At 59.8% G+C, this 115,343-nt stretch carries 96 protein-coding genes, 1 tRNA gene, 1 rRNA gene and 1 pseudogene (1 of these 99 running past the window's edge); 34 read left to right on the top strand and 65 right to left on the bottom strand.

What is annotated here, in order from left to right:
• The 3 genes from KW846_RS25525 to KW846_RS25515 form a co-directional block, all read left to right on the top strand.
• Positions 1-328, top strand: partial view of a transposase gene (locus KW846_RS25525; RefSeq protein WP_218485946.1) — the 3' portion only. Its footprint begins 131 nt before the window's first position; only the last 328 of its 459 coding nucleotides appear in the window; its start codon lies off the left edge, out of view; its stop codon occupies positions 326-328.
• Between the two features lie 285 nt (positions 329-613).
• The gene (locus KW846_RS25520) at positions 614-3,736 is read left to right on the top strand and encodes a transglycosylase domain-containing protein (protein ID WP_218485945.1); all 3,123 of its coding nucleotides are present in this window, start codon (positions 614-616) and stop codon (positions 3,734-3,736) included.
• Between the two features lie 171 nt (positions 3,737-3,907).
• Positions 3,908-8,557, top strand: coding sequence for a dermonecrotic toxin domain-containing protein (locus KW846_RS25515; RefSeq protein ID WP_218485944.1), 4,650 nt, complete (start codon positions 3,908-3,910; stop codon positions 8,555-8,557).
• A 63-nt stretch (positions 8,558-8,620) separates the two neighbouring features.
• Here the strand turns inward: KW846_RS25515 and KW846_RS25510 are convergent, their stop codons facing one another.
• The 12 genes from KW846_RS25510 to KW846_RS25455 form a co-directional block, all read right to left on the bottom strand.
• Positions 8,621-9,874: a hypothetical protein gene (locus KW846_RS25510; RefSeq protein ID WP_218485943.1), complete on the bottom strand. Its 1,254-nt coding sequence runs from the start codon at positions 9,872-9,874 to the stop codon at positions 8,621-8,623.
• Between the two features lie 36 nt (positions 9,875-9,910).
• Positions 9,911-10,405 carry a CS1 type fimbrial major subunit gene (locus tag KW846_RS25505; protein ID WP_218485942.1) on the bottom strand — a complete coding sequence of 165 codons (495 nt, stop codon included), beginning with the start codon at positions 10,403-10,405 and terminating at the stop codon, positions 9,911-9,913.
• 63 nt (positions 10,406-10,468) lie between these two features.
• Positions 10,469-11,212: a molecular chaperone gene (locus KW846_RS25500; RefSeq protein WP_218485941.1), complete on the bottom strand. Its 744-nt coding sequence runs from the start codon at positions 11,210-11,212 to the stop codon at positions 10,469-10,471.
• A 59-nt stretch (positions 11,213-11,271) separates the two neighbouring features.
• Positions 11,272-12,525, bottom strand: coding sequence for a hypothetical protein (locus tag KW846_RS25495; protein WP_218485940.1), 1,254 nt, complete (start codon positions 12,523-12,525; stop codon positions 11,272-11,274).
• Positions 12,526-15,048 carry a CS1-pili formation C-terminal domain-containing protein gene (locus tag KW846_RS25490; protein WP_218485939.1) on the bottom strand — a complete coding sequence of 841 codons (2,523 nt, stop codon included), beginning with the start codon at positions 15,046-15,048 and terminating at the stop codon, positions 12,526-12,528.
• A 110-nt stretch (positions 15,049-15,158) separates the two neighbouring features.
• Entirely contained in the window at positions 15,159-15,635 is a 477-nt protein-coding gene (locus KW846_RS25485) for a CS1 type fimbrial major subunit (protein ID WP_102699083.1), read from the bottom strand.
• A 462-nt stretch (positions 15,636-16,097) separates the two neighbouring features.
• Positions 16,098-16,667 carry a hypothetical protein gene (locus KW846_RS30150; protein WP_256356858.1) on the bottom strand — a complete coding sequence of 190 codons (570 nt, stop codon included), beginning with the start codon at positions 16,665-16,667 and terminating at the stop codon, positions 16,098-16,100.
• 751 nt (positions 16,668-17,418) lie between these two features.
• Positions 17,419-17,907, bottom strand: a complete 489-nt coding sequence (locus tag KW846_RS25475) for a CS1 type fimbrial major subunit (protein ID WP_218485938.1) — start codon at positions 17,905-17,907, stop codon at positions 17,419-17,421.
• A gap of 104 nt (positions 17,908-18,011) precedes the next feature.
• The gene (locus KW846_RS25470; RefSeq protein ID WP_218485937.1) at positions 18,012-18,752 is read right to left on the bottom strand and encodes a molecular chaperone; all 741 of its coding nucleotides are present in this window, start codon (positions 18,750-18,752) and stop codon (positions 18,012-18,014) included.
• 54 nt (positions 18,753-18,806) lie between these two features.
• Entirely contained in the window at positions 18,807-20,075 is a 1,269-nt protein-coding gene (locus tag KW846_RS25465; RefSeq protein ID WP_256356857.1) for a hypothetical protein, read from the bottom strand.
• A 28-nt stretch (positions 20,076-20,103) separates the two neighbouring features.
• A complete protein-coding gene (locus tag KW846_RS25460; RefSeq protein WP_218485936.1) occupies positions 20,104-22,626 on the bottom strand; it encodes a CS1-pili formation C-terminal domain-containing protein in 2,523 nt (840 codons plus the stop codon).
• 109 nt (positions 22,627-22,735) lie between these two features.
• Positions 22,736-23,227 (bottom strand): CS1 type fimbrial major subunit, encoded by a 492-nt coding sequence (locus tag KW846_RS25455; protein ID WP_218485935.1) that lies wholly within the window; start codon positions 23,225-23,227, stop codon positions 22,736-22,738.
• Between the two features lie 368 nt (positions 23,228-23,595).
• Here KW846_RS25455 and KW846_RS25450 point away from each other — a divergent pair, with 368 nt between their 5' ends.
• Together KW846_RS25450 and KW846_RS25445 are read left to right on the top strand one after the other, a co-directional pair.
• Entirely contained in the window at positions 23,596-24,171 is a 576-nt protein-coding gene (locus KW846_RS25450) for a PadR family transcriptional regulator (RefSeq protein ID WP_218485934.1), read from the top strand.
• Entirely contained in the window at positions 24,168-24,953 is a 786-nt protein-coding gene (locus KW846_RS25445; RefSeq protein ID WP_218485933.1) for a siderophore-interacting protein, read from the top strand. The genes KW846_RS25450 and KW846_RS25445 overlap by 4 nt, the downstream gene beginning before the upstream one ends.
• A 150-nt stretch (positions 24,954-25,103) precedes the next feature.
• On the opposite strand, the gene KW846_RS25440 is transcribed toward KW846_RS25445, so the two are convergent.
• Together KW846_RS25440 and KW846_RS25435 are read right to left on the bottom strand one after the other, a co-directional pair.
• A complete protein-coding gene (locus KW846_RS25440) occupies positions 25,104-25,745 on the bottom strand; it encodes a Pr6Pr family membrane protein (protein ID WP_218485932.1) in 642 nt (213 codons plus the stop codon).
• A gap of 2 nt (positions 25,746-25,747) precedes the next feature.
• Positions 25,748-25,978: a VF530 family DNA-binding protein gene (locus KW846_RS25435; RefSeq protein WP_007975135.1), complete on the bottom strand. Its 231-nt coding sequence runs from the start codon at positions 25,976-25,978 to the stop codon at positions 25,748-25,750.
• A gap of 264 nt (positions 25,979-26,242) precedes the next feature.
• On the opposite strand from KW846_RS25435, the gene KW846_RS25430 reads away from it, so the two are divergent.
• The 8 genes from KW846_RS25430 (at position 26,243) to cmoB (ending at position 36,846) form a co-directional block, all read left to right on the top strand.
• A complete protein-coding gene (locus KW846_RS25430; RefSeq protein ID WP_218485931.1) occupies positions 26,243-27,625 on the top strand; it encodes a carbohydrate porin in 1,383 nt (460 codons plus the stop codon).
• 281 nt (positions 27,626-27,906) lie between these two features.
• Positions 27,907-30,318 carry a glucose/quinate/shikimate family membrane-bound PQQ-dependent dehydrogenase gene (locus KW846_RS25425; RefSeq protein ID WP_218485930.1) on the top strand — a complete coding sequence of 804 codons (2,412 nt, stop codon included), beginning with the start codon at positions 27,907-27,909 and terminating at the stop codon, positions 30,316-30,318.
• Between the two features lie 286 nt (positions 30,319-30,604).
• The gene (gene lon / locus KW846_RS25420; RefSeq protein WP_256356856.1) at positions 30,605-33,022 is read left to right on the top strand and encodes an endopeptidase La; all 2,418 of its coding nucleotides are present in this window, start codon (positions 30,605-30,607) and stop codon (positions 33,020-33,022) included.
• Positions 33,023-33,209: 187 nt separating this feature from the next.
• Complete coding sequence (locus KW846_RS25415; RefSeq protein WP_218485929.1) at positions 33,210-33,668, top strand: hypothetical protein; 459 nt, start codon at positions 33,210-33,212, stop codon at positions 33,666-33,668.
• 181 nt (positions 33,669-33,849) lie between these two features.
• Positions 33,850-34,242, top strand: a complete 393-nt coding sequence (locus tag KW846_RS25410; protein ID WP_007971760.1) for a protease inhibitor I42 family protein — start codon at positions 33,850-33,852, stop codon at positions 34,240-34,242.
• 2 nt (positions 34,243-34,244) lie between these two features.
• Positions 34,245-34,880, top strand: a complete 636-nt coding sequence (locus KW846_RS25405) for a lysoplasmalogenase (RefSeq protein WP_007971758.1) — start codon at positions 34,245-34,247, stop codon at positions 34,878-34,880.
• Positions 34,881-35,149: 269 nt separating this feature from the next.
• Complete coding sequence (cmoA, locus tag KW846_RS25400; protein ID WP_015093665.1) at positions 35,150-35,893, top strand: carboxy-S-adenosyl-L-methionine synthase CmoA; 744 nt, start codon at positions 35,150-35,152, stop codon at positions 35,891-35,893.
• Complete coding sequence (cmoB, locus tag KW846_RS25395; protein WP_218485928.1) at positions 35,890-36,846, top strand: tRNA 5-methoxyuridine(34)/uridine 5-oxyacetic acid(34) synthase CmoB; 957 nt, start codon at positions 35,890-35,892, stop codon at positions 36,844-36,846. Before cmoA ends, cmoB begins: the two co-directional genes overlap by 4 nt.
• Positions 36,847-37,007: 161 nt before the next feature.
• Here cmoB and tadA read toward each other — a convergent pair whose 3' ends face one another.
• Together tadA and KW846_RS25385 are read right to left on the bottom strand one after the other, a co-directional pair.
• Positions 37,008-37,505 carry a tRNA adenosine(34) deaminase TadA gene (gene tadA / locus KW846_RS25390; RefSeq protein WP_007973921.1) on the bottom strand — a complete coding sequence of 166 codons (498 nt, stop codon included), beginning with the start codon at positions 37,503-37,505 and terminating at the stop codon, positions 37,008-37,010.
• The gene (locus KW846_RS25385; protein ID WP_218485927.1) at positions 37,505-38,881 is read right to left on the bottom strand and encodes a multicopper oxidase family protein; all 1,377 of its coding nucleotides are present in this window, start codon (positions 38,879-38,881) and stop codon (positions 37,505-37,507) included. The genes tadA and KW846_RS25385 overlap by 1 nt, the downstream gene beginning before the upstream one ends.
• Positions 38,882-39,073: 192 nt before the next feature.
• Between KW846_RS25385 and KW846_RS25380 the strand changes: the two genes are divergently transcribed.
• Complete coding sequence (locus KW846_RS25380) at positions 39,074-43,756, top strand: membrane-targeted effector domain-containing toxin (protein ID WP_218485926.1); 4,683 nt, start codon at positions 39,074-39,076, stop codon at positions 43,754-43,756.
• 108 nt (positions 43,757-43,864) lie between these two features.
• On the opposite strand, the gene guaA is transcribed toward KW846_RS25380, so the two are convergent.
• From guaA to KW846_RS25340, 8 genes are all read right to left on the bottom strand, one after another.
• Positions 43,865-45,442 (bottom strand): glutamine-hydrolyzing GMP synthase, encoded by a 1,578-nt coding sequence (gene guaA / locus KW846_RS25375; protein ID WP_007973927.1) that lies wholly within the window; start codon positions 45,440-45,442, stop codon positions 43,865-43,867.
• 98 nt (positions 45,443-45,540) lie between these two features.
• Positions 45,541-47,010 carry an IMP dehydrogenase gene (guaB, locus tag KW846_RS25370; RefSeq protein WP_102670162.1) on the bottom strand — a complete coding sequence of 490 codons (1,470 nt, stop codon included), beginning with the start codon at positions 47,008-47,010 and terminating at the stop codon, positions 45,541-45,543.
• A gap of 227 nt (positions 47,011-47,237) precedes the next feature.
• On the bottom strand, positions 47,238-47,786 hold the full coding sequence (locus KW846_RS25365; protein WP_218485925.1) for a sugar ABC transporter ATPase: 549 nt from the start codon (positions 47,784-47,786) through the stop codon (positions 47,238-47,240).
• 171 nt (positions 47,787-47,957) lie between these two features.
• On the bottom strand, positions 47,958-49,139 hold the full coding sequence (purT, locus tag KW846_RS25360; RefSeq protein WP_007982831.1) for a formate-dependent phosphoribosylglycinamide formyltransferase: 1,182 nt from the start codon (positions 49,137-49,139) through the stop codon (positions 47,958-47,960).
• 77 nt (positions 49,140-49,216) lie between these two features.
• Complete coding sequence (locus tag KW846_RS25355) at positions 49,217-49,684, bottom strand: VUT family protein (protein WP_218485924.1); 468 nt, start codon at positions 49,682-49,684, stop codon at positions 49,217-49,219.
• A gap of 134 nt (positions 49,685-49,818) precedes the next feature.
• The gene (locus KW846_RS25350; protein WP_102699097.1) at positions 49,819-50,034 is read right to left on the bottom strand and encodes a DUF1289 domain-containing protein; all 216 of its coding nucleotides are present in this window, start codon (positions 50,032-50,034) and stop codon (positions 49,819-49,821) included.
• Positions 50,031-50,555, bottom strand: coding sequence for a gamma carbonic anhydrase family protein (locus KW846_RS25345; protein WP_102699098.1), 525 nt, complete (start codon positions 50,553-50,555; stop codon positions 50,031-50,033). Before KW846_RS25345 ends, KW846_RS25350 begins: the two co-directional genes overlap by 4 nt.
• Positions 50,556-50,600: 45 nt before the next feature.
• Entirely contained in the window at positions 50,601-51,200 is a 600-nt protein-coding gene (locus KW846_RS25340; protein WP_218485923.1) for a CoA pyrophosphatase, read from the bottom strand.
• Between the two features lie 147 nt (positions 51,201-51,347).
• Between KW846_RS25340 and KW846_RS25335 the strand changes: the two genes are divergently transcribed.
• The 7 genes from KW846_RS25335 to nagE all read left to right on the top strand — a co-directional run bounded on the left by KW846_RS25335 (position 51,348) and on the right by nagE (position 60,089).
• Complete coding sequence (locus KW846_RS25335; protein WP_116581918.1) at positions 51,348-51,899, top strand: NUDIX hydrolase; 552 nt, start codon at positions 51,348-51,350, stop codon at positions 51,897-51,899.
• Between the two features lie 122 nt (positions 51,900-52,021).
• On the top strand, positions 52,022-52,525 hold the full coding sequence (locus KW846_RS25330) for a murein L,D-transpeptidase family protein (protein ID WP_218485922.1): 504 nt from the start codon (positions 52,022-52,024) through the stop codon (positions 52,523-52,525).
• Between the two features lie 285 nt (positions 52,526-52,810).
• On the top strand, positions 52,811-53,542 hold the full coding sequence (locus KW846_RS25325) for a GntR family transcriptional regulator (protein WP_218485921.1): 732 nt from the start codon (positions 52,811-52,813) through the stop codon (positions 53,540-53,542).
• Positions 53,543-53,577: 35 nt separating this feature from the next.
• The gene (gene nagA / locus KW846_RS25320) at positions 53,578-54,684 is read left to right on the top strand and encodes an N-acetylglucosamine-6-phosphate deacetylase (protein ID WP_218485920.1); all 1,107 of its coding nucleotides are present in this window, start codon (positions 53,578-53,580) and stop codon (positions 54,682-54,684) included.
• Entirely contained in the window at positions 54,665-55,687 is a 1,023-nt protein-coding gene (locus KW846_RS25315) for an SIS domain-containing protein (protein WP_218485919.1), read from the top strand. The genes nagA and KW846_RS25315 overlap by 20 nt, the downstream gene beginning before the upstream one ends.
• 129 nt (positions 55,688-55,816) lie before the next feature.
• Positions 55,817-58,333 (top strand): phosphoenolpyruvate--protein phosphotransferase, encoded by a 2,517-nt coding sequence (gene ptsP, locus KW846_RS25310; protein WP_218485918.1) that lies wholly within the window; start codon positions 55,817-55,819, stop codon positions 58,331-58,333.
• Positions 58,334-58,373: 40 nt separating this feature from the next.
• The gene (nagE, locus tag KW846_RS25305; protein WP_218485917.1) at positions 58,374-60,089 is read left to right on the top strand and encodes an N-acetylglucosamine-specific PTS transporter subunit IIBC; all 1,716 of its coding nucleotides are present in this window, start codon (positions 58,374-58,376) and stop codon (positions 60,087-60,089) included.
• Positions 60,090-60,216: 127 nt separating this feature from the next.
• Here nagE and KW846_RS25300 read toward each other — a convergent pair whose 3' ends face one another.
• Both KW846_RS25300 and purL read right to left on the bottom strand, forming a co-directional pair.
• Positions 60,217-60,528: a YqfO family protein gene (locus KW846_RS25300; RefSeq protein ID WP_218485985.1), complete on the bottom strand. Its 312-nt coding sequence runs from the start codon at positions 60,526-60,528 to the stop codon at positions 60,217-60,219.
• A 5-nt stretch (positions 60,529-60,533) separates the two neighbouring features.
• Positions 60,534-64,430: a phosphoribosylformylglycinamidine synthase gene (purL, locus tag KW846_RS25295; protein WP_218485916.1), complete on the bottom strand. Its 3,897-nt coding sequence runs from the start codon at positions 64,428-64,430 to the stop codon at positions 60,534-60,536.
• A 285-nt stretch (positions 64,431-64,715) separates the two neighbouring features.
• On the opposite strand from purL, the gene mltF reads away from it, so the two are divergent.
• Positions 64,716-66,176, top strand: coding sequence for a membrane-bound lytic murein transglycosylase MltF (gene mltF, locus KW846_RS25290; RefSeq protein ID WP_218485915.1), 1,461 nt, complete (start codon positions 64,716-64,718; stop codon positions 66,174-66,176).
• 83 nt (positions 66,177-66,259) lie between these two features.
• Here mltF and pdxJ read toward each other — a convergent pair whose 3' ends face one another.
• The 8 genes from pdxJ to lptF all read right to left on the bottom strand — a co-directional run bounded on the left by pdxJ (position 66,260) and on the right by lptF (position 74,686).
• Complete coding sequence (pdxJ, locus tag KW846_RS25285; RefSeq protein WP_218485914.1) at positions 66,260-67,006, bottom strand: pyridoxine 5'-phosphate synthase; 747 nt, start codon at positions 67,004-67,006, stop codon at positions 66,260-66,262.
• A 50-nt stretch (positions 67,007-67,056) separates the two neighbouring features.
• Positions 67,057-67,740, bottom strand: a complete 684-nt coding sequence (recO, locus tag KW846_RS25280; RefSeq protein WP_218485913.1) for a DNA repair protein RecO — start codon at positions 67,738-67,740, stop codon at positions 67,057-67,059.
• A 172-nt stretch (positions 67,741-67,912) separates the two neighbouring features.
• Positions 67,913-68,815, bottom strand: coding sequence for a GTPase Era (era, locus tag KW846_RS25275; RefSeq protein WP_007973959.1), 903 nt, complete (start codon positions 68,813-68,815; stop codon positions 67,913-67,915).
• On the bottom strand, positions 68,808-69,497 hold the full coding sequence (gene rnc / locus KW846_RS25270; RefSeq protein WP_007973960.1) for a ribonuclease III: 690 nt from the start codon (positions 69,495-69,497) through the stop codon (positions 68,808-68,810). The genes era and rnc overlap by 8 nt, the downstream gene beginning before the upstream one ends.
• A gap of 185 nt (positions 69,498-69,682) precedes the next feature.
• Positions 69,683-70,537 (bottom strand): signal peptidase I, encoded by an 855-nt coding sequence (lepB, locus tag KW846_RS25265; RefSeq protein ID WP_008053222.1) that lies wholly within the window; start codon positions 70,535-70,537, stop codon positions 69,683-69,685.
• A gap of 5 nt (positions 70,538-70,542) precedes the next feature.
• Positions 70,543-72,342 carry a translation elongation factor 4 gene (lepA, locus tag KW846_RS25260; protein WP_007973962.1) on the bottom strand — a complete coding sequence of 600 codons (1,800 nt, stop codon included), beginning with the start codon at positions 72,340-72,342 and terminating at the stop codon, positions 70,543-70,545.
• 171 nt (positions 72,343-72,513) lie between these two features.
• A complete protein-coding gene (gene lptG, locus KW846_RS25255) occupies positions 72,514-73,575 on the bottom strand; it encodes an LPS export ABC transporter permease LptG (protein ID WP_218485912.1) in 1,062 nt (353 codons plus the stop codon).
• On the bottom strand, positions 73,568-74,686 hold the full coding sequence (gene lptF, locus KW846_RS25250) for an LPS export ABC transporter permease LptF (protein WP_218476286.1): 1,119 nt from the start codon (positions 74,684-74,686) through the stop codon (positions 73,568-73,570). The genes lptG and lptF overlap by 8 nt, the downstream gene beginning before the upstream one ends.
• A 430-nt stretch (positions 74,687-75,116) precedes the next feature.
• On the opposite strand from lptF, the gene KW846_RS25245 reads away from it, so the two are divergent.
• From KW846_RS25245 to KW846_RS25235, 3 genes are read left to right on the top strand one after another with little or no spacing between them, the layout of a single operon-like run.
• A complete protein-coding gene (locus tag KW846_RS25245) occupies positions 75,117-76,607 on the top strand; it encodes a leucyl aminopeptidase (RefSeq protein WP_218485984.1) in 1,491 nt (496 codons plus the stop codon).
• 60 nt (positions 76,608-76,667) lie between these two features.
• Positions 76,668-77,096 (top strand): DNA polymerase III subunit chi, encoded by a 429-nt coding sequence (locus tag KW846_RS25240; RefSeq protein ID WP_015093639.1) that lies wholly within the window; start codon positions 76,668-76,670, stop codon positions 77,094-77,096.
• A gap of 8 nt (positions 77,097-77,104) precedes the next feature.
• On the top strand, positions 77,105-77,512 hold the full coding sequence (locus KW846_RS25235; RefSeq protein WP_218485911.1) for a DNA polymerase III subunit chi: 408 nt from the start codon (positions 77,105-77,107) through the stop codon (positions 77,510-77,512).
• 139 nt (positions 77,513-77,651) lie between these two features.
• Here the strand turns inward: KW846_RS25235 and KW846_RS25230 are convergent, their stop codons facing one another.
• A complete protein-coding gene (locus KW846_RS25230) occupies positions 77,652-78,419 on the bottom strand; it encodes a sulfite exporter TauE/SafE family protein (protein ID WP_218485910.1) in 768 nt (255 codons plus the stop codon).
• A 100-nt stretch (positions 78,420-78,519) separates the two neighbouring features.
• On the opposite strand from KW846_RS25230, the gene KW846_RS25225 reads away from it, so the two are divergent.
• From KW846_RS25225 to leuA, 4 genes are all read left to right on the top strand, one after another.
• Complete coding sequence (locus KW846_RS25225) at positions 78,520-79,410, top strand: LysR family transcriptional regulator (RefSeq protein WP_218485983.1); 891 nt, start codon at positions 78,520-78,522, stop codon at positions 79,408-79,410.
• Positions 79,411-79,452: 42 nt separating this feature from the next.
• Positions 79,453-80,832 carry an exodeoxyribonuclease VII large subunit gene (gene xseA, locus KW846_RS25220; protein WP_218485909.1) on the top strand — a complete coding sequence of 460 codons (1,380 nt, stop codon included), beginning with the start codon at positions 79,453-79,455 and terminating at the stop codon, positions 80,830-80,832.
• 3 nt (positions 80,833-80,835) lie between these two features.
• On the top strand, positions 80,836-81,657 hold the full coding sequence (locus tag KW846_RS25215) for a M23 family metallopeptidase (RefSeq protein ID WP_218485908.1): 822 nt from the start codon (positions 80,836-80,838) through the stop codon (positions 81,655-81,657).
• A gap of 391 nt (positions 81,658-82,048) precedes the next feature.
• Positions 82,049-83,728: a 2-isopropylmalate synthase gene (gene leuA, locus KW846_RS25210; RefSeq protein ID WP_007973979.1), complete on the top strand. Its 1,680-nt coding sequence runs from the start codon at positions 82,049-82,051 to the stop codon at positions 83,726-83,728.
• Positions 83,729-83,833: 105 nt separating this feature from the next.
• Here leuA and KW846_RS25205 read toward each other — a convergent pair whose 3' ends face one another.
• From KW846_RS25205 to trmJ, 21 genes are all read right to left on the bottom strand, one after another.
• On the bottom strand, positions 83,834-84,625 hold the full coding sequence (locus KW846_RS25205) for an amidohydrolase (RefSeq protein WP_102699117.1): 792 nt from the start codon (positions 84,623-84,625) through the stop codon (positions 83,834-83,836).
• The gene (locus tag KW846_RS25200; protein WP_218485907.1) at positions 84,613-85,761 is read right to left on the bottom strand and encodes a pyridoxal phosphate-dependent aminotransferase; all 1,149 of its coding nucleotides are present in this window, start codon (positions 85,759-85,761) and stop codon (positions 84,613-84,615) included. Before KW846_RS25200 ends, KW846_RS25205 begins: the two co-directional genes overlap by 13 nt.
• A gap of 292 nt (positions 85,762-86,053) precedes the next feature.
• Positions 86,054-87,526, bottom strand: coding sequence for a ribosome biogenesis GTPase Der (der, locus tag KW846_RS25195; RefSeq protein WP_007973987.1), 1,473 nt, complete (start codon positions 87,524-87,526; stop codon positions 86,054-86,056).
• 232 nt (positions 87,527-87,758) lie between these two features.
• Positions 87,759-88,910: an outer membrane protein assembly factor BamB gene (gene bamB / locus KW846_RS25190; RefSeq protein WP_104450782.1), complete on the bottom strand. Its 1,152-nt coding sequence runs from the start codon at positions 88,908-88,910 to the stop codon at positions 87,759-87,761.
• Positions 88,903-89,544, bottom strand: coding sequence for a tetratricopeptide repeat protein (locus KW846_RS25185; RefSeq protein ID WP_218485906.1), 642 nt, complete (start codon positions 89,542-89,544; stop codon positions 88,903-88,905). The genes bamB and KW846_RS25185 overlap by 8 nt, the downstream gene beginning before the upstream one ends.
• A 41-nt stretch (positions 89,545-89,585) precedes the next feature.
• On the bottom strand, positions 89,586-90,875 hold the full coding sequence (hisS, locus tag KW846_RS25180) for a histidine--tRNA ligase (protein WP_007973994.1): 1,290 nt from the start codon (positions 90,873-90,875) through the stop codon (positions 89,586-89,588).
• Between the two features lie 37 nt (positions 90,876-90,912).
• Positions 90,913-92,022, bottom strand: a complete 1,110-nt coding sequence (gene ispG / locus KW846_RS25175; protein WP_020795607.1) for a flavodoxin-dependent (E)-4-hydroxy-3-methylbut-2-enyl-diphosphate synthase — start codon at positions 92,020-92,022, stop codon at positions 90,913-90,915.
• Between the two features lie 3 nt (positions 92,023-92,025).
• A complete protein-coding gene (locus tag KW846_RS25170; protein ID WP_218485905.1) occupies positions 92,026-93,042 on the bottom strand; it encodes a RodZ family helix-turn-helix domain-containing protein in 1,017 nt (338 codons plus the stop codon).
• On the bottom strand, positions 93,042-93,800 hold the full coding sequence (gene pilW / locus KW846_RS25165) for a type IV pilus biogenesis/stability protein PilW (protein WP_218485904.1): 759 nt from the start codon (positions 93,798-93,800) through the stop codon (positions 93,042-93,044). The genes KW846_RS25170 and pilW overlap by 1 nt, the downstream gene beginning before the upstream one ends.
• Before the next feature lie 12 nt (positions 93,801-93,812).
• The gene (gene rlmN, locus KW846_RS25160) at positions 93,813-94,961 is read right to left on the bottom strand and encodes a 23S rRNA (adenine(2503)-C(2))-methyltransferase RlmN (RefSeq protein WP_007973997.1); all 1,149 of its coding nucleotides are present in this window, start codon (positions 94,959-94,961) and stop codon (positions 93,813-93,815) included.
• A gap of 28 nt (positions 94,962-94,989) precedes the next feature.
• Positions 94,990-95,415: a nucleoside-diphosphate kinase gene (gene ndk / locus KW846_RS25155; protein WP_007903599.1), complete on the bottom strand. Its 426-nt coding sequence runs from the start codon at positions 95,413-95,415 to the stop codon at positions 94,990-94,992.
• Between the two features lie 88 nt (positions 95,416-95,503).
• Positions 95,504-95,704, bottom strand: coding sequence for a Fe-S cluster assembly protein IscX (gene iscX, locus KW846_RS25150; protein WP_007973999.1), 201 nt, complete (start codon positions 95,702-95,704; stop codon positions 95,504-95,506).
• 14 nt (positions 95,705-95,718) lie between these two features.
• The gene (gene fdx / locus KW846_RS25145; RefSeq protein ID WP_015093626.1) at positions 95,719-96,060 is read right to left on the bottom strand and encodes an ISC system 2Fe-2S type ferredoxin; all 342 of its coding nucleotides are present in this window, start codon (positions 96,058-96,060) and stop codon (positions 95,719-95,721) included.
• A 2-nt stretch (positions 96,061-96,062) separates the two neighbouring features.
• Positions 96,063-97,925 (bottom strand): Fe-S protein assembly chaperone HscA, encoded by a 1,863-nt coding sequence (gene hscA, locus KW846_RS25140; RefSeq protein WP_218485903.1) that lies wholly within the window; start codon positions 97,923-97,925, stop codon positions 96,063-96,065.
• 51 nt (positions 97,926-97,976) lie between these two features.
• On the bottom strand, positions 97,977-98,498 hold the full coding sequence (hscB, locus tag KW846_RS25135) for a co-chaperone HscB (protein ID WP_007974002.1): 522 nt from the start codon (positions 98,496-98,498) through the stop codon (positions 97,977-97,979).
• A gap of 8 nt (positions 98,499-98,506) precedes the next feature.
• Positions 98,507-98,830, bottom strand: a complete 324-nt coding sequence (iscA, locus tag KW846_RS25130) for an iron-sulfur cluster assembly protein IscA (protein ID WP_007974004.1) — start codon at positions 98,828-98,830, stop codon at positions 98,507-98,509.
• 28 nt (positions 98,831-98,858) lie between these two features.
• On the bottom strand, positions 98,859-99,245 hold the full coding sequence (gene iscU / locus KW846_RS25125) for a Fe-S cluster assembly scaffold IscU (RefSeq protein WP_007974006.1): 387 nt from the start codon (positions 99,243-99,245) through the stop codon (positions 98,859-98,861).
• A 101-nt stretch (positions 99,246-99,346) separates the two neighbouring features.
• A complete protein-coding gene (locus tag KW846_RS25120; protein WP_008057730.1) occupies positions 99,347-100,561 on the bottom strand; it encodes an IscS subfamily cysteine desulfurase in 1,215 nt (404 codons plus the stop codon).
• A 50-nt stretch (positions 100,562-100,611) separates the two neighbouring features.
• A complete protein-coding gene (iscR, locus tag KW846_RS25115) occupies positions 100,612-101,103 on the bottom strand; it encodes a Fe-S cluster assembly transcriptional regulator IscR (protein ID WP_007974010.1) in 492 nt (163 codons plus the stop codon).
• A gap of 264 nt (positions 101,104-101,367) precedes the next feature.
• Positions 101,368-102,144: a serine O-acetyltransferase gene (cysE, locus tag KW846_RS25110; protein ID WP_015093624.1), complete on the bottom strand. Its 777-nt coding sequence runs from the start codon at positions 102,142-102,144 to the stop codon at positions 101,368-101,370.
• Between the two features lie 2 nt (positions 102,145-102,146).
• Positions 102,147-102,917, bottom strand: a complete 771-nt coding sequence (trmJ, locus tag KW846_RS25105) for a tRNA (cytosine(32)/uridine(32)-2'-O)-methyltransferase TrmJ (RefSeq protein WP_218485902.1) — start codon at positions 102,915-102,917, stop codon at positions 102,147-102,149.
• Between the two features lie 146 nt (positions 102,918-103,063).
• On the opposite strand from trmJ, the gene suhB reads away from it, so the two are divergent.
• A complete protein-coding gene (suhB, locus tag KW846_RS25100; RefSeq protein ID WP_007974015.1) occupies positions 103,064-103,882 on the top strand; it encodes an inositol-phosphate phosphatase in 819 nt (272 codons plus the stop codon).
• Between the two features lie 252 nt (positions 103,883-104,134).
• Here the strand turns inward: suhB and KW846_RS25095 are convergent, their stop codons facing one another.
• The 6 genes from KW846_RS25095 to queA form a co-directional block, all read right to left on the bottom strand.
• The gene (locus KW846_RS25095; protein ID WP_015093622.1) at positions 104,135-104,683 is read right to left on the bottom strand and encodes a glycine zipper 2TM domain-containing protein; all 549 of its coding nucleotides are present in this window, start codon (positions 104,681-104,683) and stop codon (positions 104,135-104,137) included.
• Positions 104,684-104,818: 135 nt separating this feature from the next.
• Positions 104,819-105,733 (bottom strand): protein translocase subunit SecF, encoded by a 915-nt coding sequence (gene secF, locus KW846_RS25090; protein WP_007980597.1) that lies wholly within the window; start codon positions 105,731-105,733, stop codon positions 104,819-104,821.
• A 9-nt stretch (positions 105,734-105,742) separates the two neighbouring features.
• A complete protein-coding gene (secD, locus tag KW846_RS25085; protein WP_007980595.1) occupies positions 105,743-107,611 on the bottom strand; it encodes a protein translocase subunit SecD in 1,869 nt (622 codons plus the stop codon).
• A 64-nt stretch (positions 107,612-107,675) separates the two neighbouring features.
• Positions 107,676-108,011: a preprotein translocase subunit YajC gene (yajC, locus tag KW846_RS25080; RefSeq protein WP_007956696.1), complete on the bottom strand. Its 336-nt coding sequence runs from the start codon at positions 108,009-108,011 to the stop codon at positions 107,676-107,678.
• A 43-nt stretch (positions 108,012-108,054) separates the two neighbouring features.
• The gene (gene tgt, locus KW846_RS25075) at positions 108,055-109,170 is read right to left on the bottom strand and encodes a tRNA guanosine(34) transglycosylase Tgt (protein WP_218485982.1); all 1,116 of its coding nucleotides are present in this window, start codon (positions 109,168-109,170) and stop codon (positions 108,055-108,057) included.
• Positions 109,171-109,184: 14 nt separating this feature from the next.
• Complete coding sequence (gene queA, locus KW846_RS25070; RefSeq protein WP_218485901.1) at positions 109,185-110,234, bottom strand: tRNA preQ1(34) S-adenosylmethionine ribosyltransferase-isomerase QueA; 1,050 nt, start codon at positions 110,232-110,234, stop codon at positions 109,185-109,187.
• Positions 110,235-110,341: 107 nt separating this feature from the next.
• Between queA and KW846_RS25065 the strand changes: the two genes are divergently transcribed.
• Positions 110,342-110,426: transfer RNA gene (locus tag KW846_RS25065), tRNA-Leu, on the top strand.
• Between the two features lie 182 nt (positions 110,427-110,608).
• A complete protein-coding gene (locus KW846_RS25060; RefSeq protein ID WP_007980588.1) occupies positions 110,609-110,938 on the top strand; it encodes a hypothetical protein in 330 nt (109 codons plus the stop codon).
• A gap of 158 nt (positions 110,939-111,096) precedes the next feature.
• Here KW846_RS25060 and KW846_RS25055 read toward each other — a convergent pair whose 3' ends face one another.
• Positions 111,097-111,594, bottom strand: a complete 498-nt coding sequence (locus tag KW846_RS25055; RefSeq protein ID WP_218485900.1) for a DUF4411 family protein — start codon at positions 111,592-111,594, stop codon at positions 111,097-111,099.
• A complete protein-coding gene (locus KW846_RS25050; RefSeq protein WP_218485899.1) occupies positions 111,591-112,727 on the bottom strand; it encodes an XRE family transcriptional regulator in 1,137 nt (378 codons plus the stop codon). Before KW846_RS25050 ends, KW846_RS25055 begins: the two co-directional genes overlap by 4 nt.
• A gap of 686 nt (positions 112,728-113,413) precedes the next feature.
• On the opposite strand from KW846_RS25050, the gene KW846_RS25045 reads away from it, so the two are divergent.
• Together KW846_RS25045 and KW846_RS25040 are read left to right on the top strand one after the other, a co-directional pair.
• The gene (locus KW846_RS25045; protein ID WP_218485898.1) at positions 113,414-113,725 is read left to right on the top strand and encodes a DUF3077 domain-containing protein; all 312 of its coding nucleotides are present in this window, start codon (positions 113,414-113,416) and stop codon (positions 113,723-113,725) included.
• A gap of 392 nt (positions 113,726-114,117) precedes the next feature.
• Positions 114,118-115,071, top strand: a pseudogene (locus KW846_RS25040) (DEAD/DEAH box helicase family protein); the annotation flags it as partial.
• A gap of 162 nt (positions 115,072-115,233) precedes the next feature.
• Here KW846_RS25040 and rrf read toward each other — a convergent pair.
• Positions 115,234-115,343: ribosomal RNA gene (gene rrf, locus KW846_RS25035) — 5S ribosomal RNA — on the bottom strand; the annotation flags it as partial.

Genomic DNA, 115,343 nt, shown 5'->3' with positions numbered 1-115,343 from the left:
GGTTGAAGAGCTAAGGCGAGCCCATGATCAAAAATGGGTCGATTCAATGGCTTGGGTCATCATGCCGGACCACTTCCACTGGTTAATCCAGCTTGAGCAGCAAACGCTGGCGCGACTCATGCAAGCCATCAAATCCCGGAGCACCCTCACCATCAACCGGGCATTGAACGAAAGCGGAGCCTTCTGGCAAACCGGCTACCACGACCGGGCCATTCGCGATGGAGAGGACCTTCTACCGTTCGCCCGCTACATTGTTGCCAATCCACTCAGGGCTGGGCTTGTGGATAAAATTGGCGACTACCCGCTCTGGGATGCGTGCTGGCTCTGAATAAAGCTCCCAATGTTTGCTCCTTTTTGTGGCGAGGGAGCTTGTCGGATCGCCGCACCGTCCCGCTCGACTGCGTAGCAGTCGTAAAACCAGAGAACCAGATCAACCGGACGAATCGCATTTATCAGGCTGGGGGCCGCTTCGCAGCCCAGCGGGAGCAAGCTCCCTCGCCACAGGAAACGGCAATAACCCGACATTTTGCCCTTCACATTTTTTTCACCCTCGCCAACCACCGTCTAAGCTTGAGTCAAGTCCGATCAATCTGCGTGAATGGATCAGTCGACTATGGGCGCTTTATGGCAAACCGATTCGAGTAAAACCGTGGTTCCGACTGAGAGTGTGGATGAAGCGCCTATACCTGAAAAACCCCGTCGCTCCAGGCATGGATGGGGAGCGTTCTGGCTATTGCTGCTGATTATCGCGATTGTCGTGGGGCTGGCCGCCATGAGGGAGATGCGCACCTCGAGGTTCCAGGCCCGGGAAGTCAGCAAATACGCCGCGTCACTGAACTATGAGCTCAAACCCGGCCCCAGCGATGCGATTCGCTATCCGGGCGACGGCCCGTTCGATCGGCGCCTGGGCTACAGCTCGCTGGATGAGTTCCTGCCGCGCCTGATCAAGCGCAACTTCGTCGTTGAGGCGCAAACCCGCTTTTCTCCGGAACTGTTGAAGTACACCGACAAAGGCCTGTTCGTGCCTTATGCCGAGAAAATCCAGGCCGGGTTGTCGATCACCGATTGCCGCGCAGCGCCGCTGTACCAGTACAACTACCCGCAACAGCTTTATTCAACCTTTGCCTCGATCCCGCCGGTGGTGGTCAACAGCCTGCTGTTCATCGAGAACCGCTTCCTGCTCGACCCCAGGCAGCCGCTCGCCAACCCGGCGGTGGACTGGCCGCGGTTCGGCATGGCGGCGTGGTCCCAGTTGGCCAAGATGTTGCACGTGCCCGGCCAATCCGCCGGTGGCAGTACCCTGGCCACGCAACTGGAGAAGTACCGGCATTCCCCCGATGGCTTGACGGTCAATGGCGCGGAAAAAATTCGCCAGATGATTTCTGCCACCGTACGCGCCTATCAGGCCGGGCCACAAACCCTCGAAGCGCGTCAGAACGTGGTTCGCGACTACCTCAACAGCGTTCCGTTGTCAGCCGTACCGGGCCACGGTGAAGTGCATGGCATGGCTGAGGGTTTGCGTGTGTGGTACGGCTCCGATTTCGATAGCGCCAACAAGGTACTGAACAGCACCGCGACGGATCCAAAAACCATGGCGGAAAAAGGCCTGGCCTTGCGTGAAGTGCTGTCGTTGATGATTGCGCAGCGCCGCCCGTCGCATTACCTGACCAAAGGCCATGACGAACTGGCCGACCTCACCGACAGCCATATTCGCCTGCTGGCGCAAAACCACGTGATCGACGCCGACTTCGCCGCCGCCGCCCTGGCCAGCAAAGTGACCTACCGCGACTGGGCCACCCAGCCGACCATGCAACCGATCGAAACCAACAAGGGCATCAGCGTGGCGCGCAGCCGTCTGGCCGGCATGCTCAACCGCCCTCTGTATGACCTCGACCGCCTTGACCTCTCCGCCACCAGCACCCTGCAAGGCGAGTTGCAATCCGAGGCCACCGAATACCTGAAAAAGCTCGCCGACCCTGAGTTTGCCACGCAAATCGGCCTGATCGGCGAACGCCTCCTGACCACCACCAGCACCACCCAGGTGCGCTATAGCTTCACCTTGTTCGAACTGACCCCGGACGGCTCGCGGGTTCGGGTACAGACCGACAGCACCGACCAGCCCTTCGACATCAATGAAGGCAGCAAACTGGAACTGGGTTCCACCGCAAAAATGCGCGTGCTGACCACCTACCTGCAAATCATCGCCGAGTTGCACGACAAATACGCCGGCATGGCCGTTCCGGAACTGAAGAAAGTCGAGGTGCCGGATCAGGACCGCCTGAGCCGTTGGGCAGTTGATTACCTGATCGAAAACAAGGACCGCGACCTGCAAAAAATGCTCGGTGCAGCCCTGGACCGCAAATACTCCGCCAGCCCTGGCGAGGCGTTTTTCACCGGGGGCGGCCTGCATGTGTTCCACAACTTCCGCAAGGAAGACAACGGCCGGATACCGACCCTGCGCGACGCCTTGCGCGAGTCGATCAACCTGCCGTTCATTCGCCTGATGCGGGACCTGGTGCGCTACACCACCTACTCCGGCCCGAACAGCAGTGCCGAACTGCTCAAGGACGACCGCGACCCGCGGCGTCAGGAATACCTGGCCGAGTTCGCCGACCGCGAAGGCACTTCGTTCCTGCTCAAGTTCTGGAAGAAGTACAGGAACAAGGACACCCAGGAACGGCTCGAAACCTTCCTGGACGGCATGCGCCCGACGCCGATCCGCATGGCCGCCGTCCATCGCTACCTGCTGCCACAGGCCAGCCAGGAAAGCTTCAACGCCTTCGTGCGCTCGCACCTGACGGGTGCCAAGCTCACGGAAAAACTCACTGACGAACGTCTCGTGCGGCTCTACGAAGCCTACGGTCCCGGTGTCTACGACTTGCCGGACCAGGGCTTCATTGCCAAGGTTCACCCGCTGGACCTGTGGATGATGGGCTACCTGCTCAATCACCCCGACGCCAAGTGGGCCGACGTCGTCAAAGCCAGCCAGTTCGAGCGCCAGGAGGTCTACAGCTGGCTGTTCAAAAGCCGGCACAAGGGCGCCCGTGACAGTCGCATCCGCACCATGCTGGAGATCGAGGCATTCCTCGACATTCACCAGCGCTGGCAGAAAGTCGGTTATCCGTTCGACCACCTGGTGCCGTCGCTGGCCACCGCCATCGGCAGCTCCGGTGACCGGCCCGCAGCCCTGGCCGAATTGATCGGCACCATCCTCAATGATGGCGTGCGTATGCCGACCCTGCGTATCGACAGCCTGCATTTCGCCGCGCACACACCCTATGAAACCCAACTGATCAATGACCCCGACGTCGGCAAACGGGTGATGCCATCCGAAGTCGCCACGGCCATGCGCGAAGCCCTTTCGCAAGTGGTGGATGCCGGTACGGCCAAACGCGTGTCCGGCAGTTTCAAACTCGCCGACGGCAGCCCGCTGGCGATGGGCGGCAAGACCGGTACCGGTGACAACCGCATTGAGGCCATTGGTTCGGGCGGGCGGATCCTGAGTTCCAAATCGCTCAACCGCACGGCCACGTTCGTGTTCTACATCGGCGATCACCATTTCGGTACGCTGACGGCGTTCGTGCCGGGTCGCTCGGCGGAGAGCTTCACCTTCACCTCGGCGTTGCCGGTGCAGGTGCTCAAAGGCATGGCGCCGATCCTGACGCCGTACCTGCAACCGGGCACCCACACGATGTGCCAGCCAAAGGCGACAACCGAGGCAACCGCCCGCCGCTAGGCATGGATCGGCAGATGTGCCCGCATGGCTGTAACTATGTATTTTTCACTCCTGATTTTTACCGGGTTCGGGGCGCAATCGACGTCGTTCCGAACCGGTTTTTGCGCTTTTTTTGGGGCTGCCGCCTGCCTAGTCTGATCGCTCCATCCATGATCAACGGACGATCAGGCAATGCCCCACCCACATCGAATTTCAGACCCGGATCAAAGCATCCACTTCGACCTGGTCAGGAAGGCCATCCCCTCCTGGCTATCAGAGGCTTCACTCCCCCGTATCAACGCACTGAAAACTGACCGGGTAAGCATTCCCGACTGGCAGGCTGACGCCGCAAAAGCGTTACAGGAGCGTTTGAAACAGGGGATCAAGCTCGGCTGGAACGCGCAAAACGATGTCGATAGAGCGCTCAGCAAACTGCAGGATGTCTACGCCTTCGCCAAACCCTTGTTGCAACAGACACTGAACGAACGTTTCGGCGTTGAAGATGACGTCGAAGAGACCTGGTTGCGGCTGTATGCACCAGCACAGTCATGGGGTCATAACTTTACCGGCGCAACCACCAGCCGTACCGTCTCGCTGCTGGATGCCGCCCTGCACAATTTTTCCAGAGACGAGGCGTTCACCCAGGACTCCGAATTCATCACCCGCCCCGACGCACGCGGGCATTTCAGCGTGGTACAGCTCAAGCACAAGCTGAGTATCGAGCAGTTCAAGTCGCTGTGCCGCGAACTGGATATCGGCAGCCGTTACCAACAACACCTGAGAGATTTTCTGCTGCCGCATAACCGGGTGGCCAGCAACGTCCTGCGCCACAAAGTCAGCCTCAGCCACAAGACCGCGCTCAACATCGCGGCGAACATGGCGCTGATGAAAAACGACATCGGGCAGGATGCCTTTGACCTGGTGCAGGGACTGCTCGATGACCGCAAGAACCTGCGCTGGAGCGGCCGCACCGTCGACTGCTACAACCTGTCGATGATGGACATTCACCTGACCGGCATCGTGCTGATCACCCCTGATGCCAACACCGCGACCGATTCCGTGCCCGTGATCGCCTATGTTCCCCATGATCCGCAGCACCCGCTCAAGCAGTACCCGTCGTTGCTCGAGTTCATGGCCGAATTGACACGCCAGCTGCGCGATACCAGCGCCCCTCGCAGCTACCAACAATTCTTCAGCCGGTTCGTGCCCCATCAGCAGCGCGGGCATTTCTTTGCCGGGTTGAACGACCGACTGAGCAAAGTCAAATGGCAACCGGCCCCGGCCGGCTCCAACTTGCCGAGCTGGCGGGAAACGCCGGTGGATAACCCCAACCTGCAATTTCAGCTGTCGAGCGTCAGGAACGATCGGGACACTGTTTTCAACGGCGACCTGTGGGGCTACTTCCACCGACAAAAAATCAACAAGGTACTCAACGACGCATGGGACATCGCGATTTCCACCGAGTACGCCGACCGCATGGCCCGCTGGGCCTGGTGGGACAACCTGGAGAAAATGCTCTCGGGCATTCTCAATGCCGCGTTGCTGGTGGTGACGCCACTGGTGCCCGGCCTGGGTGAACTGATGCTGGCCTACACCGCGTATCAACTGACCGATGAGGTGGTCGAGGGCCTCGTCGATCTGGCCGAAGGCCGCGTCGCCGAGGCTGGCGAACAAGCCATCGGCGTGCTGCAAAGCGTGGTGCAACTGGGTGCGTTCGCCGCGGGAGGTGCGATCGGCAACGTCGCAAGGGCGAAACTCTCGCCGTTTTTCGAAAGCTTGAAACCGGTGCAGTTGGCAAACGGTGAGACTCGCCTGTGGAACCCTGACCTCAGCCCCTATCAACGAACCGACGTGGATCTACCCACGGACGCCCGGCCTGATGGACAGGGTCTTCACCAGCATCAGGGCCGGCGCATCCTGCGCCTGAACGATCAACACTTCGAAGTGCTGGAAGATCCGGTCACCGGACAACAGCGCATCCGCCATCCGCAGCGTTTCGATGCCTACGCACCGACCCTGCGCCACAATGGTCACGGGGCCTGGGTCTGCGAAACGGAAAACCCGCGCGAGTGGGAAGGCTCGACATTGATGCGGCGACTTGGTCACAGCGTCGATGGTTTCAACAATGAACAACTGGAACAGATTCGCCAGATCAGCGGTACCCATGAAGCCGCACTGCGGCGGATGCACATGGACAGCTCGGCACCACCGCCATTGCTGACCGATACCCTGCAACGCCTGGGCTCACCCGTGCCTGCCAGCACCCCGCTACCCGCCGACAGCGTTGCGCTGTTCAGCGAATTCCCCGACCTGCCCGACACGGTGGCGCAAGGCATTCTCGCCAACGCCAGCGCCGCGGAACGCCAACAGATCGAGCAGAAAAAGCGCCTGCCGCTGCGTCTGAAAAGCCAGGCGCGAGAACTGCAATTCGAGACGCAATCGGTGCGCGCCGCCCACGGTCTGTACGATGACGCGTTGATCAACATCGACACAGAACGCCTGGTGCTGGGCACCTTGCGCATCAACAGCGACACCTTCGGTGAGCTGCGCATCGAGATCAGGGAAGGCACATTCGACGGTGAACTGCGCTGCAGCGCCGGGCCCGAGAGCGCAGCGCGGGTCCGGGTGTTGATTCATGATGACGCGGGAAAATATGAGGTGCGTGACGGGTCGGATCAGCCAATCCATGCAGCGCAGGGCTTTTTCGAAGCCTTGCTGCAGGCGACCCAGCACAATGGGCAAAACGCGCTGGGCTTCAAGCCGGGGGACGCCGAACGCCTCAGGCAGTGGGCCATGGTCAAGATCGAGCCTCTCGGCGAACGTCGAACGATACTCGCCGCACCGCCCATCCGCGCCGTGCCCGAACATCAGACACTGCTGCTGGTGCGGGGCCCATTCACCAGCCGGGCCGGCGAAACCCTGCACGAGCGAATCCTGGACCTGCACGAGGATTTCAGCGACCGCGAAGTCGACGCCTTCGCCAATGCCCTGATCGCCAAAGGCGAGCCGATGCAAGCCATCGAGCAGCGGGAAGACGATCTCGATGAACTGCGCGTGATCCTCAATCGTTGGGAATACCAGCAGGAACCCACCTGGGGACCGGGCAGCACGGCTTTTCGTGATGAAGGCGGCCAACATATCGCCGAATGCCTGCTCAAGAGCTTCGAGCGAAAGCACAGGGACATCGGCAACCGTAGCGACCCGGACAGTTACGCGCTGGATCTCTCCACCGAGATGCAGCCCCTGAACCTGGATACCTGGTGGTCAAAGCGCCCCCCGGAGCTGCAAAAGTTCCTCGACAAGATCACGGTTCTGAAACTCGCCAACACACGTTTTTCCAGTGAGCCGAACGGCTTGCTCAAAGCCTTCCCGAACCTTCGCGAACTCAGCGCCAGGCGTTGCGACCTGACCAGTCTTCCACACAGCATCGGTTCCCTGCACCGACTGGAACGCCTGCAGCTGAGCGATAACGCGATCGTGTTGGATGCCGCTGCCGTCAAACAACTCAAGGACCTGACCTACCTGGAAATCCTCAGGCTCGACAGTAATCCACTGGGGTTGTCACCAGACATCAGCCGCATGCCGAGACTGAAAGTCGTGGCCCTGAACAAAACCGGGCTGACCACATGGCCCGAGGGCACGCTGGCGAAAACCAGACCACGCGGTTTCTTGCTGGACCTGCGGGAAAACCCCCTCGACTTGGTTCCCGAAGTTGTCCCCGGCTCGGCAAAAGCCTGGGTGATCGCGCGTACCCTGCTGGATGTCGCGGATCTGTCGGAGCTGAATCAGTTGCAATACCAGCAAATCCGACGCTCAGTGAATTTGCCGCCGACGCCCCTCGAGGCATCCACCAGTCTGATAAATGTGGTCATCCACGCCACCGATCCGAATAACTGGAGCGATGTGCCCGGCTGGGGAGTGGAGCGGACGGCAAACTGGCTTGAGCTGACCGACGACCCTCAGGCCCATCGGTTCTTAACCGTGGTGCACGAAACGAAAAATTCTGCCGATTATCTCGTCGGAGGTGAACCCCGCAGGCAACTGATGCAACGCGTGGTACGCATGCTCGACGCCGTCTACATCGACACCGACCTGCGGGAAAAGCTCTACACCATGGCAATCGCTCCGGTCGATTGCGCCGATGCCGGGGCGCAGTTGTTCAACAACATGGGCATAGAAGTGCTCAAGTCCGAGGCTTACTTCTACTCCAAGGACCTCGCGGAGCTGGAACGCAAACTGGTCACCCTGGCCAAAGGCGCCGCGCGGCTGGAGCACGTCAACGAGATCGCCCGCGCCGATGTCGCCAGTCGTGGCGGCAACCCGGACGATGTCGAGGTCTATCTGGCCTATCAGACCGGTCTGGCGGATCGCTTGCAGCTGCCCTGGCAATCAAAAGGCATGCTGTTCAGGCCAGTATCCGGTGTCACCGACGCCATGATCGATCAGGCGTACGACACAGTGCTGGCGCTGGGCGAGGGTGATGGCCTGGTGAACAAAATGCTTGAACAGGCATTCTGGAAAACCTGGCTGGGTGAAACTTACCCGATTCAGATCGAGGCGAATAAACGGGAGTATCTGAACAAATACGAGTTGCTGGAGACCCTGCGATCCACCCAGCGCGAATGGGTCGAATCCACGCAATTGACGGATGTGGAACGAGCGGCGCTGCGCAACAGGCTTATAGATCTGGCCAACGACCTGCCGGTCGCCGAGACGGTTGTCTTTGCCGATGAACCGATAAGCGAAGCGAACTTCGACCGGTTCCTCGTCGATCTGGGGGACGGCGAAAAAGGACTGTCCAGGCGTTTGACGCGCGCGGCGTTGAGCAGGGCCGGGTTGTAATAGCGGTTGCATCGTGAGGCAAACCTGACAGCATTCGTTGCGGTCAGGTTTGCCGCAACCACGTCAGATATCCGAATCCCAGATCACCGTGACATTGCCGGAATAGCGGCTGGCCACGCCCGGCTGCAGCATGAACTCCATCTGGTTTTTTGCAATTTCGAAATGCAGAGTCCCGGGAGCCCGATCAACATAGAAACCAGGTTGAAACTGTTGCGAATTGGCTTGCCCGGTTCGCAGTCGCTGACGCCTGACCGGTTGCCCGGACAGGTCCGTCAGGCCATTGGGCAGACTGACGCGGACCTGAAGCTCGACCGATCGCCTGGAGACGGGATCATTCAACATGCATTCGTAGGGAAAGCCGCCGAACTGACATTCCATCTGCATCTTGAAGCGCGATGAGGCCGAGATATTGAAGGTCTGGTCGCGAAACAGGCTCACTGGCCGGCGGCCTGCCTGCAGCCAGCTCTGCCAGCCACCCACAGGTACCAGTTGGACCTTGTTGCCACCCGGCGGAATATCGACTTTCAAGGTGTGCTGCACGTCCAGTACAAAACTCAAGGTCAAATCACTGTCGGTTGGCAGCATCACATCACCCATGTCGAAGTCCCCGCCGGGACCGATACGATAGCTCAGGTCACCGGTGTAAAGCCCCGACGACATGCCAAGAGGATTTGGCGTTCGCAACTCGTAGGCGAAATCCAGGTACTCATAGGACATTTCCGGTATCAGGAATTTCGCCGTTTTGACGCAAGCCGCTTCAACCGGGGTTTTCCAGAAAAAACGAAACGCATGATCCGTATAGAACCCGACACCGCTGTACAGGCAGGGAGGTGACGCGTTGACCCAGGCACCTGCCACGCCCCCCGACCACAAGCGTTGGTGTCCTTGCGCCGCACTCGGTGCGCCTGTCAGATTCGCGGCCGTATCGCTCAGGGCGTATCGGGAACCGATGCCGGCAATGCGCACCTCGACTTTTTCAGATTCCTGCGTAGCCACGTTGGTCACCGTCAACGTCCGCCACTGCGCAGGTACTTTGAACATGGCGCTATTACGCGACACATCATCAGGTTGCATCGCTCTGATCGATTCGAAGCGCATGGGCAACCGGATGCTGAACATCTCGTTGTCCCGGCATTCACTGGGTGCATCCGCGCAGTAGCCACTAGACGGTGTTTTATTGATGAACTTGTTGCTTTGCGGATTGGCTGAGTCGGGCGTGAACAATGCCCTGATTTCCTGATTCACCGCCTCGGCCGAAGTCGGCACAAACAACACCAGCAAGCACAGCCATCCCGGCAGACAAGTATTGAGATTCATGAAAGCTCTCTCCGATATTACAGCGAATGGCCGGGTTCAAGGCGCTGCGGCACTGAAGACCAGATTCACGTTGCCGTAGTAGCGACCCGGCTTGTACCCGCCCGCGGGCACCTTCGGCTGGATCTGCAGGGCAAAGCGCCCGCCCGCGACAGCCTGCTCGCGCGAGAGCACTTCAAGGGGTTGCGGGTCGTGGCTCAACGTCTTGCCGTTGAAGCTGACGAGCAGGTAGATGTTCTGCTCATCGCGGCCGTTGGACAGATAGGGTTCGCTCTCCAGCCGCGCGTGGATGGCGCTGGTGTCGTGCTTGACGTCGAAGTTCTTGCGCAGCCCCTCCAGCGACCGGCTGTGGATGTTCCACGGCAAAACTTGCTCGCGATGAATCCAGTCCGACTCGGCCGGTATCACGTAGAAACCCAACGTCGGAATATCCACCGACACTTCGAATCGGTGCTCTTCGCGGGCGGCGAATGCCAGGGAACTCATCAGTGCCGCGACGCCTGTCGACAGGGCGATGGCCGAAAGCTTGATCATTTCAGGTACCTGTTACGTCCAAAAAAGCAGCGGGCAATGACGGCCACGCGTGTGTACCGACGGTTACTGGCTGGCAATGCGCAAGGCCTTTTTCGATGCGCCCTCGACCAGGTTGAAGCGGTATTCCCGTCCCGGCTTCTTGTCGAATGCGAACTCTTTTCCCGCACGAATGTGGTGCTTGGTGGTGGGCTCGCACTCGTTTTCCTGCTTGATCGAGCAGTTGCGGAATTCGTCGACGACCACCGACGTGTTGCCGTTGTTGCGAATGCGATAAGTGCTGACGCCGTTGTCGATCTGGCTGTCGTACCGGCTGTTGTTCGGCCTGACGAAGAACACCGTGCCGAAGCCGGTCATGACGTTGACACCGGCCGAAAGGTTCTTTTTGTAGTCCTCGCGCTCGTCGCTGGACACCGCGAATTCGTCTTCCTTCTCCGGCACCACCGGGATGAAGCGCACGCGAAAGTAACGCTCGGTGTCGCGCTCGCCCATGAACAACAGCCGCGTGCCCTGCATGCCATTGGCCGGAACGATCAGGCGTGCGGGGCTGGCCATCAGCCCGTCGCGCGATGTCGCGCCAGGGTCGCTTTTGACCGGTACTTCAGTGGCGTTGCCATCGGCGTCGTAGACGATTTCCAGAATGTTGACCTTGACGAAGGCCGTGCTGTCACCGCTGTTGAACACGCGCTTGAGGTAGGTGCTTTTGTCGCCATCCAGATAGTCGTACACCGTTCCGACGTTGATTTGCGGCCCGGCTTGAAGGCCCAGGGAAAATCCGCTCAAACCGATCAATAAAAACACACGCTTCATAACTTTTAGTCCTTGGTCATTGAACACACTGCCGGTACGACTGATCGATGCGAAGCCCATCAGATTTCCGAGTCCCAGATCACAATGACAATGCCGGTATAGGTGCCGGCAACACCGGGCCTCAGCATGGATTCCATGTACGATTGCTCAACTTCGAAATGCAGGGTTCCCGGTGCCCGGTCCACATAGAAGCCGGGCTTGAACTGCTGCTCATTCCCCGCACCGGTCCTCAATCGCAGGCGTCTCACGGGTTGGCCTGAGAGGTCGGTTATGCCATTAGGCAGGCTTACACTGATGTGTAAGACGACTCGACGACCGTTATCCGCACTGTTCTCCAGTCCGCATTCGCCACCTATTCCGGGCCCGCATTGCATCAGTATCTTGAATCGCGTCGAGGCCGATATATTGAAAGTCTGGTCACGGAACAGTCGCACCGGCCGGCGTCCGGCTTGCAGCCAGCTTTGCCATCCGCCTTGCGGCTCCAATCGGATTTTGTTGCCACCTGGAGGGATATCGACCTTGAGGGTGTGCTGAACATCAAGCACAAAACTCAGGGTCAGATCGGAATCGTTGGGCACCATCACGTCGCCCATGTCAAAGTCACCGCCCGGCCCGATGCGATAAGTCAGGTCGCCGGTGTAGAGCCCTGAAGACATACCAAGCGGATTGGGCGTACGCAGTTCATAGGCGAAATCCAGGTACTCGTAGTACATGGTTGGAATCCTGAAACTGGCGGTTTTTACGCAGGTACCCTGAATCGGGGTTTTCCAGAAAAACTGGTAATAATCATCGGTGTACCAACCGACGCCGCTGTACTGACACGGTGACGGGGGGTTCACCCAGCTGCCATACGGGCCGCCCCACAAGGCCCGGTGCCCTTCAAGCGTATTGGGTGCACCTGTAAGGTTGGTGACCTTGTCGTCGAGCACGTACCGCGATCCAAATCCGGCAATGCGCATCTCGACCTGTTCCGCCTCACCGGTTTCGGCATTCGTAACTGTCAATGCACGCCATTGCGCCGGCACGGTGAACATCGAACTGTTGCGCTGCGAGTCATGGGGTTGCATGGCCCTTGCGGAATCGAAGCGTATGGGCAGGCGGATGCTGAAGGTCGCGTTCTGTTCGCACTGATCGGGATAGTCCGCGCAGTAACCGCTGACCGGGGTTTTGTTGATGAACGTATTACGTTGCGGGTTTGCCGGGTCAGGCCGGAACAACGCCCTGATCTCCTGATTGACCGCCTCGGCCGTAGGCGTCACAAACAGTGCCAACAAGCACAGCCACTGCGGTATACACGTCTTGAAATTAACCATTCAACTGGCCTCCTGGCGAATCAATGACGCATCCGCCAACGTATCCGGCGTGCACCGCAGATCACCGATCATCAACACGTTGTTTTCACTGCGGTGCTTGTCGGTATCGAGCCGGAACTGGCACAGCAACTGGTCGGCGTAACGCACTTCCAGCGTCGGTGAACCGGCGTTCATTTCCATCGAGAAGAAGCCATCGACTTCACTCACCCCACGACTGGCGTGGTTGATCACGTGGTGGCCCTTGAGCGGCCGGCCTTGTGGGTCGACCAGACGTCCGAGCACGGTCAGGGTTTTCATCACGTAGACCTTGCGGTACTCCACGCCGCCCTTGTTCAGGTGATAACGGGTGCGTGCCGGCTCGATGCTGGCCGCTGGCGCGTGATTGCCTTCGAAATCGAAGCTCACCGAGCTGTTCCTGTAGGCCGTCAGCGGTATGAAATTGCGCCCCGGACGCAATGCCGCGCTGCCGCCGCTGAGGTCGTCGGCGCGTAACGCGATGCCGTCGATATCAGACTCGACATCGACGATCATCCCGGCCCCTCGTCCTTGATGCTGACTGGTCAGGACCATGCGCTGGCCACCGACGACCACGGTGCTGTCCAGGTTCAAGCCGCCGGTGAAGTTGTCGTTGAACGAAGAGCGCTGGATAAAACCGTCGCCGTTGATCGCGTCGGTGCGAAAGTTCGCCAGGCTCGACAGGCCGACGCCGTAGGTGTCGGTCAACGCAGTCACCGAGACGCTCTGCAGGATGTGGTCTTGCAGGTCTTTGCGATAACCGAGCGAGGCGTTGGTGTCGCGGCTGCCATCACGGGCGGTGCGGCTGCCGATACTGCCGGAAACCTGTTGACCCGGCCCGCCGAGCGCCACGCTGATGCTCAGGTCGACCCCGCGATTGCGCGCGTCACCGCTGCTGTAACTGCCGGGACGATCGAACAGTGACAACCGCCAGTTGGCGTCGCTGCCCAGCAGCATCGTGCGCTGCGTCCAGCCCAGGTCGACGCCGACGCCTTCAACGTTGCCATCACTGTGGGAGACCCGCGCGTTGAGCGAACTCTTGCGGCTGATGCGGTGGTTCAGCGCCAGCGATGAATTGCTGGTCTCGCCGGTGAACACATTGCGTTGGCGCACGCGGGTGCCATCGGGCAGCGTGTCGTAGGTGTTGGTGGTGTCGAGCCAGCTGCGGTTGTGGCTCACCACCAGACTGCCGGAACCATAGTTGTAGAGCGCTTGCAGATCGGCGCCGGTGCCGTGGTCTTCGGTCTGGTACAGATTGGCATAGAGGCTGACACTGTTGGCCAGGCTCCAGTCGATGGAACTGCCGTACTGCAGCGTGTTACGCACCTGACGTGCCGAGAGCCCGAGGATTATCCGTGGATGCAGCAGGTAGTTGATCGCCGCGCCCGCGGTCGCATCGCCGCTGTACTGTTGATCCCAGTTGCTCAGCAGTTTGCTTTCCTGCCCGGCGAACAGGTTGTAGCGCCAGCGCTCCTCAACGTTGCGCCAGTTGGTCGGTTTGTAGATCAACTCCTGAGTAGTCGAGGTGACCTGGCCGTCTTCTATCAAGCGCACTTCCACATCATAGATGCCGCCGGGCAACGGGCGGGTATCGAGGGTTTGCAAACCGGCGGGCACCGATTGGGTGTTGAGCAGCAGACCATCGCGATAAATCTCCACCGACGCCTGGCGATTGGCAGTGACATAGATCGGATAAACGCTGGGTTTGGGGCTGTCGATCGCCAGGCTGTCGGAACTGCCGTACATCACGCCAACGGCGGTGTCGGGACTGGTGCCGAACGAACGGGGCTGACGGGTCAGGCCTTCGGAATTGGGGGTGAAGTAGCCCAGGCGGAAAAAACTGCCTTGCAGTTCGCGCTGGGTGTAGAGCTCGTGTACCGCGTGATAGGTCTTGTCATCCGGCCCGCCAAGACGCGCCAGTTGCATGTTGAATGTCTGGCTCCAGTTGCCCAGGCTGCCGCTGGCCTCCAGGCCATAGCGTCCGCCGAGGTTCTGATCCTGGCCGCCGTTGAGGTTGAGCTGGTTGCGCACCATCAGGCCGCTGCTGCCGCCTTCGGGCTGGTCGTAGAAACGTTTGGCCTCAGTGTCGCGCTCGGCATTTTCAGTGACGATCGACAGCAATGAGTTTTCCAGGTTGTAGTGCACCGCCAACATCTGCTCGGGGCATTGGCCGCTGCAGGTGCCCAAAGCCACGCCGGGTTTCAGAATGCTGGCCCAGGTGTCGCGTTCGCCAGCGCTGAAACGGCTGTCGCTGGTGTCGGTGAAATCGAGCAAGGTGACCCGGTCATCGCGGGACAACACGATCATCGCCTCGCCGAGGGGTTGTTGATCAAGCTCGACCCGCACGGCCAATGGCACATCGAAGAAATGTTCCTCGAAATCGGCCGGCAGACCCTTGGCCTGGGCCAGTAAACTTCGAGGCGTATTATCAACGGAAGTCGGCGCCGCAAATGCGCTGCTACATAACAGCAACGCAAGCGTTGCCGCGATGGGCGTCATCGGGAACATGAACAAATACTCTGATTACAAGGAAGTCAAAGCCCGGTCGGCAAACTTGATAGTTTGCCGACCGGTTACGTTACTTTGAGCAAGTAAACGCTTACCGTCGCAGTTGTTACTTATACGGAAGGTTCAACGACCAGCATGACGACACCGGTGTAATCACCCGCATCAGGTTTACCGCCCAGTGCACTGATCTTGAACGGCGCGCGATAGCGGACGTTGGATTCAGCTTCACCAACAACTTCCTGCGAAGTGGTGGTCAGGGTTTTACCGTTGAGCTCGACTTTCAAGTCGATGGTCTTGTTCCCGGCGATCAGTTTCGGTACGCCTTCCAGGCGGGCGTTCACCTTGCCGGCGGTGTGCAGCACATCAAAGTGCCCGTCGACGGTCTTCATGGAATCAGTACCCGGGTTGTAGCTCATGTCCTGGTCTTTGTTGACCAGGTCCGAATCAACCGGCACCGCGTAGAAATCGTCGGATGGAACATGGGCCACAATGCTGATGGAGTGTTTGGCTTCGGTGGCGGCAAACGCCATCGAGGAACTCAGTGCCAGAACAGCCAGAGGAGCAGCGAACGCGATTTTCTTGAACATCTTTCAGTACCTGTTCTTTAAAAGGATTAGGCGCTGAAAGTTCATGATGAGTAAAACTGTCACGAGCAGCTATTTGCCCAGCTGAACTTTCAACGCCGAAAGATGATCGATCAATAGTTCTGGAAAGTAAGCAGGCAAGTTCCGACAAGCTCGTAGCCGGATCGCCATTACACGGGAGGGAAAAAAGCAGGAATAACTGAAACTTTAATGTTTTACCGTAAGAATAATACTACAAACACGGAATCAACATCAAAAACAATGCCATTTAACAGCAACAACTTCCGTAAGACCGATACTACATTACCCGCAAACAAAGGCCGATATCAACACATTAGAGAGTTAACACTAATTTCAGCACCTTGCGCTGATTAAAAGCGTCTGTTTTTTGATATTGAGGGCTTTGCATGAACGCACCGGCACCAGAGCTTGCGCCATTGCCCTGCAAAGCCTCTAACGGTGGGGTCAGATCACTTCCGAATCCCAGATCACCGTGACGTTGCCCGACCAGGTTTTTGCCTTGCCGTCCTGCAACATCTGCTCGACGTGCTCCCGGGCGACCTCAAAGTGCAGGGCTCCCGGCTTGCGGTCGACGTAATGACCGGGCTGGAACAGCTCGGTGCCGCTGCCATCGAGGCACAGAGGACGACGATCGACCGCCTGCCCTGAACTGTCCATCAAGCCGTTGGGCAGACTGACGCTGGTGTTCAAGGGCACAAGATCAGAAGAGTCGGCGCCGCGCAACGCGCAGGTGTTGCCAACGGAATGCTGGCATTCAAGCTGCATCTTGAAGCGCGAGGAGGCCGAGACGTTGAAGGTCTGGTCGCGAAACAGGCGCACGGGCTTGCGTCCCTGATTCAACCAGGCTTGCCAACCGCCCTGGGGTACCAGTTCGATACGATGGCCGCCGGGGGGGATTTCGACCTTGAGCGAATGCTCGACGCTCAGGGTGAAGTTGAGGGTGATCGCACTGTCGTTGGGGAGCATTACATCACCCATGTCGAAGTCACCACCGGGACCGGTGCTGTAGGTCATTGAGCCACGATATTCCCCTGACGACATGCCCAGAGGGTTGGGGGTCCTGAGTTCATAAACGTATTCGACTGTGCTGAACCTGAACCAGGGAATATCCATAGTAGGCACTAAGCCGCAGGCCCCTGCGCCTTCAGGAATCAGCCAAAAGAAAAACGCGTAGTTGACTCCTGCAACATTGATATCAAGTCCGGTACAGGGGGATGGCGGTCTTACCCATGGACCGCGCCAATAGCCGCCCCCCGGCGGCGTCCAGGCACTGACTCCTGGTGGGCGGGCGATATTCCAAGTACCGCCAATGCCTGCAATTCGCAACTCAACGGTCTCTCGCTCACCTGTACGACTGTGGACAACGTCCAGTGCGCGCCAGCTCGACGGCACACTGAAGGTCGCCCCCTGCCGGGGATCGGTATGCCCGGCGGGAATAGGTTGTATAGAATCAAATCTCAATACGGGTACCCTCAGGCTGAAGATACCTAATTGCGCGCAGCGGCCAGGGATATGGTCTCGGCACACTCCGGTCTGCGGGGTCGTGTTAACAAACCGATTGACCAAGGGATTCGCCGGATCCGGCACGAACCTGGCGCTGATTTCCTGTTCCACCGCGCTGGCGGGCGGGGCATGCAACCCAGCGAGCAAGCCTCCCGTCAACGAGAACGCTGCCATTGTTCTTAGCGAAAAAAATAACTTCATTGTGAATTAACCTGAAATTCCAACATGACGAAATACACGCCATTTATTGCGCCAAGAATAATCAAGGCGCGATAGCCTCAAAAATCATATGCACACTGCCGTAATATTCGCCGGGTTTGTAACCGTCGACAGGTTTGACGGCTGAGATCACCAACTCCACGCGTTTGCCAGCTTTACCGTCCAGTTCCGAAATGACCTCAGCATTGTCCACCGTGAGTTTTATCCGATTGAACGTGACATCCAGCGCGATGTTGTCGACGTCTCTGCCGTTACTTAAATAAGGCTCCTCACTCAAACGCGCAGCAATCGCTCCATTCGCGTTTTTGACATCAAAATGTTTACGCAGCGAACCAAGTTCCTCCGTCGTCAGATTCCAGGGCAGTTTTTGTTCATGCCCTATCCAACCCGGATCCACCGGCAACACATAAAACTCCGCAACAGGGATAGTCACTGACACTTCAAAGGTTTCGCGTTCCACTATTGCAAAGGCGTAAACACTCGCCAGCGTCAGACACACCATCGAGGTGACGGTTATCCATTTTTTCAACATGATCTTCACCTGTTGCTTGCACTTCAATGTTGCAAACAAAGAAATCGAAATCGATATAAAACTAAAAAGCCTGGAGGCGAACAGACGCTCCCCCCACTACGGCTTCACCCCTTGATCTCCAGGTTCTGGCTTTTGCTTCCTTCAACCATCGTAAAACGGTAGTGCCGACCAGCCTGCTTTTCGAACTGGAATGTCCGGCCGGCCAGAATGTGATGCTTGGTTGTTGGCCGGCACTCCTGCTCGTTCTTGATCGAGCAGTCCATGAATTCCTCGATCACCACCACACTATTGCCGTTGTTGCGGATCCGGTACTGCCCCGCCTCGTTCTCGATCACGCTGTCAAAGCGTGTCTCTTTCGGGCGAACAAAGAACACCGTGCCATAACCCGCCAGTACGTTAACCCCGGCCGACAGGTTTTTCTTGTAGTCGTCGCGTTCCTGCTCGGAGACGGCGAACTCATCTTCCTTTTCCGGCACGACCGGCACATAACGCACGCGGAAGTAACGTTCCTTGTCACGCTCGCCCATGTACAACAAACGCGAACCCTGCATGCCATTGGCCGGCACGATCAGTCGCGCCGGACTGGCCATCAGCCCGTCACGCGACGTAGCGTCCGCCTGGTTGACCAGCGGAACTTCCCGGGCTTTGCCATCGGCATCGTAGATAATTTCGAGAATATTGATCTTGACGAAAGCCGTGCTGTCGCCACCATTGAATACACGCTTCAGATAAGTACTTTTATCGCCATCCAGATAGTCGTAGACCACCCCGACATTGATCTGCGGCGCGGCCAGGGCCGCGTGAGAAATCAGCGAAAAACCAAACAGTGCCAACAGGCGTTTCATTATGTAATACCTCAATTATTGAACACAGCCCAATCGGGCCGACCCGAATACGGGCTAAACTTCCGAATCCCAGATCACCGTGACATTGCCCGTATAGGTTTTACCCACTCCTTCGCGCAACATCGGCTCGACGTGTTCCTTGGTTATTTCAAAGTGCAGGGTTCCCGGTTTGCGATCGAGATAAAAACCGGGCTGGAACAACTCGGTGCCACTGCCATCGAGAAACAAGGGCCGACGCTGAACCGCTTGGCCAACAGCATCGGTCAGGCCGTTGGGCAGGCTTACGCTGGTATTCAAGGGCACCAGATCAGCAGAATCGGCGTCGCGTAATGCGCACGTATTGCCAACGACGTACTGACATTCGAGCTGCATCTTGAAGCGGCTCGAAGAAGAGATATTGAAGGTTTGGTCGCGGAACAGGCGCGTGGGTTTACGTCCCTGATTCAGCCAGGCTTGCCAGCCGCCTTGGGGTACCAATTCAATTTGATTGCCCCCGGGTGGAATATCGACTCGAAGGGCATGTTGAACGGTCAGGGTAAAGTCGAGCTGGATTACATCATCCGGAGGAGCGACGACATCACCCAAATCAAAATCGCCGTTTGGCTTAATGGTGTAGACCTGTGTGCCATCATAGATCCCCGTGGACATTTTTAGAGGATCTGGGGTACGCAGCTCATAGGTAAAGTCCAGATACTGGAAGCCGAATCCTGGAATTTGAAATTTAGCCTGTTTGGCACAGACTTCCTCCTTTGGAGTAAGCCAAAAGAACTCGTAGCCCGTAAAACCGTAGTAAGCTTCTTTACCGATGCTGACGCAGGAATTCGGAGCAGTTGTCCATCGGCTTCCCCACAATCGTAAATGCGCCTGAAATAAATTCGAAACGCCGGTGAGTTCCTGAGCAGAATGACTCAGGGTGTAAACCCCCCCCATCCCTGCAATGCGCACTTCCACGGTAGCTGTTTCGCTGGTATCGCGGTGCCTGACTTGGAATGAACGCCAAGCTGCTGGGGTTTTGATCATCGCGCCTTTTCGCACATCTGCGTGATCAGGCTCGATGGGACCATTGAGAGGAATGTTACCAACGTGGGAGCGCAGGCTGAAGATGTTGTGAGCCTGGCAAATAGCAGGATTGTTTTTGCAGAACCCGACATTGGGTGTTGTGTTCTTGAATTCGTTTTTCAAGGGGTTACCCGGCTCAGGATTAAAGGTTGCTGTAACAGGCAACACTCTCGCACCAGCTTCCATGGCTAATACAGCTAGGCAGCAACCGATTACAATCGCCCTTGCAGCAAGCATTTGCGAGGCTTTCCAAAGGTTCAACATAAAGACTCCAAACCGTAAGTTGCGCTTTTCAACCGGCGCTCTGCACAATTTCAACGACATTCGCCAACGTATCCGCGGTGCAGCGCAAATCCCCAATCATCAACACATCGTTTTCCCGCTGGGCGTTGTCCGGATCGAGACGGAACTGGCAGAGCACCTGATCTCCGGAGCGCACCTCCAGCGTCGGTGAACCGGCGTTCATTTCCATGGAGAAGAAGCCGTCGACTTCACTCACCCCACGACTGGCGTGATTGATGATGTGATGGCCCTTGAGTGGTTTACCCTGGGGGTCGACCAGGCGGCCGAGCACGGTGACGGTTTTGCTGATGGTGACCTTGCGGTACTCCACGCCGCCCTTGTTCAGGTGATAGCTGGAGCGAGGCGGTTGAATGCTCGCGGCCGGCACGTGGTTGCCCTCGAAATCGAAGCTCACCGAGCTGCTTTTATACGCCGTGAGCGGCACGAAGTTACGACCCGGGCGCAGCACGGCACTTCCGCCGCTCAGGTCGTCGGCACGCAGGGCAATGTCGGCGATATCCGACTCCACGTCGATGATCATGCCCGCCCCGTCGCGGTGGGATTGGCTGGTCATGACCATTTTCCGCGCACCGATTGCCACGGTGCTGTCCAGGTTGAGTCCGCCCGTCAGGTCATTGTTATAGGAGGATCGCTGGATAAAACCGTCGCCATTGACCAGGTCCGATTGCATCGTGGTCATGGCGGACAAGCCCATGCCATAGGTATCGGAGGTCGCCGTGGCCGAGACACTCTGCAGCAAGTGATCCTGAAGCTCTTTGCGATAGGTCAGCGAGGCATTGTTATCACGCCCGCCCTCCCGCGCCGTGCGCGAACCGACGCTGCCGGACCATTGTTCTCCCGAGCCGCCCAGCGCAATGTTGAGGCTCAGGTCTATACCACGGTTTCTATCACTACCTGAACTGACACTGCCCGGCCGGTCGAACAGCGACAATCGCCAGTTGGCATCGCTGCCAAAGAGCTCAGTGCGCTGAGTCCATCCCAGATCCAGCCCCGTGCCTTCGGTATTGCCCTGGCTATGGGAAACACGGGCATTGACCGAGCTTTTGGTGGTCAGTCGGTGATTGACCGATAGCGATGAGTTGCTGGTCTGGCCGACGAACACATTGCGCTGACGCACCCGCGTACCATCGGGCAAGGTGTCGTAGAGTCGGGTCGTGTCGAGCCAGCTGCGGTTATGGCTGGCAACGAGGCTGCCCCTTCCATAGGAATACAAACCCTGCACATCGAGGCCGGTACCGTAGTCTTCGGTCTGGTAGATGTTGGCGAAAAGACTGGCGTTGTTGACGACCGTCCAGTCGATCGATGTGCCGTATTGCAGGGAGTCACGCACCTGCCGGCCGGTCAAACCGAGGATCACTCGCGGGTGCAACAGGTAGTTGAATGCCGCTCCGGCGGTCATATCCCCCTCGGATTGCTCATCCCAGTTGCTGAGCAACCTGGACTCACGACCGGCGAAAAGATTGTAGCGCCAGCGCTCGTCATGATTGCGCCAGTTATTCGGTTTGTAGACCAATTCCTGAGTGCTGGACGTGATCTGACCGTCTTCGACCAGTCGCACTTCTACCTCGTAGATGCCGCCCGGCAGCGGGCGCGTATCGAGGGTTTGCAACCCGGCGGGCACGGCTTGGGTATTGATCAACAGGCCGTCGCGGTAGATTTCCACCGAGCCCTGGCGATTGGCGGTGACGTAGATCGGATAAATCGCCGGCTTCGGATTGTTGATCACCAGGCTGTCGGAGCTGCCATACATGACACCTAGCGCCGTATCGGGGCTTACGCCAAATGTACGAGGCTGGCGAGTCATTCCTTCGGTGGTGGGAGTGAAGTAGCCCAGGCGCAGGAAATTACCCTCCAGTTCGCGCTGGGTATAGAGCCCATGCACAGCGTGATAGAGCTTATTGTCCACGCCCCCCATTCGGGACAACTGCAGGTTGACGGCTTGAGTCCAGTTACCCAGGCTGCTGCTGGCGTCGAGGCCGTAGCGCCCGCCCGTATCCTGGTTCTGGCCGCCATTGAGGTTCAATTGATTGCGCACAATCAGGCCGCTGCTACCGCCTTCCGGCAAGCTGTAGTAACGCTGCGCCTGCTCATCGCGTTCGGCATTTGCCGTCAGGATGGAGACGAGTGAGTTTTCCAGGCTGTAGTGCACGGCAAGCAATTGCTCCGGACATTTACCCTGGCAACTGCCAAGGGCTACACCCTGGCTCAGATAGTTTGACCAGATATCTCGTTCGCCTGCCTTGAATTTGCTGTCACTGACATCGGTAAAGTCAACGAGGGTGAAGCGATCATCGCGGCTTAACACCACCATCGCCTCACCCAGAAACTGTTGATCAAGTTCCACGCGGACCGCCAACGGCACATCAAAGAAGTGCTCCTCGAATTCAGTCGGTAAACCCTTGGCTTGAGCCAGTAGACTTCGAGGTGTATGGCCATTGTCCGTCGGCGCAGCCAAGGCATTTGCACAAAAGACAAGGGCAAGCGCCGTCGCGATGGGAGTCATCGGGAACATGAACGAATTACTCTGAATATAAAGGCGTTAAAAACCGAACGACTAACAAAATAGTTCGTCGTTCGGCAAGTGTTATCGAATAAGGACTTGGCCTTAATTAATAACCTTGTTAAGGACCAACTTTAGGAATGGCGTCGAAGACCACCACAGGTGTGGCGGTATATTTTCCGAACTTGCCAGGGGCCGGCTTGGCTGCGGCAATCACCAGTTCGGCCCGGGTGCCAGGGTTAGCCACGGCTTCAGTTACAACTTGCTGGGAGCTTGCCGTCAGTACTACGCCGTTGAAGGTATAAGTCAGGGCGATCGAGTCAGAACCATTGAACAGCGGCTGTGGACCACCTTCAACATAGGCGCCAATTGAACCGTCAGTGTGTCTCACATCGTACATCTCACGCAGCGAGCTCAATGAGCCATCCACCACGTTGTAGGCCATTTTTTCGTCGGTACCGAAGCCTGGGGTCACTGGCTGGGCATGGAAAACGCTGCTCGGGACGTCGGCGCTGATGTTGATGGAGCTACGTATTTCATCGGCGGCAAATGCCACGGAAGAACTCAGCGCCAGGATTGCTACAGGAACGGTAAATGCAACTTTCTTGAACATACTTTAATACCTTTAAATTTCAATGGCAGATTGTTAAGAGCAAGCCAAAAACAACAAGAACATGCCGTCATATATTCAGCAGGTAGTTGATTAATTATTTAGCGAAGTTTTAACGCAACAGATACTCAAGCAATCATGAGGAAAAGTATGTAGGAATTATCCGCGCCGCATGTAGTAATAAAAACCAAATATCAGCGAGTAATCGTTGTGTCTCTCAAGTCGTTACCCCATGTTAAAAACCCCAACCTCTCCCTTGACGTCAACGCCTGGAAGCGACCATCGCTCAGCACCGTTGCTCACCATCCCTTGCACACAGCATAAGATATATCTTAAGTTGTATCTAAACATGACGAGAGAGAACGCAAAAAATGAGAGACCATCATTCCCCCCATCGCGAACACGGCGACGGCCGCGACGGCTTCGAGAAACGCCCTGGCCGCGAACGCGGTGGGCGTGGCCCGCGAGTATTTGCCCCCGGCGACCTGAAACTGCTGCTGCTGGCGTTGATCGCCGAACAGCCGTGCCACGGCTACGACCTGATCCGCCAGATCGAAGGCATGTTCGACGGCGCCTACAGTCCCAGCCCCGGCGTGATCTACCCGACCCTGACGTTTCTTGAAGAAAGCGAATTGATTACCGGCGACGCCGAAGGTGGGAAAAAACGCTACAGCGTGACCGACGCCGGACGCCAGTCCCTGACCGAGCAAGCCGTCGCCCTTGATGGTGTGCGGGTGCGCATCGATGTCAGCAAGCGATCGTTGCGCGGCCATGATCGCCCGGCCGAAATCCACGAGGCGGTGCACAACCTGCGCCATGCCCTGCAACTGCATCACGGCCGCTGGAGCGCGGAAGAAATCCAGCGCGTCGCGACCCTGCTCAACGACACCGCCAAAGTCATCGTCGACGGCCCTGCCGTTCAACCCGTTCAGGAGAAAGCCGAATGACTGAAGTGATCGCGCAATCCATTCACCGCGTCATGCACGAAATCAAACGCCGTCGCCTGGAAGTGTTGCGTGTGGTCGACCTGACCCCGCGCATGCGCCGGATTACCCTGGGCGGGCCGGAGCTGGCAGGCTTCGTCAGCCTGGGTACCGACGATCACGTCAAACTGTTGTTCCCGCAGAACGCCGAGCAGGCTGCGGCACTGGAAACCCTGGTGCTGGGCGCTGGCAAGGACAACGGCCCGCTGCCCGAGATGCGCGACTACACGCCGCGCCGCTATGACCTGAACACTCTGGAACTGGACATCGACTTCGTGTTGCACGGCGACGGCCCGGCCTCGACCTGGGCCGAACAGGCCAAACCGGGGCAGTTCCTGCACATCGGTGGGCCGCGGGGTTCGATGATCGTGCCGGACATGTTCGACAGTTACTTGCTGATCGGCGACGAAACCGCCCTGCCCGCCATCGCCAGGCGGCTCGAAAGCCTGGCGGCCAACCGCCGTGCGCTGGTGATCGTGGAAGTGGAAAACGGCAAGGAGCAGCAGGTGCTGGAAAGCGCTGCCGAGGTCAACGTGATCTGGGTGCTGCGCGAAGGTGGCAAGGACAATCTGCTGACCACCGTGCGCCAGATCCAGGTGCCGGCCGGCAGCCTGTACGCGTGGGTGGCGACCGAGAGCAAGGTGTCGCGGCGGATTCGTCGGGTGTTGCTCGATGAGCATGGGCTGGATGAGCAGTTCGTCAAGGCGGTGGGCTATTGGCGGCTGGATGGCACTGACGAGGAGTGACCACCGTACCTGTGGCGAGGGAGCTTGCTCCCGCTCGGCTGCGAAGCAGTCGCAAAATCAGCAACCGAAGTTATCCAGACACAACCCGGTTGCAGGTTTTAGCACTGCTGCGCAGTGCAGCGGGAGCAAGCTCCCTCGCCACAAAAGTGCCTACATTCGAGCACGCCACCGATCCAGCGCCACCACCCACAACGCAATCACCACAAACCCCGCCAACAATCCCCCTGCATTGATGAACACCTGTGGATAACCCAGTTTGTCCACGTCAATGAACGGGTATGGATAAGTCGCCAGCACATGCCCGCGCAGCAACGAGTAAGCGAAGTACACCAGTGGATAAATCACCCACAACGCGATATGCCCCCAGCGCAATGAGCCTTTCGGTACACAGAACCACCAGTACCCCAGAAACAGCAGCGGCATGACGTCATGCATCAGCTCATCGGCCAGCCATTGCCAGCCTTCGGGATGCCATAGATGGCGAAGCAACACGCTGTACGCCAGGCCGACGACCGTGATGCTGACAGCAATGCCACTACTGACCCAGGGCTGTAAAAACCAGCGTCGCGCGGCGGACTCGCGGGACGTCAGTTCACAGGTCAGCACCGTCGCCACCAGGGTGTTGCTCAGCACAGTGAAGTAGCTGAAAAAACTCATCAGCCCACCAGTCAGACTGGCCCCCAGCGTCCAGCGCGAATAGAAAATCAGGTACATCTGGATGCTCAATCCCGCCCAGCCGAGCATGGCAGCCACGACCACAAAACGGCGGCGCAACGCGCACGGAGTGACCATGTTCAGAGCGGTCGTTTGGTGCGCATCAACTTCACATACAGGCGTTCGACCTTCTCCCGGGCCCACGGGGTTTTACGCAGGAACGTCAGGCTCGACTTGATGCTCGGGTCGCTCTTGAAGCAGCGGATATCGATGCGTTCGGCCAGCCCCGACCATTCGTAGTGTTCAACCAGGGCGTTGAGGATTTGCTCCAGCGTCACGCCGTGCAGCGGGTCGATGTTGTGTTCGGTCATGCCGGGCCTTCAAGCAGAGTGGGAATTGGAAGTCGCGCACCTTACGTTAAATGTAGGTGAAACGGAAAAGATCGCAGCCTTCGGCAGCTCCTACAAAGGCATGCGATCTTTTGTCACTGTTACCAAATCCGAAAGGCTGCATGTCAGTAAAAGCCCTTTCTCTATTTGTAACAGATCATTATCCTTGCGTCCGCTTTAGCTGAAACGCTTCTGCAAGCCATTTCTTCCGTTTAATCTCCAAAAAAGATCAAGAATTTCTTCTCTATGCCTGATTTCCAGCTTTCGAAAGACAGCGCTGTCTTAAAACCGGTTGCCTGCCGAAAAACCTTCAACCTGATTGGCGGACTCACCGCTTTGGGCCTTGCCACTTGCGCTCAGGCGGCACCTGCCTTCGATAGCGATTCGCCGTGGATGCTCGGCGACTGGAACGGCACTCGCAGCGAACTTGCGGAAAAAGGTTACGACTTCAAAGTCGATTACACCGGTGAAATGGGCAGCAATCTGCACGGCGGCTACGACCATGACCGCACGGCCCGCTACAGCGACCAGTTCGGCCTGGGCACCCATCTGGACTTGCAGAAAATCCTCGGCTGGGACGACGCCGAGTTCCAGCTGACCATCACCGAACGCAGCGGCAACAACATCAGCAACGACCGCATCAACGATCCGCGCGTCGGCGGCTTCACCTCGGCCCAGGAAGTCTGGGGCCGCGGCCAGACCTGGCGCCTGACGCAGATGTGGTATCAGCAGAAGTTCCTCGACGAAAAACTCGACATCAAGGTCGGCCGTTTCGGCGAAGGCGAAGACTTCAACAGCTTCCCCTGCGACTTCCAGAACCTGGCGTTCTGCGGCTCCCAGGTCGGAAACTGGGCGGGCGACATCTGGTACAACTGGCCGGTCAGCCAGTGGGCACTGCGGGTCAAATATCACCTGACGCCAGAGCTTTATGCACAGGTAGGCGCGTACGAGCAGAACCCGTCGAACCTGGATCGCGACAACGGCTTCAAGCTCAGCGGCAGCGGCACCCAGGGCGCAGTCCTGCCGGTAGAATTGGTGTGGACACCGAAACTCAACGGCCTGCCGGGTGAATACCGCGCCGGTTACTACTACAGCAGCGCCAACGCCACCGACGTCTACAAGGACAGCAACGGCCAGCCTGCCGCCCTGAGTGGCGAAGCCTACCGCAGCGCCTCGAGCAAGCACGGCATGTGGCTGGGTCTCCAGCAGCAAGTCACCAGCCTGGCCAGCGATCATTCCCGCGGCCTGAGCCTGTTCGCCAACGGCACGATGCACGACAAGAAGACCAATGCCATCGACAACTACGTCCAGGCCGGTCTCATCTACAAAGGTCTGTTCGATGCCCGGTCCAGGGACGACATCGGTTTTGCCATGGCCCGCGTCCACGTCAACCCGGCCTATCGCAAGAACGCCGAGGCGACCAACCAGGCCAATGTCGTTTTCGACTACGACGATCCGTCATACCTGCCACCCCAGGACACCGAATACAGCGCCGAACTCTATTACGGCGTGCACCTGACCAACTGGCTGACCGTGCGCCCGAACCTGCAATACATCCGCCATCCCGGCGGCGTGAACGAGGTCGACGACGCGCTGATCGGCGGGATCAAGGTCCAGTCGTCGTTCTAAAAAACACCGCACCCCCCTGTAGGAGCGACATGTGGCGAGGGGGCTTGCCCCCGTTCGGCTGCGAAGCAGTCGCAAAGCATTGCACTCGGTGTGCCTGACACGCCGCAGTTGCAGGTATTGGGGTCGCTTCGCAACCCAACGGGGGCAAGCCCCCTCGCCACAGAGCTCGCTCCTACAAGGACTGCGTCAACCACACCGGTTTTATGAACCCTGCCCGCGCCGGATCGTCATCTACAGTGAACTGGCGCGGGTCTACTTGAAACATCACGGAGAATCACACTATGAGCACTGATGGTGCCTTGGGTCGAAGCCGTCTGTTGCCGACGCTGCTCGGCATACTGCTTCTGCTAATGGGCCTGGCCATGCTGGCCGGGGGGATCAAGCTGAGCATGCTCGGCGGCTCGCTGTACTACCTGCTGGCCGGCATCGGCATTGCGCTGAGCGGTGTGTTGCTGATCGCCGCCCGCCGCGCGGCGCTGGGCCTGTACGCACTGGTGCTGTTCGCCAGTACGGTTTGGGCGCTGTGGGAAGTCGGCCTCGACTGGTGGCAACTGGTGCCGCGCCTGGCGCTGTGGTTTGCCCTCGGGGTGGTGATGCTGCTGCCGTGGTTCCGTCGTCCACTGCTGATCAACGGCCCTGCCCCTGTGCGCACTGGCGCCTTGAGCGTGGCCGTGGTCCTGGCCGGTGCCACCGCCGTGGCCAGCCAGTTCACCCACCCGGGCGAGACCTTGGGCGAACTGGGCCGCGACACCGCGGACATGACCAGCACCGCGCCGCAGATGCCCGAAGGCGACTGGCAGGCCTATGGCCGCAGCGAATTCGGCGACCGCTACTCGCCGCTCAAGCAGATCACCCCGGCCAACGTCGGCAAGCTGCAAGAAGCCTGGCGTATCCAGACCGGCGATCTGCCCACCGCCGATGACCCGGTGGAACTGACCAACGAAAACACCCCGCTCAAGGCCAACGGCATGCTCTATGCCTGCACTGCCCACAGCAAGGTGCTGGCGCTGGACCCGGACACTGGCAAGGAATTGTGGCGTTTCGACCCGCAGATCAAGAGCCCGGTGGGCTTCAAGGGCTTCGCCCACATGACCTGCCGTGGCGTGTCGTACTACGACGAAGCGGCCTACGCCCAGTCTGAAAACGCGGCCTCCGCCGTGATTTCCGAGGCTGGCAAAGCCGTCGCCCAGGCCTGCCCGCGTCGTCTGTACCTGCCAACCGCCGATGCACGCCTGATCGCACTCAACGCCGACACTGGCAAGGTCTGCGAAGGTTTCGGTAAAAACGGTGTGGTTGACCTGACCCAAGGCATCGGCCCGTTCACCCCCGGTGGCTACTACGCCACCTCGCCGGCAGCGATTACCCGTGACCTGGTGATCATGGGCGGTCACGTCACCGACAACGAGTCGACCAACGAGCCCTCCGGCGTGATCCGTGCCTTTGACGTACACGACGGTCATCTGGTGTGGAACTGGGACAGCAACAATCCTGACGCGACCGAACCGCTGCCAGAGGGCGAACACTACAGCCGCAACTCGGCCAACATGTGGTCGCTGGCCAGCGTCGACGAAAAACTCGGCATGGTCTACCTGCCACTGGGCAACCAGACCCCTGACCAGTGGGGCGCAGACCGTACCCCGGGCGCCGAGAAGTTCAGTGCCGGCCTGGTCGCGCTGGACCTGGCCACCGGCAAGGTGCGCTGGAACTACCAGTTCACTCACCATGACCTGTGGGACATGGACGTCGGCAGCCAGCCAACCTTGCTGGACATGAAAACCGCCGATGGCGTGAAACCTGCGCTGATCGCCCCGACCAAACAGGGCAGCCTGTACGTCCTCGACCGTCGCGACGGCACGCCGATCATCCCGATCAAGGAAATCCCGGTTCCGCAAGGCGCCGTGAAAGGTGACCACACCGCACCGACCCAGGCCCGTTCGGACCTGAACCTGCTGGCCCCGGAACTGACCGAAAAAGCCATGTGGGGTGCCAGCCCGTTCGACCAGATGCTGTGCCGCATCCAGTTCAAGGAATTGCGCTACGAAGGCCAGTACACCCCGCCGTCGGAACAGGGCAGCCTGATCTATCCGGGTAACGTCGGCGTCTTCAACTGGGGCGGCGTTTCGGTCGACCCGGTTCGCCAGATGCTGTTCACCAGCCCGAACTACATGGCCTTCGTCTCGAAAATGGTGCCTCGCGCCGAAGTCGCGGCCGACAGCAAGCGCGAGAGCGAAACCGCGGGCGTGCAACCGAACACCGGCGCACCTTACGCGGTGATCATGCACCCGTTCATGTCGCCGTTCGGCGTACCCTGCCAGGCGCCGGCCTGGGGCTATGTTGCCGGCATCGACCTGACCACAGGCAAAGTCGTGTGGAAACGCAAGAACGGCACCAGCCGCGACAGCTCGCCATTGCCGATCGGCCTGACACTCGGCGTGCCAAGCATGGGCGGTTCGATAGTCACCGCTGGCGGCGTCGGCTTCCTCAGCGGTACGCTGGATCAGTACCTGCGCGCCTATGACGTCAATACCGGCAAGGAGCTTTGGAAATCGCGCCTGCCGGCTGGCGGTCAGGCTACGCCGATGACCTACACCGGCAAGGACGGCAAGCAGTACGTGCTGTTGGTCGTCGGTGGCCACGGCTCACTGGGCACCAAAATGGGTGACTATGTGATTGCGTACAAACTGTCCGAGTAAGTTTTAGCGGCAGTCAAAATGAAGGCGACTCCTACGAAGGAGTCGCCTTTTTTATTATCACTCTGTAGGAGCTGCCGAAGGCTGCGATCTTTTGACCTTGGAAAATCAAAAGATCGCAGCCTGCGGCAGCTCCTACAAAAGCAAAGGCGCAGAGTGTGTGCCGAAATCCAGCTAACCTGTCTCTGCGCTGAACACGCCTTCGAAACACGGCGTTGCAGAAAATGACCGTTGAAACCACCGCCAACCTGCCCCATCTAAGACCCATACCCATTGTGCAGGTGCCCCCATGAGCGACCAGCAAGAATTCCCCGAAGACCCGAGCGAATACGCCGATCCGCAAAGCGCTCCACAGCACAAACCCGGCAAAGGCCTGGCCCTGCCCGGTCAGAACCTGCCGGACAAGGTCTACATCATCCCGATCCACAACCGGCCATTCTTCCCGGCCCAGGTCCTGCCGGTCATCGTCAACGAAGAGCCGTGGGCCGAGACCCTCGACCTGGTGGCAAAGTCTGAACACCACTCCCTGGCCCTGTTCTACATGGACACGCCCCAGGAGGATCCGCGCCACTTCGACACCTCGGCCCTGCCGCTCTACGGCACCCTGGTCAAGGTGCACCACGCCAGCCGCGAAAACGGCAAACTGCAATTCGTCGCCCAGGGCCTGACCCGTGTGCGTCTGAAAACCTGGCTCAAGCACCATCGCCCGCCGTACTTGGTGGAAGTCGAATACCCGCACCAGCCCACCGAGCCGACCGACGAGGTCAAGGCCTACGGCATGGCGCTGATCAATGCGATCAAGGAACTGCTGCCGCTCAACCCGCTGTACAGCGAAGAGTTGAAGAACTACCTCAATCGCTTCAGCCCCAACGACCCGTCGCCGCTGACCGACTTCGCCGCCGCGCTCACCTCGGCCACCGGTAGTGAACTGCAGGAAGTGCTCGACTGCGTGCCGATGCTCAAGCGCATGGAAAAAGTCCTGCCGATGCTGCGCAAGGAAGTCGAGGTCGCGCGCCTGCAAAAAGAGATTTCTGCCGAAGTTAACCGCAAGATCGGTGAACATCAGCGCGAGTTCTTCCTCAAGGAGCAACTCAAGGTCATCCAGCAGGAGCTGGGCCTGACCAAGGACGACCGCAGTGCCGACCTCGAACAGTTCGAGCAGCGGCTGGTGGGCAAAGTCCTGCCGACGCAGGTGCAGAAACGCCTCGAAGAAGAAATGAACAAGCTGTCGATCCTCGAGACCGGTTCGCCGGAGTATGCGGTCACCCGAAATTACATCGACTGGGCGACCTCGGTGCCGTGGGGCGTGTACGGCGAGGACAAACTCGACCTCAAGCACGCGCGCAAGGTGCTGGACAAACACCACGCCGGCCTCGACGACATCAAGGACCGCATCCTCGAATTCCTCGCAGTCGGCGCCTACAAAGGCGAAATCAGCGGTTCCATCGTGCTGCTGGTCGGCCCGCCGGGCGTGGGCAAGACCAGCGTCGGCAAGTCCATCGCCGAATCCCTGGGCCGGCCGTTCTACCGCTTCAGCCTTGGCGGCATGCGTGACGAAGCCGAGATCAAGGGCCACCGCCGCACCTACATCGGCGCGCAGCCGGGCAAACTGGTGCAGGCACTCAAAGACGTCGAGGTGATGAACCCGGTGATCATGCTCGACGAGATCGACAAGATGGGCCAGAGCTACCAGGGCGACCCGGCCTCGGCCTTGCTGGAAACCCTCGATCCGGAACAGAACGTCGAATTCCTCGACCACTATCTGGACCTGCGGATGGACCTGTCGAAGGTGTTGTTCGTGTGCACCGCCAACACCCTCGACTCGATCCCCGGCCCGTTGCTCGACCGCATGGAAGTGATTCGCCTGTCGGGCTACATCACCGAAGAAAAAGTCGCCATCGCCAAGCGTCACCTGTGGCCCAAGCAGCTTGAGAAAGCCGGCGTGTCCAAGGGCAGCCTGAGCATCAGCGACAGCGCGCTCAAGGCGCTGGTCGACGGCTATGCCCGTGAAGCCGGCGTGCGCCAGCTGGAAAAAAACCTCGGCAAACTGGTGCGCAAAGCGGTGATGAAACTGCTCGACGAACCGAAAGCGGTGATCAAGCTCGGCCCGAAAGATCTCGAAGCGTCGCTCGGCAAACCGGTGTTCCGCAACGAGCAGGTGCTGGCGGGGGTCGGCGTGATCACCGGCCTGGCCTGGACCAGCATGGGTGGCGCGACCCTGCCGATAGAAGCCACGCGTATCCACACCCTCAACCGTGGGTTCAAGCTCACCGGGCAGTTGGGGGATGTGATGAAAGAATCGGCGGAGATCGCCTACAGCTACGTCAGCTCGCACCTGAAGTCCTATGGCGGCGATCCGAAGTTCTTCGACGAAGCCTTCGTGCACCTGCACGTGCCGGAAGGCGCCACGCCGAAAGACGGCCCGAGCGCCGGCGTGACCATGGCCAGCGCCCTGCTGTCGCTGGCACGCAACCAGCCACCGAAAAAAGGCGTGGCCATGACCGGTGAGCTGACATTGACCGGGCATGTGCTGCCGATTGGCGGGGTGCGCGAGAAGGTGATTGCGGCGCGGCGGCAGAAAATTTTCGAGCTGATCCTGCCGGAGGCCAACCGGGGTAATTTCGAGGAACTGCCGGAGTATCTGAAGGAGGGTATTACCGTGCACTTTGCCAAGCGCTTTGCGGATGTGGCAAAAGTATTGTTCTGATAAAACTGTGCAGTATCAAAAAGGCCAGGTTCATAACCTGGTCTTTTTTTAATCAAACTTCAACAATGAATTCGACATGCCTTTCCATCAAGTTGAAACCTGTTAGTTCAAACAGTACTTCCAGGCATTCCCACTCTATACATTCAGGGCTCAAATCATTTGTGCGTAAAGCACGCAGGAGAGCTCCATGGAAATCAACCAGCGAAGAGGTCTTGTCAATGAGCATATCAATGACAACATGCTATTTCGCCGCTGCTGCCCAAAAAACCACTTGAATGCCACTCTGGAGAACCGTGAAGACTTCCACTCCGAAGAGTTTTTCGCCAGCGTCGGAAACAGGGAAATCATCGCCATTTTCAAGACCGGTGCACACAACACCCCACTCGACCGTGCCTTTGACATTTACATGCCAAAAGACATCGAGACGGGCATCTATCCACTGAATACCCCTGGCCAATTGATAGAAATCGCTTATACCGAGAACTTTCCGGCCTATACCACTCACTGGGCATTCGAGGGTGTCATTGACTTGATTGTGAGCGATGACAAACAACAATACTCTGGCAAAACCGTTATGAAGTTCAAAACTCGACAGGGTGTTGTATTTACATCCGAAAGCCAATTCTGTTTTTCTCTTTCGGCTTAACGACACGGCACTCACCCGTTAATATAATTAGCGGGTTCGCCTACAAAATTATCCTCTTCCTCATATAGACGTCCCCTCGCAATAGCGTCAGCCCTACCCTCCCCATGCGTGTGATCGTCACACTTTGTCTCATCTTCGGTTATGCTCGCCGTTCGTCGCGAATTCAGGAGCGCCTGATTTGATGTCCCCAACCCGTCTGCTACTGCCCATAAGCCTTGCCTTGCTGGCAGCCTGCGCTTCCCAACCGAAACACAACGTGACCGTGGAAAAACAGAGCGAATGCCCGGTGAAACTCAGCAATGGGCAAAACCTGATCCTGACCCTGCCGAGCAACCCGACCACGGGTTATCGCTGGGCGATCCAGGATTCGGCCGGCGGCGTGCTGCACGCCTTGGGGCCAGAGGTGTATCGAAATCCGGAAGATGCCGGCATCGTCGGTTCGGCCGGAGTTTCGACTTGGCGCTTCCAGGCTTTTGCGACCGGCACGGGACGTCTGCGCCTGACCTCGCAACAGCCGTGGGCGCCGGAAGTGCTGCCGGTGGACTCGTTCGACTGCGCGATCTCGGTCAACTGACCGTGGGCTGGTTGATTCTGGCGCTGATGGGCGCGGTGACCTTTCTTTATGGTCTGAGCGTGCACGCCTCCATGCTGTGCCTGCTGGTCAAGCCGCTGCCGGTGCTGGCCTTGCTCGGCTGGCTGCACGACGCACCACCCGGCGAATATCGGCGCTGGATCAGCCTGGGCTTGATTTTCTCCTTGGTCGGCGACGTGTTGCTGGCCTTGCCGGGGGACTTGTTCGTGTTCGGCCTCGGCGCATTTCTGGTCGCCCACCTGGCGTATCTGAAAGCCTACTTGAGCGATTGCCGGCGCCTGGCTCTTTTACCCCTGATCATCGCCCTCGGCGTTGGTGCAGTGCTGTTGGGGATTCTGATTTCTCATGGACTGGGGCCACTCCTGGTTCCGGTGATCGTCTACGGCCTGGCAATCAGCGCCATGCTCTGGCGCGCGCTGGCCCGGCTTGGCAGTGATGTGCCCAAGCGTTCGGCCCTGCTGGCTGCCGGTGGTGCGGTGGCGTTTGTGTTTTCGGACAGTGTGATTGGCATCAGCCGGTTCGTGGTGCCGTTCGATGCGGCGCCTTACGTGATCATCCTCAGCTATTGGCTGGGGCAGTGGGGCATCACGGCCTCCGCGTTCTCCCAAGGCAAACGCTGATCCCTGTGGCGAGGGGGCTTGTCGGAATGCCGCACCACCCCGTTCGGCGGCGCAGCCGTCGTAAACCCTGTTAGTCGGGTGTATCTGTGATTACCCGGTTGCATGGTTTTGGGACTGCTTCGCAGTCCAACGGGGGCAAGCCCCCTCGCCACAAGAGCACTCTCGGCTTTCGAACTGCATCAACCCACCCGCTTTATCAGACAACCCGCGCATCCCCACGCCAACTTGGCTAAAATGCCGGCCTTTTCACCGATACCGCTGGAACCGCCGTGAGCAAAGAACCCGATCGCCTTTTCGCCCAGCCTTTGGCCCAGGTGCCTGACTTCGCCTTTAACGAGGACGTGGTGCGGGTGTTCCCGGACATGATCAAGCGCTCGGTGCCGGGCTATCCGACCATCGTCGAAAACCTCGGCGTGCTCGCCGCGCAGTTCGCCCAACCGGGCAGCGTGCTCTACGACCTGGGCTCGTCCCTGGGTGCCGTGACCCAGGCCCTGCGTCGGCATGTGCGCACCGACGGTTGCCGCGTCATCGCTGTGGATAACTCCGCCGCCATGGTCGAGCGTTGCCGCGAATACCTCAATGGCCAGGACTCGATGTTCCAGGAGTTGCTGCCGGTCGAGGTGATCGAGGGCGACATCCTGGCGCTGGAGTTCCAGCCGGCCTCGGTGGTAGCGCTGAACTTCACCCTGCAATTCATCGCCCCGGACCAACGCACCGCGCTGTTGACGCGCATCCGTCAGTCGCTGCTGCCCGGCGGCGCCCTGATTCTCTCAGAAAAACTGCGTTTCGAAGACGAGCAGGAACACGCGTTGCTCACCGACCTGCACATCGCCTTCAAACGCGCCAACGGCTACAGCGAGCTGGAAATCGCCCAGAAGCGCAGCGCCATCGAAAACGTCATGAAGCCCGACAGCCTCGAAGAACACCGCGAACGCCTGTTGGCCGCCGGGTTCTCGAAAGTCGTGCCGTGGTTCCAGTGTCTTAACTTTGCCTCGTTGATTGCCCTGCCATGATTGATCTGTCTCCCCTCGCCCGCCGTCTGGCCGGCACGCCGCTGGCCGAATGGGCCAACACCCTGCAGGCGCAACTCGACAAGAAAATGGAAAAGGGCCATGGCGACCTGGAGCGCTGGCAAAGCGCGTTGGACGCCCTGCCAAAGATCCAGCCAAGCGAAGTCGATTTGCTCAACGGCCTGAAGCTGGACACCGATTGCGACGATGAAACCCGCGCGCAAATGCGTTCCGCGTTGATGGGCCTGTCGCCGTGGCGCAAGGGGCCGTTCGACCTGTTCGGTGTGCACGTCGACACCGAATGGCGCTCGGACTGGAAGTGGTCGCGGGTCGCCCCGCATCTGGACCTTGCGGGCAAGCGCATCCTCGATGTCGGCTGCGGCAACGGCTATTACATGTGGCGCATGCTCGGCGCTGGTGCCGACAGTGTGATCGGTGTCGACCCGAACTGGCTGTTCTTCTGCCAGTTCCAGGCGGTGCAGCGCTACCTGTCCGAGCCAAACGCCTGGCACCTGCCCTTCCCGTTCGAAGACCTGCCGCCGAACCTGGAAGGCTTCGACACGGTATTTTCCATGGGCGTGTTCTACCATCGCCGCTCGCCCATCGAGCATTTGCTGGCGCTGAAGGACTGCCTGGTCAAGGGTGGTGAGCTGGTGCTGGAAACGCTGGTGGTCGAAGGCGACAAGCACCAGGTGCTGGTGCCGGAAGACCGCTACGCGCAGATGCGCAACGTGTGGTTCCTGCCGTCGGTGCCGGCGCTGGAGTTGTGGCTGCGTCGTGCCGGGTTCACCGATGTGAAGTGCGTGGATGTGAGCACCACCACGATCGAGGAACAGCGCGGGACGGAGTGGATGAAGTATCAGTCGCTCAGTGACTTCCTCGATCCTGCCGATCACAGCAAGACCGTTGAAGGGCTGCCGGCGCCGATGCGGGCAGTGATTGTGGCGCGCAAGTAAAAAGCAAGATCAAAAGATCGCAGCCTTCGGCAGCTCCTACATGATCCCCTGTAGGAGCGAGCCTGCTCGCGATGGACTCAAGAACACCGCGGGGAACCAGATTGCCTGCGTCATCGTTCACGACCATCGCGAGCAGGCTCACTCCTACAGGGGGTCTGTGTTTAGTCGGAAGGTTTTGCTCTTCGGGCCTTGAAGAACTCGCTTAATACCGCCCCGCACTCCTCCGCCAACACCCCCCCCTCATGCAACACCCGGTGATTCAAAAAGCCCTGGGTAAAAAACTGCCCCTGGCTCTGCACAATCCCCGCCTTCGGCTCCAGCGCGCCATACACCACCCGTGTTATCCGCGAATGCACGATCAGCCCGGCGCACATGCTGCACGGCTCCAGCGTCACATACAGCGTGCTGCCGGGCAGGCGGTAGTTGCTGACAGCCTCGGCGGCGGCGCGAATCGCGACCATCTCGGCATGGGCACTGGGATCGCTGGTGCTGATCGGGCAATTGAAGCCACGCCCGATGATCTCACCGTCCTGCACCAGCACCGCGCCCACCGGCACTTCACCCAGGGCAGCGCCTTGGGCGGCCAGGGCCAGGGCTTCACGCATGAATTCGCGATCACGGCTGCGGTCGATGATGGCGGCGGGACGAATCTGACGCATCACGCCACCTCGATGGCGGCCATCAGGCCGGTTTCCATGTGATCGATCACATGGCAGTGGAACATCCAGACCCCGGGGTTATCCGCCACCAGCGCCACTTGCGCGCGCTCGTTCTTGCCCAGCAGATAAGTGTCGGTGAAGTACGGAATCACCTTGTGCCGGTTCGAGGCGATGACCTTGAAGCTCATGCCGTGCAGGTGAATCGGGTGCTGATACTGGGTCATGTTCTTCAATTCGAAAATGTAGCTCTTGCCCTTTTCCAGCTTGGCAATCGGGCGGTCGGCGCAGGTCTTGTCGGTGATGTCCCAGGCCTTGCCGTTGATCTGCCACAGGCTCGGCGGTTTGCCGTTGTCGACGTTGACCGACACCGAGCCGACCCATTCGAAATTGAAGTTGAGTTTCTCGGCATTGGCCAGGTCCGGTTCGGCGATCGGATTGGCCGGCAGTGCCGGTGGCCATTGGCTTGGTGCGTCGGTATTGGCCACTGAACGCAAGGTACCCAGGCGCACCGGACCATTGCGCAAGGACAACTCTTCACCGGCCGCAGGCGCCTTGATCGCCAGGCAGATGCGCATACCGGGGCCGAGCCAGTATTCCTTGCCCAGCGGGCGCGGTTCGATGGGGTTGCCGTCCAGCGCATAGATCTGCGCTTCGACGCCGGGAATGTTCAGGCGATAGGTCAGGGTGTTATCGAGATTGAGAATGCGCACCCGGGTGATCTGCCCGGCCGGCAAATCGATCACCGCCTGCGGCACACCGTTGATGGTCGCCAGGCGTCCCGCCGTGCCGCCACGGGCCGCTTCCCGGGGGATGCTGAACTCGACGAAATTGCCGACCTCGTCGACATGCCAGCTCTTCAGGCTCAGGGTCTTTTCGTACTTGAAACCGGTGGGCTCGCGCTCTTCGATGATCAGCGGGCCCACCAGGCCACGGCCGAGTTCTTCGCTGCTGTTCACATGCGGGTGATACCAATAGCTGCCGGCATCCGGTACACGGAATTTGTAGTCGAAGTACTCGCCCGGCAGCACCGGCAATTGCGAGACGTACGGCACGCCGTCCATTTCCAGCGGCAGGCGGATACCGTGCCAGTGAATGGTGGTCGCCACCGGCAAGTGATTGATGAAGCGCACCCGCAGCCATTCACCCTGGCGCACCCGCAACTCAGTGCCCGGTGCCGACGGACCGAATGCCCAGGCCTGGGTCTTGTGCCCGGCCACCAACTCCACGTCCAACGGCGCCGCAATCAGCTCATAGTCGTGACCGGCATCCGCGTCGGCCATCTTGCCCAGCCAGTAGCGTGACGCACTACCCGCACCGACACCAACGACAACAAGACCGGCCAGGCCACCGAGTATTTGGCGACGGGTAAAGGACATGAACTCAACTACCTCACAAATCAACGACAGGCCAGCGACCCGGAAAAGGCGAATACGATACACCTGCAACTGCGAAACAGTAAGGGCGATACAGTGACGCACGCAGGATCACCCATGTATATAACTATGTAGTACACCTCCTCTGAACGAACGGGTCATGCTCAATACTCGTTTCTCAAGGAGTGAGACTGTATGAATCCGAATCAAAACCGGCCCCTGCCCAATGCAGCCGACAAGGCCGCCCTCAAGGCCATCGCCACCCGCATCATCAGGACCTGCCCCAGCCTGCAAGACACCGCTCATGACGTCGCCGGTAACTTGCTGAAAAAGTACGGCATCACCGGCCTCGATCCGGACCGGGTGTATTTCCACCGCTTCGACGCGTCGCAAAGCAGCTCGAAGGCCTTCTCCGGATGGGAGCATGTCAACGCCACCCCGACGTCGTCCATGACCCTGACCCAACTGGTGATCCACCGCTTCCGCGCCGCCGATCAGGACAATGCCGATCTGCTGGATGTGTATGCGGGTTTCTATACCGCTGGACCGAGCACCGGGACTTTCAATGAAACCAACGAAGTGCGCCTGCACGGCAACGACGTGCTGACGGACTTCTGGAACATCGACTTCAGCGCGGTCTACAACGAACGGCTGACGAGCTTCTGGAGCGAATCCGGCGCTGACTTCCGTACCCTGGCCAAGTGCAATTTTCTCATCAACGCCTTGCGGGCCCGCGACCGTAAAAAGCTCAGTGACGCGGACTTCAATGTCGCCGTCACGGCCGTCATGGGGCCCATCACCTGGCCGGTCAGCCTGCAGATGTTGCAAACGCAATACGCCGATACGCATGCCCAGCTACGAATGCTGGATGTGGCCGGCTACTTGTCGAACAACATTGTGCGCATCAAGGCGCCCAAAGGCCGGCAGATTCTCTACCTTCCCGGAGAGGCCGAAGCCTTCAAGGTGCTGGAAACCGAAACGGACATGCACTTCTGGGTGTTGCTGCAAATGAATGACGAGGCGCGACGCCAGGCATTCATGGCGCACTTTTCCATGGCCGATCGCCAGGACATCGCCGATAACCTCCCGGACCTGATGAACCGCTTGGTGGGCAGCTGGAGTGTGTACGACCATCAGTTGATCAATCAGGAAAACCGGGGCGTTGACGGTGACGTTTTCAGTTGGCTGCGAGACTCGACCAAGGCCGCGATGTCCGCCGAGGCCGCGCTGTCACTGACCTCCAATGGCGATCTGCGTGAAAAACTGTGGATCGGTTACCTCAGCGCCGGCGTGAAAGTGTTCGGTCCGATGGCGGTCGTCGGCTGGCCGGTCGCACTGCCGGTGATCGGCGCCAGCATCGCCAACATGGGGTTGAACATCGATCAGGCGGTCAACGGCAAAACCGCCGAGGAACGCAAGGCCGGTGTGATTGGCGCGGTGCTCAGCGGCATCGACATCTTGTTCAACCTGCTCGTTCTCAAAGGTCCCGGTTCGCTGGAAGAAGTCGGCCCCGAAATCGACGCCGCCGAGGCGAAGGAAATGGCTGAGCTGAAGGAGACAACACCACCGGCCAAAGCCCCCAAACCTGCACCGAACGAGGTGGCCGTTGAAACACCGGACAATGCCGGACCTACGGTGAAGGTGCCGGAGTCTTTCAAGATCAAGGTATCGCTCAGCGACGACACACTGGTTCACGAACCGGGCAAGTTTCAAGGCACCTATCAGCTTGCTTCCAACCCTTCGTCCGCGATAAAGCTCAACGACAGCGCGTACTACGTGCGCTATGAATCCGATATCAATGGCCGTGGCACCTGGGCCATCATCGACCCGGCCAACCCCCATGCATTCTCTGGTTCGGTCCCCGTGCGTTTGAATGCTGCTGGCACCTGGGAAATCACCCCGCGCCTGGGACTGAGGGGCGGCATGATCGTATCGCCGGTTTCCAGCGCTGGTACGACAAGCGAGCCCGTCATTGAAGAATGGGCGCGTACACCGGGCATTCATGTGCCCGGCCTCGAAGACCCGCAAATGAGGGCCTGGGCACTCGGTGGACCCGATGTGCGTAATTTGTACAGACGTTTACGGACCTTGGGCAGCATAGATGTACACAGTGAGTTGATGTCCCCTATCGACGAATTCACCGAGTCCCTGAGCGAGTTCCAGCTGGATCAGGAAGAGCCACGCAATGAACTGATCAGCGATGCAAACGCCTACTACGAGCTCAATCCCCCGCCCCCTCGCCTTCCAGTCCCTGCACGAGAGTTAAACGCATCGACCGAACTGCTCGATATCGCATTCGCGGAAAAACCGGGACTGATCGTTGGCGAGAGCCGCGGCAGTATCGGCAGTAAGCAGTTCCTGATCGAAAACATGCCCGCCCTGGCCCGCCGCGGCGTGAAGACGTTGTACTTGCAGGAACTGCTGGCCAACGTCAATCAGCTTGATCTGGACACTTTTGCCAGAACCGGTGAAATGCCCGAAGAGCTGGAGAACTACCTGAGAAAACTCGACATCAGGGCCGGCAACGATCCCGAGGGCCGATTCAACCTGCTGGCGCTGGTGAAGTCTGCCAACGCCCAGCGTGTGCGGGTGCAGGCCATCGATATGACAACGACCTACAACATCAACGAAGACTCGTTTTCCCGGCATCCGGACAGCCAAATGGCGAGGAGTTACTTTGCTAGCGAGGTCATTCAACTCAATGAAGAATTGAAGGGCCCCACCAAATGGATTGCCTTGGTCGATCAGGAACACATGACGAGTTTCAGAGGCTATCAAGGCATCAGTGAACAGACTGACACCTTGAGTGTACGAATCGAAGACGTGACACCGGGTCAGGCACTGCCCATTGGTTCCGATCCAGGATTAGCGGTGGAATATGCAGACTATCCGGGCTCGCCTGTCGAGGAGGAAGGGTCCGGTATCACTGGCTTCGACCACATCCGAGACAGCATCCAAGGCGACTGGCGTGTACAAATGCAAACCCCGTGGGCCTACCGGACGCCACAAGAGCTGCGAACGCTGTTGCCGGAACCGGGGATGTTCACCTTTCAGCGCTACAGAAGCAGCCTGTTGGTGGTCTATCGCAATGCCGAGAACCGAATGGCCGACACTGTGATCAGAATGACACCCGGTGGCAGGATCAACCTGGATACTCCGCTTGGACCGGCCTATGACTCCATGACAGTGGATAACCTGGGGGAACTGAAACAGGCACTGACAGAAAATGGCATGCAACCGATGGGTTGGCCGCCAGTGGCTGGAGAGGCCGAGGGTGCGGCATCGGTACTCGAGGAGCTTGCCCGAGTACGACCTGAAATCCAGCGGCCGAGCATACCCCAGCACTGGCAAGCCAACGAATTGCTGGAAGGGGTAACACCCGAAACAACGCCCGGGAAATTCCAGGGTATCTATCGACTCGACGGCAATCCATCGACAGCCATCATGCTCAACGATGCGGCCTGGTACGTACGCTATGAGGCCGACGCCAACGGTGTCGGCACGTGGGCCATTATCGATCCTGAAAACCCGAACGCGTTTTCAGGCTCATTGCCGGTACGCCTGAACGCTCAAGGTGAGTGGGAGCTGGCACCACGGGCCGGCCTGAAGGGTGGCGGCAACAATCTGAAAGGAATGTCGCCAGGGGTCGCTCAACCCCAGCCGCAAATCACGCTGCGCAAACCCGCCACAAAATACGACGCACCTGCCAGATACAGCCTCAGGAAGCTGGCGATGGGCAAACCGGAGACCCATGTCAAAGTCAGCCGTTTGCCCGACGGCACAATGAAAGGGATAACCACCTACGACGAATACGTCGCCGCCCCTCGTGCCGAGTTGTCACGGGACGCTCGAAGCTTCTTTGCCCGCAGCGACTTCTCCACTTCCCTGCCTACCCGCCCGGCCATCCCCGCCGTCACGCCCTCGACCACCGCCACAGAACTGGTCGAGCAGGCGCTGGATGCAGCAAATGGCCTGGTCATCGGTGAGAGTCAAGACCGCATTGCCAGTATGCGTTTTCTCATCGAGAACATGCCGACACTCGCCAGACAGGGGGTCAAAACACTGTATTTCCATCGCCTGCTCAACGATTTCAGTCAGCTGGACTTGAACACCTTCTTCAGCACCGGGGAAATGTCCGATGACCTGGAGGAAACGCTGCAACAACTGCAAAGCGACCCGTCAGGACGGTATACGCCGCTTGAAGTGGTCAGGGCTGCGCGACTCAACGGCATTCGGGTTCAGGCAACGGACTGTCTGGCGAGCTATCGCTATCCCGCCTCGTCACTTCCCGACATGCATGAGCAAGCCATAAAGAACTACCTCACCCACACGATCATGCAGGCCAACGAATCCCTCAATGGCGCAAGTAAATGGGTGGTACTGACCGATCAGGAAAACATCAATACCTTTCGCGGTATGGCCGGCATCAGTGAAATACAGGGCGGTATCGGCTTGCGTATCGAAGAAGTGTTGCCCGAAAAACGCCTGCTGATCGAGACAGACCGGGGCATCGAAGTGGGACGGGGCTTCACCACGCAACCGGACCATGTCAGTGGCGAATACGATACGTTGTACGCCGACCTGAGCCTGCAGATGCCGCTACCGCTGCTCGAGCGAACACCGGCGGAACTCAATCGGCTGTTGTTCCGGCAAGGCATGTTCACCTTCGAAAAGGTCGATGGAACCTGGACGTTGATTCATCGCGGCAGAGACCGCCATATTGCGCGAACACTGGTCGAGCTTACGGTTGACGGCAAATACCTGATCAATCGTCCGACATGGACTGATGTGCATCAGGTGCCATACGCCAGTATCGTCGAACTGTCCTGGGCCCTGAGCCGCATGGGCATGGACCTCGAAGGACGTCTGCCTCTGTAATTCGTGCCTGTTTCTGCCACGCATGCATGCAAAAAGCCCCCGGTCTCGCGACCGGGGGCTTCCTTTACCGCTATCGTTTTGAGCCCGGCTTCACAGACTCAACCACGATCACTCCCACTCAATAGTCGCCGGCGGCTTGCTCGACACGTCGTAGGTGACGCGGGAGATGCCTTCGATTTCATTGATGATGCGGCCGGATACGGTTTCCAGCAGTTCGTAAGGCAGGTGTGCCCAACGTGCGGTCATGAAGTCGATGGTTTCCACGGCACGCAGGGCCACGACCCAGGCGTAACGACGGCCATCGCCAACCACGCCAACCGATTTCACCGGCTGGAACACCACGAAGGCCTGGCTGACCTTGTGGTACCAGTCGGCCTTGCGCAGTTCTTCGATGAAGATGTGGTCGGCACGACGCAGCAGGTCGGCGTATTCCTTCTTCACTTCACCAAGGATGCGCACGCCCAGGCCCGGGCCCGGGAACGGGTGACGGTAGACCATGTCGTACGGCAGGCCCAGTTCCAAGCCCAGACGACGGACTTCGTCCTTGAACAGCTCGCGCAGTGGCTCGACCAGTTTCAGGTTCATTTCTTCCGGCAGGCCGCCCACGTTGTGGTGCGACTTGATCACGTGGGCCTTGCCGCTTTTCGCGCCAGCCGACTCGATCACGTCCGGGTAGATGGTGCCCTGGGCCAGGTACTTGATGTTGTCCAGCTTGCAGGATTCGGCATCGAACACGTCGATGAAGGTGCGGCCGATGATCTTGCGCTTCTTCTCCGGGTCGGCTTCGCCGGCCAGGTTGTTGAGGAACTGGTCTTCAGCGTTGGCGCGGATCACTTTGACGCCCATGTTCTCGGCGAACATGGCCATCACTTGCTCGCCTTCGTGCAGGCGCAGCAGGCCGTTGTCGACGAACACGCAGGTCAGCTGGTCGCCGATGGCCTTGTGCAGCAGTGCGGCAACCACGGACGAGTCGACACCGCCGGACAGGCCGAGCAGGACGTTGTCGGTGCCGACCTGAGCGCGAACCTGGGCGATGGCGTCTTCAGCGATCTTCGACGGGGTCCACAGGGCTTCACACTCGCAGATGTCGAGGATGAAGCGCGACAGGATGCGACCGCCCTGCTTGGTGTGGGTCACTTCCGGGTGAAACTGCACGCCGTAGTAGCGACGCTCGTCGCTGAACATGCCGGCGATCGGGCAGCTCGGGGTGCTGGCCAGGATGTGGAAGTCTTCCGGCATCCGGGTGACCTTGTCACCGTGGCTCATCCATACGTCGAGGCCGAACAGGCCGTCGGCGTCGATGTGGTCTTCGATGCCGTCGAGCAGGCGGCTTTTGCCGACCACGTCTACGCGGGCGTAACCGAACTCACGCAGCTCGGAACCTTCAACCTTGCCGCCCAGTTGCTCGGCCATGGTCTGCATGCCGTAGCAGATACCGAAGACCGGCACGCCCAGGTCGAAAACGGCTTGCGGGCAGCGAGGGCTGTTGGCTTCGTGAACCGACTCCGGGCCACCGGCGAGGATGACGCCTTTAGGAGCGAATTCGCGGATCGCATCTTCGTCCATGTCGAACGGGTGCAGTTCGCAGTACACGCCGATTTCACGCACGCGGCGGGCGATCAGCTGGGTGTACTGGGAACCGAAGTCGAGGATCAGGATGCGGTGAGCGTGAATGTCGAGGGCCATGATTCAGTCTCGTCTAAAAAATTCGGAAACAGTCGTGATTCAGAAACAACTCGGGGCTGAATAAAACAGCCCCGGTCGTTAACTTTTTGCTGGAAGGCTCAACCTACACGGTAGTTTGGCGCTTCCTTGGTGATCTGCACGTCGTGAACGTGGGATTCGGCCATGCCGGCGCCGGTGATCCGCACGAACTCGGGCTTGGTGCGCATCTCTTCGATGTTAGCGCTACCGGTGTAGCCCATCGAGGAGCGCAGGCCGCCCATCAACTGGTGGATGATCGCGCTCAGGGTGCCCTTGTACGGAACACGCCCTTCGATGCCTTCCGGAACGAGCTTCTCGGCGCCTGCCGAGGAGTCCTGGAAGTAACGGTCGGAGGAACCCTGGGCCTGGGACATGGCGCCCAGCGAACCCATGCCGCGATAAGCCTTGTACGAACGGCCCTGGAACAGTTCGATCTCGCCCGGCGCTTCTTCGGTACCGGCGAACATCGAGCCCATCATTACGCAGGAAGCACCGGCTACGATGGCCTTGGACAGGTCACCGGAGAAACGGATACCGCCGTCGGCGATCAACGGCACGCCAGTGCCTTCGAGGGCAGCGGCGACGTTGGCGATGGCACTGATTTGCGGTACGCCGACACCGGCGACGATACGGGTGGTGCAGATCGAGCCAGGGCCGATACCGACCTTGACCGCGTCAGCGCCGGCTTCGGCCAGGGCCTTGGCGGCAGCGCCAGTGGCGATGTTGCCGCCGATGACCTGCACTTCAGGGAAGTTCTGCTTGACCCAGCGAACGCGGTCGATCACGCCTTTGGAGTGACCGTGAGCGGTGTCGACCACCACCACGTCAACGCCGGCGGCGACCAGTGCGGCAACGCGGTCACCAGTGTCTTTACCGGTACCGACTGCAGCACCCACGCGCAGACGACCTTGATCGTCCTTGCTGGCCAGCGGGTAAGCCTTGGCTTTTTCGATGTCGTTGACGGTCATCATGCCCTTGAGGGCGAATTTGTCGTCGACGATCAGCACGCGTTCGATGCGGTGCTTGTGCAGCAGTTCACGCACATCGTTCTTGTCGGCGCCTTCCTTGACCGTGACCAGACGCTCTTTAGGCGTCATCACTTCACGGACAGTGGCTTCCAGACGGTTCTCGAAACGCACGTCACGGGAGGTGACAATGCCGACCAGGTCGCCATTGTGCAGCACCGGAACGCCGGAAATGTTGTGCATGCGGGTCAGCTCGAACAGTTCGCGCACGGTGGCGTCGGCGACGATGGTGATCGGGTCCTTGACCACACCGGCTTCGTAACGCTTGACCTTGCGCACTTCGGCAGCTTGCTGCTCGATGGTCATGTTCTTGTGGATGATGCCGATACCACCTTCCTGAGCCATGGCAATTGCCAGACGGGCTTCAGTGACGGTGTCCATGGCAGCAGAGACCAATGGAATATTCAGCTCGATGCCACGGGTAAGGCGGGTCTTGAGACTGACTTCGTTAGGAAGCACCTCGGAATAACCGGGCACTAGGAGAATGTCGTCGAATGTCAGAGCTTCTTGGCTGATACGCAGCATCGCGGGGGCTCCCGAGCGGGAAAATGGAAGCGCGCCATTATAGTCAGACACCCCCTCGGGTTCAATGTAAAACTCTGACTATTATTGGCATTACTGACATACGGGAATTAATGCCCGAATCTACGGTATTCACCACGTTCCTGTAGGAGCTGCCGAAGGCTGCGATCTTTTGACTTTGATTTTCAGAAACAAGATCAAAAGATCGCAGCCTTCGGCAGCTCCTACAGTCAGAGTTCGACTTTGACCCAGCTGACCGGTTGATCGAGCCAATCGGCGAATTCGTCGAGAAAGCTTTGCTTGAACCCGGCTTCGGCCCAGTTGTTGAAGATGAATCCGAGGTTGGAGAAGCCGCATTCCTGCAGGAACAGAAAGCCGTTGATGTCGTCTTCATGCCCGCATTCCGGGCAGGTGAAGTTATCGGTGCGCCCCGGCATCCAGTCTTCCAGGCTTTCGAACAGCGCTTCACCGACTTCCTTGCGACACTCGGCGCAGCCTGCTTCTTCAAGGAAACCCTTGGCCGGCGTATAGATGCAGCGTTTGGTAATGATCTCCAGGCCATTGACCGACTCGCCGAACGGTAAGGCTTCGGGGTGCAGGACCACTGCGCGGGCACCGTCGGCGATGGCATGGGCCATGCGATTGCCAGTACGGCCACAGGTGGTCAGCTCTTCCTGGATGATGTTCTTGCGCACCAGCCAGCGCACAACGGCCCGGGCCCGGGGCTCGTGCACCGGCAGGGTGGAGATTTTCGGGACGATGATGCTTTGGGAATTCATGGGTACAGGCCTGGAGCTTGGATGAAGGGTCTTGGGCACCCCCAAATTATAGAGACTGAACACCGAACCTGTGGGAGCGGGCTTGCTCGCGAAAGCGGTGTGTCAGATACATTAATGTTGACTGACACACCGCTTTCGCGAGCAAGCCCGCTCCCACAGAGTTACGGGGGTTTACAACTCTACGACAACCGCCTGCGAAGCACGGGTCGCCTTGGCGCGGGCGGCTTCGATCGACTCGTCGCGCGCCAGGGCCACGCCCATGCGGCGCTGGCCGTTGACTTCAGGCTTGCCGAACAGGCGCAGCGCGGTATCCGGCTCGCTCAAGGCGGCGCCCAGGTTGGCGAAAGCGGTCTGGGTCGACTGCCCTTCCACCAGGATCACCGCCGAAGCCGATGGCCCGAACTGACGGATCAACGGGATCGGCAGGCCGAGAATGGCCCGTGCATGCAGGGCAAACTGCGACAGATCCTGAGAGATCAGCGTGACCAGGCCGGTGTCGTGCGGGCGCGGCGAGACTTCGCTGAACCACACCTGATCACCCTTGATGAACAACTCGACGCCGAACAGACCACGGCCACCCAGGGCTTCGGTCACGGCTTTGGCAACACGTTCGGATTCAGCCAGGGCAATCGGGCTCATGGCCTGCGGCTGCCAGGATTCCTGGTAATCGCCCTTCTCCTGACGGTGACCGACCGGCGCGCAGAACGTAGTGCCGCCAACGTGACGCACGGTCAGCAGGGTGATTTCGTAATCGAAATCGATGAAGCCTTCGATGATCACCCGACCTTTACCGGCGCGGCCACCTTCCTGGGCGTAATCCCAGGCTTTCTGCACGTCATCGACGCTGCGCAGCAGGCTCTGGCCCTTACCCGAGGAACTCATGACCGGCTTGACCACGCACGGGAAACCGAGGTCTTCGACGGCTTTGCTGTAGTCCTCGAAGGTGTCGGCGAAGTGGTACGGCGAGGTCGGCAGGTCCAGCTCTTCAGCGGCCAGGCGACGGATGCCTTCGCGGTTCATGGTCAGTTGCGCGGCGCGGGCGGTCGGGATCACGGTGAAACCTTCAGCTTCCAACTCCACCAGGGTCGCGGTGGCGATGGCTTCGATTTCCGGGACGATGAAATGCGGCTTCTCGGCCTCGATCACGGCACGCAGGGCAGCGCCGTCAAGCATGTTGATCACGTGGCTGCGATGCGCCACCTGCATGGCCGGCGCGTTGGCGTACCGATCCACGGCAATCACCTCAACGCCCAGGCGTTGCAGCTCGATCACCACTTCCTTGCCCAACTCGCCACAGCCACACATCAATACGCGGGTCGCGGTGGGCGACAATGGAGTTCCGATACGGGTCATCTGAAGGTCCTCAAGAAGCGGATCATCGAGGGAAGCACGCTTCCCATGGGGAGAAAGCGCGGCATTTTACATGAACTTCAGCTGACGACAGCCTGTTTGCGCAGGCGCCAGGCCATGATCAGCCACACGGCGGTGACCCCGGCGAATTTCGAGCCCAGGGCGGTGAGGATCACCCCCGGTGTCAGGGCGTCGATCATGCCGAAAAAGATAAAGGTATCGAGGGGAATGCTCAGGGCCGAACTTATCCACAGGCGATCATGCAGCGGGCGCCGGGTGATGCTGAACACCAGCCAGTCGATGCACTCGGAAACCGCGAACGCCGTGGCGCTGGCCAGGGCGATGGACGGATCGGAGGTGGCGTAGGACAACACCAGCGCCACCAGCATCGCCACGAGGGCGCCATGTCCGAAGCGGGTTTGCACCATGTCGCGCAGGATAAACACCAGCCCGCCCCAAGCCGACCAGATGATGTCCAGGTGGGGGGCAGTGGAGAAGGCGAAGTTGATCAGCACGACGCTGCTGATGTAGGTGATCAGGAAGAGCATGGGAGTACCTGTCAATTTGGCGCACAGGTTACTTCGCCAAACGCAAAATCAAAAGATCGCAGCCTGCGGCAGCTCCTACAGGGGATCGCATTCCATGTAGGAGCTGCCGCAGGCTGCGATCTTTTGATCTTCAATTATCGACCAGGTGTCTTGCCAATCATCCACACCAGCCCACTGGCCTTGGCCCGCTCATGACACAACCCCAGCACCTTGCGCCGTTCGTCGTTGGTCATGCGGCTCCAGCGGGTGATTTCCTCAACCGTACGCTGGCAACCGGTGCAGATATCATCGTCATCCAGCGCACAAATGCTCACGCAGGGCGATGCCACCGGGCGTTCTGGGGTGCTCATTCCTCCTGCTCGACCAGATCGCGGGCATAACGCTGCGAGTTGTGCACATAGTGGGCAGCGCTGGCTTCCAGCATCTTGATTTGCGGTTCGGTCAATTCGCGCACCACTTTGCCGGGCGACCCCATGACCAGCGATCCGTCCGGGATCTCCTTGCCTTCGCCGATCAGCGAATTGGCGCCGATGATGCAGTTCTTGCCGATCTTCGCGCCATTGAGAATCACCGCGTTAATGCCAATCAGGCTGTTGTCGCCGACGGTGCAGCCGTGGAGCATGGCGTTGTGGCCGATGGTCACGCCGGTACCGATGGTCAGCGGATAGCCCATGTCGGTGTGCATCACGGTGCCGTCCTGGACGTTGCTGTTCTTGCCGATCAGGATCAACTCGTTGTCGCCACGCAGCACGGCGTTGAACCAGACGTTGGCGCCCTCCTCCAGCTTGACCTTGCCCACCAGCACGGCATTGGGGGCGACCCAGCTCTGTGGATGGGTTTCGACACGGGCGTCGCCCAGGCGGTATTTCATTGTTGTATTCCTCAGGGCTCGGGCAGTGCCATTCGAACGATGGCTTCAGGTATTGATAAAGCTTTTGGGAGGTTGATGCAGGCTGATTTTGGCGTCATACAGCAGGTTGATCAACTCGACGATCATGATCGCCGTCAGCCCCCAGATCTTGTATTCGCCAAAGCGATAGCTCGGCACGTACCAGCTGCGGCCCTGATAGTCGATGCGATGGGTATGTTCACGAGGGTCTTTGCGGAAGAATTCCAGAGGCACGCTGAACACCGCGGCGATCTCGGCATCGTTGGCCCGGTATTCGACAAAATCCGGGATCACCCCAACATAGGGCGTGACCATGATGCCATGCAGGCTGATCAGCGGGCTGAGCGGGCCGATCACCTCGACCAGCCCCGGCGGCAGGCCGATTTCTTCTTCGGCTTCACGCAGGGCGGTGAAAATCAGGTCAGAGTCTTCGGGGTCGCGGCGACCACCGGGGAAGGCGACTTCGCCGCCATGGGTCGACAGGCCGCTGGCACGCAGGGTCAGCACCAGTTCGGGCTTGTCACTGCGGGTGATGGGCACCAGCACTGCGGCCTCGGGAAAACGACGATCGGTCTCCAGCGTGCGTGGAGTGTGGTTACTAACCCGATGCAGTAGCTCGTCCAGCATGAGTGTTCTCGATTTGTGCCTTACCCGGCATCATGCACCAATCGCTGCGGTCGCCCAAGCCCCGCAACCGCCCCATGTCGCGAAACGACAACTTGCCGACCGGCACCGCAGCACGCCAAGATAGGCGCAGCATTCAGGAACCCCAGCATGAAATTTTGCAGCCAGTGCGGTAACCCGGTGACCCAGCGCATTCCCGAGGGCGATTCACGCCTGCGTTTTGTCTGCGACAGCTGTCAGGCCATCCACTACCAGAACCCCAATATCGTCGCCGGCTGCGTGGCGACCTGGGGCAGCAAGGTGTTGCTGTGCCGGCGAGCCATCGAGCCGCGCCGCGGCTACTGGACCCTGCCCGCCGGTTTCATGGAGAACGGTGAGACCATCGAACAGGCCGCCATTCGCGAAACCGCCGAGGAAGCCTGCGCCCGAGTGCGCAACCTGAGCATCTATACCCTGATCGATGTGCCGCACATCAGCCAGGTGCATGTGTTCTTCCGTGCCGAGCTGGCCGATCTGGATTTTTCTGCCGGCCCCGAGAGCCTGGAAGTGCAACTATTCGACGAAGCGGACATTCCTTGGGATGAGCTGGCTTTCCGCACGGTGGGCCGTACCTTAGAATGCTTCTTCGCTGACCGGCGGACCGAGATCTATCCCGTACGGTCTGAATCGATTCCGCCGCTTGCTCAGCCTGCCATTATCTGATGCCATATTGGTATCATTGGTAGCGACTGAAGAATCGTCCGAACGCGGCTTGAGCCTTCGGCAGCTCCTACATAAAACATCTATAAATGAATAGTCGCGACACCTCCTGGGGAATCGTTTCAATGCGCTGGTTGCTTGCCCTGTTCTGTTTGTCTTTCGTCGCGGTGTCCCAGGCTTCTGCCCTGGAACCCCTGGACGGCAAAGTCATCGAGAAAATCCTGGTTCTCAAGTCGTCCCATCAATTGCAATTGATCAATGACGGCAAGCCGCTCAAGACCTATCGCATTTCCCTGGGCAAGCGTCCCAGGGGGCCGAAACTGATGGAAGGCGACAAGCGCACCCCGGAAGGCCTCTACTGGGTCGACTGGCGCAAGGTCAGTGATAAATTCAACCTGGCGATGCACATTTCCTACCCGAACATCAGCGACTCGGCCCGCGCCCGCCGTGAAGGCGTCGAGCCCGGCGGCATGATCATGATCCACGGCACCCCGGACACCGAGGACACCCCGGAAGATCTGTTCCACACCCTGGACTGGACCGACGGCTGCATCGCCATGCGCAACATGGACATGCGTGAAGTCTGGAACCTGGTGCCGGACGGCACGATGATCGAGATTCGTCCGTAATTCCCCACGACCATTGGTCGGCATCAAAAAATAAAATCAAAAGATCGCAGCCTGCGGCAGCTCCTACAGGGTGAATACCATTTCGCTCTGTAGGAGCTGCCGCAGGCTGCGATCTTTGTCGTTTTAAAGCCCACCGCTAATACCACTTCAAACCACCACACCTCCAGCCGGCCACAATCAGGCAATTCTTGTAAAACACCCGCGTTGACATGGTATTCAAGTGGTATTAGTTTCGCCTCACAACCGGGCGACAACAATCCTATATCCGCATCGGACAATGCCTACATGAACGACCTACAGGCCCTGCGCCCCGACGACACTCAACCCACGCCGTTGTACCTGCAACTGGCACGCAATCTGGAAGCGGCGATCCATGCCGGCCAGTGGAAAGCCGAACAGGCCATGCCGTCGGAGCGCCATCTGAGCGAGACCCTGGGTATCTCCCGCGTCACCGCCCGCAAGGCGCTGGAAGTGTTGTTCGAACAAGGCCTGATCCGCCGTAACCAGGGCTCCGGCACCTTCATCACGCCGCGCCTCGAACAACCGCTATCGCGACTGTCCGGCTTCAGTGAAATGCTCCGCCTCAAGGGTTTCGTGCCAGGTTCGCAATGGCTGGAGCGAGAAATCACCCTGCCGACCCACGAAGAGCTGATCCGCCTCGGCCTTTCGCCCAACGACAAGGTCGCGCGGCTCAAACGCCTGCGCAAGGCCGACGACACCGTGATGGCCATCGAGATGAGCACCCTGCCCGCCTCGATCATTCCCAAGCCGCAATCAGTGGGTGATTCCCTCTACGAATTCCTCGACGGCATCGGCAAGCCGGTGGTGCGCGCCTTGCAGCATATCCAGGCGATCAACGCCTCGGAAGAGTTCGCCGCGCTGGTCGGCATCGCCCCCGGCACCGCCATGCTGCTGATGACCCGGGTCGGCTACCTGGAAGACAACACGCCCATCGAAGTCACCGACACCTATTGCCGCAACGACTACTACGACTTTGTGGCCGAACTGCGTCGCTGACAAAACAGCCGGTCGCTAAAAACCGAGATCCCGACATGTCCGAAGACAACATCCTCACCGCCCGCGGCTGGGTTCGCGGCCGACTGGTCCACGCCCACGGCAAGGTCGTGTCCATCGAAGGCGTCCCTTGCGATCCGGCGGACAACGACCTGCCTTATCTGCTGCCGGGTTTCATCGACCTGCACGTTCACGGCGGTGGCGGCAAAGACATCATGGAAGGCAGGCCCGCCTTCAAAACCATCACCCGCACCCACGTGCGCTTCGGTACCACGTCGCTGCTGGCCACCACCATGACGGCGCCGAGCGAAGAGATCGCCAGCGTGCTCGAAGCCGTCGGCGAATTCTGTGAGCAGCGGCCACAAGGTTGCGCGCGGGTGCTCGGCGTGCACCTCGAAGGCCCCTACATCAACCCCGGCAAGCTCGGCGCGCAACCCAACTTCGCCCATACTGCATTGATGGCCGAGGTCGAAGCGTACCTTGCACTGGCGCCGATCCGGGTGATCACCATTGCCCCGGAAATCGCCGGTCACGATGCCTTGATCCGCGACCTCAGCCGCCGCGGCATCCGCATGCAGATCGGCCACACCCTGGGCAGTTACGAGGAAGGCGTCGCGGCGCTGGAGGCCGGCGCCAGCAGCTTCACCCATCTCTACAACGCCATGAGCCCGCTGCATCACCGCGAGCCGGGGATCGTCGGCGCGGCACTGGCCCACGCCAAATACGCCGAACTGATTCCGGACCTGCTGCACGTGCACCCCGGCGCCATCCGCGTCGCCCTGCGCTCGATCCCGTGCCTGTACTGCGTCACCGACTCGACCGCCGCCGCCGGTATGCCCGACGGCGAGTACAAACTCGGCAGCCACACCGTGACCAAGTGCCTGGGCGGCGTGCGCCTGCCCGACGGCACCCTGGCCGGCAGCACCCTGACCATGGATCAGGCGTTGCGCAACCTGGTGAAAATCGGCCTGCCCATCGCAGAAGCCTCCCAGCGCCTGTCGCAATTCCCCGCCGACTACCTCGGCCTCACCGAACGCGGGCGCCTGCAACCGGGGGCCTGGGCCGACTGCGTGCGGCTGGATCGCTCACTAAAACTGACCGCCGTCATGGTCGAAGGAGAAGACATTGACTTCAAAAATGCTTGAAGAGGCGCTGTCCTCGTTCGAGGCCGTGCAAGCCCAACTGCAGCAACTCGACCCGCAGATGATCGAGATCGCCGGACGCCTGCGTCGTCAGCCCCCGCAAGTGGCCATGACCGTGGCGCGCGGCAGCTCCGACCACGCCGCCAGTTACTTCGCCTACCTGACCATGCAGCTGCTGGGCATCCCGGTGGCGTCGTTGCCGATGTCGGTGGTGACCATGCAGCAGGCGCCGCTGAAGGTTAGCGGCCAGGTGGCATTCGCCTTCTCGCAATCGGGGCAAAGCCCGGACCTGGTCAACAGCCTGCGCCTGTTGCGCAAGCGCGGCGCCTTGAGCATTTCGCTGGTCAATGCCGAAGACTCGCCGCTGGAAGCCGCCTGTGAGTTCAGCCTGCCGCTGTGTGCCGGCACTGAAAGCAGCGTCGCCGCGACCAAGAGTTTCATCGCCACCCTGAGCGCCAGCGCGCGGTTGATCGGGCACTGGAAGGAAGACGCCGAACTGCTCGAGGCCGGTTTGGCCTTGCCCGACGGCCTGCGCAATGCCTCGCAGCAGGACTGGAGCCCGGCCATCGAGGCCTTGCGCGATTGCCAGCGGCTGATGGTGATCGGCCGGGGCGCCGGTTTCGCCATCGCCCAGGAAGCAGCGCTCAAATTCAAAGAGACCTCGGCGATCCAGGCCGAAGCCTTCAGCAGCGCCGAAGTCCGTCACGGCCCGATGGCCCTGATCGGCGACAACTACCCGCTGCTGGTGTTTGCCCCACGGGGCGCCGAACAGGCCGGTCTGTTGAGCCTGGCCGCCGACATGCGCCAGCGCGGCGCCCGTGTCCTGCTGGCCGCACCGGATGACGTGCTCGAGCGCGACCTGACCCTGACCCGCGCCGAACACCCGGCCCTCGACCCGATCCTGGCGATCCAGAGTTTCTACGTGATGGCCGCCGGCCTGGCCGTGGCCCGCGGCATGGACCCGGACCAGCCGCGGCACTTGAGCAAAGTCACCCGCACCCACTGATGACCGGCGCCCCCTGTGTAGGAGCTGCCGCAGGCTGCGATCTTTTGATTTTGAAGATCAACAGATCGCAGCCTGCGGCAGCTCCTACACAAGCGTGCGAAGCGAACCTTTATTTGATGAGACCGAGCCATGCATAACAACAATAAAGAGCTGACTTTAAGCGCCCCGCTCAGCGGCCCGGTGCTCACGCTCGCCAAAGTCCCGGATCCAGTGTTTGCCAGCGGCGCCATGGGCGACGGCATCGCCATCGATCCGCTCAACGACACGCTCCACGCCCCCTGCGCGGGTGTGGTGGTGCATGTCGCGCGCACCGGTCACGCGCTAACCTTGCGTGCCGACAACGGCGCGGAATTGCTCCTGCACCTGGGCCTCGACACGGTCGAGTTGCAGGGCCAGGGCTTCTCGATGCTGGTCAAGGAAGGCGCGCGCGTCGCCAATGGCCAACCCCTGCTGCGCTACGACCTGGACAAGGTCGCACAACAGTGCAAAAGCCTGGTCAGCCTGCTGATCCTCACCAACAGCCAGGACTTTCAGGCGCGACCCATCACCCTCAAATCGGTGAAAGTCGGTGAGCCGCTGCTGCACATCATTCGTCGACAGACATCGACCGCAGAGGTCGATGTCGAGTTCGCCGGCGCAGAGATTGTCGGCCACGTACGCATTGCTCACCGTGGCGGCCTGCACGCGCGGCCGGCGGCGTTGATCCGTCAGACCGCACAAGGTTTCAAAAGCAAATCGCAGCTGCACTTCGCCGGCAAGTCGGCCACCTGCGACAGCCTGATCGGCCTGATGGGGCTGGCCATCGGCGAGCAGGCAGAAGTCCAGGTCAGTTGCCAGGGCCCGGACGCCGAAGCCGCATTGCAAGCCTTGCTCACCGCGTTATCCACAGCCCTGGCCGAAGACAGTCACGCCGCCGCGCCACCGACGATCGCCCAACGCAATCGCCCCGTCGAAGCCGGTGTGTTGCACGGCGTCTGTGCTGCGCCGGGCCTGGTCGGCGGGCCGCTGTTTCGCCTGAATGCGATCAGCCTGCCAGTGGACGCCGGCGATCATGATCCGCAACAGCAACGCCAGGTTCTGGACGCGGCACTGAGCCAGGTGCGCAGCGAAATCGACCACACCCTGGCCCAGGCAAAAAAACACAAGGACAGCGCTGAAGAGGCCATTTTCGCCGCGCACCTGGCGCTGCTCGAAGATCCGGCCTTGCTCGACACTGCCAATCAATCCGTCGACCAGGGCACGGCCGCGACCCACGCATGGAGCCAGACCATCGACGCGCAATGCGAAATGCTCCAGCAAACCGGCAGCACATTGCTCGCCGAACGCGCCAACGACCTGCGCGACCTCAAGCAACGGGTGCTGCGCGTATTGCTCGGCGATACCTGGCATTACGACGTGCCGGCCGGCGCCATCGTCGCGGCCCATGAACTGACGCCTTCCGATTTGCTGCAACTGAGCCAGCAAGGCGTCGCCGGGCTGTGCATGGCCGAGGGCGGTGCGACCTCCCACGTAGCGATTCTGGCCCGGGGCAAAGGCCTGCCGTGCATGGTCGCACTGGGCTCGACGCTGCTCGATCAGCGACAGGGGCAACCGGTGGTGCTGGACGCCGACGGCGGCCGCCTCGAACTGATACCCGGCACACAGCGCCTGGCCGAGGTGCGCCAGCTGCTACAGCAACAGCAACAACGCCGGGCCGAACAACAGGCCCAGGCGCACACACCGGCGCTGACCACCGATGGCCTGCACATCGAAGTCGCCGCCAACGTGGCGTCCAGCACGGAAGCGGCAGACGCATTGGCCAATGGCGCCGACGGCGTCGGTTTGCTGCGCACCGAATTTCTCTTCGTCGACCGCCACACCGCCCCGGACGAACAGGAACAACATCACGCCTATCAAGCCGTGCTCGATGCCATGGGCGACAAGTCAGTGATCATCCGTACCATCGACGTCGGTGGCGACAAACAACTCGACTACCTGCCACTGCCCGCCGAGGCCAACCCGGTGCTCGGCCTGCGCGGCATTCGCCTGGCCCAGGTCCGCCCGGAACTGCTCGACCAGCAACTTCGCGCGCTGCTGCACCTGAGCCCGTTGTCACGCTGCCGGATCCTGCTGCCGATGATCACTGAGGTCGATGAACTGCTGCACATCCGCCAGCGCCTCGACGCCTTGTGTACCGAACTGGGTCTGGCGCAGCGCCCGGAGCTGGGGGTGATGATTGAAGTGCCGGCCGCCGCGCTGCTGGCCGAGCAACTGGCCGAACACGCGGACTTCCTGTCCATCGGCACCAATGACCTGTCGCAATACACCCTGGCCATGGACCGCGACCATGCCGGGCTCGCCGCGCGCGTCGATGCGCTGCACCCGGCCCTGCTGCGGTTGATCGCACAGACCTGCGCCGGTGCGGCGCAGCACAAGCGTTGGGTCGGTGTCTGCGGTGCACTGGCGTCCGATCCGCTGGCCACGCCGGTGTTGATCGGCCTGGGGGTCAGCGAGCTGTCGGTGAGCCCGGTACAGATCGGAGAAATCAAGGACCGCGTGCGTCATCTCGACGCCAGCGAATGCCGGCGCATCAGCCAGGGCCTGCTCAAGCTGAGCAGCGCCAGCGCCGTGCGTCATGCCTGCCACCAGCACTGGCCTCTGAGCTAGCTCTTTACAAAAGAAGAACAAAAATCCAGGGAGATCCGTCATGTACCAACTTTTCATTGAAGGCCTGCAACGCCTCGGCCGTGCGCTGATGCTGCCGATCGCGATCCTGCCGATTGCCGGCCTGCTGCTGCGCCTGGGTGACACCGACCTGCTGAACATCGCGATCATCCATGACGCCGGCCAGGTGATCTTTGCCAACCTGGCGATGATCTTCGCCATCGGCATCGCGGTCGGTTTCGCCAAGGACAACAACGGTACGGCGGGACTTGCCGGGGTGATCGGTTACCTGGTGATGATCGCCACCCTCAAGGTGCTCGACCCGAGCATCAACATGGGCATGCTCGCCGGGATCGTCAGCGGCCTGATGGCCGGCGCGCTGTACAACCGCTTCAAGGACATCAAGCTGCCGGAATACCTGGCGTTCTTCGGTGGCCGACGATTCGTGCCGATTGTCACCGGGTTCGCCGCCGTGGGCCTGGGCGTGGTGTTCGGCTATATCTGGCCGCCGATCCAGCACGGCATCAACAGCTTCGGCACGCTGATGATGGAGAGTGGCAGCATTGGTGCGTTCGTCTTCGGCGTGTTCAACCGCTTGCTGATCGTCACCGGCCTGCACCATATCCTCAATAACATGGCGTGGTTCGTGTTCGGCAATTTCACCGACCCCACCACCGGTGCGCTAGTCACCGGCGACCTGTCGCGCTACTTCGCCGGCGACCCGAAAGGTGGCCAGTTCATGACCGGCATGTTCCCGGTGATGATCTTCGGCCTGCCCGCCGCGTGCCTGGCGATGTACCGCAACGCCCTGCCGGAACGGCGCAAGGTGATGGGCGGGATTTTCCTGTCGATGGCCCTGACCGCGTTCCTGACCGGCGTGACCGAGCCGATCGAGTTCGCCTTCATGTTCCTCGCGCCGCTGCTGTTTCTGCTGCATGCGTTGCTGACCGGCCTGTCGATGGCCATCACCAATGCGCTGAACATTCACCTGGGCTTCACGTTCTCCGGTGGCTTCATCGACATGGTGCTGGGCTGGGGCAAGTCCACCAACGGCTGGCTGGTGTTCCCGGTGGGCCTGGCGTATGCCGTGATCTATTACGTGGTGTTCGATTACTGCATCCGCCGTTTCGACCTGAAGACACCGGGACGCGAAACCAGCGCTGCCGCCCCGCAGGCAGCGCTGGCCGACAATGAACGCGCCGGGGCTTACATCAAGGCCTTGGGCGGCGCGGAGAACCTGATCACCGTCGGCGCCTGCACCACGCGGTTGCGCCTGGACATGGTGGATCGCAACAAGGCCTCGGATACCGACCTGAAGGCGCTCGGCGCCATGGCCGTGGTGCGTCCGGGCAAGGGCGGGAGTTTGCAGGTAGTGGTGGGGCCGATGGCCGATGCGATTGCCGACGAAATTCGCCTGGCGATGCCGGCGCTGGGGCGTGCCATGGTGTCGTCGCCAGCAGCAGAAATCGACGCGCCTCCACCCGCCGCCGTGGCAACACCCGAGGCGCAGCAATGGCTCAATGCGCTGGGAGGTGGCGACAATGTGCTGCAACTCGACTGCATCGCCATGACGCGCATCCGCCTGCAACTGGCCAATGGCAAGGCGTTGTCGGAGTGTGATTTGAAAGCGCTGGGTTGCCAGGGTGTGAGTCAGCTGGAGGGCGGGATCTGGCACCTGTTGATCGGCGACAAAGCGCCGAGTTTGAGTGATGCGCTGGAAGCGCTGGTCAATCGCAGCGAGGTCAGTGCCAAGGTTTAATCGACGACGTACACATTGTAGGAGCTGCCGAAGGCTGCGATCTTTTGATTCTGTTTTTAAGATCAAAATCAAAAGATCGCAGCCTTCGGCAGCTCCTACAGTGTTTTTTCATTTCGGCAGTGGGGGATCAGAAACCCTCCAGCCGCCACACTTCATAAGCCGGTGTCTCGTAGGGGTGGCTCTGTTTCAGAGCCGCCACCACCGAGCGAATCAACTCATCAGCCACTACCAGCTCGACCTTCCATTCCTCAACCTGTTCGACCTGCCCTGTCTCGCCAATGAACGGCTGACTGCCGTCCAGTGGACGAAACTGGCCCAGACCCAACACTTGCCATGCACAGTGGTCGTAAGCACCGATCCGTCCGCCACCGGCGGCGAATACGGCACTTTTGACCATGTCGACATGACTGTCGGGAACAAAGAAGCTGAGCTTGTACACGGCGCTTAGTTCACCCACACGCGAGCATTACGGAACATGCGCATCAACGGTGCATCTTCGTTCCAGTCATCCGAGCGCCACGAGTTCTGCACGGCGCGGAACACACGCTCCGGGTGCGGCATCATGATGGTCACGCGGCCGTCGCGGCTGGTCAAACCGGTGATCCCGCGCGGCGAGCCGTTCGGGTTGGCCGGGTAGCTTTCGGTGACCTTGCCGTGGTTGTCGACGAAACGCATCGCCACACAACCGGACAGATCGGCTTCAAGCAGTGCTTCTTCGCTGGCGAACTCGGCATGACCTTCGCCGTGGGCGATGGCGATAGGCATGCGCGAACCGGCCATGCCCTGCAGGAAGATCGAGTTCGACTCCTGGATCTGCACCATGGCAACACGGGCTTCGAACTGCTCGGAACGGTTACGCACGAAGTGCGGCCAGAACTCGCTGCCCGGGATCAGCTCGTGCAGGTTGGACATCATCTGGCAACCGTTGCACACGCCGAGGGTGAAGCTGTCGCTGCGCTCGAAGAAGCCCTGGAACGCATCGCGGGCGCGGCTGTTGAACAGCGCGGATTTCGCCCAGCCTTCACCGGCACCCAATACGTCGCCGTAGGAGAAGCCACCGCAAGCGACCATGCCCTTGAACTCGTTCAGGTCGACACGGCCGGCCAGGATATCGCTCATGTGCACGTCGATCGCGTTGAAACCGGCGCGGTCGAACGCCGCCGCCATTTCCACCTGACCGTTGACGCCCTGCTCGCGCAGCACGGCAACCTGTGGGCGGATGCCTTTCTTGATGTAAGGCGCGGCGATGTCCTGGTTGATGTCGTAGCTCAGCTTGACGCTCAGGCCCGGGTTGTCTTCTTCCAGCAGCACGTCGAACTCTTGCTCGGCGCAGTCGGCGTTGTCACGCAGGCGCTGGATCTGGTAGCTGGTCTCGGCCCACTGGCGTTGCAGCAGACGACGCTGGCCTTCGAACACGGTGTCACCGTTGAAGGTGATGCTGATCTCGCCGTTGTTCATCGGCTGACCGATCACCGACACGCAATCACCCAAACCGGCAGCGCTGAACTGCGCGAGGATGTCCGGGGTGGCGTCCTGGCGAACCTGGATCACGGCACCCAGTTCTTCGTTGAACAGGATGGCGGCGATGTCGGCGGAGGTTTCTGCCAGACCGTCGAGGTTCAGGCTCAGGCCGCAGTGACCGGCGAACGCCATCTCGACGACGGAGGTCAGCAGACCACCATCGGAACGGTCGTGGTAAGCCAGCAGGTGACCGTCGGCGTTGAGGCCTTGGATCACGGCGAAGAACGCTTTGAGGTCCTCGGCGTCGTCGACGTCCGGCGCCTGCTTGCCGAGCTTGCCGTGGACCTGCGCGAGGATCGAGGCGCCCATGCGGTTCTGGCCGCGGCCCAGGTCGATCAGGATCAGGTCGGTGGTGCCCTTGTCCATGCGCAGTTGCGGGGTCAGGGTCTGACGGATGTCAGTCACTGGCGCGAAACCGGTCACGATCAGGGACATCGGCGACGTGACGGACTTGTCCACGCCTTCATCGTTCCAGCGCGTGGCCATGGACATCGAGTCCTTGCCCACCGGAATGGTGATGCCCAGCTCAGGGCACAGTTCCATGCCGACCGCTTTCACGGTGTCGTACAGACGCGCGTCTTCGCCCGGGTGACCGGCAGCGGACATCCAGTTCGCCGAGAGCTTGATGTCGGAGATCTTGCCGATGCGCGAGGCCGCGATGTTGGTCAGGGTTTCGCCGATGGCCATGCGGCCCGACGCCGGAGCGTCCAGCAGTGCCAGCGGAGTCCGCTCGCCCATGGCCATGGCTTCACCGGTGTAGACGTCGAAGCTGGTGGCGGTGACGGCAACGTCGGCCACCGGAACCTGCCACGGTCCGACCATCTGGTCACGGGCCACGAGGCCGGTGATGGTGCGGTCGCCGATGGTGATCAGGAAGCTCTTGCTGGCCACGGCCGGGTGATGCAGGACGCGCTCGACGCAGTCGGCAATGTTCAGGTTCGACGGATCGAAGTCGTCGCCCAGCTCGGCTTCACGCACCACCGAACGGTGCATGCGCGGCGCCTTGCCCAGCAACACTTCCAGTGGCATGTCCACCGGGCTGTTGCCGAAGTGGCTGTCGGTGACGGTCAGCTGCGGCTCGGCAGTGGCTTCGCCGACCACGGCAAACGGGCAACGCTCACGTTCGCAGATCGCTTTGAAACGCTCGAAGTCAGCCGGGCCGACCGCCAGAACGTAGCGTTCCTGGGATTCGTTGGACCAGATTTCGTGCGGGGCCATGCCCGGCTCGTCGTTCGGAATGTTGCGCAGTTCGAAACGGCCACCGCGGTCGCCGTCGTTCACCAGTTCCGGGAAGGCGTTGGACAGACCGCCCGCACCCACGTCGTGGATGAAGCTGATCGGGTTCTTTTCGCCCAGTTGCCAGCAACGGTCGATGACTTCCTGGCAGCGGCGTTCCATTTCCGGGTTTTCGCGCTGAACCGAAGCGAAGTCCAGGTCTGCCGAGCTGGTGCCGGTGGCCATGGAGGAAGCCGCGCCGCCGCCCAGGCCGATCAGCATCGCCGGGCCGCCGAGCACGATCAGCTTGGAGCCAACGACGATTTCACCTTTCTTGACGTGTTCTTCGCGGATGTTGCCCATGCCGCCTGCCAGCATGATCGGCTTGTGGTAGCCGCGAACTTCGTCACCGTGCGGGGTGGTGATCGACTGTTCGAAGGTACGGAAGTAGCCGGTCAGCGCTGGACGGCCGAATTCGTTGTTGAACGCGGCGCCGCCCAATGGGCCTTCGATCATGATGTCCAGCGCGGTAACGATGCGCTCAGGCTTGCCGTACGGCACTTCCCATGGCTGTTCGAAGCCCGGGATCTGCAAGTTGGACACGGTGAAACCGGTCAGGCCGGCCTTTGGTTTGGCGCCACGACCCGTCGCGCCTTCGTCGCGGATCTCGCCACCGGAACCGGTGGATGCGCCCGGGAACGGGGCAATCGCGGTCGGGTGGTTGTGGGTCTCGACCTTCATCAGGATGTGCACCGGTTCCTGCACCGCGCCGTACTGACGGGTTTCAGGGTCCGGGAAGAAACGACCGGCCACGGAGCCGACGATCACCGAAGCGTTGTCCTTATAAGCCGACAGGACACCTTCGTTGTGCATCTGGTAGGTGTTCTTGATCATGCCAAACAGGCTTTTTTCCTGGCTCTCTCCGTCAATGTCCCAACTGGCGTTGAAGATCTTGTGACGGCAGTGCTCGGAGTTCGCCTGGGCGAACATCATCAGTTCGATGTCATGCGGGTTGCGCTTCAAGCCGACGAAGGCGTTGACCAGGTAGTCGATCTCGTCTTCGGCCAGGGCCAGGCCCAGCTCGGTGTTGGCTTTTTCCAGCGCGGCGCGGCCGCCACCCAGCACGTCGATGGCGGTCAGGGGTTTCGGTTCGGCGTGGCTGAACAGGCCGGCAGCCTGTTCGAGGTTGCCCAGCACGATCTGGGTCATGCGGTCGTGCAGACCGTCAGCGATCAACCGGGCTTCAGCGTCGCTGAACTGGCCGGCCACGTAGAACGCGATGCCGCGCTCCAGGCGCTGGATTTTCGCCAGGCCGCAGTTGCGGGCGATGTCGCTGGCCTTGCTCGACCACGGCGAGATGGTGCCGAAACGCGGCAGCACCAGAAACAGACGACCGGTCGGTTCTTGTACCGGAACGCTTGGACCGTACTTCAGAAGGCGCGCGAGCACCTGCTGTTCGTCGCCGGTCAGGACGCCGGTAACTTCGGCGAAGTGAGCGAATTCAGCATACAGGCCGCTGACAGCCGGAACCTTCTGGCTCAGTTGCTCAAGGAGCTTGCTGTGGCGAAAGGCGGAAAGGGCAGGAGCGCCGCGCAGGATCAACATCTTCGGGACAGCCTCGGGAAGGGGTGTGCTTTGAGGCCGTGCATTCTAGCCTAAACAGCCCGCGACATCACCCGAAACGCTACGCACGGTTGCACTCGGGTATCGATCTGTGTTTCTGCCCCGAAAGTCAGGTTAACCTGGCGTGTGACGACAGCTTATTTTCACTGTAACAAAACGCAGAAAAGCCCCGTTCCTGCGGGGTTTCGGCCAGATTTGTGATCGCTAGCAGACAACCCCTTCACTGTCGAGATATGGCGCCCGCGGTCCTTTGCGTATACTGCGCAGATGTTTTTCCCAATGGCTTTGCGTCCGCGGTACGCCAAATGGCTGATCGCAATCGGACTCTTCCTGATGCTCGGTGCCTGTGTTGATAAACCCAACACGCTCGAGCGCGTAAAGGAGGATGGCGTGCTGCGGGTGGTTACCCGAAACAGCCCCGCCACCTACTTTCAGGATCGCAACGGTGAAACCGGCTTCGAATACGAGCTGGTGAAGCGCTTCGCCGACGATCTGGGGGTCGAGCTCAAGATCGAGACCGCCGACAACCTAGATGATCTGTTCAACCAGGTAGGCAAGCCCAACGGCCCGGTGCTGGCAGCGGCCGGCCTGGTCAGCAGCGAAGAACGCAAGAAGCAGGTGCGCTTCTCCCACTCCTATCTGGAAGTCACCCCGCAGGTCATCTACCGCAACGGCCAGTCACGGCCGACCGACGCCAAGGATCTGGTGGGCAAGAAGATCGTGGTGCTCAAGGGCAGCACCCACGCTGAACAACTGGCAAAGCTGAAAGAGAAATTTCCCGGCATCGAATACGAAGAGTCTGACGCAGTCGAGGTCGTCGATCTCCTGCGCATGGTCGACGAAGGTCAGATCGACCTGACGCTGGTCGACTCCAACGAAGTCGCGATGAACCAGGTGTACTTCACCAACATCCGGGTCGCCTTCGACCTCGGTGACGCCAGCAACCAGAGCTGGGCCGTAGGGCTGGGCGACGACAACAGCCTGCTCAACGAAATCAACGACTACCTCGACAAGGTCAAGAAAAACGGCACCCTGCAACGCCTCAAGGATCGTTACTACGGGCACGTCGACGTGCTCGGCTACATGGGCGCTACCACCTTTGCCCAACACTTGCAGCAACGCCTTCCCAAGTACGAACAGCACTTCAAGTCGTACGCCAAGAAAGAGAAAGTCGACTGGCGCCTGCTGGCGGCCATCGGCTATCAGGAATCCCTGTGGCAACCGGCCGTCACGTCCAAGACCGGAGTGCGCGGCCTGATGATGCTGACCCAGAACACCGCGCAGGCCATGGGCGTGTCCAACCGCCTCGATCCGAAACAAAGCATCATGGGCGGCGCCAAGTACCTGGCCTACATGAAGGACCAGCTCGACGACTCGATCCAGGAACCGGACCGCACCTGGTTTGCCCTGGCGGCCTACAACGTCGGCAGCGGCCATCTGGACGACGCGCGCAAACTGGCGGCCAAGGAAGGATTGAACCCGGACAAATGGCTGGACGTGAAGAAGATCCTGCCGCGCCTGTCCGAGAAGAAGTGGTACAGCAAGACCCGCTACGGCTACGCCCGCGGCGGCGAACCGGTGCATTTCGTGGCGAACATCCGTCGCTACTACGACATCCTGACCTGGGTAACCCAGCCGCAGCTTGAAGGCGACCAGGTCGCCGAGGGCAAACTGCTGGTTCCGGGGATCGACAAGAGCAAGCCGGCTCAAGAGCCAGCGCCGCTTTAAAGCAAAAGATCGCAGCCTTCGGCAGCTCCTACAGGGTTTTGTGTATACCTGTAGGAGCTGCCGAAGGCTGCGATCTTTTGATCTTAGCCCTTCAAGGCAGCCGCCAGAATCAGCGCCTTCACCTCCGACACCGCCGACTTGAAGCCAACGAACAACGCATGGGCCACCAGCGCATGCCCGATGTTCAGCTCATTGATGCCCTTGATCGCCGCCACGGCTTCAACGTTGTGATAATGCAGGCCATGCCCGGCGTTGACGATCAGGCCCTGGGCCAGGCCGAAGGCCACGCCATCGGCGACACGCTTGAGTTCTTCGGCGACTTCGGTCGGTGTCTCGGCATCGGCATAACGCCCGGTGTGCAGTTCGATGGCCGGGGCGCCAACACGGCGCGAGGCTTCGATCTGACGCTCGTCGGCGTCGATGAACAGCGACACTTCGGAGCCGATCTTCGACAAGCGCTCAACCGCCGCCTTGATCCGCGCTTCCTGCCCCGCCACATCCAGTCCGCCTTCGGTGGTCAGCTCCTGACGGGTTTCCGGCACCAGGCAAATGTGCGCCGGGCGGATGCGTTCGGCGAACTGCATCATTTCTTCGGTGATGCCCATTTCGAAGTTCATGCGGGTTTGCAGCACATCCTTGAGCACCAGAACGTCGCGCTCCTGAATGTGCCGGCGGTCTTCGCGCAGGTGCACGGTGATGCCGTCAGCGCCCGCCTCTTCCGCGTCCAGCGCTGCCTTGACCGGGTCCGGATAACGGGTGCCCCGGGCCTGACGCAGGGTGGCAACGTGGTCGATGTTCACGCCAAGAAGAATACGGGTGCTGGTGGTCACGGAAAGCGCTCCAGAAGAAGAGAAAGTTCGGTGCACAGCATACGGTGTGATCAGGGCTTGCGAAACAGCTCGCGACTGACAAGTGGACGGCCACCCAGGTGTACGGCCAACGCCTGGCGCATCAAGCGCTTGGCGGCAGACAGAGCGCCAGGGGCAGACCAGTCGGCCTCAGCCATGGCCAGCAGTTCGGCGCCGTTGAACAGACCCGGTTGCAGCAGGAAGACCCGCTCCAGCCCGGCATCCACTTGCAAACGGTAGAGGCCGTCCGGCGCGATGGGCTGATCGTGAATATCCGTCGTCAGGGAAAACCCGTAGCCGAGGTCATCGAGCAAGCGCCATTCGAAGGAGCGCAGCAAGGGCTCCAGGGGTCGGCCTTCGGCCAGGGCCAGCAAGGTGGCGGCGTAATGATCGAACACCGAGGGGAGCGGATCTTCGGCAGGCAACAGGCGAATCAGCAGTTCATTGAGGTAAAGACCGCTGAACAGCGCCTCGCCATTGAGCCAGGTGGAAACACCGGCACTTTCCATGCGCCCGACGTTCTTCAGCTCGCCCTTGCCCCGGAACTCGACTTCCAATGGCACGAATGGCCGCGCCAGCGTCCCGGCCTTGCCCCGCGCACTGCGCAACACCGCCCGCAGCCGGCCTTGCGGCGTCAGGAAATCCACCAGCGCGCTGTTTTCACGGTAGGCGCGGGAGTGCAGGACGTAGGCAGGTTGGGCGATGGGTTGGGACATGGAAATCGCAGATCTCAATGAAGAAACGCAGTTTTACAAACAGCCCAAAAACAATGTGGGAGCGGGCTTGCTCGCGAAGGCGGCGTAACAGCCAACATCACTGCTGAATGTTACATCCTCTTCGCGAGCAAGCCCGCTCCCACAGGGGATCGTTGTTGATCCGAAAAACGTATTACAGGTCGCCGTAACCCAACGAACGCAACGCACGCTCGTCATCGGACCAGCCGCCCTTAACCTTGACCCACAGGTTGAGCATGATCTTGGAGTCGAACAGCAGCTCCATGTCCTTGCGCGCTTCGGTGCCGATACGCTTGATGCGCTCGCCCTTGTCGCCAATGATGATTTTCTTCTGGCCATCGCGCTCGACGAGGATCAACGCATGGATGTGCAGGGTCTTGCCCTGCTGCTTGAACTCTTCGATCTCGACGGTGATCTGGTACGGCAGCTCGGCGCCCATCTGGCGCATGATTTTCTCGCGCACCAGCTCCGCGGCGAGGAAGCGGCTGCTGCGGTCGGTGATCTGGTCTTCCGGGAAGAAGTGATCGTTTTCCGGCAAGTGCTCGGCGATCACGCGCTCCAGCGCATCGAGGTTGTGCCCGTGTTGCGCGGAAATCGGGATGATCTGCGCATTCGGCAGCTGCTCCTGCAACCAGCTCAGGTGCGGCATTAGCTCGGCCTTGTCTTCGATGCGATCGGTCTTGTTCAGCGCCACGATCAGCGGGCCGGTCACGTACTGGACGCGCTCGAGCACCATCTGGTCCTCTTCGGTCCACTTGGTGCGGTCGACCACGAAGATCACCACGTCGACGTCTTTCAACGCCGCCGAAGCGGTCTTGTTCATGTAGCGGTTCAGGGCCTTCTCGCCACCCTTGTGCATACCGGGGGTGTCGACGTAGATCGCCTGCACGTCACCCTCGGTCTTGATACCGAGCATGTTGTGGCGGGTGGTTTGCGGCTTGCGCGAGGTGATCGCCAGCTTCTGACCCAGGATGTGGTTCAGCAGCGTGGACTTGCCCACGTTTGGACGGCCGACGATGGCAACATAGCCACAGCGCGTTGCGTTTGTATCAGTCATTGCCATTCTCCACACCCAGGGCAATCAGTGCTGCGGCGGCCGCTACCTGTTCGGCAATACGACGGCTCACACCCTGACCTCGGCTTTTTTCATTCAGTAAGATGATTTCGCATTCGACGAAGAACGTCCGGCAATGCGGCTCACCCTGGATATCCACCACCTCGTAACGCGGCAGCTCACAACCACGGGACTGCAGGAACTCTTGCAGGCGGGTCTTCGGATCTTTGTTGGTGTCGACCAGCGTCAGGCCTTCGAACTCTCCGGCCAGCCAGGCGAGCACACGCTCGCGGGCCACTTCCATGCCGGCATCGAGGTAGATCGCACCGATCAGCGCTTCGAGGGCATCGGCCAGAATCGACTCGCGACGGAAACCGCCGCTTTTCAGCTCGCCCGAGCCCAGGCGCAGGTACTCGCCCAGATCGAAACCACGGGCCAGTACGGCCAGGGTCTCACCTTTCACCAAGCGTGCGCGCAAACGCGACAACTGGCCTTCGCGGGCCAGCGGGAAACGCTCGAACAACGCCTCGCCGGCGACGAAGTTGAGGATGGCGTCACCGAGGAATTCCAGGCGTTCGTTGTTACGCCCGGCAAAACTGCGGTGAGTCAGGGCCAGGACCATCAGTTCCTGATCCTTGAAGGTGTAGCCGAGCTGACGCTCTAGACGGCTTAAGGAGACGCTCACGGTTTACCCACGCTGAGTTCGTGGTTCGATTGCACTGCCATCGCCGTGAGGCGGCGCAGGCTTGGGACAATTAACGCTGTGTTCAAAAATAACGTCCTGAATATCATTGGCTTCATGCTTTTTCCGTCACCTTCTTCAGGTTCCAGAAATGCATTCGGCGCTGTGTTCAACAGCGCCGTGTTTGATTACTTGATCAGGCCAACCCGCGAGAAATTCGGCAGGTGACTGAGTTTGGGTTCCGGCCAGCTCATCCAGACCGCGAAGGCCTTGCCGACGATATTCTTGTCGGGAACCATGCCCAGCAGATCCTTGGGAATGTTCGGGTCATCCCAGTAGCGACTGTCGTTCGAGTTGTCGCGGTTGTCGCCCATCATGAAGTAGTGCCCGGCCGGCACGGTCCACGAATGATCCGGCATGGCGCGGTAGCGACTCATCTCTTTACGGATCATGTGCTCGGCGGCACCGAGTTTTTCCTTGTAGAGCTCGGCGCTGCCCAGCGTGCCCGGCTCGGAGCCGACCAGTTGTTCGGCAATCGATTGACCGTTGACGAACAGACGCTTGTCGGCGGTGTAGCGAACCGTGTCGCCCGGCAAGCCAACCACACGCTTGATGTAGTTGACGTTCGGATCGCTCGGGTAGCGGAACACCATCACATCGCCGCGCTGCGGATCACCGACTTCGATGACTTTCTTGTCGATCACCGGCAAGCGGATCCCGTAGGAAAACTTGCTCACCAGGATGAAGTCGCCGACATCCAGGGTTGGCTTCATCGAACCGGAAGGAATCTGGAACGGTTCCACCAGGAACGAACGCAGCACCAGCACGATGAACAACACCGGGAAGAACGACTTGCCGTATTCGACCAGCAGCGGCTCTTTGTTCAGCTTCTCGACCACGACCATGTCAGGCTGGCTGACGCTGCCCTGATAGGAAGCGATGGCGGCACGCCGACGCGGGGCCAGGATCAACAGATCGAGCAACGCCAACAGGCCGCAGACAAATACGGCGATGACCAGCAACAGCGGGAAATTTAGTGACATAGGACCTAACTATCCAACCTGAGCACTGCAAGGAAGGCTTCCTGTGGAATTTCCACGTTGCCGACCTGCTTCATGCGTTTCTTACCGGCCTTTTGCTTTTCCAGCAGCTTTTTCTTACGGCTGACGTCACCACCGTAGCATTTGGCCAATACGTTCTTTCTGAGCGCCTTGACGGTTGTCCGCGCCACAATCTGACCGCCAATGGCGGCCTGGATTGCCACGTCGAACATCTGCCGCGGAATCAGATCCTTCATCTTCTCGGTCAACTGGCGACCTTTGTAGTGCGAATTGTCACGGTGCACGATCAGCGCCAGGGCGTCGACCTTGTCACCGTTGATCAGCACGTCCAGTTTCACCAGGCTGGCCGATTGGTAACGATCGAAATGGTAGTCCAGAGAAGCATAGCCGCGACTGGTGGATTTCAGGCGATCGAAGAAGTCCAGCACCACTTCGTTCATCGGCAAGTCGTAGGTCACTTGTACCTGAGAGCCGAGGAACAGCATGTCGACCTGTACACCGCGTTTTTCGATGCACAGGGTAATGACGTTGCCCAGGTGCTCTTGCGGCACAAGAATATTGGCACGCACGATCGGCTCGCGCATGTCTTCGATGGCAGACAGGTCCGGCAGCTTCGACGGGTTATCGACGTAGATCGTCTCGCCGGTCTTGAGCAGCAGCTCGAAGATTACCGTCGGCGCCGTGGTGATCAGGTCCAGGTTGTACTCGCGCTCCAGGCGCTCCTGGATGATTTCCATGTGCAGCATGCCGAGGAAGCCACAACGGAAGCCGAAGCCCAGTGCGTCGGAGCTTTCCGGCGTGTATTGCAGCGACGAATCGTTGAGGGTGAGCTTTTGCAGCGCCTCGCGGAAGTCTTCGAAGTCGTCGGAGCTGACCGGGAACAGGCCGGCGTACACCTGCGGCTGAATGCGCTTGAAGCCCGGCAGCACGTCGACGTCCGGCGTCGAGCTCAGGGTCAGGGTATCGCCCACTGGCGCACCGTGAATGTCCTTGATGCTGGCGATGATGAAGCCTACTTCGCCGGCCTTCAGGTCAACGGTCGGGGTGTGTTTCGGGTTGAATACACCGACGCTGTCCACCAGGTGGATCTTGCCGGTGGACTTGACCAGGATCTTGTCGCCCTTCTTCACGCGGCCGTGGCGCACGCGCACCAGGGAGACAACGCCCAGGTAGTTGTCGAACCAGGAGTCGATGATCAACGCTTGCAGCGGATCTTCGATGTTGCCGGTCGGCGCCGGAATGGTGGTCACCAGGCGCTCGAGCACTTCATCGACGCCCAGACCGGTCTTGGCAGAGCAAGTGACCGCGTCGGTGGCATCGATGCCGATGATTTTTTCGATTTCTTCCTTGACGCGCTCCGGATCGGCCTGTGGCAGGTCGATCTTGTTCAGCACCGGCATCACTTCCAGGCCCTGCTCGATCGCCGTGTAGCAGTTGGCAACCGACTGCGCTTCAACGCCCTGACCGGCGTCGACCACCAGCAGCGCGCCTTCACAGGCCGCCAGCGACCGGCTGACTTCGTAGGTGAAGTCGACGTGGCCGGGGGTGTCAATGAAGTTCAGCTGGTAGTTGATACCGTCTTTGGCTTTGTAATACAGAGTAACGCTGTGCGCCTTGATGGTGATCCCGCGCTCGCGCTCGAGGTCCATGGAGTCCAGGACCTGGGCTTCCATTTCGCGCTCGGCCAGGCCGCCACACATCTGGATGAAGCGATCGGCCAGCGTCGACTTGCCATGGTCAATGTGGGCGATGATGGAGAAATTGCGGATATGACTCAAATCACTCACGGATCAACACTCAAAAAGGCTGCAGGCATAGCCCGCCGAAAAATAGCCGGGAATTGTACCTGATCCACGGCACAAGCGTCACGTTCGCAGGTCAGACGGCACCTACAAAAACGCCCCGGTCTTGCGACAAGGGCGTTTTTGATCGTCAAAGCGCTCGAAAAAGGCCCGTCATCAACCGGCCCGGCGCAACAGCCAGAGCCCGGCCACGGCACAAATACCCGCCGGCACCAGCACCGAAAGCAAGGGGGGGAAGCCGAACACCTGGCTCGAAGGGCCCAGCAGATCCTGAACGATGCGGAAGGTGAAGCCCACCAGCACACCGGTGAACACCCGTTGCCCCAGGGTTACCGACCGCAGCGGACCAAAGATGAAGGAAATCGCCATCAACACCAGGGCGGCGGTCACCAGCGGTTGCAACACCTTGACCCAAAATGCCAGCCAGTAACGGCTGTTGTTCAACCCCTGGTCCGCCAGGTAGTGGATATAACCCCACAGACCGCTGATCGACAGCGACTCTGGCACCATGACCACGGTGCTCAGCAATTGCGGACTCAAGGCCACGCCCCAACGCTCGACCGGGGTCGACACCACTTCAGTGCTGCGCTCGTGGAACACCGTGGTCGTGACGTCCGTCAACTGCCAGTGATCCGTGTCGAACTCGGCGCGCTTGGCGAAGCTCGCCGACAGCATGTGTCGCTCGTTGTCGAAACGGTAGCGGGTCACGCCGTACAGAATGCCGTTAGGCTGCACCGAGTTGACGTGAATGAACTCATCGCCCTGGCGGTGCCACAAACCGTGCTTGGCGCTTTGTGCATCGCCGCTGCCCTGGGCCAGCGAGCGATTGGCCTGCGCGGCGGTTTCAGCGGGTGGAGCGACGTACTCGCCGATCAGCAAACCGGCCAGCATCAATACCAGCATCGGCTTCATGACCGCCCAGACGATCCGGCCGATTGACACACCGGCGGCGCGCATGATCGTCAATTCACTGTTGCTGGCCAGAGTGCCCAGGCCTATCAGGCAACCGATCAGCGCGGCCATCGGCAGCATTTCGTACATCCGGCGCGGCGCGGTCAACAACACATAACTCAGCGCATCGAGCAGGGTGTAGGTGTCGCTGACTTCACTCATCTCGTCGATGAAGGCAAACAGCGTCGCCAGACCAAGAATGATCCCGAGCACCGCCAGAATCGCCATGAACACGCTGCTACCAATGTAGCGATCCAGCTTAACCACGGGCCACCTCCAGCGCGCTGCGGCGACTCGCCCTCATCAAGCGCAAGGGTTCCCAATAGAGCAGACCCAGGCCAATGGCCAGGAAAATCCCGTGCACCCACCACAAACCCACCACTGCGGGGATCTTGCCCTTGTCGAGGGCACCACGGGCGGCAATCAGAATGGTCAGGTAAGCCATATAGAGAAGAATCGCCGGCAGCAATTTGAGGAATCGCCCCTGACGCGGGTTGACCCGCGACAGCGGCACCGCCATCAAGGTGACGATGAACACCAGCAATGGCAGCGAGATGCGCCATTGCAATTCGGCACGCATGCGAATGTCTTCACTGCCGATCAACGTACTGGTCGGCATCGCATCGCGGTCGGTGACTTCGTCGCTGACTTCCGGTTTTGGCAGCAACACACCGTATTCGTCGTACTTGATCGCCCGGTAGTCGGCCTGACCCGGACTGCCGTCATAGCGATAGCCGTTGTCCAGGATCAGGTAGCGGTTGCCATCCGGGCGAATTTCCTGACGCCCCTTTTCCGCCACCAGCACAGAAATGCCGCGATCCTTGTTGTTGGAACTGATGTTCTTTTGCGAGATGAACACGCCACCCAGGTTCACGCGATCATCCGACATGCGCTCGGTATAGGTGACCCGGGTGCCGTCACGCAGGGACTGGAAGCGCCCCGGCTCCAGGGTATCGAACTCGGTGAGGGCATCCTGTTTGTTCAGCAGCAGCTGAAACTGATTGGCTCCCTGTGGCGCCAGGCTCAGGCTCAGCCACGCGACGACGAGTGCAACCAGGGTGGCCGGAAACATCGTCATCCAGACCAGCCGCTGCTGGCTCATGCCGGTGGCCGAGAGCACGGTCATTTCGCTTTCGAGGTACATCCGCCCGTAGGACAACAGGATCCCGAGAAACAGCCCCAGCGGCAGGATCAGCTGGAGGAACCCCGGCATGCGAAAGCCCATGATCAGGAACAGCGAGCCCGGATCCAGCAGGCCCGAGGCGGCCTGGGCGAGGTATTTGATGAAACGACCGCTCATGATGATGACCAGCAGCACGGCGCTGACGGCGCTCAAGGTCAACAGGACTTCGCGGGACAGATAACGGAAGACGATCAAACCAGACACTCCAGGGTTGTCAGGCTAAGGCGGCCAAACAAGCAAACGTTTCGGACAACCCGCAAGACAGAGCCGCCGAAAAAAGATGGCGCATTATCCTGTGATTGGGTGCGCCTGTCACTGCGCAATGCATTGGGGTGCAGGGTGTAGGGGTGAGCTTGCTCCGGGCGGCGTTCCGACGATGGTCGTCAATGATAACGCGGGGAGCCTGAAGCCCCGCGGTGGTCTCGGGTTCTTCGCGAGCAGGCTCGCTCCTACAGGGCCGTCAATTCCATGAAGATCGTACAACCGAGGGTTGTCAGCCGCCGGTAGCGAGGTTCAAACTGCGGCCTTTGTCGCCGGTCGATCCTGGCGCCTTTCTTTTATAAGCAATCGACGCACATAAGGTGTCGGGCGCATGCGTGATAACCATCAATTCAGGGACCCGGACATGGAACTGGTTGTAAAAAGCGTCAACCCGGAAACGTTGAAGACCGCCACTCTCGTGGTCTCCGTCGGCGAAGGCCGTAAGCTCGGCGCCGTTGCCAAGCAACTCGACGAACTGAGCGGCGGCGCGATCAGCGCAGTGCTCAAGCGCGGCGACCTGGCCGGCAAGGTTGGCCAGAGCCTGTTGCTGCACAGCCTGCCGAACCTCAAGGCCGAACGTGTGCTGCTGGTGGGCATTGGCAAGGACGACGAACTGGGTGACCGCCCGTTCCGCAAGATCATCGCCGGCATCCTCAACACCCTGAAGGGCCTGGGCGGCAGCGACGCGGTACTGGCCCTCGACGAAATCATGGTCAAAGGCCGCGACAGCTATGGCAAGACCCGCCTGCTGGCCGAAACCCTGGTGGACGGCGAATACAGCTTCGAGCAGTTCAAGAGCCAGAAAGCCGAACCCCGCGCCCTGAAGAAAATTACCCTGCTGACCATCAAGGCCGCTCAGGCTGAAGTGCAACGCGCCGTGACCCACGCCACTGCCATCGCCAACGGCATGGCCTTTACCCGCAACCTGGGCAACCTGCCGCCGAACATCTGTCACCCGACCTTCCTCGGTGAGCAGGCGAAAGACCTGGGCAAGGAATTCAAGGATCTGAAAGTCGAAGTTCTCGACGAGAAGAAGATCAAGGCCCTGGGCATGGGTTCGTTCTACGCCGTAGGCCAGGGCAGCGCCCAGCCGCCACGCCTGATCGTCATGCAATACAACGGCGGCAAGAAATCCGAGAAGCCGTATGCGCTGGTCGGTAAAGGCATCACCTTCGACACCGGCGGCATCAGCCTCAAGCCAGGCGCCGGCATGGATGAAATGAAGTACGACATGGGCGGTGCTGCCAGCGTGTTCGGCACCCTGCGTGCCGTGCTGGAACTGAAGCTGCCGATCAACCTGGTGTGCATCCTGGCCTGCGCCGAGAACATGCCGAGCGGCAACGCTTCGCGCCCTGGCGACATTGTCACCACCATGAGCGGCCAGACCGTCGAAATCCTCAACACCGACGCCGAAGGCCGCCTGGTGCTGTGCGACGCCCTGACCTACTCCGAGCGCTTCAAGCCGCAAGCGGTCATCGACATCGCGACCCTGACCGGTGCCTGCGTGGTCGCCCTGGGTTCCCACACGTCGGGCCTGCTGGGCAACAACGACGAACTGATTGGCCAACTGCTGAGCGCCGGCAAGGCTGCCGACGACCGCGCCTGGCAACTGCCGCTGTTCGATGAGTACCAGGAACAGCTGGACAGCCCGTTCGCCGACATCGCCAACATTGGCGGCCCGAAAGCCGGCACCATCACCGCCGCCTGCTTCCTGTCGCGCTTCACCAAGAACCTGAACTGGGCGCACCTGGACATCGCCGGCACCGCTTGGACCAGCGGCGGCAAGGACAAGGGCGCCACTGGCCGTCCGGTTCCGTTGCTGACCCAATACCTGCTGGACCGCGCCAAAGCCTGAAACCAATGACCCTGGGGGGCATTGCTTTCGGGCAGTGCCCCCCAGGGCTCAGGAACCGCAATGACCAAAGTCGACTTCTATATCCTGCCCAGCGCCGATCCTTCGGCACGCCTGGATTTCGCCTGCAAGCTCACCGAAAAGGCCTGGCGCATGGGGCACCGTGTCTACCTGCATTGCAGCGACGCCGCCCAACGCAACGATCTCGACGCACGCCTCTGGACATTCAAGGGTGAAAGCTTCGTGCCCCACGGCCCCGCCGAAAACGAACCGGATGGCTTGATTGTCCTGGGTCTGGGTGACGATTGCGGTCAGCATCAGGACTTGCTGGTCAATCTCGACCTGAAAGTCCCGGCCTTCGCCCAGCGTTTCGCCCGCGTGGCGGAAGTGGTGGTGGAAGACCCGACGATTCGCCAGGCCGCGCGGGAGAGTTTCCGTTTCTACCGCGAACAGGGCTATCCTCTGCAAGATCACCGTTTACAGCGACTCTGAGCCTTCCAATGGACACTCCAAAACCGCTGCAACAGTCCGCGCACCTGCTGGACGACCTTGAGTCGATCCGCCAATTGCTCGGCGATGACAACCTGCAACCGCCCCTGCTGACCGACACGGTCGAGGAAGGCGATCAGGAACAGATTCCCATGTTGTTCGACGCCGTCAGCGAGCCTTCGCCGCCCGTCGAACCGACACCCCCTACCCCGATCGTTGAACCGGTCATCACGGCTGCGCCGGCGCCTGCCGTCAGCAAGAACCCGGATGACCTGTTGCACCTGGACAGCGAACTGCGCGCTGCCGCGCAGTTGATCATGCAAGACGTGATCGACGATTTCGCCCCGCACATCGAGACCGAAATCAAGCGCCGCCTCAGTGCACGACTGGAGCGGTTGTTGAGCCAGTACAACGATTGAACAACTTGCGGTGAGGGCTCTTCTGTGGGAGCGAGCTTGCTCGCGATGAGGGGGTCACATTCAACATTGATGTGTCTGTTCGACCGCTATCGCGAGCAAGCTCGCTCCCACAAAAAGCCCCCTGCAACAGGTTGAATCTTCAGGTGCTGAGATAGCGCCCGATCAACGCAATCCCACTGGCCAGCACCAGCCACGTCACCAGGCGCACGAACGCCTCGCGAGACATCCGCATAGTCAGGCGCCGCCCGAACCACAACCCCAGCGCCATCGCCGGCAACAAACACACCGCCAGCACCAGCAACGGCAAATCGGCATACACCCCGGCAATAGCAAACAGACTCAAACGGACCACCGTGCTGCAACTGATCAGCGCACTCTGGGTCGCCCTTGCCGCATCTTTCGGCAACCGACTGTTCAGATAAATCGCATAGAGAAAGCCGCCGCTGCCAAACAACGCGCCAAACATCCCACCCACCGTCCCCATCGGCAGAGCCCACACGGCAGACAATTGCGTCGGGCGGGTTTTGACCCACAGGCTGTAGATCGCATAGGCGCTGATAAAGAGCCCCATCAACAGCAACAACAGATCGGACTTGAGGTTCAGCAGGAAAATCACCCCCAGCGTGCAGCCCACCGCCATGCACGGCAGCAGCCGCAACAACTCCGGTTTTGCCACATCCCGCCGCGAAGGCAACAGATTGCCGAATGCCGCGACAAAATCGAGCAACACCAGCAACGGCACGATCTTCGACAGCGGCATGAACAGAATCAGAATCGGCCCGGCGATCAACGCCGTACCGAACCCGGCGATGCCGAACACGATGTAGGCCAGGGCGATGCCCACGCCGATGACCAGCCAGTCCATGGCGCTGAAAGGCCATTGGTTCAACAACATCAATACGCTCATTGCAGCGTTCCTCTACTTTAAGTTCGCTGACTTTAGCCATCGCCGAGCGTTGCGACTAATATCATCAAAGCCACTAACCCATCTCAAAAAGGCATGCCTTGTGCTTTCAACCCGGCAACTGCGTTACTTCGTTGAAATCGCTGAATGCGGCAGCTTCGGCGCCGCAGCCGAGCGCCTGTTCATCGCCCAATCGGCCCTGAGCCGGCAAATCAAGGACATGGAAGTCCACCTGCAAACCCCACTTTTCGAACGTACTGCGCGCCGGCCCCAGCTCACTCCAGCGGGTGAGGCTTTCTTACCCCGCGCCAAAAACCTGTTGAGCGAGCTGATCAAAGCCAGCGAGACGGCCACCAGGATCGGCAAAGGTCAACACGGCACCTTACGTTTGAGCCACTCCAGCACTGTGCCCATGAGCGGCCGACTGCTGCGCAACGTCGGCCGTTATCTCGAACATCATCCTGGCGTGTCCATGGACATCGCTCAGTTGTCTTCCGAGGCGCAGCTGCAAGAGTTGGCAGACGGCCGACTGGACATCGGCCTATTGCGCCTGCCAGTGCTGCGTCAGTGTGAAGAGGTGCAGATCGACCCGCTGTACGACGAACCTTTGCTGGTGGCAGTCCCACCCGATCACTGGCTGGCGAGGGACAAATCCGGGCAGAAGATCAACCTGGGGCAGCTACGCGACGAAGCGTTTATTTCCATCCCTCATCCCCAGCGAGGCGGTCTAAGCTACCTTTCTGCCGAGTTGTGCATGCGCCAAGGTTTCTTTCCCAAAGCAGCTCGGGTAATTTCGCGTAAAACCACGCAACTGCAACTGATCCAGGCGGGATTTGGTATCGCCCTCTTGCCGGAATCGATGCAAGACATTGCGCCGCCCAACGTTCATTTCTTGCCTTTGGCAGACCCCGGAAGCCATAGCTGCGTCGCTCTGGCGTACCGCAAACACCCCACAGCACTGGTTCAACAGTTCCTCGAGCATTTCGTCATATAGGGGTCGTGCATTCACTTGAAGAATGCCTTTAAACTGCGCCCCATGATTAAAGATCCCTTTGCAAGACTCGGCCTGGACCGCGAAGTCCTGACCGTCAGCCAGCTCAACGGCCGCGCGCGGGTGTTGCTCGAAGACGTGTTCAGCAACATCTGGGTAGAGGGCGAGATCTCCAACCTCGCCCGCCCGGCGTCCGGTCACGTGTATTTCACCCTCAAGGACAGCGGCGCCCAGGTGCGTTGCGCGCTTTTCCGGCAGAACGCGGCCCGGGTTCGCCAGGCCTTGAAGGACGGGCTGGCGGTCAAAGTGCGCGGCAAGGTCTCGTTGTTCGAGGGGCGCGGTGACTATCAACTGATCCTCGACACCGTGGAGCCGGCCGGCGATGGCGCCTTGCGCCTGGCTTTCGATGCGCTCAAGGAAAAACTCAGCGCCGAAGGCCTGTTCAGTGCCGAGCGCAAGGTCCCGCTACCGGCGCATCCGCAACGCATCGGTATCATCAGTTCTCCCACCGGGGCGGTGATCCGCGACATCATCAGCGTGTTCCGCCGTCGCGCACCGCAGGTGCAGCTGACGCTGATCCCCACCGCCGTGCAGGGCCGCGAAGCCACCGCACAGATTGTCCGCGCGTTGAAACTGGCGGATGCCCGGGGTTTCGACGCCCTGATCCTGGCCCGGGGCGGCGGTTCGCTGGAAGACCTCTGGTGTTTCAACGAAGAAGCCGTGGCCCGTGCCGTGGACGATTGCGTGACGCCGATTGTCAGCGCGGTCGGTCATGAAACCGACGTGTCGATCAGCGACTTCGTCGCCGATGTTCGCGCGCCCACCCCTTCCGCTGCCGCCGAATTGCTGGCTCCGGACTCCAGTGACCTGGTGCGTCGGGTCGAGAGCCTGCACCGCCGGCTGGTGATGCGCATGCGTGACCGTTTGATGCGCGACCGCCTGCGCCTGGAAGGTATCTCTCGCCGCCTGCGTCATCCCGGCGAGCGCCTGCGCCAGCAAGCGCAACGCCTGGATGACCTGGACATGCGCATGCGCCGCGCGTTCGAGCGTAGCCTCAACACCCGTCGCGAACGCTTGATCCGTCTGGAAACCCGTCTGGCCGCACAACATCCGGGCCGGCAACTGGCAATGTTGCGCCAGCGCCTCGACAGCCTGGCCGAACGCCTGCCGCGTGCCATCCGCGAAGGGCTGAAGAACCGGCGCCTGCAATTGCACAGCCAGATGCAGACCCTGCATGTGGTCAGCCCGCTGGCGACCCTCGGCCGTGGCTACAGCATTTTGCTGGACGAGCGCGGCAATGCGATCCGCAACGCCGCGCAAACCCATACCGGCCAGCGCCTGAAAGCCAAGCTGGGCGAAGGCGAACTGCAAGTGCGGGTCGAAGACAACCACCTGACGCCTGTCACCCTTTCTTTACTGGACTGATCCATGCCGCGTTTCCTGGCTCCATTGCTGTTGCTGCTTCTGACCTTCAACGCCCACGCCGACAGCTACATCACCCGCCTGTTGAACAAACCGGTACCGGGCGGCGTGGCGGTGGTGGATCTGGGCCCGTCCGCCCAGGCGCCAAAAGCCAGTTATCAAGGCAAACCCGTGCTGGTCGTGAAGGAGCAGAACAACTGGCTGGCCATCGTCGGCGTGCCGCTGACGATCAAGCCGGGGGCCCAATCGATCAGCAGCGGCGGTCGCAATCTGATCTTTACGGTTGGCAACAAGAAATACCCGGAACAGCGCATCACCCTGAAGAACACCCAGCAGGTCAATCCGGACCCGGAAAATCTCAAGCGCATCGAGCGGGAACTGGCCGAGCAGACTGCCGCTTACCGCACGTTCAGCCCCAATACGCCAAGCAACCTGCTGCTGGACAAACCGGTGAACGGTCCGCTGTCGAGCAAGTTTGGGGTGCGGCGCTTCTTCAACGGTGAGGAGCGTAATCCTCATTCGGGTCTGGATTTCGCCGTGGGCGCCGGCACACCGATCAAGACCCCGGCCGCGGGCAAGGTGATCCTGATCGGCAACTACTTCTTCAATGGCAATACGGTGTTCGTCGACCATGGCCAGGGCTTCATCAGCATGTTCTGCCATATGTCGAAAATCGACGTGAAGGTGGGGCAGCAACTGGCGCGCGGTGGCGTGGTTGGCAAGGTCGGGGCAACCGGCCGGGCTACAGGGCCGCACATGCACTGGAACATCAGCCTGAACGATGCGCGGGTGGATCCGGCCATTTTCATTGGGGCGTTTCAGCCTTGAGCAGGATCAAAAGATCGCAGCCTATACCTATGTAGGAGCTGCCGAAGGCTGCGATCTTTTGAACTGTCGCCAAGATTGCGCACCGCCTGAACCTCGCGCAAAAAACAAGATCATCGCAACCATTTGAAGCAATAAAATCTCGATAAATACCCGCTCACGAGTATTCCTCTCAATTTTTTTCGACTGCTTGCCATCCTTCCCCCCCAAGGTTAGGGTTGAAGGCATGAAAACCTCTCACACCCTCATTCAGCTCCGCCAGCACAGCAGCCTGTGCCTTGTCAGCGCACGACTGCCGGGCTGAATCGTGGTGCCTCGTGCCAAGCGTCAATCCAAGAACTTTTGATCCACCGGCAGGCCGCCTTTTTTCGGCCCACACAATAAGGATTTCCCGATGAGCATGCTCAAAGACCCGTCTTCGAAATACCGCGCGTTCCCGACCATCGACATTCCGGACCGCACCTGGCCATCGAAAACCATCACCGCCGCGCCGATCTGGTGCAGTTCCGACCTGCGCGACGGCAACCAGTCGCTGATCGAGCCGATGGACGCCGTCAAGAAGCTGCGCTTCTGGAAAACCCTGGTGCAGGTCGGCGTGAAGGAAATCGAAGCATCGTTCCCGGCCGCCTCGCAAACCGACTTCGACTTCGTCCGCACCCTAATCGAAGGCAACCACATCCCCGACGACACCACCATCCAGGTGCTGACCCAGGGCCGTGAAGACCTGATCGAGCGTACCTTCGAATCCCTGCGCGGCGCGAAGAAAGCCATCGTTCACCTGTACAACGCGACCTCCCCCTCGTTCCGCCGCATTGTCTTCAACCAGGACAAGGACGGGATCAAGGCCATCGCCGTGAACGCCGCCAAGCTGTTCGTCAAATACGCAGCCATGCAGCCGGACACCGAGTGGACCTTCGAATACTCGCCGGAGACCTTCAGCGCCACCGAACTGGAGTTCGCCAAGGAAGTCTGCGACGCGGTCATCGAGGTCTGGAACCCGACGCCCGAGCACAAGATGATCCTCAACCTGCCGGCCACCGTCGAATGCGCGACCCCGAACATCTATGCCGACCAGATCGAATGGTTCGGCCGCCACATCAACCGTCGTGACAGCGTGATCATCAGCCTGCACACCCACAACGACCGTGGCACTGGTGTTGCCGCCACCGAACTGGGCCTGATGGCCGGCGCCGACCGTGTCGAAGGCTGCCTGTTCGGCAACGGCGAGCGTACCGGCAACGTCGACCTGGTGACCGTGGCCCTGAACCTCTACACCCAGGGCGTGAACCCTGAGCTGGACTTCTCCGACATCGACGGCGTGCGCAAAGTCGTCGAAGAGTGCAACCAGATCCAGGTACACCCGCGTCACCCGTACGTCGGCGACCTGGTGCATACCGCATTCTCCGGCTCGCACCAGGATGCGATCCGCAAGGGCTTTGCCCAGCAGAAATCCGATGCCTTGTGGGAAGTGCCGTACCTGCCGATCGACCCGGCTGACATCGGCCGCAGCTACGAGGCGGTCATCCGCGTCAACAGCCAGTCGGGCAAGGGTGGCATCGCCTACCTCCTGGAGCAGGAATACGGCATCAGCCTGCCACGTCGCATGCAGATCGAATTCAGCCAGGTCGTGCAGCGTGAAACCGACCGCCTGGGCCTTGAGATGACTGCTCAGCAAATCCACGCGCTGCTGCACAGCGAGTACTTGCAAGCCAACACCCCGTACGCGCTGGTCAGCCATCGCCTGCAGGAAGAAAACGGTCACAGCGCCGTCGAAGTGGAAGTGGCCAGCAAAGGCCAGGGCGAGACCAACCTGCACTGGCGTGGCAAGGGCAACGGCGCCCTGGAAGCGCTGGTGGCCGGTCTGCCGATCCCGGTGGAGATCATGGACTACAACGAGCACGCCATTGGCGCGGGCACCAATGCCAAGGCCGCGGCCTACATTGAACTGCGCGTGAACGGCGAACGTGCGGTGCACGGTGTCGGCATCGATGAAAACATCACCACCGCCAGCTTCAAGGCCCTGTTCAGCGCGCTGAACCGCTCGCTGAGCCAGCCGGAAGCGAAAGCGGCTTAAGACTTTGCTGCAATGCAAAAGGCCCCGGGGTTTGCACCTCGGGGCCTTTTGTTTGCCTGTCCGTTTTTGTGTTGTTTGTCCCGGCCCCATCAGACAGATAAGATTTCAGGTGAACTCGAAGGTATCGGCATCCAGATTCGCCGGAAACCGTGTGCGATAAGCTTGAAGGTCTGCAGCATTCAGAACGACCTGAAACACCCCATCCGCTTCTCCTGCACTAAGCAACGTCTCGCCCTGGAAATCCAGCACCTGGCTGTCACCGGTATAGGCAAAGCCTTTGCCATCGGTGCCAACGCGATTGACTGCCGCCACGTAGCACAGGTTCTCGATCGCCCGCGCCGGCAGCAAACGGTTCCAATGCTGACGCCGCGCACCCGGCCAGTTCGCGGTGTACAGCAGCAGATCCGTGTCCTGAGCGTCACGACTCCACACCGGGAAGCGCAAGTCGTAGCAAATCAGCGGCCGCACGCGCCAACCCTTTAGCTCGAACTGCACCTGGCGCTCGCCCGGAGTGTAGTGGTTATGCTCACCGGCCATGCGGAACAGGTGACGCTTGTCGTAATGCAACACCTCGCCATCCGGGCGTGCCCACAACAGGCGATTGCGATGACTGCCGTCGGCGGCCTGGATGATCACGCTGCCGGTAATCACGGCATCAAGTCTTGCCGCCTGAACCCGCAGCCACTTGCTGGTGGGGCCGTTTTCCGATTCCGCGAGGGTTTCGGACTCCATGGAAAAACCGGTGGTGAACATCTCCGGAAGAATGATCAGGTCAGCGCCGCGAGCCTGCTCCAGCAATGACTCAAAATGCTCCAGGTTGGCCTGACGGTCGTGCCAGGCCAGGGATGTCTGGATCAGCGCCACGGTCAGGTTCGGCAATGCACTCAGATCACGCATAGTTTTTCCGCCGCTTCACGCAGGGTCTCCTCACGCTTGGCGAAGCACAACCGCACCAGGCGCTGCCCTTCAGGCGGTGTCTGGTAGAACACCGAGATCGGGATACTTGCCACACCATGCTCGCGCGTCATCCACAGGGCCATCTCGACATCATTGAGGTCCGGGCGGATCTGCGAGTAATCGACCAACTGGAAATAGGTGCCGGTCGCCCGGGTGAAACTGAAACGCGACGGCGCCAGCAGATCGCAGAACAGATCACGCTTGGCCTGATAGAAGTCCGGCAGCTCTTCGACGTGTTCCGGATGTTCGGCCATGAAGTCGGCCAAGGCATATTGCAGCGGCGTCACACCACAGAAATTGACGTACTGGTGCACCTTGCGCAATTCCGCCGTCAGGGCCGGAGACGCGACCACGTAGCCGGTTTTCCAGCCGGTGACGTGGTAGGTCTTGCCGAACGAGCTGACCACGAAAGCACGCTGATACAGCTCTTCATGGGCCAGCACGCTGACATGGGGCGCCCCGTCATACACCAGGTGTTCGTAGACTTCGTCGCTGATCAGATAGATGTCGCGATCGCGGATCAAGGCGGCCAACTGATCGAGTTCGGCACGACTGATCAATGCACCACTGGGGTTGTGCGGGGAGTTGAGAATGATCATCCGCGTGCGCGGGCTCAGTGCCTGGGCAAGCTTCTCGAAGTCGATACTGAAATCGTTCAAGCCCAGTTGTACGTGCACGCAACGACCGCCGGCCAGCTCTACCGAGGGTTCGTAGCTGTCGTATGCCGGGTCAAATACGATGACCTCGTCGCCGCTGTGGATAACCGCCTGAATGGCACAGAAAATCGCTTCGGTCGCGCCAGGGGTGACCGTCACTTCAGTATCCGCATCCACCTGCGTGCCATAGCTGCGGGCGATCTTCACCGCAATCTGCTGACGCAACACCGGCAGGCCGGTCATCGGCGAATACTGGTTGTGGCCACTGGCGATATGCCGGCCGACCGCATCGCACAGGGCCTGCGGGGCCGCGAAATCGGGAAAGCCCTGGGACAGATTAAGCGCGCCGGCCTGTGCCGCGAGCTGAGACATCTGCGTGAAGATGGTGATGCCGACATTCGGCAGCTTGCTGGTGATCATCAGTGGTTCCCTGCTCTACACCCGGCTCTACGGCGGCGCGGGGGAGTCCGAGGATAGCCCAAACGGCAGGCATGAAAAAGGGCGCCTTAAAGACGCCCTTTTTCAATTGATCAACACCGTACCGTGTGGCGAGCGGGCTTGCCCGCGTTGGGTCGCGAAGCGACCCCAATCCTGCATTCTCGGTGTGTCTGGCAGACCGCACGTACAGGTATTGCGGCTGCTGCGCAACCGAACGGGGGCAAGCCCCCTCGCCACAACAAGCCCCCACACAAGACAGTGTGAGGGCTTGGACTCAGCGCTTGTCGCGGCGCTTCTTGTCGGCTTTCTTGTGGTGCGACATCAAACGACGCTTCTTGTTGACCTGACGGTCGGTGAGCGTGTTCTTGTTGCCTTCGTACGGGTTCTCGCCGCCCTTGAACTCGATGCGGATCGGCGTACCGACCAGCTTCAGGACACGACGGTAAGTGTTTTCCAGATAGCGCACGTACGACTTCGGCACCTTCTCGATCTGGTTGCCGTGGATCACGATGATTGGCGGGTTTGCACCACCGAGGTGGGCATAACGCAGCTTGATCCGGCGGCTGTTGACCATCGGCGGCTGGTGCTCGCTGACCGCGTCTTCGAGGATCTGGGTCAGGCGGCTGGTCGGCCAGCGGGTAACCGCGGACTTGAACGAGTTCTGTACCGACGCGTAGAGGTTGCCCACGCCGGTGCCGTGCAAGGCCGAGATGAAGTGGATATCGGCGTAGTCAACGAAGAACAGCCGACGTTGCAGCTCGACCTTCACGAAGTCGCGCTCGCTCGGCGTCATGCCGTCCCACTTGTTGATCGCGATGACCAGCGCACGACCCGATTCAATGGCGAAGCCCAACAGGTTGAGGTCGTGATCGACCACACCTTCGCGGGCGTCCATCACGAAGATCACCACGTTGGCGTCTTTGATCGCCTGCAGGGTTTTGACCACGGAGAACTTTTCGACTTCTTCGTGGATCTTGCCGCGCTTGCGCACACCGGCCGTGTCGATCAGCGTGTACTTCTCGTCGTTACGTTCGAACGGGATGTAGATACTGTCGCGGGTGGTGCCGGGCTGGTCGTAGACGATGACCCGGTCTTCACCGAGCATGCGGTTGACCAGGGTCGACTTGCCGACGTTCGGACGGCCGATGATCGCGATCTTGATCCCGTCTTTTTCGCTTGGGCCAGGAATGCGCTTGGCTTCCTCGCCTTCGGCGACGACCTCTTCCTCTTCGCCTTCCTGCGGCTCGTCTTCGTCACGCGGGAATTCACTCAGTGCCGCTTCCAGCAACTGGGTGATACCACGGCCGTGGGCACCGGCGATCGGGATCGCATGGCCCATGCCCAACGGGGCGAATTCGGCGCGGGCCATTTCCGGGTCGATGTTGTCGACCTTGTTGGCGACCACGTGGGAACGCTTGTTACGTTTGCGCAAATGCTCGGCGATCATCTGGTCGGCGGCGGTAAAACCGGCCTTGGCATCTACCAGGAACAGAACGACATCGGCTTCTTCGATGGCCAGCAGCGACTGCTCGGCCATCTTTTCGTCCATACCATGCTCGTCACCGGAGATACCGCCGGTGTCGATCAGAATGTAGGAACGCCCTTGCCACTTGGCCTCACCGTACTGGCGATCACGGGTCAGACCGGACAAGTCGCCGACGATGGCGTCACGAGTCCTGGTCAGGCGGTTGAACAAGGTGGACTTGCCGACGTTCGGTCGGCCCACCAGGGCGATTACGGGAACCATGCGGCTCTCCACTTCGTTATTTCAGAAAATACAAAAGCCGCTGCGAGGCAGCGGCTGGTGCTCGGGGCAATCACGTTGTCATTTGTAGGAGCGAGCTTGCTCGCGAAAAACGCCAAGACACCGCGTTTATTCAGGCCGCCAACGTCATCGTTAACGTCCATCGCGAGCAAGCTCGCTCCTACAGTCCTGCAAACGGTGAAGCCGCTTGGGGGTTAAAACCCAAGCATAGTCGTTACTTGATGGTCAGGGCTTCCAGTTTGCCGCTGTTGCCATACACATAAATCGTGTCACCCACCACCAGCGGACGGGCACGCAGGCCGTCGCTGTCGATGCGCTCGCGGCCGACGAATCGACCGTCCACCTGACTCAGCAGGTGCAGGTAACCTTCCAGGTCACCGACTGCAACATAGCTGGAGAACACTTCCGGGGCCGACAGTTGACGACGGGCCAGCGAATCGTTGCTCCACAAGGCTGTGGTGGAACGCTCGTCGACGCCTTCAACGGTACCCGAAGACAGGCTTACATAAACGGTGCCAAAGCCCTGGGCAACACCGGCGTAGCTGGAAGCATCACGCTGCCAGAGCTGACGGCCGCTTTGCAGGTCCAGAGCGGCAACGCGCCCCTGATAGCTGGCGACATACAGCGTCTCGCCCGACAGCAGCAAGCCACCGTCGATATCGACCACGCGCTCCAGCTCCGAACGACCTTGCGGGATCGCTACGCGCTGTTCCCACACGGGTACGCCGTTGGAGATATCCACGGCAACCACTTTACCGGTCGACAGGCCAGCCACCGCGAGGCGGTTGGTCACGATCGGCGCGCTGGTGCCCCGCAGGGTCAGAACCGCAGGCGTGCTGTCGTAGATCCAGCGACGATTACCGGTGGAGGCATCCAGGCCGATCAGGCGATCGTCCTGGGTCTGAACCACCACAACGTCACCGTTGTTGGCTGGCGGTGCCAGCACTTCGCTGGACACGCGAGCGCGCCATTTTTCTTCACCGTTGATCGCGTCCAGGGCAACGATTTCACCCTTGATCGTACCGATCGTGACCAGACCGTAACCAACGCCGACAGCACCGGAAACAGGCAGCTCGAGGTCTTTCTTCCATTTGACGTCGCCCGTGTGGCGATCCATCGCCATCAACACGCCAGTGACGTCGGCGGCATAGATGGTATCGCCATCGATGGCCGGAACCAGCATGTTGTAGGTTTCGCCCTGACCGTCACCGATCGAACGACTCCACTGCTTGTGCAGAACCACTTCTTCCTTGAAGTCGACCAGTTCGGCCGGAGGCAGTTCTTTTTTGCTGTTGCTGCTGCAACCCGCGGCCAAAATGGCCAAGGCCAGCAATGCTGCATGTTTCCAACGAATCACGTCACGCATCCCCTTTGGCCAGGTCGTCCAGCTTGATTTGCAGGCCACCGACCGCCGCTTCATCCGACAGTGCCGCCTTGGCTTTTTGATACGCCGCGCTCGCCTCGTCGGTACGACCCAACTGCACCAGCAGGTCGCCCTTGAGTTCTTCGCGAGTGGCCAGGAATGCCTTGTCGGCATCGCCTTCGAGCAACTTCAGTGCATCGTCGGCCTTATTCTGCGCGCCGAGTACCTGAGCCAGACGCTGACGGGCGATTTCGCCCAGCGCCGGGTTGGCCGGTTTGGCGACGATGGCCTTGAGTTCGGTGGCGGCGTCGTCCAGCTTGCCGCTGTCGACCGCCACCTTGGCCACGAACAGGCTGCCGTACTGCGCGTAGGCGCTGCCGCCGTACTCGCTGTTGAGCTTGCCGGCCAGGTCCGAAACACGGGCCGCATCAGGCTTGCCGTCAGGTGTCAGCGTGGTCTCGAGCAATTGCTGATAGAGAATCGAGGCGCCTTGCGACTGATTGCTCTGATACTTGTGGAACGCCTGCCAGCCGAACACGATGACCAGCGCCAACAGGCCGCCAGTAACCAGGGGCTTACCGTTGCGTGACCACCATTCCTTCAATTCCGCCACATGTTCGTCTTCGGTACTCGACACCCCAATACTCCTTAATCGCTAATTCGGCTGTTTAGACAGCTTCAACCCTGCACGACGCAGGTGGCCAGGTGCGCTGCAAGCGCATCCCAGGCAATGCTTTGTTGTTCGCCCTGGCCACGCAGGGGTTTGAAACCTACCACTTGCTGGGCCATTTCGTCGTCACCGAGGATCAGCGCGTACAGCGCACCGCTCTTGTCGGCCTTCTTGAACTGGCTTTTGAAACTGCCGGCGCCGGCATTCACTTGCAGGCGCAGGTTGGGCAACTGGTCACGAACGCGCTCTGCCAGGGTCAGCCCGGCGAGTTCGGCGGCTTCACCGAAGGCGCAGAGGTAGACGTCAACCTGACGGGAGATCTCCTCCGGAATCTGCTCAAGGGTTTCCAGCAACAGCACCAAGCGTTCGATGCCCATGGCAAAGCCCACGCCAGCGGTCGGCTTGCCGCCCATTTGCTCTACCAGGCCGTCGTAACGGCCACCGGCACACACGGTGCCCTGGGCGCCGAGCTTGTCGGTGACCCATTCGAAAACGGTCTTGCTGTAGTAATCCAGCCCGCGAACCAGCTTCGGGTTGATCACGTAAGGAATGCCGGCGGCATCCAGGCGAGCCTTGAGGCCCTCGAAGTGCACGCGGGATTCTTCGTCGAGGTAATCGGCCATCTTCGGCGCATCGACCAATACCGCCTGGGTGTCGGCGTTCTTGGTATCAAGAACCCGCAGCGGGTTGGTTTTCAGGCGACGCTGGCTGTCTTCGTCGAGCTTGTCCATGTGCGCCGAGAGGTATTCGACCAGCGCTTCGCGATAACGGCCGCGGGATTCGCTGGTACCCAGGCTGTTGAGCTCGAGTTTTACCGCATCGCGGATGCCCAGTTCGCCCCACAGGCGCCAGGTAAGCACGATCAGCTCGGCGTCGATGTCCGGACCGTCGAGGTTGAACACTTCGACACCGATCTGGTGGAACTGGCGATAACGGCCTTTCTGCGGACGCTCGTGGCGGAACATCGGGCCGATGTACCAGAGTTTCTGAACCTGGCCACCGCCGGTGATGCCGTGCTCCAGCACCGCGCGCACGCAGGCCGCCGTGCCTTCAGGGCGCAGGGTCAGGGAGTCGCCGTTGCGGTCGTCGAAGGTGTACATCTCTTTTTCGACGATGTCGGTCACTTCACCGATGGAGCGCTTGAACAGCTCGGTGAACTCGACGATCGGCATGCGGATCTGCTTGTAACCGTAGTTATCCAGCAGGCGCGAAACGGTGCCTTCGAAATGACGCCACAGGGGGGTCTGTTCGGGCAGGATGTCGTTCATGCCACGAATGGCTTGCAATGACTTGCTCACTTTAAATCCTTAAATTCGTTCGGCTCTTCGGTCAGGTTCAGCCGCGCGCAATTACGGCAGCGTCAGCTTCGACCTTTTCGGCCGCTTTCTCGCGGATCAAGCGTTCAAGCTCATCCACCAGATTGTCATTCGTCAGTTTCTGCGACGGCTTGCCGTCGATGTAAATCAGGTTTGGCGTGCCGCCGGTCAAGCCGATATGGGCTTCCTTGGCTTCGCCGGGGCCGTTGACCACGCAACCGATGACCGCGACATCCAGCGGCACCAGCAAATCCTCGAGGCGCCCTTCCAGCTCGTTCATGGTCTTGACCACATCGAAGTTCTGCCGCGAGCAGCTCGGGCAGGCGATGAAGTTGATGCCACGGGAACGCAGGTGCAGGGATTTGAGAATGTCGTAGCCGACTTTCACTTCCTCGACCGGGTCGGCCGCCAACGAGATGCGGATAGTATCGCCAATCCCTTCGGCGAGCAGCATACCGAGGCCGACGGCAGATTTCACCGTGCCGGAACGCAAACCACCGGCTTCGGTGATGCCCAGGTGCAGTGGCTGGACGATTTCCTTGGCCAGCAGGCGGTACGCTTCGACGGCCATGAACACGTCGGAGGCTTTCACGCTGACCTTGAAGTCCTGGAAGTTCAGGCGCTCAAGGTGCTCGACGTGACGCAAGGCAGACTCGACCAGCGCTGCAGGCGTGGGCTCGCCGTATTTCTTCTGCAGGTCTTTTTCCAGGGAACCGGCGTTCACGCCGATACGGATCGGGATCCCGCGGTCACGGGCGGCATCGACCACCGCGCGCACGCGGTCTTCGCGACCAATGTTACCCGGGTTGATCCGCAGGCAATCGACACCCAGTTCGGCGACGCGCAACGCGATGCGGTAGTCGAAATGGATGTCGGCGACCAGGGGGACTTTGACCAATTGCTTGATCTTGCCGAAGGCTTCGGCGGCGTCCATGTCCGGTACGGAAACCCGCACGATATCGACGCCGGCCGCTTCCAGGCGATTGATTTGCGCAACCGTGGCCGCGACATCGTTGGTGTCGCTGTTGGTCATGCTCTGCACAGCGATAGGCGCATCGCCGCCAACAGGCACGTTACCGACCCAGATCTTGCGGGATTCGCGACGTTTGATTGGAGATTCGCCGTGCATGACTTATTGACCCAACTTCAGGCGAGCAGTCTCGCCACTGGTGAACGGAGCGACATCGACTGGCTGGCCGTTGTAGCTGACCTGAGCGCCCCGGGCAAAGCCCAGGCGTACGGAAAACGGTGGTTTGCCATTGACCGCCAGGCTGTCGCCTTTGCGTTTGAGACCGCTGAACAGCACCTTGCCGCTACCGTCGGTCACCTGTGTCCAGCAATCGGAGGTGAACTGCACCTGAACCTGGCCCTGACCGGCCACAGGTGCGGCTGCCGCTGGAGCAGGAGCCGCAGCGGCTACCGGTGCAGTCACCGCAGGGACCGCGGCGGCAGGCGCTGCCGGGGCCGGAGTTGCCGGGGCCACCGGTGCTGCGACAACGGGTGCGGCTGGCGTGGTTGGCGCTGCCGGGGCTGCCGGCGCAGTCACTTGAGCCTGCTCCGGTGCTTCAGCCGGAGCCTCGGCCTGTGGCAGCGCGAGAGCCGTGCCGCCTTCGGTCTGACCTTCCGCGACGGCCTGGTCTTCCGGCTCGTCCAGCGGATGAATCTGAGTGGTACCGTCGGCACCTTCGACTTCTACGTGTTCTGGTGCCAGACCGATCAGGTCCTTGGTGCGCATCGAGGTCTGATCCTGCCACCAGACGAAACCGCCCCCGATCACCGCGACCAGCAACAGCAGGCTGACGATTCGCAAAATGGTGTGGGAAACCCGCACCGGCTCTTCAATACGACCCAGACTGTGAACATTGCTGCCCTGGGAGTCGGTGCCGGTGGATTGATCGAATTGCTGGACCAGAACGGCCTGGTCCATGCCGAGCAACTTGGCATAGGCGCGAATGTAACCACGGGCAAAGGTATGCCCGGGCAGCTTGTCGAACGCGCCGGCTTCCAGATTGCTCAAGGAGGTGGTGGTGAGGTTGAGCTTGAGGGCCACTTCGGCCAGCGACCAGCCATTGCTTTCGCGGGCCTGGCGCAAAGTCTCACCAGGGTTAACGCGATTCGCTGCTACAACTTCGGGATGCGCCGCTTTCATCATTGCTCCGACAGGTATTGCTGATATTCCGGCGTACCGGGATAGAGTCTTTTTAGTTGCAGGCCTTTACTTGCAGCCTTGTCGCGATCTTCGAACACTTTTGCCAGCCGAACGCCGAGCAATAGACTACGTGCATTTTGCTCGGAGAGCTGGCTGAAACGGTCGTAATAATCTCGCGCGGGCACATAATGCCTGTCTTCGTAAGACAACTCAGCCATTTCCAGCAATGCACGAGGTTGTTGCCGGTTCAGGCGCAGGGCTTTTTCCAGTTGCTGCTGGGCCAGATCACGCTGGCCGAGCATCGCAGCGGTCATGCCCAGGTTCTCGAACACCCGCGAACGCTCAGGATACAGCGTATCGGCAGCGGCTTGTTCAAAGCGCTCGTAGGCTTCCTTGTAACGTTTCTGCTCGAAAAGAAAACTGCCGTAATTATTGAGGATTCGTGCGTCACCCGGACGGGAAGACAGTGCCTTGCGAAAGTGCTCGTCGGCCAGCTCCGGCTCCATCTCGGCCTGGAACACCAGCCCCAGCGCCGCATTGGCATCCGGGTCGGAGCCATCGAGTTCCAGGGCTTTTCTCAGCGGAACCTTGGCGCGCTCGGTCATGCCTTGTTGCAAATACCCGATACCGAGCTGCACGTATGCATCACGCGCTTCATCACGGCCCTTGCTGGTCTTCATCGGATTGTAATCACCCGAAAGCACGCAGCCAGCACACAGGCTGGCCAACAGCAAAAGCAGCGCAAAGCGCAGGGACATAGAGATCCTCTCTTAGTTGTTGTTCGCAGTGCTCGAAGCAACATCGCTGTCGGCGTTCAATTCACGCACGGCGATATAACGTTCGCTGCGACGGGTGCGATCCAGCACCTGCCCTACCAATTGACCACAGGCGGCGTCGATGTCTTCACCACGGGTGGTGCGGACAGTGACGTTGAAACCGGCATGATGAAGCTGATCCTGGAAACGACGAATGGCGTTGTTGCTCGGACGCTCGTACCCGGAATGCGGGAACGGGTTGAACGGGATCAGGTTGATCTTGCACGGGATGTTCTTGAGCAGCTCGATCATTTCCACGGCGTGCTCAAGCTTGTCGTTGACGTCCTTGAGCAAGGTGTACTCGATGGTCAGCACACGCTTTTCGCCCAGGGACGACATGTAGCGCTGGCACGACTCGAGCAGCATCTTAAGCGGATACTTCTTGTTGATCGGCACCAATTGGTTACGCAATGCGTCATTCGGTGCGTGCAGGGACAACGCCAGGGAGACGTCGATGTGCTTGGACAGCTCATCGATCATCGGTACCACTCCGGAGGTCGACAGGGTCACGCGGCGCTTGGAAATGCCGTAGCCCAGGTCGTCCATCATCAGATGCATGGCCGCGACGACGTTGTCGAAGTTCAGCAGCGGCTCACCCATGCCCATCATCACCACGTTGGTGATGGCACGGTCGACGGTTGCCGGGACGCTGCCAAAGGATTTGTTGGCAATCCACACCTGGCCGATGACTTCGGCGGCGGTGAGGTTACTGTTGAAGCCTTGCTTGCCGGTGGAGCAGAAACTGCAATCCAGGGCACAGCCTGCCTGGGACGAAACGCACAAGGTGCCGCGTTTGCCCTGGGGAATGTACACGGTCTCGACGCAGCTGCCGGACGCCACGCGCACCACCCACTTGCGGGTGCCGTCGCTGGAGATGTCCTCGCTGACCACTTCCGGACCACGGACCTCAGCAACAGCCTTGAGCTTTTCGCGCAAGGCCTTGCTGACGTTCGTCATGGCATCGAAATCATCGACACCAAAGTGGTGAATCCATTTCATTACCTGACCGGCACGGAAACGCTTCTCCCCGATTGAGTCGAAGAATTTTTCCATTTCCAGCTGAGTCAGACCCAGCAGGTTAGTTTTTACAGTCGATGTAGTCATGGATTCACCTTCACTCTTAAGCCAATGCTTAGCGAGTGGTTACTTCAGTAGCTGCGAAGAAGTACGAGATTTCGCGAGCGGCAGCGGCTTCGGAGTCCGAACCGTGTACGGCGTTGGCGTCGATGGAGTCAGCGAAGTCAGCACGGATGGTGCCGGCAGCAGCTTCTTTAGGGTTGGTAGCGCCCATCAGCTCACGGTTCAGAGCGATAGCGTTTTCGCCTTCCAGAACCTGAACGACAACCGGACCGGAGATCATGAAAGCAACCAGGTCGTTGAAGAAACCACGAGCGCTGTGCTCAGCGTAGAAGCCTTCGGCTTCAGCTTTGGACAGTTGCTTCAGTTTCGAAGCTACAACGCGCAGGCCGGCTTTTTCGAAACGAGTGGTGATCTCGCCGATCACGTTTTTAGCAACGGCGTCAGGCTTGATGATGGAGAAAGTACGTTGAACAGCCATGGTGTAACTCCAGAAACGGTAATTTACGAAAAATTAAACCCGCGAATTATACGCGGGTTCTCGGGTATTGCCTAACCTGCGGCGTGGCTCAGTCGCGTTCTTCGATCCAGTGGGCCTGAATGGCCTCCAGGATCTTTTCGCCACAATGCTCAGGCATGTCGTCGAAATCGGGTAATTCCATTACCCATTTGCGCAAATCGACGAAGTTGACCGACATAGGGTCCACGTCGGGCTTGCTTTCAGCCAGCTGGATCGCGATCTCCAGCACATCAGTCCACTTGAGTTTCATGACAATTCCTTGAATCAGTGCGGCGCTTCGGCGGCGTGGTTGAGCGAGTACTTCGGAATTTCGACCGTCAGGTCTTCGGTACCGACCTTGGCCTGGCACCCCAGGCGGGACTCGCGCTCAAGGCCCCAAGCCTTATCAAGGTAGTCTTCTTCCAGCTCGTCGGCCTCTTCCAGCGAGTCGAAACCCTCGCGGATGATGCAGTGGCAGGTGGTGCAGGCACACACGCCGCCACAGGCGCTTTCCATCTCGATGTGGTGCTCATGGGCCAGTTCGAGGATGGAAACCCCCGTTTCAGCCTCAACAACCATGCCTTCGGGGCAAAACTTCTCGTGTGGCAGAAAAATGACCTGCGGCATCGTTATTCCTCAATCTCATTCAGGTTGCGCCCCGCCAGCGCGGCTTTCACCGTCGAGTCCAGGCGGCGGGCAGCAAAGGCGTCGGTCACTTGCGACAGACGCTTGGTCTGCTGCTCGATGGCGTAACCATCGGTACCTTTCATCAGTTCGGTCAGTTCCTGCACCTGCAGGTCGATGACCAGGCGCTCTTCGGCGTCGAGCAAACGCTCGCCATCAGCCTCCAGAGCGGCCTGCACGGCTTCGATCAGGCGCTGGGCGTCGACCTGCTGCTCGCGCAGTACACGGGCAACCTTGTCGTCATTGGCGTGCTGGAACGAGTCCTTGAGCATTTTGGCGATTTCGCCGTCGGTCAGGCCGTAGGACGGCTTGACCTGAATACTGGCTTCGACGCCCGAACCCAGTTCGCGAGCGGAAACACTGAGCAGACCGTCGGCGTCGACCTGGAAGGTCACGCGAATCTTCGCCGCACCCGCCACCATTGCCGGGATGCCGCGCAATTCAAAGCGCGCCAGCGAGCGGCAGTCACTGATCAGCTCGCGCTCGCCCTGCAACACGTGGATCGCCATGGCCGACTGGCCGTCTTTATAGGTGGTGAAGTCCTGGGCGCGAGCGACGGGGATGGTGGTGTTGCGCGGAATCACCTTCTCCATCAGGCCGCCCATGGTTTCCAGGCCCAGGGACAACGGAATCACGTCGAGAAGCAGCAGTTCACCACCATCGCGCTTGTTACCGGCCAGAGTATCGGCCTGGATCGCAGCACCAATGGCGACCACTTGATCCGGGTCGATTTCAGTCAGGGGCTGGCGACCGAACGCTTCGGCGACGGCTTCACGAACGCGGGGCACGCGAGTCGAACCCCCGACCATGACCACGGCGTGCACGTCTTCCAGCTCAATACCGGAATCACGCACCGCACGACGGCAGGCTTTGAGGCTGCGCGCGACCATCGGCTCGATCAGCGCATTGAAGGCTTCACGGGTCAGCTCGGCTTTCCAGTCGCCATAGGCCACTTCAACGGCAGCCGCATTGGTCAGGGCTTCCTTGGCGGCACAGGCGGTTTGCAGCAGGTTGCGCTGCGCACCCGGATCGAGGTCGGCGGACAGACCGGCGCTCTCGATGATCCAGCCAGCGATCGCGTGGTCGAAGTCATCACCGCCCAGGGCGCTGTCGCCGCCGGTGGCCAGGACTTCGAAGACACCGCCGGTCAGGCGCAGAATCGAAATATCGAAGGTGCCGCCGCCCAGGTCGTAAATGGCGACCAGGCCTTCGGCATGCTGATCCAGACCATAGGCCACAGCGGCAGCGGTCGGCTCATTGAGCAAACGCAGCACATTCAGGCCGGCCAGCTTGGCCGCATCCTTGGTGGCTTGACGTTGAGCATCATCGAAATAGGCCGGAACGGTGATCACCGCCCCCACCAGCTCACCGCCCAGGGTCGCTTCGGCGCGCTGGCGCAGGACCTTGAGGATATCGGCGGACACTTCGACCGGGCTTTTCGGGCCCTGGATCGTGTCGATGAACGGCATGTGCGACTCGCCGCCGACAAAGCGGTAGGGCAGTTGCTCGCCTAGCTGCTTGACGTCGGACAGACCACGCCCCATCAAGCGCTTGACCGACAGCACGGTGTTCAGGGGGTCGGTGGCGGCAGCCAGCTTGGCGGATTCGCCAACCTCGACGCGATCGGCGTGATAGCGCACGGCAGACGGCAGGATGACCCGCCCTTGCGCGTCAGCCAGAGGCTCGGAAAGTCCACTGCGCAATGCAGCAACCAGCGAATTGGTAGTGCCCAAGTCGATCCCCACAGCCAGACGACGCTGGTGCGGTTGAGGACTTTGGCCGGGTTCGGCGATCTGCAGTAGGGCCATCGTTATCAGGACTTATCTGTATATCAGGCGTGCGACCGGAGCGGCACTGGGTTAATCGTCGAGGCGCTCTTCTAACTGGCGCACTTCGTAGGTGAGCTTGTCGAGGAACTGCATGCGCCGCATCAGGCGTTCGGCCCGTTCACGTTGCGCGGCATCGTTCCAGCAAGCTGCGAAGCTTTGGTTCAGTTCATCCTGGGCAGCCTTCAGGCGACGCTTGAAGACGGCAACGCCATTGAGATCGGCGCTGTCCTGCAGGTCTTCGAGCTCCTCACGCAGTTCCATCTGCTGCAGAAGGAACTCCGGATCATGCACCGTGACCTCCAGCGGCAGCTCGCCACCATTCAAGGCGAGCAGGTAACGCGCGCGCTTGGGTGGACTCTTGAGCGTCTGATAGGCCTCGTTGAGGCTCGCGGATTGCTCCAGCGCCAGCCGCTGCTCGCGCTCGGAAGCGTCTGCAAAGCGGTCCGGATGAACGCCGCGCGCCAACTCACGGTAGCGCGTAGCCAGCTGATCGAGGTCCAGATCGAAACTCGGTTGCAGCTCGAATAAAGCGAAATGACAAGGAGTACCCACGACAAGCCTCAGATGTTGAAGCTTTCGCCGCAGCCACATTCACCGCGCACGTTGGGGTTGTTGAACTTGAAGCCTTCGTTCAACCCTTCCTTGACGAAATCGAGTTCGGTGCCGTCCAGGTAGGCCAGGCTTTTCGGGTCGATAATCACTTTTTCGCCGTGACTTTCGAACACCTGGTCCTCAGCAACCACCTCGTCGACAAACTCCAGCACGTAGGCAAGGCCGGAACAGCCCGTGGTGCGGACACCCAGACGAATCCCTTCACCCTTGCCGCGCCCGTCGAGGGAGCGCCGCACGTGCTTGGCCGCCGCTTCTGTCATGCTGATAGCCATCGTTGACTCCTTACTCGTCGCCAAATGCTTAGATCAAGCCTTTCTTCTGCTTGTAGTCGCGAACAGCCGCCTTGATGGCGTCCTCAGCGAGTACCGAGCAGTGGATTTTCACTGGCGGCAGGGCCAGTTCTTCAGCCAGCTGGGTGTTCTTGATGGTTTCCGCTTCGTCCAAGGTCTTGCCCTTCATCCACTCGGTGGCGAGGGAGCTGGAAGCGATAGCCGAACCGCAGCCGTAGGTCTTGAACTTGGCATCTTCGATGATGCCGGCGTCGTTGACCTTGATCTGCAGGCGCATCACGTCGCCGCACGCCGGAGCGCCGACCATGCCGGTGCCGACATCAGGATCTTCCGCGTCCATCTTGCCGACGTTGCGCGGGTTTTCGTAGTGGTCGATGACCTTTTCGCTGTAAGCCATGATTCTCAATCCTCACTCATCAGGGCCGCTCTTGAGACCCTGTAGTTGCGCTGCATTTACCGCCGCGCTGCTACAGGACCTGTATCCGGCGGCTTCTATAGTTAGTGTGCCGCCCACTCGATCTTCGAGATATCGACGCCGTCTTTGTACATATCCCACAGCGGCGACAGAGCGCGCAGCTTGGTTACGGCCTCGCAGACTTTCTGCGCGGCGTAGTCGATTTCTTCTTCGGTGGTGAAACGGCCGAAGGTGAAGCGGATCGAGCTGTGAGCCAGTTCGTCGTTGCGGCCCAGGGCGCGCAGTACGTACGAAGGCTCAAGGGATGCCGAGGTGCAGGCCGAACCGGACGAAACCGCCAGATCCTTGAGTGCCATGATCAGCGACTCGCCTTCAACGTAGTTGAAGCTCAGGTTCAAGTTGTGCGGAACGCGGGCGGTCAGGCTGCCGTTGACGTACAGCTCTTCCAGATGCTCGACCTGCTTGTAGAAGCGGTCGCTCAGGGCCTTGATGCGCACGTTCTCGGCAGCCATGTCTTCCTTGGCTACGCGGAAAGCTTCACCCATGCCGACGATCTGGTGGGTCGCCAGGGTGCCGGAACGCATGCCGCGTTCGTGGCCGCCACCGTGCATGGTCGCTTCGATACGTACGCGCGGCTTGCGGCTTACGTAGAGGGCGCCGATACCTTTAGGACCGTAGGTCTTGTGGGCGGAGAACGACATCATGTCGACTTTCAGCTTCTGCAGGTCGATCTCGACCTTGCCGGTGGACTGAGCGGCGTCGACGTGGAACAGGATGCCCTTGGAACGGAGCAGTTCGCCGATCGCTGCGATGTCGTTGATGGTGCCGATTTCGTTGTTCACGTGCATGACCGACACCAGGATGGTGTCGTCGCGCAGTTCGGCTTCGATCATCTCAGGCGTTACCAGGCCATCGGTGCGAGGCTCGATGTAGGTCACTTCGAAACCTTCACGCTCCAGTTGGCGCATGGTGTCCAGGACAGCCTTGTGCTCGATCTTGGTGGTGATCAGGTGCTTGCCTTTGGTGGCGTAGAAATGTGCCGCACCCTTGATTGCCAGGTTGTCGGATTCGGTGGCACCGGAGGTCCAGACGATTTCACGCGGATCGGCATTGACCAGATCGGCCACCTGACGACGGGCGTTTTCAACGGACTCTTCAGCTTTCCAGCCGAACACGTGGGAACGGGACGCCGGGTTACCGAAGTTTCCGTCGACCAGCAGGCATTCACTCATCTTTTGCGCGACACGCGGATCAACCGGGGTGGTCGCAGAGTAATCAAGGTAAATCGGCAATTTCATGGACTATCTCCTAAATCAGGCTGGCTGGCGTGCCGCTAGCTCTTTGGCTGTCATTCGACGGCGGACGCTTCAATCTTGTCCAGGCGTGGCACCTTGCTGTTGCAACGGCGCTGGTCCTGACGCTGGGCTACTTCTTGCACCTCACGGCGAGTCACAAGGTCAGCCAAGCTGATACCGCTCAGAAATTCGTGAATCTGCAGGCTCAGGTCGCACCACAAGTGGTGGGTCAGACAGGTGTCGCCTTGATGGCAATCACCCTGCCCCTGGCATTTGGTGGCATCGACCGATTCGTTCACCGCATCGATCACCTGGGCGACCTGGATGCCCTGCATGTCGCGGGACAATTGGTAGCCACCGCCCGGACCACGCACGCTGGACACCAGATTGCTGCGGCGCAATTTGGCAAAAAGCTGTTCGAGGTAGGACAGGGAGATGCCTTGGCGCTCGGAGATATCGGCCAGGGACACGGGCCCGTGCTGCGCGTGCAACGCCAGGTCAAGCATGGCGGTCACGGCGTATCGGCCTTTTGTAGTCAGTCGCATGGACAATTACCACGGAGTTCGGAATGAGGCGAGTATGCAATTCCCGAGTATTTAAGTCAACTATAAGACCTAGTACTTTAGTCGGGATTACCCGCAAAGAGCGGGCGCATCATAGCAGGGTCTGCGACTTAATGGCACACCGCTTAGCGCAGCGCCATTACCCAAATACGACCCCCGCCCCCCCTGTAGGAGCTGCCGCAGGCTGCGATCTTTTGATCTTGACCTTAAAAGATCGCAGCCTGCGGCAGCTCCTACACAAAGGCGTCAGCTGGCCTGGGTCTGGTCTTTGTCTTTTACGCAGGCGAAGTCTTCTTCGCGCAGCTCAGGCAGATCTTTCGCACAGTAATTACTGCCCAGATCCTTCAATGCCCCGCACATCCCTTCCAGACGCCCATCGACCGCCTGCAGGTGGTCGAGCAACTGGTTGATGGCGCGTGCCACCGGGTCAGGCATGTCTTCAGTCACGCCGTAGGCATCAAAACCGATCTTCTCGGCCATGGCCTTGCGCTTGGCATCCTGCTCTTCGTCGGATTTGACGATGATCCGCCCCGGAATCCCGACCACGGTCGCCCCCGGAGGCACTTCCTTGGTCACGACAGCATTGGAACCCACCTTGGCACCGGCACCGACAGTGAACGGACCGAGCACCTTCGCGCCCGCCCCGACCACGACGCCATCACCCAGAGTCGGGTGACGCTTGCCCTTGTTCCAGCTGGTACCACCCAAGGTCACGCCCTGGTAAATAGTGACGTCGTCGCCGATCTCGGCGGTTTCACCGATGACGATACCCATGCCATGGTCGATGAAGAACCGTCGACCGACCTTGGCCCCTGGATGAATCTCGATTCCGGTCAGCCAGCGACCGAAGTTCGACACCAGCCGCGCCAGCCACTTCAGGTCCGCGCGCCACAGCATCGCCGACAAACGGTGAATCCAGATGGCGTGCATGCCGGGGTAGCAGGTCAGGACTTCAAAAGCGTTACGCGCCGCCGGGTCTCGATGGAATACGCTCTGGATATCTTCACGCAAACGCTCAAACATCATTAATCCTTCCGCTTCAGGAGCTCACCACGGGCCGCTTTCTGGGTTTCCGTGAGGATGCCACGCAAAATATTCATTTCCGCCCGGCTGACCGAGCTGCGTCCGTACAACCGGCGCAGGCGCGCCATCAAGTGCCGTGGTTTTTCCGGATCGAGGAATTCGATGGCCACCAGGGTTTGCTCCAGATGTTCATAGAATCGCTCCAGCTCGTCCATGGTCGCCAGCTCAGCGCTCTTGACCGAAGCCACCTCTTCCTTCTCGACCTTGCTTGGCTGGCCTTGGGCCGCCAGCCAGGACATGCGCACTTCATAGCTCAACACCTGCACCGCCGCCCCAAGGTTCAGCGAACTGAACTCAGGGTCGGATGGGATGTGCACGTGATAATGACATCGCTGCAGCTCTTCGTTGGTCAGTCCGGAATCTTCACGACCGAACACCAGGGCGATTTCCGCGCCCTGCCCGGCTTCCTCAACCACCTTCGTTCCGCATTCGCGGGGATCGAGCAGCGGCCAGGGAATGCGCCGGTCGCGGGCACTGGTACCCAGCACCAGATTGCAGCCGACCAGGGCATCTTCCAAGGTGGCGACGACTTGCGCGTTTTCAAGGATGTCACCGGCACCGGAAGCACGGGCGTCGGCTTCGTGATGCGGGAACTGACGAGGCTCGACCAGCACCAGCCGCGACAAGCCCATGTTCTTCATGGCACGCGCAGCCCCGCCGATATTGCCCGGATGGCTGGCATTGACCAGGACGACACGAATGTTATGCAGCAAGGGAGGCGCTCTCGAACACGATAATCGGGAGCGGAATCTTACAGCTGAAGCTACCGTTAAGCCATGAAAGCGAACGTCGTCCTTCTCCTGTAGAAACTTTCTGATAGAATGCCCGGCTTTCTTTAACAACCTTAGGTGACACATCCATGCAGCCCATGCTGAATATCGCGCTGCGCGCCGCCCGCAGCGCCAGTGAATTGATCTTCCGCTCCATCGAGCGCCTGGATACCATCAAGGTCGACGAAAAAGACGCCAAGGATTACGTATCCGAGGTGGATCGCGCCGCTGAACAGAAAATCATCGACGCCCTGCGCAAGGCGTACCCGAATCACTCGATCCTGGGTGAAGAGACCGGCATGCACGCCGGCACCGGCATCGAAGGCGAAGAGTACCTGTGGATCATCGATCCGCTGGACGGCACCACCAACTTCCTGCGCGGCATTCCTCACTTCGCTGTCAGCATTGCCTGCAAATACCGCGGTCGCCTGGAGCACGCTGTTGTTCTGGACCCGGTTCGCCAGGAAGAATTCACCGCCAGCCGTGGTCGCGGCGCTCAACTGAACGGTCGTCGCCTGCGCGTCAGCGGTCGCACCAGCCTGGACGGCGCCCTGCTGGGTACCGGCTTCCCGTTCCGTGACGAGCAGATGGACAACCTCGACAACTACCTGGGCATGTTCCGCGCCCTGGTTGGCCAGACTGCCGGCATCCGCCGCGCCGGTTCCGCGAGCCTGGACCTGGCCTACGTGGCTGCCGGCCGTTTCGACGCCTTCTGGGAGTCGGGCCTGTCCGAGTGGGACATGGCCGCTGGCGCCCTGCTGATCCAGGAAGCAGGCGGCCTGGTGAGCGACTTCACCGGCGGTCACGACTTCCTCGAGAAAGGCCACGTCGTTGCCGGCAACACCAAATGCTTCAAGGCAGTTTTGACGGCGATCCAGCCGCACCTGCCGGCCTCGCTGAAGCGCTAAGCTTCCCGCGACAGAAAAAGCACCCTGCGGGGTGCTTTTTTTATGCCTGGAATTTGATTCCCAACACACCACAAACCCAATGTGGGAGCGGGCTTGCTCGCGAAAGCGGTGGGTCAGCCAGCACCGATGTTTGATGTTAGACCGCCTTCGCGAGCAAGCCCGCTCCCACAGGGGGATTGGTGGTGATGCATAAATTGCGGGCACAAAAAAAGCACCCCGCAGGGTGCTTCTTTTTTATCCAGCTTCAGCAGATCACTGACCCTGCTGATTCTCCGACAGGATCAACTTGCCTTCCTTATCCACCGGAATCTGGTTGCCCGGATCACGATCCATGCGCACCTTGCCTTCCTTGCCGTCCAGCGAATACCGCACGTCGTAACCTACAACCTTGTCACTGATGTCGTTGACCGTGTTACAGCGGGTCTGGGTCGTGGTGTAGGTATCACGCTCTTGCATGCCTTCCTGCACCTTGTTGCCGGCATAACCGCCACCGACAGCACCCGCGACCGTGGCGATCTTCTTGCCGGTGCCGCCACCGACCTGGTTACCCAGCAAACCACCTGCCAATGCACCGACCACCGTACCGGCGATCTGATGTTGATCTTTCACCGGCGCCTGCCGGGTGACCGTTACATCCTTGCACACTTCACGTGGAGTCTTGATTTGTGTCTTGACCGGCTCAACGGCGAGTACTTGTGCGAACTCAGGACCGCTTTTAACCAGGCTGTAGGTGGCCACAGCGCCCCCGGCAGTCACACCGACAGCACCCAGTACAGCACCAACCAGCATCGACTTGTTCACATGAACCTCCTGGACCATCACATGCGGAACGTGTCCGCGCTTCTCCCAGCCTTGGAGCACAAAAAAAGGCGCGAGTTCAACTCGCGCCTTTTTTGGACTACACCGATGGAGGACTGCTATGGGTTAGAAAGCCCCTCAAGGACGGTCGTCGACTTCCTTCTCGGTGTTGGCAGGAGGAATCAGGTCTTCCGTGCTCAGGTTCAGCCAGATCAGCACCACGTTCGCGATGTAGATCGACGAGTAGGTACCCGCCAGCACACCGATGAACAGGGCGATGGAGAAACCGAACAGGTTGTCGCCGCCGAAGAACAGCAGGGCCGCGATCGCCAGCAAGGTGGAGATCGAAGTCGCCATGGTCCGCAGCAGGGTTTGCGTGGTCGAGATGTTGATGTTCTCGATCAGGCTGGCCTTGCGCAGGACACGGAAGTTCTCACGAACCCGGTCGAATACCACGATGGTGTCGTTGAGCGAGTAACCGATGATCGCCAGTACCGCCGCCAGCACCGTCAGGTCGAAGGTGATCTGGAAGAACGACAGGATACCGATGGTCACGATCACGTCGTGGATCAGAGACACGATCGCACCGACCGCGAATTTCCACTGAAAGCGGAACGCCAGGTAGATCAGGATGCCGCCCAGCGCCATCAGCATGCCGAGGCCGCCCTGGTCGCGCAGCTCTTCACCCACCTGCGGGCCGACGAACTCGACGCGCTTGACCGTCGCCGGGTTCTCGCCGCCGACCTTCTGCAAGGCCTCGGCCACCTGGTGACCCAGTTGCGGGTCTTCGCCCGGCATGCGCACCAGCAGATCGGTGGTCGCACCGAAGTTCTGCACGATGGCTTCGTGATAGCCAGCAGTAACCAGCTGTTCACGCACCTTGGTGACATCGGCCGGACGCTCGTAGGTCAGCTCGATGAGCGTACCGCCGGTGAAGTCCAGACCCCAGTTCATGCCCTTGTGGAAGACACTGAACAAGGCCAGTGCGGTAAGGAACAATGTGACGCCGAACGCAAAGTTGCGAACGCCCATGAAGTTGATTGTACGTAACATGGCAGCCCCTTAAATCCACAACTTCTTGAAGTCACGACCGCCGAAGATCAGGTTGACCATCGCGCGGGTCACCATGATGGCCGTGAACATCGAGGTAAAGATCCCGAGGGACATGGTCACTGCGAAGCCCTTGACCGGGCCGGTGCCCATGGCAAAGAGGATACCGCCGACCAGCAGTGTGGTCAGGTTGGCGTCGAGAATCGCGGTGAAAGCCCGGCCGAAGCCTTCGTTGATTGCGCGCTGCACGGTCATGCCGGCGGCGATCTCTTCACGGATCCGCGAGAAGATCAGCACGTTGGCGTCGACCGCCATACCCATGGTCAACACGATACCGGCGATACCCGGCAGAGTCAGCGTTGCACCCAGCAGCGACATCAGCGCCAGCAGCATCACCATGTTCACCGCCAGAGCGACGGTGGCGATGAGGCCGAAGAAGCGGTAGATGGCCATGATGAACAGCGAGACGAACAGCATGCCCCACAGCGACGCATCGATACCCTTGGTGATGTTGTCGGCACCCAGGCTTGGACCAATGGTGCGTTCTTCAGCAAAGTACATCGGTGCCGCCAGGCCACCGGCACGCAGCAGCAGCGCCAGCTCGGACGACTCGCCCTGGCCGTTCAGGCCGGTAATACGGAACTGCGCACCCAGCGGCGACTGGATGGTCGCCAGGCTGATGATCTTCTTCTCTTCCTTGAAGCTCTGCACCGCCACGTCTTTCTCGACGCCGTTGACCACTTGCTTGGTGTAAGTGGTGACCGGACGCTGCTCGATGAAGATCACCGCCATGCTGCGACCGACGTTCGAACGGGTCGCACGGCTCATCAGCTCGCCGCCGTGGCCGTCCAGACGAATGTTCACTTCCGGCGTACCGTGCTCGCCGAAACCAGCCTTGGCGTCAGTCACCTGGTCACCGGTGATGATCAGGCCACGCTCGATCAGCGCAGGAGGACGCTTGCCCTCACGGAACTCGAAGGACTCGGAAGTGGCTTTCGAAGCACCCGGCTCAGCAGCCAGACGGAACTCGAGGTTGGCCGTCTTGCCGAGGATACGCTTGGCTTCGGCGGTGTCCTGCACGCCCGGCAGCTCAACCACGATGCGGTTGGCGCCCTGACGCTGAACGATCGGTTCGGCAACACCCAGCTCGTTGACGCGGTTACGTACCGTGGTCAAGTTCTGCTTGATGGAGTATTCGCGGATTTCCGCCAGCTTGGCCGGGGTCATCGCCAGACGCAGCACCGGTTGACCATTGAGGTCGGCCGGAACAATGTCGAAATCGTTGAAGTTCTTGCGGATCAGCACACGGGCCTGTTCACGGCTGTCTTCATCAGCGAAGCCCAGCTGGATGGCACCATTGAGTTGCGGCAGGCTGCGATAGCGCAGCTTTTCTTTACGCAGCAGGCTCTTTACATCGCCTTCGTAGACTTTCAGACGCGCGTCGAGGGCTTTGTCCATGTCCACTTCCAGCAGGAAGTGCACACCACCGGACAAGTCCAGACCCAGCTTCATCGGGTGCGCAGCGAGGTTGCGCAGCCATTGCGGGGTGGTTTGTGCCAGGTTCAGCGCGACGACGTAGTCATCACCCAACGCCTTGCGCACAACGTCCTTGGCCGGCAGCTGGTCTTCAGCCTTGGTCAGGCGAATCAGCCCGCCCTTGCCGTTGGCGGCCAGGGTGGCAGCCTTGACGTTGATCCCGGATTCCTTGAGCGCCGTGCTTACACGATCCAGATCAGCCTGATTGACCTGCAGCGCAGTGCTTGCACCGCTGACCTGAATGGCCGGGTCATCAGGGTAAAGATTGGGAGCGGAATAAATCAGACCGACCGCCAGCACCGCCAGGATCAGAATGTATTTCCACAGAGGATATTTGTTCAGCATCACGCCGCCCGTTTATGACGCGGGGCGCCTTGCGCGCCCCGTCGATTGAAGATGAAGTTGAAACTTAGATCGCTTTGAGCGTGCCTTTTGGCAGCGTCGCGGCGATGGCACCTTTCTGGAATTTCATTTCGACGGTGTCGGAAACTTCCAGAACGACGAAATCGTCGGCCACTTTAGTGATCTTGCCGGCGATGCCGCCGGTGGTCACAACTTCGTCACCCTTTTGCAGGCTGCTCAGCAGGTTTTTCTGCTCTTTGGCGCGCTTGGCCTGTGGACGCCAGATCATCAGGTAGAAGATGACCAGGAAGCCGACCAGGAAAATCCACTCGAAACCGCCGCCCATAGGGGCTGCCGCAGGTGCTGCAGCGTCTGCCATGGCATTAGAGATAAAAAAGCTCATTTAGCACTCCAGTTGCAAATGTTGAATCTTGGGGTCAGAAAACTCAGTTCAAAGGCGGAACAGGTAACCCGCGTTTGGCGTAGAAGGCATCGACAAAGGCGGCCAATGTACCCTGTTGAATAGCCTCGCGCAAACCAGCCATAAGCACTTGATAATGACGCAAGTTATGGATGGTATTGAGCATGCTTCCCAGCATTTCGCCGCACTTGTCCAGGTGATGCAGATAAGCGCGGGAGAAGTTCTGGCAGGTATAGCAATCGCAGGTCGGATCGAGCGGCGAATCATCATGGCGATGGAACGCGTTACGGATCTTCAGCACGCCGGTATCGATGAACAGATGCCCATTGCGGGCATTACGGGTTGGCATCACGCAATCGAACATGTCCACACCGCGGCGCACACCCTCAACCAGATCTTCCGGTTTGCCAACGCCCATAAGGTAACGAGGTTTGTCAGCCGGCATCATGCCCGGCAGGTAGTCCAGCACCTTGATCATCTCGTGCTTGGGCTCGCCCACCGACAGGCCGCCGATGGCCAGGCCGTCGAAGCCGATCTTGTCCAGGCCTTCCAGGGAGCGCATGCGCAGGTCCTGGTGCATGCCGCCCTGCACGATGCCGAACAGCGCCGCCGTGTTGTCGCCATGGGCTTCTTTCGAACGCTTGGCCCAACGCAGGGACAATTCCATGGAAATACGCGCGACGTCTTCATCCGCCGGGTACGGCGTGCATTCGTCGAAAATCATCACGATGTCCGAGCCCAGGTCACGCTGGACCTGCATCGACTCTTCCGGCCCCATGAACACCTTGGCGCCGTCGACCGGGGAAGCGAAGGTCACGCCCTCCTCCTTGATCTTGCGCATGGCCCCCAGGCTGAACACCTGGAAACCGCCGGAGTCGGTCAGGATCGGGCCTTTCCACTGCATGAAATCGTGCAGGTCGCCGTGCTTCTTGATCACTTCCGTGCCCGGGCGCAGCCACAGGTGGAAGGTGTTGCCCAGAATGATTTCAGCGCCCGTCGCCTCGATATCCCGTGGCAGCATGCCCTTGACCGTGCCGTAAGTGCCCACCGGCATGAAGGCCGGGGTCTCGACGGTACCGCGCGGGAAGGTCAAACGACCGCGACGAGCCTTGCCATCAGTGGCCAGCAGCTCGAAAGACATACGACAGGTGCGACTCATACTGTTTCCTCTGGGCCGCTTGGAGCGGGATTACGGGTGATGAACATCGCATCACCGTAGCTGAAAAAGCGGTAACCGTTGTCGACCGCAGCTTTGTAGGCAGCCATGGTTTCCGGATAACCGGCAAACGCCGAAACCAGCATCAACAGCGTGGATTCGGGCAAATGGAAGTTGGTGACCAGGGCATCGACCACATGAAACGGCCGGCCAGGATAGATGAAAATGTCTGTATCGCCGCTGAACGGCTTGAGCACGCCATCGCGCGCGGCACTTTCCAGCGAGCGCACGCTGGTGGTCCCCACAGCCACCACACGACCACCGCGCGCGCGGCAGGCGGCAACGGCATCCACCACGTCCTGGCCGACTTCCAGCCATTCGCTGTGCATGTGATGGTCTTCGATCTTCTCGACCCGCACCGGCTGGAACGTACCCGCGCCAACGTGCAAGGTCACGAACGCCGTCTCGACGCCCTTGGCGGCAATCGCCTCCATCAGCACCTGATCGAAATGCAGCCCCGCCGTCGGCGCCGCCACCGCGCCCAAACGCTCGGCGTAGACGGTCTGGTAACGCTCGCGGTCGGCGCCTTCATCCGGGCGGTCTATATAAGGAGGCAACGGCATGTGCCCGACACGGTCGAGCAGCGGCAACACCTCCTCGGCAAACCCTAGCTCGAACAACGCATCGTGCCGCGCCAGCATCTCGGCCTCGCCACCGCCGTCGATCAGGATCTTCGACCCAGGCTTGGGCGACTTGCTGGAGCGCACATGGGCCAGCACACGATGACTGTCGAGCACCCGCTCCACCAGGATTTCCAGCTTGCCGCCGGAAGCCTTCTGGCCAAACAGCCGCGCCGGAATCACCCGGGTATTGTTGAACACCATCAAATCGCCGGGGCGCAAATGCTCCAGCAAATCAGTGAATTGACGGTGTGCCAGAGCGCCGCTGACCCCATCCAGGGTCAACAGGCGACTACCGCGACGCTCGGCCAAAGGATGGCGGGCAATCAGCGAATCAGGGAGCTCGAAAGTAAAGTCAGCAACGCGCATGATGGGGTTCGTCTAGCAGGGCCGGGAAGTCTAGCGGAATTATCAAAAATTCTCCATGTACCTGATTGACCAGCGGTTATCTCATCTCTATACTTCGCCGCCATTGAGCCCTGATGGCGGAATTGGTAGACGCGGCGGATTCAAAATCCGTTTTCGAAAGGAGTGGGAGTTCGAGTCTCCCTCGGGGCACCAAAATTAAGAAAGGTCTTGCTTAGCAAGGCCTTTTTTTTCGCCCGCAATAAAGTGGCCAGCACGCCCCCGACAAACGCCCCAACAACGCACCAACCTGTAGGAGCTGCCGAAGGCTGCGATCTTTTGATCTTGCCTCTCTTCGGCCCCCCTCGCCGGATGAACATTTCACAAGGATTCCCCCCATGGAATTGCACCTGGAAACCGTCGCCCTCTTCTCCCTCAAACTGGCTTATGAATCGGAAGGCCAGAGCCCGATCTTGCGGGATGATCTGGTGATGGGGGATTACCAGCGGGATGTGTTTGAGCTGCTGGTGCGGCGGGGGGATGTTGAGGGAATCCAATTGAAAATGGACGAGTGCCTCGAGTTGGCGCTGGAAGCCATCGGCGGTGTGGATAAACCGTTGGGCCGCGAGTTACAAAGGTTGGCAGGTGAATTTTCCAGTATTCAGACGATGGAGCAACTTGATGCTCCGCTCATCGCTCTCAAGGACTACCTGAAAGACATTCAATGAATGAAGGTGGGCGGTCTAAAAAAGGAGGAAGCCCTACAACCGGCTAGACGCTCGTCGCCACGTCTTATCCAATATCATATTTGTCTCCTTTTTTTTCATGAAGAAGTAATAAATCCGCCCCCTTTCTCTTTCCAAATGACTTGAAAAAGTCACTTACTTCAGACAGGCAACACAAACCTTGCTTCAAGCCTATGCAATAACTCAAACGTATTCAAAAAATGAACATCAAGTTCCTGACAAATATTGGGAATTATGAATTTCCGTTTAGCGTCGAGATTCAGCACTTCATGAGTAACGACTGTAGACCCTGTAGTCATCGCTTTCGCAATTAACCAAGGGTCAGCACCCGCCAAAAACTCCTCCATAGCGCCTACTTTCATCTTAGGCGATTGATCAGCCACGAGCCCCGCGACCTGCGCGAATGCCAGTTGCGTATCCTGATCGGTGGTGGAGTGAAAGAAATCAGAATTTCCCTTCGCCCAACCGGCCAGATCATCATGCCCTTTAGTTAGCTCGTCCATTACCGGTGCAATGCTGGCTAAAGCTAATGATTTATTTTTAAGCAATAACCATTTCCAAAATCCAGGACAGATAGCCATCCCGTAGTAACGATTCTTTGCTTCGATCAGTGTGTTTGCGTCGAGTAAATAATTCATTCCGTGATCTTGCTGGCGAGAGTCCTTAATTTGGCAGGTTGCACGCCGAGCAAGTGTCCCGCCTCGCGCAGCAGCATCCGGCCACTCATTGCTTCAGTCAGCACTGCCTTGCTTAGACGAGGGCTGTTTTTCGCGGTGGCGTTACGGTAATAGTCACCCGCTCCGCCTTTTTCATCCTGGAAAGTCTTGAGGATCATTCGATAGTAAGCGCTGTAATGCGCTTGGCTTATATATCCGAGATCCAATGCGCGGCGACCAATCGCCAACTTACTGATGTGAAACCGACTCGCTAGCGGAGCTAAATTGTCTTCCCAGTTAACATCTGCATTCCATAAGGCGCGGAATTGGGTTTCGGGTGCCAGAAACTCACCTGCAACTGCATTGCAGAAACGCTCCTCCTCTCGACCATTGGCGGTATTTCCGTCAGACACTCCACTGCTACCAATCCAGATATGAGCCAGTTCGTGAAGTAAGGTGAACAGCCTGGCGGTGGGAGCGTCGGAACTGTTGATAAATACGACGGGGGCGTAGGCATTGCTGATGGCAAAACCCCGAAATTCGCTCACTTCCAGTTTGCGGTGAGTATTCCCTAGCGCAATACCACTGCGCATAACCAAAATGCCAACCGTTTCCGCAGCATCGATCAAGGCACGGCTGTATTTTTCGTAATCCAATCGAGCAATGTCAGGGTTCACGCCGAGTACTCGGCGAATATCGTCCACCACCTCTTTGACTTGAGATCGGCTATTGAAGCGACCTACAAAAGCAAGCGACTGATGCTCCTGGTGTTGCAGATACTCCAGGTACCAGTCCTGCTTACGTATTGCATCCCTTACGGTGTCCAACAGCTCCAGAGTGGGACGTTCAGGAGCAATCCCTCCCACTGTCCGCAGATCAGGTAAAGGCAGTTGTTCGACGGGTGGCTGCTGAAGAAATAGGAAGCCAAACGGGATGTGAGCGACACTCGCCCACTTTTGAGCCTGAAGGAAAGTTGGTTTGGTCTCGCCAGCCTCCCATTCCTGTACGCGATCAGGTTTCACTGGCAGTTTTTTAGCAACCTGCTCAGTGGAGAGACCTGCACGCTCCCGAGACCAGGTGAGCAGGCTTGGATTGACGAAGGCGGCTTGGCTCATAGGGTCGCAGGTAAATCAGATGGGGCCAGTAACCATTCAAGAGCATTCTTGGCAGGTGCGTCCGACTGACGCTGGTTCCCGTTAGCTGACATTGCCTTTCTCCTTGGCTATTTGAGGTCTGGTGGCAGCGACTACAGATTAGTCGATAAGCAGAGCTGCCAACGGTAGGAGCGCGCGATTATGAGGTAAATCCTCAACGACCCGAAGCGCAAATATGTAACCCGCGGACAGATGGCATTGCCCTTTTCCAGCGCCGCGCCATCATCACGCGGATATCCCAAAGACTGACCACATAATCACCCAGCGCTCTCGAAGGTTGCAGCAAAACGATCTGCGCGATACCCTCCCACCGTCGCTGCCAATTCAGCGACCGGGTGTGGAAACCCGTGTAATTCAAGGCGCAACAGCGCCCCCATCACGTCTGCCGGCGCTTTTTTTATGCCTGCGGCGTGAGTTATGGCGGCTGTGCGTGGGACGCTCTCGGGCGTGCCGGTTTCCTTGATTCCCGGTTTTCCACCCTGCGCACAGCTGTCACCCATTCGTGTGGAAACGAACGTGGCAGCTCCTCATATCAAGGAGTTGGATAATGCGCAGTATCAATCCGTTTGAAATTTGGCTTTTCTCTCTATGCGATTCCCAATCGCGTAACCCCTCCCCCATTGCCTCTCCATCCTCGGAGGTGGCCAATGACTGAACAACCTGAACTCAAAACCATCGGCCTGACACCCGCGATCTACTGCGCGGATCAAGCGTTGTTTCATGTCACTCGCGGCGTCCCTCTCGGCGATGCGTTGTCCATGGCCTCCGACTTTCTGTTCCTGGCCAAGACGCTCACTGAAGATGCCGCTTATGCCAGAGACACCGACCGTCACGCCTGGGCTGCGCATTATCTGACTTCGATGAGCAAGGCGTTGGTGGATGATGCGGTGAAGGTGCTGATGCGGGATCGGAATAATGAAGTGGCGTCCAAGCGGGCGGGGGCTAAGGCTGAGGGGTAGTTGGCGACGCGCCGGGATAGCTTTTGATTTCAAGCGTCGGGCGTGATGTTGTGAGGGCGGGCTTGGTTGCGATGGGCGGGGGTGTTCAGCGGGACATGTGGATGCCTTGGGTTTTTCGCGAGCGGGCTCGCTCCTACAGGGGGTTGTGGTTCAGTTCAGGGGTTTGTGTTGGCTGGGCTGGCGCCTTCGCGGGCAAGCCCGCTCCCACAGAGGGTTGCGGTGAGCTGGCAGGCGTTGTTTGGCTCCAGCGGGTTTTGATTTCGGTGCACCTTCGGCATTGATAGTGGTTGGGCTGGCGCTTTCGTCCGCCCCGCACTGAATATCTCGTTTGTTTTTTGAACGACCACATGAACTCAAACTCGAAATCGACGCGCTACTACCTGCTGACTACAAACCTTCCACAGCCATTGGCAAACCAGCTTGTCCGGCTCGCTGCTTTTCACAATCCTGAGTTCTACAAAGCTCAGGCCATGCGCATGTCAGTGTGGAACAAGCCAAGGATTATCGGCTGTGCCCAGAACTTCCCCAAACATATTGCGTTACCGCGTGGCTGTTTGGATGCTGCGCTGGAGCTTTTAGAGGAAAACGGGGTTACCCCTATTCTTAAAGACGAACGCTTCGCGGGCGACCCCATCGACGTGAGCTTTCTCGGGACCCTGCGTTCTGACCAAGAGGCTGCTGTCAGCGCAATGCTAAGTCATGACACCGGTATCCTCTGCGCACCGACAGCTTTCGGTAAAACGGTGAGTGCTGCTGCGTTGATTGCCGCACGTGGCATTAACACGTTGGTGCTTGTGCATCGGACGGAGCTGTTAAGGCAGTGGCAAGAGCGCTTGCAGGCGTTCCTGGGAGTCGGGAATGGTGTCGTTGGTACCCTTGGGGGCGGAAAAACGAAGCTTACCGGCATCATCGACATTGCCGTAATGCAGTCGTTATCGCGAAAAGGCGAGATCAGCGATCAGGTAAAAAACTACGGCTAGATCATCGTTGATGAGTGTCATCACCTATCAGCCGTGTCATTCGAGGCACTACTGAGGAGCGCGACCGCGCGGTACGTACTGGGACTCACCGCAACCCCAGTGCGCCGAGATGGGCAACAGCTTATTATTTTCATGCAGTGCGGACCGATCCGACATTCTGCTGCTCGGCCAGCGAGTGCGCCTCATGACCTATCTGTCGTGCCTCGATTGCTGTCCAAACCAGTAGTGGCCCCCGACGGTTTTGGGATTCAGGACGTTTTTCGGCATCTAGCCGACGACTCTGAGCGAACAGCCAAAATCGTTTTGGAGATTGAGTTGGCGTACAGCGAGGGTAGAAAAATTCTAGTACTAACGGATAAGCGCCAGGCGGGTTACAAAGCGATGGGCTACCGTATGGCTGATTCCATGGTCACCATGGACCTACTCCAACGTGGTTGACGGTCAACCTCCGTACCAGTCTCAGAATGCTTTTTTCAAGGACAAACAAAACCCCTGTCTGCGTTAGCAGACAGGGGTTTCGGAATTTAATCTTGACGATGACCTACTCTCACATGGGGAAACCCCACACTACCATCGGCGATGCATCGTTTCACTTCTGAGTTCGGGATGGGATCAGGTGGTTCCAACGCTCTATGGTC

The sequence above is a fragment of the Pseudomonas sp. PDM32 genome (assembly GCF_019219225.1).
In the GTDB taxonomy this organism is placed as follows: Bacteria; Pseudomonadota; Gammaproteobacteria; order Pseudomonadales; family Pseudomonadaceae; genus Aquipseudomonas; species Aquipseudomonas laurylsulfatiphila.
This window is presented reverse-complemented; position numbering and strand designations above follow the sequence as displayed.

Coding starts and splice junctions, on each gene's coding strand:
- KW846_RS25450 (WP_218485934.1), top strand. CDS start 23,596: ATGAGAGACCATCATTCCCCCCATCGCGAACACGGCGACGGCCGCGAC.
- ispG (WP_020795607.1), bottom strand. CDS start 92,022: ATGCACGGCGAATCTCCAATCAAACGTCGCGAATCCCGCAAGATCTGG.
- KW846_RS25455 (WP_218485935.1), bottom strand. CDS start 23,227: ATGTTCAAGAAAGTTGCATTTACCGTTCCTGTAGCAATCCTGGCGCTG.
- KW846_RS25380 (WP_218485926.1), top strand. CDS start 39,074: ATGAATCCGAATCAAAACCGGCCCCTGCCCAATGCAGCCGACAAGGCC.
- KW846_RS25485 (WP_102699083.1), bottom strand. CDS start 15,635: ATGTTCAAGAAAATCGCGTTCGCTGCTCCTCTGGCTGTTCTGGCACTG.
- KW846_RS25245 (WP_218485984.1), top strand. CDS start 75,117: ATGGAACTGGTTGTAAAAAGCGTCAACCCGGAAACGTTGAAGACCGCC.
- KW846_RS25475 (WP_218485938.1), bottom strand. CDS start 17,907: ATGTTGAAAAAATGGATAACCGTCACCTCGATGGTGTGTCTGACGCTG.
- rlmN (WP_007973997.1), bottom strand. CDS start 94,961: ATGACTACATCGACTGTAAAAACTAACCTGCTGGGTCTGACTCAGCTG.
- ptsP (WP_218485918.1), top strand. CDS start 55,817: ATGCATAACAACAATAAAGAGCTGACTTTAAGCGCCCCGCTCAGCGGC.
- KW846_RS25505 (WP_218485942.1), bottom strand. CDS start 10,405: ATGATCAAGCTTTCGGCCATCGCCCTGTCGACAGGCGTCGCGGCACTG.
- KW846_RS25200 (WP_218485907.1), bottom strand. CDS start 85,761: ATGATCACCAGCAAGCTGCCGAATGTCGGCATCACCATCTTCACGCAG.
- pilW (WP_218485904.1), bottom strand. CDS start 93,800: ATGTCCCTGCGCTTTGCGCTGCTTTTGCTGTTGGCCAGCCTGTGTGCT.
- KW846_RS25350 (WP_102699097.1), bottom strand. CDS start 50,034: ATGAGCACCCCAGAACGCCCGGTGGCATCGCCCTGCGTGAGCATTTGT.
- guaB (WP_102670162.1), bottom strand. CDS start 47,010: ATGCTGCGTATCAGCCAAGAAGCTCTGACATTCGACGACATTCTCCTA.
- suhB (WP_007974015.1), top strand. CDS start 103,064: ATGCAGCCCATGCTGAATATCGCGCTGCGCGCCGCCCGCAGCGCCAGT.
- ndk (WP_007903599.1), bottom strand. CDS start 95,415: ATGGCTGTTCAACGTACTTTCTCCATCATCAAGCCTGACGCCGTTGCT.
- era (WP_007973959.1), bottom strand. CDS start 68,815: ATGACTGATACAAACGCAACGCGCTGTGGCTATGTTGCCATCGTCGGC.
- der (WP_007973987.1), bottom strand. CDS start 87,526: ATGGTTCCCGTAATCGCCCTGGTGGGCCGACCGAACGTCGGCAAGTCC.
- purL (WP_218485916.1), bottom strand. CDS start 64,430: ATGTTGATCCTGCGCGGCGCTCCTGCCCTTTCCGCCTTTCGCCACAGC.
- KW846_RS25445 (WP_218485933.1), top strand. CDS start 24,168: ATGACTGAAGTGATCGCGCAATCCATTCACCGCGTCATGCACGAAATC.
- nagA (WP_218485920.1), top strand. CDS start 53,578: ATGTCCGAAGACAACATCCTCACCGCCCGCGGCTGGGTTCGCGGCCGA.
- KW846_RS25045 (WP_218485898.1), top strand. CDS start 113,414: ATGACTGAACAACCTGAACTCAAAACCATCGGCCTGACACCCGCGATC.
- KW846_RS25465 (WP_256356857.1), bottom strand. CDS start 20,075: ATGTTGAACCTTTGGAAAGCCTCGCAAATGCTTGCTGCAAGGGCGATT.
- iscR (WP_007974010.1), bottom strand. CDS start 101,103: ATGCGACTGACTACAAAAGGCCGATACGCCGTGACCGCCATGCTTGAC.
- KW846_RS25495 (WP_218485940.1), bottom strand. CDS start 12,525: ATGGTTAATTTCAAGACGTGTATACCGCAGTGGCTGTGCTTGTTGGCA.
- KW846_RS25355 (WP_218485924.1), bottom strand. CDS start 49,684: ATGCTCTTCCTGATCACCTACATCAGCAGCGTCGTGCTGATCAACTTC.
- purT (WP_007982831.1), bottom strand. CDS start 49,139: ATGACCCGTATCGGAACTCCATTGTCGCCCACCGCGACCCGCGTATTG.
- KW846_RS25460 (WP_218485936.1), bottom strand. CDS start 22,626: ATGTTCCCGATGACTCCCATCGCGACGGCGCTTGCCCTTGTCTTTTGT.
- leuA (WP_007973979.1), top strand. CDS start 82,049: ATGAGCATGCTCAAAGACCCGTCTTCGAAATACCGCGCGTTCCCGACC.
- lon (WP_256356856.1), top strand. CDS start 30,605: ATGAGCGACCAGCAAGAATTCCCCGAAGACCCGAGCGAATACGCCGAT.
- iscU (WP_007974006.1), bottom strand. CDS start 99,245: ATGGCTTACAGCGAAAAGGTCATCGACCACTACGAAAACCCGCGCAAC.
- xseA (WP_218485909.1), top strand. CDS start 79,453: ATGATTAAAGATCCCTTTGCAAGACTCGGCCTGGACCGCGAAGTCCTG.
- KW846_RS25215 (WP_218485908.1), top strand. CDS start 80,836: ATGCCGCGTTTCCTGGCTCCATTGCTGTTGCTGCTTCTGACCTTCAAC.
- KW846_RS25060 (WP_007980588.1), top strand. CDS start 110,609: ATGGAATTGCACCTGGAAACCGTCGCCCTCTTCTCCCTCAAACTGGCT.
- KW846_RS25205 (WP_102699117.1), bottom strand. CDS start 84,625: ATGCGTGATCTGAGTGCATTGCCGAACCTGACCGTGGCGCTGATCCAG.
- KW846_RS25435 (WP_007975135.1), bottom strand. CDS start 25,978: ATGACCGAACACAACATCGACCCGCTGCACGGCGTGACGCTGGAGCAA.
- cysE (WP_015093624.1), bottom strand. CDS start 102,144: ATGTTTGAGCGTTTGCGTGAAGATATCCAGAGCGTATTCCATCGAGAC.
- secD (WP_007980595.1), bottom strand. CDS start 107,611: ATGCTGAACAAATATCCTCTGTGGAAATACATTCTGATCCTGGCGGTG.
- recO (WP_218485913.1), bottom strand. CDS start 67,740: ATGTCCCAACCCATCGCCCAACCTGCCTACGTCCTGCACTCCCGCGCC.
- KW846_RS25365 (WP_218485925.1), bottom strand. CDS start 47,786: ATGAATTCCCAAAGCATCATCGTCCCGAAAATCTCCACCCTGCCGGTG.
- fdx (WP_015093626.1), bottom strand. CDS start 96,060: ATGCCGCAGGTCATTTTTCTGCCACACGAGAAGTTTTGCCCCGAAGGC.
- tgt (WP_218485982.1), bottom strand. CDS start 109,170: ATGTCTTTCGAGCTGCTGGCCACTGATGGCAAGGCTCGTCGCGGTCGT.
- KW846_RS25415 (WP_218485929.1), top strand. CDS start 33,210: ATGGAAATCAACCAGCGAAGAGGTCTTGTCAATGAGCATATCAATGAC.
- KW846_RS25500 (WP_218485941.1), bottom strand. CDS start 11,212: ATGAAGCGTGTGTTTTTATTGATCGGTTTGAGCGGATTTTCCCTGGGC.
- KW846_RS25470 (WP_218485937.1), bottom strand. CDS start 18,752: ATGAAACGCCTGTTGGCACTGTTTGGTTTTTCGCTGATTTCTCACGCG.
- KW846_RS25520 (WP_218485945.1), top strand. CDS start 614: ATGGGCGCTTTATGGCAAACCGATTCGAGTAAAACCGTGGTTCCGACT.
- KW846_RS25170 (WP_218485905.1), bottom strand. CDS start 93,042: ATGAAAGCGGCGCATCCCGAAGTTGTAGCAGCGAATCGCGTTAACCCT.
- KW846_RS30150 (WP_256356858.1), bottom strand. CDS start 16,667: ATGACCTACAGCACCGGTCCCGGTGGTGACTTCGACATGGGTGATGTA.
- KW846_RS25230 (WP_218485910.1), bottom strand. CDS start 78,419: ATGAGCGTATTGATGTTGTTGAACCAATGGCCTTTCAGCGCCATGGAC.
- KW846_RS25515 (WP_218485944.1), top strand. CDS start 3,908: ATGCCCCACCCACATCGAATTTCAGACCCGGATCAAAGCATCCACTTC.
- bamB (WP_104450782.1), bottom strand. CDS start 88,910: ATGCGTGACGTGATTCGTTGGAAACATGCAGCATTGCTGGCCTTGGCC.
- KW846_RS25330 (WP_218485922.1), top strand. CDS start 52,022: ATGCGCTGGTTGCTTGCCCTGTTCTGTTTGTCTTTCGTCGCGGTGTCC.
- KW846_RS25490 (WP_218485939.1), bottom strand. CDS start 15,048: ATGTTCCCGATGACGCCCATCGCGGCAACGCTTGCGTTGCTGTTATGT.
- guaA (WP_007973927.1), bottom strand. CDS start 45,442: ATGGCCCTCGACATTCACGCTCACCGCATCCTGATCCTCGACTTCGGT.
- KW846_RS25340 (WP_218485923.1), bottom strand. CDS start 51,200: ATGCTGGACGAGCTACTGCATCGGGTTAGTAACCACACTCCACGCACG.
- KW846_RS25235 (WP_218485911.1), top strand. CDS start 77,105: ATGGACACTCCAAAACCGCTGCAACAGTCCGCGCACCTGCTGGACGAC.
- KW846_RS25410 (WP_007971760.1), top strand. CDS start 33,850: ATGTCCCCAACCCGTCTGCTACTGCCCATAAGCCTTGCCTTGCTGGCA.
- KW846_RS25440 (WP_218485932.1), bottom strand. CDS start 25,745: ATGGTCACTCCGTGCGCGTTGCGCCGCCGTTTTGTGGTCGTGGCTGCC.
- secF (WP_007980597.1), bottom strand. CDS start 105,733: ATGTTACGTACAATCAACTTCATGGGCGTTCGCAACTTTGCGTTCGGC.
- KW846_RS25335 (WP_116581918.1), top strand. CDS start 51,348: ATGAAATTTTGCAGCCAGTGCGGTAACCCGGTGACCCAGCGCATTCCC.
- KW846_RS25510 (WP_218485943.1), bottom strand. CDS start 9,874: ATGAATCTCAATACTTGTCTGCCGGGATGGCTGTGCTTGCTGGTGTTG.
- tadA (WP_007973921.1), bottom strand. CDS start 37,505: ATGCGTCAGATTCGTCCCGCCGCCATCATCGACCGCAGCCGTGATCGC.
- KW846_RS25055 (WP_218485900.1), bottom strand. CDS start 111,594: ATGAATTATTTACTCGACGCAAACACACTGATCGAAGCAAAGAATCGT.
- iscA (WP_007974004.1), bottom strand. CDS start 98,830: ATGGCTATCAGCATGACAGAAGCGGCGGCCAAGCACGTGCGGCGCTCC.
- KW846_RS25050 (WP_218485899.1), bottom strand. CDS start 112,727: ATGAGCCAAGCCGCCTTCGTCAATCCAAGCCTGCTCACCTGGTCTCGG.
- lepB (WP_008053222.1), bottom strand. CDS start 70,537: ATGTCACTAAATTTCCCGCTGTTGCTGGTCATCGCCGTATTTGTCTGC.
- KW846_RS25240 (WP_015093639.1), top strand. CDS start 76,668: ATGACCAAAGTCGACTTCTATATCCTGCCCAGCGCCGATCCTTCGGCA.
- queA (WP_218485901.1), bottom strand. CDS start 110,234: ATGCGCGTTGCTGACTTTACTTTCGAGCTCCCTGATTCGCTGATTGCC.
- hscA (WP_218485903.1), bottom strand. CDS start 97,925: ATGGCCCTACTGCAGATCGCCGAACCCGGCCAAAGTCCTCAACCGCAC.
- KW846_RS25325 (WP_218485921.1), top strand. CDS start 52,811: ATGAACGACCTACAGGCCCTGCGCCCCGACGACACTCAACCCACGCCG.
- mltF (WP_218485915.1), top strand. CDS start 64,716: ATGTTTTTCCCAATGGCTTTGCGTCCGCGGTACGCCAAATGGCTGATC.
- yajC (WP_007956696.1), bottom strand. CDS start 108,011: ATGAGCTTTTTTATCTCTAATGCCATGGCAGACGCTGCAGCACCTGCG.
- KW846_RS25120 (WP_008057730.1), bottom strand. CDS start 100,561: ATGAAATTGCCGATTTACCTTGATTACTCTGCGACCACCCCGGTTGAT.
- KW846_RS25425 (WP_218485930.1), top strand. CDS start 27,907: ATGAGCACTGATGGTGCCTTGGGTCGAAGCCGTCTGTTGCCGACGCTG.
- KW846_RS25430 (WP_218485931.1), top strand. CDS start 26,243: ATGCCTGATTTCCAGCTTTCGAAAGACAGCGCTGTCTTAAAACCGGTT.
- cmoB (WP_218485928.1), top strand. CDS start 35,890: ATGATTGATCTGTCTCCCCTCGCCCGCCGTCTGGCCGGCACGCCGCTG.
- KW846_RS25345 (WP_102699098.1), bottom strand. CDS start 50,555: ATGAAATACCGCCTGGGCGACGCCCGTGTCGAAACCCATCCACAGAGC.
- nagE (WP_218485917.1), top strand. CDS start 58,374: ATGTACCAACTTTTCATTGAAGGCCTGCAACGCCTCGGCCGTGCGCTG.
- KW846_RS25385 (WP_218485927.1), bottom strand. CDS start 38,881: ATGTCCTTTACCCGTCGCCAAATACTCGGTGGCCTGGCCGGTCTTGTT.
- iscX (WP_007973999.1), bottom strand. CDS start 95,704: ATGAAACTCAAGTGGACTGATGTGCTGGAGATCGCGATCCAGCTGGCT.